Source organism: Nonomuraea fastidiosa, assembly GCF_042751225.1.
Lineage (GTDB): Bacteria > Actinomycetota > Actinomycetes > Streptosporangiales > Streptosporangiaceae > Nonomuraea > Nonomuraea fastidiosa.
Genome location: NZ_CP170570.1, coordinates 4,092,952 through 4,207,009, shown reverse-complemented (window position 1 = coordinate 4,207,009; position 114,058 = coordinate 4,092,952). Strand labels below are relative to the sequence as shown.

104 protein-coding genes and 2 pseudogenes (2 of these 106 running past the window's edge) are annotated in these 114,058 nt (G+C 71.5%); 40 read left to right on the top strand and 66 right to left on the bottom strand.

Annotation, left to right across the window (positions count from 1 at the left end; translation table 11 throughout):
• Positions 1-328: the beginning of an MtrAB system response regulator MtrA gene (gene mtrA / locus ACFMQL_RS19450; protein WP_090763607.1), read on the bottom strand. 350 nt of this gene lie to the left of the window's left edge; the window shows 328 of its 678 coding nt (coding positions 1-328); its start codon is at positions 326-328; the stop codon falls past the left edge of the window.
• 488 nt (positions 329-816) lie between these two features.
• Here mtrA and ACFMQL_RS19445 point away from each other — a divergent pair, with 488 nt between their 5' ends.
• Genes ACFMQL_RS19445 through ACFMQL_RS19425 form a run of 5 tightly spaced genes read left to right on the top strand, consistent with a single transcriptional unit; the run spans position 817 to position 6,075 of the window.
• Positions 817-1,830, top strand: coding sequence for a glycerophosphoryl diester phosphodiesterase membrane domain-containing protein (locus ACFMQL_RS19445; protein WP_378786353.1), 1,014 nt, complete (start codon positions 817-819; stop codon positions 1,828-1,830).
• Positions 1,827-2,525 (top strand): DUF4129 domain-containing protein, encoded by a 699-nt coding sequence (locus ACFMQL_RS19440; RefSeq protein ID WP_364060193.1) that lies wholly within the window; start codon positions 1,827-1,829, stop codon positions 2,523-2,525. Before ACFMQL_RS19445 ends, ACFMQL_RS19440 begins: the two co-directional genes overlap by 4 nt.
• Positions 2,522-3,697: a DUF4350 domain-containing protein gene (locus ACFMQL_RS19435; protein WP_378786351.1), complete on the top strand. Its 1,176-nt coding sequence runs from the start codon at positions 2,522-2,524 to the stop codon at positions 3,695-3,697. The genes ACFMQL_RS19440 and ACFMQL_RS19435 overlap by 4 nt, the downstream gene beginning before the upstream one ends.
• Complete coding sequence (locus ACFMQL_RS19430) at positions 3,687-4,667, top strand: MoxR family ATPase (protein WP_364060187.1); 981 nt, start codon at positions 3,687-3,689, stop codon at positions 4,665-4,667. Before ACFMQL_RS19435 ends, ACFMQL_RS19430 begins: the two co-directional genes overlap by 11 nt.
• Before the next feature lie 34 nt (positions 4,668-4,701).
• A complete protein-coding gene (locus ACFMQL_RS19425) occupies positions 4,702-6,075 on the top strand; it encodes a DUF58 domain-containing protein (protein WP_378786349.1) in 1,374 nt (457 codons plus the stop codon).
• A gap of 132 nt (positions 6,076-6,207) precedes the next feature.
• Here ACFMQL_RS19425 and ACFMQL_RS19420 read toward each other — a convergent pair whose 3' ends face one another.
• The gene (locus tag ACFMQL_RS19420; protein WP_364060182.1) at positions 6,208-7,200 is read right to left on the bottom strand and encodes a stage II sporulation protein M; all 993 of its coding nucleotides are present in this window, start codon (positions 7,198-7,200) and stop codon (positions 6,208-6,210) included.
• A 51-nt stretch (positions 7,201-7,251) separates the two neighbouring features.
• Here ACFMQL_RS19420 and ACFMQL_RS19415 point away from each other — a divergent pair, with 51 nt between their 5' ends.
• Positions 7,252-8,262: an RDD family protein gene (locus ACFMQL_RS19415; RefSeq protein WP_378786347.1), complete on the top strand. Its 1,011-nt coding sequence runs from the start codon at positions 7,252-7,254 to the stop codon at positions 8,260-8,262.
• A gap of 61 nt (positions 8,263-8,323) precedes the next feature.
• Here the strand turns inward: ACFMQL_RS19415 and ACFMQL_RS19410 are convergent, their stop codons facing one another.
• Entirely contained in the window at positions 8,324-9,715 is a 1,392-nt protein-coding gene (locus ACFMQL_RS19410) for an LVIVD repeat-containing protein (RefSeq protein WP_378786345.1), read from the bottom strand.
• A 421-nt stretch (positions 9,716-10,136) separates the two neighbouring features.
• On the opposite strand from ACFMQL_RS19410, the gene ACFMQL_RS19405 reads away from it, so the two are divergent.
• Complete coding sequence (locus ACFMQL_RS19405) at positions 10,137-10,772, top strand: DUF305 domain-containing protein (protein ID WP_364060173.1); 636 nt, start codon at positions 10,137-10,139, stop codon at positions 10,770-10,772.
• Positions 10,773-10,893: 121 nt separating this feature from the next.
• On the opposite strand, the gene ACFMQL_RS19400 is transcribed toward ACFMQL_RS19405, so the two are convergent.
• Both ACFMQL_RS19400 and ahcY read right to left on the bottom strand, forming a co-directional pair.
• Positions 10,894-12,129, bottom strand: coding sequence for an adenosylhomocysteinase (locus ACFMQL_RS19400; RefSeq protein ID WP_364060170.1), 1,236 nt, complete (start codon positions 12,127-12,129; stop codon positions 10,894-10,896).
• 143 nt (positions 12,130-12,272) lie between these two features.
• A complete protein-coding gene (ahcY, locus tag ACFMQL_RS19395; RefSeq protein ID WP_364060167.1) occupies positions 12,273-13,700 on the bottom strand; it encodes an adenosylhomocysteinase in 1,428 nt (475 codons plus the stop codon).
• A gap of 102 nt (positions 13,701-13,802) precedes the next feature.
• On the opposite strand from ahcY, the gene ACFMQL_RS19390 reads away from it, so the two are divergent.
• Positions 13,803-14,153 carry a MerR family DNA-binding transcriptional regulator gene (locus ACFMQL_RS19390; protein WP_364060164.1) on the top strand — a complete coding sequence of 117 codons (351 nt, stop codon included), beginning with the start codon at positions 13,803-13,805 and terminating at the stop codon, positions 14,151-14,153.
• Between the two features lie 92 nt (positions 14,154-14,245).
• Here the strand turns inward: ACFMQL_RS19390 and ACFMQL_RS19385 are convergent, their stop codons facing one another.
• The 5 genes from ACFMQL_RS19385 to ACFMQL_RS19365 are packed head-to-tail and all read right to left on the bottom strand — an operon-like array spanning position 14,246 to position 18,268.
• Positions 14,246-15,181, bottom strand: coding sequence for a cation diffusion facilitator family transporter (locus ACFMQL_RS19385; protein ID WP_364060161.1), 936 nt, complete (start codon positions 15,179-15,181; stop codon positions 14,246-14,248).
• Positions 15,182-15,229: 48 nt separating this feature from the next.
• Positions 15,230-16,336, bottom strand: coding sequence for an SIS domain-containing protein (locus tag ACFMQL_RS19380; protein WP_378786342.1), 1,107 nt, complete (start codon positions 16,334-16,336; stop codon positions 15,230-15,232).
• On the bottom strand, positions 16,333-16,500 hold the full coding sequence (locus tag ACFMQL_RS19375) for a Trm112 family protein (protein WP_364060155.1): 168 nt from the start codon (positions 16,498-16,500) through the stop codon (positions 16,333-16,335). Before ACFMQL_RS19375 ends, ACFMQL_RS19380 begins: the two co-directional genes overlap by 4 nt.
• Complete coding sequence (locus ACFMQL_RS19370) at positions 16,497-17,855, bottom strand: phosphomannomutase/phosphoglucomutase (protein WP_378786340.1); 1,359 nt, start codon at positions 17,853-17,855, stop codon at positions 16,497-16,499. The genes ACFMQL_RS19375 and ACFMQL_RS19370 overlap by 4 nt, the downstream gene beginning before the upstream one ends.
• A gap of 44 nt (positions 17,856-17,899) precedes the next feature.
• A complete protein-coding gene (locus ACFMQL_RS19365; RefSeq protein ID WP_364060149.1) occupies positions 17,900-18,268 on the bottom strand; it encodes a DUF3499 domain-containing protein in 369 nt (122 codons plus the stop codon).
• Positions 18,269-18,636: 368 nt separating this feature from the next.
• Here ACFMQL_RS19365 and ACFMQL_RS19360 point away from each other — a divergent pair, with 368 nt between their 5' ends.
• Positions 18,637-18,996, top strand: coding sequence for a metallopeptidase family protein (locus ACFMQL_RS19360; RefSeq protein WP_364060146.1), 360 nt, complete (start codon positions 18,637-18,639; stop codon positions 18,994-18,996).
• 443 nt (positions 18,997-19,439) lie between these two features.
• Here the strand turns inward: ACFMQL_RS19360 and ACFMQL_RS19355 are convergent, their stop codons facing one another.
• The 4 genes from ACFMQL_RS19355 to ACFMQL_RS19340 all read right to left on the bottom strand — a co-directional run bounded on the left by ACFMQL_RS19355 (position 19,440) and on the right by ACFMQL_RS19340 (position 26,049).
• Positions 19,440-20,744 carry a DUF5719 family protein gene (locus ACFMQL_RS19355; RefSeq protein WP_378786339.1) on the bottom strand — a complete coding sequence of 435 codons (1,305 nt, stop codon included), beginning with the start codon at positions 20,742-20,744 and terminating at the stop codon, positions 19,440-19,442.
• Entirely contained in the window at positions 20,744-23,572 is a 2,829-nt protein-coding gene (locus ACFMQL_RS19350) for a glycosyltransferase family 2 protein (RefSeq protein WP_364060140.1), read from the bottom strand. The genes ACFMQL_RS19355 and ACFMQL_RS19350 overlap by 1 nt, the downstream gene beginning before the upstream one ends.
• A gap of 127 nt (positions 23,573-23,699) precedes the next feature.
• Positions 23,700-23,960 carry a WhiB family transcriptional regulator gene (locus ACFMQL_RS19345; protein WP_176903063.1) on the bottom strand — a complete coding sequence of 87 codons (261 nt, stop codon included), beginning with the start codon at positions 23,958-23,960 and terminating at the stop codon, positions 23,700-23,702.
• Positions 23,961-24,255: 295 nt separating this feature from the next.
• Entirely contained in the window at positions 24,256-26,049 is a 1,794-nt protein-coding gene (locus ACFMQL_RS19340; protein WP_378786338.1) for a hypothetical protein, read from the bottom strand.
• A 181-nt stretch (positions 26,050-26,230) separates the two neighbouring features.
• On the opposite strand from ACFMQL_RS19340, the pseudogene cofD reads away from it, so the two are divergent.
• Together cofD and ACFMQL_RS19330 are read left to right on the top strand one after the other, a co-directional pair.
• Positions 26,231-27,170: pseudogene (cofD, locus tag ACFMQL_RS19335) on the top strand (2-phospho-L-lactate transferase).
• Between the two features lie 61 nt (positions 27,171-27,231).
• Complete coding sequence (locus ACFMQL_RS19330) at positions 27,232-28,509, top strand: coenzyme F420-0:L-glutamate ligase (protein ID WP_364060131.1); 1,278 nt, start codon at positions 27,232-27,234, stop codon at positions 28,507-28,509.
• Here ACFMQL_RS19330 and ACFMQL_RS19325 read toward each other — a convergent pair.
• From ACFMQL_RS19325 to ACFMQL_RS19290, 8 genes are all read right to left on the bottom strand, one after another.
• Entirely contained in the window at positions 28,499-29,821 is a 1,323-nt protein-coding gene (locus tag ACFMQL_RS19325) for a substrate-binding domain-containing protein (RefSeq protein WP_378786336.1), read from the bottom strand. The genes ACFMQL_RS19330 and ACFMQL_RS19325 overlap by 11 nt on opposite strands.
• Entirely contained in the window at positions 29,761-30,255 is a 495-nt protein-coding gene (locus ACFMQL_RS19320; RefSeq protein ID WP_378786335.1) for a substrate-binding domain-containing protein, read from the bottom strand. The genes ACFMQL_RS19325 and ACFMQL_RS19320 overlap by 61 nt, the downstream gene beginning before the upstream one ends.
• 128 nt (positions 30,256-30,383) lie before the next feature.
• Positions 30,384-32,930, bottom strand: a complete 2,547-nt coding sequence (locus ACFMQL_RS19315) for a bifunctional FO biosynthesis protein CofGH (protein WP_378786333.1) — start codon at positions 32,928-32,930, stop codon at positions 30,384-30,386.
• Positions 32,931-32,980: 50 nt separating this feature from the next.
• The gene (locus ACFMQL_RS19310; RefSeq protein ID WP_364060123.1) at positions 32,981-33,877 is read right to left on the bottom strand and encodes a DNA-3-methyladenine glycosylase 2 family protein; all 897 of its coding nucleotides are present in this window, start codon (positions 33,875-33,877) and stop codon (positions 32,981-32,983) included.
• Between the two features lie 31 nt (positions 33,878-33,908).
• Positions 33,909-35,000, bottom strand: coding sequence for an NDP-sugar synthase (locus ACFMQL_RS19305; RefSeq protein ID WP_364061359.1), 1,092 nt, complete (start codon positions 34,998-35,000; stop codon positions 33,909-33,911).
• Between the two features lie 20 nt (positions 35,001-35,020).
• A complete protein-coding gene (locus tag ACFMQL_RS19300; RefSeq protein WP_364060120.1) occupies positions 35,021-36,136 on the bottom strand; it encodes a glycosyltransferase family 1 protein in 1,116 nt (371 codons plus the stop codon).
• A 94-nt stretch (positions 36,137-36,230) separates the two neighbouring features.
• The gene (locus tag ACFMQL_RS19295) at positions 36,231-37,136 is read right to left on the bottom strand and encodes a lysylphosphatidylglycerol synthase domain-containing protein (protein ID WP_378786330.1); all 906 of its coding nucleotides are present in this window, start codon (positions 37,134-37,136) and stop codon (positions 36,231-36,233) included.
• On the bottom strand, positions 37,133-37,972 hold the full coding sequence (locus ACFMQL_RS19290; RefSeq protein ID WP_364060114.1) for a methyltransferase domain-containing protein: 840 nt from the start codon (positions 37,970-37,972) through the stop codon (positions 37,133-37,135). Before ACFMQL_RS19290 ends, ACFMQL_RS19295 begins: the two co-directional genes overlap by 4 nt.
• A 93-nt stretch (positions 37,973-38,065) precedes the next feature.
• On the opposite strand from ACFMQL_RS19290, the gene ACFMQL_RS19285 reads away from it, so the two are divergent.
• From ACFMQL_RS19285 to ACFMQL_RS19270, 4 genes are all read left to right on the top strand, one after another.
• Complete coding sequence (locus ACFMQL_RS19285) at positions 38,066-39,217, top strand: SPFH domain-containing protein (protein WP_378786328.1); 1,152 nt, start codon at positions 38,066-38,068, stop codon at positions 39,215-39,217.
• Between the two features lie 163 nt (positions 39,218-39,380).
• The gene (locus ACFMQL_RS19280) at positions 39,381-39,788 is read left to right on the top strand and encodes a hypothetical protein (RefSeq protein WP_378786326.1); all 408 of its coding nucleotides are present in this window, start codon (positions 39,381-39,383) and stop codon (positions 39,786-39,788) included.
• A gap of 23 nt (positions 39,789-39,811) precedes the next feature.
• Positions 39,812-40,456 (top strand): hypothetical protein, encoded by a 645-nt coding sequence (locus tag ACFMQL_RS19275; RefSeq protein WP_378786324.1) that lies wholly within the window; start codon positions 39,812-39,814, stop codon positions 40,454-40,456.
• A 9-nt stretch (positions 40,457-40,465) separates the two neighbouring features.
• Positions 40,466-41,425 (top strand): YbhN family protein, encoded by a 960-nt coding sequence (locus ACFMQL_RS19270; protein WP_378786322.1) that lies wholly within the window; start codon positions 40,466-40,468, stop codon positions 41,423-41,425.
• Here the strand turns inward: ACFMQL_RS19270 and ACFMQL_RS19265 are convergent.
• The 3 genes from ACFMQL_RS19265 to ACFMQL_RS19255 all read right to left on the bottom strand — a co-directional run bounded on the left by ACFMQL_RS19265 (position 41,326) and on the right by ACFMQL_RS19255 (position 45,600).
• Entirely contained in the window at positions 41,326-42,387 is a 1,062-nt protein-coding gene (locus ACFMQL_RS19265; protein ID WP_378790180.1) for a glycosyltransferase family 4 protein, read from the bottom strand. The genes ACFMQL_RS19270 and ACFMQL_RS19265 overlap by 100 nt on opposite strands.
• Positions 42,388-42,389: 2 nt before the next feature.
• A complete protein-coding gene (locus tag ACFMQL_RS19260; protein ID WP_364060102.1) occupies positions 42,390-43,319 on the bottom strand; it encodes a glycosyltransferase family 2 protein in 930 nt (309 codons plus the stop codon).
• Between the two features lie 100 nt (positions 43,320-43,419).
• Positions 43,420-45,600, bottom strand: a complete 2,181-nt coding sequence (locus ACFMQL_RS19255) for a hypothetical protein (RefSeq protein ID WP_364060099.1) — start codon at positions 45,598-45,600, stop codon at positions 43,420-43,422.
• Between the two features lie 143 nt (positions 45,601-45,743).
• Here ACFMQL_RS19255 and ACFMQL_RS19250 point away from each other — a divergent pair, with 143 nt between their 5' ends.
• The 5 genes from ACFMQL_RS19250 to ACFMQL_RS19230 all read left to right on the top strand — a co-directional run bounded on the left by ACFMQL_RS19250 (position 45,744) and on the right by ACFMQL_RS19230 (position 53,567).
• Positions 45,744-47,357, top strand: a complete 1,614-nt coding sequence (locus ACFMQL_RS19250; protein WP_378786319.1) for a hypothetical protein — start codon at positions 45,744-45,746, stop codon at positions 47,355-47,357.
• Positions 47,358-47,520: 163 nt separating this feature from the next.
• Positions 47,521-49,167, top strand: a complete 1,647-nt coding sequence (locus ACFMQL_RS19245) for an LCP family protein (RefSeq protein WP_378786317.1) — start codon at positions 47,521-47,523, stop codon at positions 49,165-49,167.
• A gap of 261 nt (positions 49,168-49,428) precedes the next feature.
• Positions 49,429-51,588: an acyltransferase family protein gene (locus ACFMQL_RS19240; protein WP_378786315.1), complete on the top strand. Its 2,160-nt coding sequence runs from the start codon at positions 49,429-49,431 to the stop codon at positions 51,586-51,588.
• A 56-nt stretch (positions 51,589-51,644) separates the two neighbouring features.
• Positions 51,645-52,676 (top strand): glycosyltransferase, encoded by a 1,032-nt coding sequence (locus ACFMQL_RS19235; protein WP_364060087.1) that lies wholly within the window; start codon positions 51,645-51,647, stop codon positions 52,674-52,676.
• A 177-nt stretch (positions 52,677-52,853) separates the two neighbouring features.
• Positions 52,854-53,567, top strand: a complete 714-nt coding sequence (locus ACFMQL_RS19230; RefSeq protein WP_364060084.1) for an acetoacetate decarboxylase family protein — start codon at positions 52,854-52,856, stop codon at positions 53,565-53,567.
• Positions 53,568-53,699: 132 nt separating this feature from the next.
• Here ACFMQL_RS19230 and ACFMQL_RS19225 read toward each other — a convergent pair whose 3' ends face one another.
• From ACFMQL_RS19225 to ACFMQL_RS19200, 6 genes are all read right to left on the bottom strand, one after another.
• Positions 53,700-54,584 carry a glycosyltransferase gene (locus ACFMQL_RS19225; protein ID WP_364060081.1) on the bottom strand — a complete coding sequence of 295 codons (885 nt, stop codon included), beginning with the start codon at positions 54,582-54,584 and terminating at the stop codon, positions 53,700-53,702.
• Positions 54,585-54,766: 182 nt separating this feature from the next.
• Positions 54,767-55,534, bottom strand: coding sequence for a CDP-alcohol phosphatidyltransferase family protein (locus tag ACFMQL_RS19220; protein ID WP_364060078.1), 768 nt, complete (start codon positions 55,532-55,534; stop codon positions 54,767-54,769).
• Positions 55,512-56,552, bottom strand: a complete 1,041-nt coding sequence (locus ACFMQL_RS19215; protein ID WP_364061353.1) for an iron-containing alcohol dehydrogenase family protein — start codon at positions 56,550-56,552, stop codon at positions 55,512-55,514. The genes ACFMQL_RS19220 and ACFMQL_RS19215 overlap by 23 nt, the downstream gene beginning before the upstream one ends.
• A 29-nt stretch (positions 56,553-56,581) precedes the next feature.
• Positions 56,582-57,316 carry a phosphocholine cytidylyltransferase family protein gene (locus ACFMQL_RS19210; protein ID WP_364060075.1) on the bottom strand — a complete coding sequence of 245 codons (735 nt, stop codon included), beginning with the start codon at positions 57,314-57,316 and terminating at the stop codon, positions 56,582-56,584.
• A gap of 75 nt (positions 57,317-57,391) precedes the next feature.
• Entirely contained in the window at positions 57,392-58,015 is a 624-nt protein-coding gene (locus ACFMQL_RS19205; protein ID WP_378786313.1) for a DUF5941 domain-containing protein, read from the bottom strand.
• Positions 58,012-59,430, bottom strand: coding sequence for a CDP-alcohol phosphatidyltransferase family protein (locus tag ACFMQL_RS19200; protein ID WP_364060069.1), 1,419 nt, complete (start codon positions 59,428-59,430; stop codon positions 58,012-58,014). The genes ACFMQL_RS19205 and ACFMQL_RS19200 overlap by 4 nt, the downstream gene beginning before the upstream one ends.
• 112 nt (positions 59,431-59,542) lie before the next feature.
• Between ACFMQL_RS19200 and ACFMQL_RS19195 the strand changes: the two genes are divergently transcribed.
• A complete protein-coding gene (locus tag ACFMQL_RS19195; RefSeq protein WP_378786311.1) occupies positions 59,543-60,853 on the top strand; it encodes an SDR family oxidoreductase in 1,311 nt (436 codons plus the stop codon).
• An 11-nt stretch (positions 60,854-60,864) separates the two neighbouring features.
• Here ACFMQL_RS19195 and ACFMQL_RS19190 read toward each other — a convergent pair whose 3' ends face one another.
• Both ACFMQL_RS19190 and ACFMQL_RS19185 read right to left on the bottom strand, forming a co-directional pair.
• On the bottom strand, positions 60,865-61,644 hold the full coding sequence (locus ACFMQL_RS19190; protein ID WP_378786309.1) for a hypothetical protein: 780 nt from the start codon (positions 61,642-61,644) through the stop codon (positions 60,865-60,867).
• Positions 61,557-61,781: a hypothetical protein gene (locus ACFMQL_RS19185; protein ID WP_378786307.1), complete on the bottom strand. Its 225-nt coding sequence runs from the start codon at positions 61,779-61,781 to the stop codon at positions 61,557-61,559. The genes ACFMQL_RS19190 and ACFMQL_RS19185 overlap by 88 nt, the downstream gene beginning before the upstream one ends.
• 125 nt (positions 61,782-61,906) lie before the next feature.
• On the opposite strand from ACFMQL_RS19185, the pseudogene ACFMQL_RS19180 reads away from it, so the two are divergent.
• Positions 61,907-62,320 (top strand): annotated as a pseudogene (locus tag ACFMQL_RS19180) (hypothetical protein); the annotation flags it as partial.
• Entirely contained in the window at positions 62,321-62,614 is a 294-nt protein-coding gene (locus ACFMQL_RS19175; protein ID WP_378790280.1) for a hypothetical protein, read from the top strand.
• Positions 62,615-62,692: 78 nt separating this feature from the next.
• Here the strand turns inward: ACFMQL_RS19175 and ACFMQL_RS19170 are convergent, their stop codons facing one another.
• Positions 62,693-63,709, bottom strand: coding sequence for a glycosyltransferase family 2 protein (locus ACFMQL_RS19170; protein WP_364060060.1), 1,017 nt, complete (start codon positions 63,707-63,709; stop codon positions 62,693-62,695).
• 79 nt (positions 63,710-63,788) lie between these two features.
• Here ACFMQL_RS19170 and ACFMQL_RS19165 point away from each other — a divergent pair, with 79 nt between their 5' ends.
• The 5 genes from ACFMQL_RS19165 to ACFMQL_RS19145 all read left to right on the top strand — a co-directional run bounded on the left by ACFMQL_RS19165 (position 63,789) and on the right by ACFMQL_RS19145 (position 68,340).
• Entirely contained in the window at positions 63,789-65,228 is a 1,440-nt protein-coding gene (locus ACFMQL_RS19165; RefSeq protein ID WP_364060057.1) for an LCP family protein, read from the top strand.
• A gap of 34 nt (positions 65,229-65,262) precedes the next feature.
• Positions 65,263-65,658 (top strand): STAS domain-containing protein, encoded by a 396-nt coding sequence (locus ACFMQL_RS19160; protein ID WP_378786304.1) that lies wholly within the window; start codon positions 65,263-65,265, stop codon positions 65,656-65,658.
• A 68-nt stretch (positions 65,659-65,726) separates the two neighbouring features.
• Complete coding sequence (locus ACFMQL_RS19155) at positions 65,727-66,572, top strand: GNAT family N-acetyltransferase (protein WP_378786302.1); 846 nt, start codon at positions 65,727-65,729, stop codon at positions 66,570-66,572.
• Positions 66,569-67,405, top strand: coding sequence for an LLM class flavin-dependent oxidoreductase (locus ACFMQL_RS19150; RefSeq protein ID WP_378786301.1), 837 nt, complete (start codon positions 66,569-66,571; stop codon positions 67,403-67,405). The genes ACFMQL_RS19155 and ACFMQL_RS19150 overlap by 4 nt, the downstream gene beginning before the upstream one ends.
• 212 nt (positions 67,406-67,617) lie before the next feature.
• Positions 67,618-68,340, top strand: coding sequence for a hypothetical protein (locus tag ACFMQL_RS19145; protein ID WP_378786299.1), 723 nt, complete (start codon positions 67,618-67,620; stop codon positions 68,338-68,340).
• 138 nt (positions 68,341-68,478) lie between these two features.
• On the opposite strand, the gene ACFMQL_RS19140 is transcribed toward ACFMQL_RS19145, so the two are convergent.
• Together ACFMQL_RS19140 and ACFMQL_RS19135 are read right to left on the bottom strand one after the other, a co-directional pair.
• Positions 68,479-69,654, bottom strand: a complete 1,176-nt coding sequence (locus ACFMQL_RS19140) for a hypothetical protein (protein ID WP_378786298.1) — start codon at positions 69,652-69,654, stop codon at positions 68,479-68,481.
• Between the two features lie 145 nt (positions 69,655-69,799).
• Positions 69,800-70,180 carry a VOC family protein gene (locus tag ACFMQL_RS19135; RefSeq protein WP_378786296.1) on the bottom strand — a complete coding sequence of 127 codons (381 nt, stop codon included), beginning with the start codon at positions 70,178-70,180 and terminating at the stop codon, positions 69,800-69,802.
• Between the two features lie 85 nt (positions 70,181-70,265).
• Between ACFMQL_RS19135 and ACFMQL_RS19130 the strand changes: the two genes are divergently transcribed.
• Complete coding sequence (locus ACFMQL_RS19130) at positions 70,266-71,396, top strand: hypothetical protein (protein WP_378790279.1); 1,131 nt, start codon at positions 70,266-70,268, stop codon at positions 71,394-71,396.
• 528 nt (positions 71,397-71,924) lie between these two features.
• On the opposite strand, the gene ACFMQL_RS19125 is transcribed toward ACFMQL_RS19130, so the two are convergent.
• The 3 genes from ACFMQL_RS19125 to ACFMQL_RS19115 form a co-directional block, all read right to left on the bottom strand.
• Entirely contained in the window at positions 71,925-72,569 is a 645-nt protein-coding gene (locus tag ACFMQL_RS19125) for a tetratricopeptide repeat protein (RefSeq protein ID WP_364060033.1), read from the bottom strand.
• 17 nt (positions 72,570-72,586) lie between these two features.
• The gene (locus ACFMQL_RS19120) at positions 72,587-72,754 is read right to left on the bottom strand and encodes a hypothetical protein (protein ID WP_364060030.1); all 168 of its coding nucleotides are present in this window, start codon (positions 72,752-72,754) and stop codon (positions 72,587-72,589) included.
• A gap of 152 nt (positions 72,755-72,906) precedes the next feature.
• Complete coding sequence (locus tag ACFMQL_RS19115) at positions 72,907-74,070, bottom strand: acyl-CoA dehydrogenase (RefSeq protein WP_364060027.1); 1,164 nt, start codon at positions 74,068-74,070, stop codon at positions 72,907-72,909.
• Positions 74,071-74,200: 130 nt separating this feature from the next.
• Here ACFMQL_RS19115 and ACFMQL_RS19110 point away from each other — a divergent pair, with 130 nt between their 5' ends.
• Positions 74,201-75,514, top strand: a complete 1,314-nt coding sequence (locus ACFMQL_RS19110) for a UDP-glucose/GDP-mannose dehydrogenase family protein (protein WP_364060024.1) — start codon at positions 74,201-74,203, stop codon at positions 75,512-75,514.
• Between the two features lie 135 nt (positions 75,515-75,649).
• Here the strand turns inward: ACFMQL_RS19110 and ACFMQL_RS19105 are convergent, their stop codons facing one another.
• The 3 genes from ACFMQL_RS19105 to ACFMQL_RS19095 all read right to left on the bottom strand — a co-directional run bounded on the left by ACFMQL_RS19105 (position 75,650) and on the right by ACFMQL_RS19095 (position 78,494).
• Positions 75,650-76,549 (bottom strand): GNAT family N-acetyltransferase, encoded by a 900-nt coding sequence (locus tag ACFMQL_RS19105; RefSeq protein WP_364060021.1) that lies wholly within the window; start codon positions 76,547-76,549, stop codon positions 75,650-75,652.
• A gap of 305 nt (positions 76,550-76,854) precedes the next feature.
• Positions 76,855-77,349, bottom strand: coding sequence for a 5-(carboxyamino)imidazole ribonucleotide mutase (gene purE, locus ACFMQL_RS19100; RefSeq protein WP_364060018.1), 495 nt, complete (start codon positions 77,347-77,349; stop codon positions 76,855-76,857).
• On the bottom strand, positions 77,346-78,494 hold the full coding sequence (locus tag ACFMQL_RS19095) for a 5-(carboxyamino)imidazole ribonucleotide synthase (RefSeq protein ID WP_364060015.1): 1,149 nt from the start codon (positions 78,492-78,494) through the stop codon (positions 77,346-77,348). Before ACFMQL_RS19095 ends, purE begins: the two co-directional genes overlap by 4 nt.
• A gap of 373 nt (positions 78,495-78,867) precedes the next feature.
• On the opposite strand from ACFMQL_RS19095, the gene ACFMQL_RS19090 reads away from it, so the two are divergent.
• A complete protein-coding gene (locus ACFMQL_RS19090; protein WP_364060012.1) occupies positions 78,868-79,350 on the top strand; it encodes a GtrA family protein in 483 nt (160 codons plus the stop codon).
• Here the strand turns inward: ACFMQL_RS19090 and ACFMQL_RS19085 are convergent.
• From ACFMQL_RS19085 to ACFMQL_RS19050, 8 genes are all read right to left on the bottom strand, one after another.
• Positions 79,334-80,611 (bottom strand): ATP-binding protein, encoded by a 1,278-nt coding sequence (locus ACFMQL_RS19085; RefSeq protein ID WP_364060009.1) that lies wholly within the window; start codon positions 80,609-80,611, stop codon positions 79,334-79,336. The two genes, ACFMQL_RS19090 and ACFMQL_RS19085, sit on opposite strands and share 17 nt — an antisense overlap.
• 3 nt (positions 80,612-80,614) lie before the next feature.
• Entirely contained in the window at positions 80,615-81,283 is a 669-nt protein-coding gene (locus tag ACFMQL_RS19080; RefSeq protein WP_012888073.1) for a response regulator transcription factor, read from the bottom strand.
• 483 nt (positions 81,284-81,766) lie between these two features.
• Positions 81,767-82,261, bottom strand: a complete 495-nt coding sequence (gene bfr / locus ACFMQL_RS19075) for a bacterioferritin (protein ID WP_364060006.1) — start codon at positions 82,259-82,261, stop codon at positions 81,767-81,769.
• 25 nt (positions 82,262-82,286) lie between these two features.
• A complete protein-coding gene (locus ACFMQL_RS19070) occupies positions 82,287-82,463 on the bottom strand; it encodes a (2Fe-2S)-binding protein (RefSeq protein WP_364060003.1) in 177 nt (58 codons plus the stop codon).
• 266 nt (positions 82,464-82,729) lie between these two features.
• Positions 82,730-83,350 carry an MBL fold metallo-hydrolase gene (locus ACFMQL_RS19065; protein ID WP_364060000.1) on the bottom strand — a complete coding sequence of 207 codons (621 nt, stop codon included), beginning with the start codon at positions 83,348-83,350 and terminating at the stop codon, positions 82,730-82,732.
• Positions 83,350-84,435 (bottom strand): S-(hydroxymethyl)mycothiol dehydrogenase, encoded by a 1,086-nt coding sequence (locus tag ACFMQL_RS19060; RefSeq protein WP_364059997.1) that lies wholly within the window; start codon positions 84,433-84,435, stop codon positions 83,350-83,352. The genes ACFMQL_RS19065 and ACFMQL_RS19060 overlap by 1 nt, the downstream gene beginning before the upstream one ends.
• A gap of 88 nt (positions 84,436-84,523) precedes the next feature.
• Positions 84,524-85,036 (bottom strand): PH domain-containing protein, encoded by a 513-nt coding sequence (locus tag ACFMQL_RS19055; protein WP_364059994.1) that lies wholly within the window; start codon positions 85,034-85,036, stop codon positions 84,524-84,526.
• A gap of 71 nt (positions 85,037-85,107) precedes the next feature.
• Entirely contained in the window at positions 85,108-85,929 is an 822-nt protein-coding gene (locus ACFMQL_RS19050; RefSeq protein ID WP_364059991.1) for a biotin--[acetyl-CoA-carboxylase] ligase, read from the bottom strand.
• A 38-nt stretch (positions 85,930-85,967) separates the two neighbouring features.
• Here ACFMQL_RS19050 and fdhD point away from each other — a divergent pair, with 38 nt between their 5' ends.
• Entirely contained in the window at positions 85,968-86,843 is an 876-nt protein-coding gene (gene fdhD / locus ACFMQL_RS19045; protein ID WP_378790179.1) for a formate dehydrogenase accessory sulfurtransferase FdhD, read from the top strand.
• A gap of 60 nt (positions 86,844-86,903) precedes the next feature.
• Here fdhD and ACFMQL_RS19040 read toward each other — a convergent pair whose 3' ends face one another.
• From ACFMQL_RS19040 to ACFMQL_RS19030, 3 genes are all read right to left on the bottom strand, one after another.
• Positions 86,904-89,525 carry a phosphoenolpyruvate carboxylase gene (locus tag ACFMQL_RS19040; protein WP_364059985.1) on the bottom strand — a complete coding sequence of 874 codons (2,622 nt, stop codon included), beginning with the start codon at positions 89,523-89,525 and terminating at the stop codon, positions 86,904-86,906.
• 68 nt (positions 89,526-89,593) lie between these two features.
• The gene (locus ACFMQL_RS19035; RefSeq protein ID WP_364059982.1) at positions 89,594-91,153 is read right to left on the bottom strand and encodes a hypothetical protein; all 1,560 of its coding nucleotides are present in this window, start codon (positions 91,151-91,153) and stop codon (positions 89,594-89,596) included.
• A gap of 3 nt (positions 91,154-91,156) precedes the next feature.
• Positions 91,157-92,083 (bottom strand): ABC transporter ATP-binding protein, encoded by a 927-nt coding sequence (locus ACFMQL_RS19030; RefSeq protein WP_378786289.1) that lies wholly within the window; start codon positions 92,081-92,083, stop codon positions 91,157-91,159.
• Between the two features lie 36 nt (positions 92,084-92,119).
• Here ACFMQL_RS19030 and ACFMQL_RS19025 point away from each other — a divergent pair, with 36 nt between their 5' ends.
• The 6 genes from ACFMQL_RS19025 (at position 92,120) to ACFMQL_RS19000 (ending at position 97,920) form a co-directional block, all read left to right on the top strand.
• A complete protein-coding gene (locus ACFMQL_RS19025) occupies positions 92,120-93,706 on the top strand; it encodes an acyl-CoA carboxylase subunit beta (protein ID WP_378786287.1) in 1,587 nt (528 codons plus the stop codon).
• Positions 93,703-93,912, top strand: coding sequence for an acyl-CoA carboxylase subunit epsilon (locus ACFMQL_RS19020; protein WP_364059973.1), 210 nt, complete (start codon positions 93,703-93,705; stop codon positions 93,910-93,912). Before ACFMQL_RS19025 ends, ACFMQL_RS19020 begins: the two co-directional genes overlap by 4 nt.
• A 107-nt stretch (positions 93,913-94,019) precedes the next feature.
• A complete protein-coding gene (locus ACFMQL_RS19015; RefSeq protein WP_364059970.1) occupies positions 94,020-94,961 on the top strand; it encodes an NYN domain-containing protein in 942 nt (313 codons plus the stop codon).
• Positions 94,962-95,073: 112 nt separating this feature from the next.
• Positions 95,074-96,489, top strand: coding sequence for an AlkA N-terminal domain-containing protein (locus ACFMQL_RS19010; RefSeq protein WP_378786285.1), 1,416 nt, complete (start codon positions 95,074-95,076; stop codon positions 96,487-96,489).
• Positions 96,447-96,998, top strand: coding sequence for a methylated-DNA--[protein]-cysteine S-methyltransferase (locus tag ACFMQL_RS19005; RefSeq protein ID WP_364059964.1), 552 nt, complete (start codon positions 96,447-96,449; stop codon positions 96,996-96,998). Before ACFMQL_RS19010 ends, ACFMQL_RS19005 begins: the two co-directional genes overlap by 43 nt.
• On the top strand, positions 96,961-97,920 hold the full coding sequence (locus ACFMQL_RS19000) for a hypothetical protein (RefSeq protein ID WP_364059961.1): 960 nt from the start codon (positions 96,961-96,963) through the stop codon (positions 97,918-97,920). The genes ACFMQL_RS19005 and ACFMQL_RS19000 overlap by 38 nt, the downstream gene beginning before the upstream one ends.
• 243 nt (positions 97,921-98,163) lie before the next feature.
• Here ACFMQL_RS19000 and ACFMQL_RS18995 read toward each other — a convergent pair whose 3' ends face one another.
• A complete protein-coding gene (locus tag ACFMQL_RS18995; protein WP_364059958.1) occupies positions 98,164-99,315 on the bottom strand; it encodes an MFS transporter in 1,152 nt (383 codons plus the stop codon).
• Positions 99,316-99,405: 90 nt separating this feature from the next.
• On the opposite strand from ACFMQL_RS18995, the gene ACFMQL_RS18990 reads away from it, so the two are divergent.
• Complete coding sequence (locus ACFMQL_RS18990) at positions 99,406-99,840, top strand: MarR family transcriptional regulator (RefSeq protein WP_364059955.1); 435 nt, start codon at positions 99,406-99,408, stop codon at positions 99,838-99,840.
• Here ACFMQL_RS18990 and ACFMQL_RS18985 read toward each other — a convergent pair.
• The 12 genes from ACFMQL_RS18985 to ACFMQL_RS18930 form a co-directional block, all read right to left on the bottom strand.
• Complete coding sequence (locus ACFMQL_RS18985) at positions 99,830-100,762, bottom strand: hypothetical protein (RefSeq protein WP_378790178.1); 933 nt, start codon at positions 100,760-100,762, stop codon at positions 99,830-99,832. The genes ACFMQL_RS18990 and ACFMQL_RS18985 overlap by 11 nt on opposite strands.
• Entirely contained in the window at positions 100,762-101,202 is a 441-nt protein-coding gene (locus ACFMQL_RS18980; protein ID WP_364059952.1) for a hypothetical protein, read from the bottom strand. Before ACFMQL_RS18980 ends, ACFMQL_RS18985 begins: the two co-directional genes overlap by 1 nt.
• Before the next feature lie 227 nt (positions 101,203-101,429).
• Positions 101,430-104,189 carry a BTAD domain-containing putative transcriptional regulator gene (locus ACFMQL_RS18975; RefSeq protein ID WP_378786282.1) on the bottom strand — a complete coding sequence of 920 codons (2,760 nt, stop codon included), beginning with the start codon at positions 104,187-104,189 and terminating at the stop codon, positions 101,430-101,432.
• 85 nt (positions 104,190-104,274) lie between these two features.
• Complete coding sequence (locus tag ACFMQL_RS18970) at positions 104,275-104,688, bottom strand: pilus assembly protein TadG-related protein (protein ID WP_378786280.1); 414 nt, start codon at positions 104,686-104,688, stop codon at positions 104,275-104,277.
• On the bottom strand, positions 104,685-105,092 hold the full coding sequence (locus ACFMQL_RS18965; RefSeq protein WP_364059943.1) for a TadE/TadG family type IV pilus assembly protein: 408 nt from the start codon (positions 105,090-105,092) through the stop codon (positions 104,685-104,687). Before ACFMQL_RS18965 ends, ACFMQL_RS18970 begins: the two co-directional genes overlap by 4 nt.
• Positions 105,089-105,520: a TadE family protein gene (locus ACFMQL_RS18960; protein WP_364059940.1), complete on the bottom strand. Its 432-nt coding sequence runs from the start codon at positions 105,518-105,520 to the stop codon at positions 105,089-105,091. The genes ACFMQL_RS18965 and ACFMQL_RS18960 overlap by 4 nt, the downstream gene beginning before the upstream one ends.
• The gene (locus ACFMQL_RS18955; protein ID WP_364059937.1) at positions 105,517-105,756 is read right to left on the bottom strand and encodes a hypothetical protein; all 240 of its coding nucleotides are present in this window, start codon (positions 105,754-105,756) and stop codon (positions 105,517-105,519) included. Before ACFMQL_RS18955 ends, ACFMQL_RS18960 begins: the two co-directional genes overlap by 4 nt.
• Positions 105,756-106,682 carry a type II secretion system protein gene (locus tag ACFMQL_RS18950; RefSeq protein ID WP_364059934.1) on the bottom strand — a complete coding sequence of 309 codons (927 nt, stop codon included), beginning with the start codon at positions 106,680-106,682 and terminating at the stop codon, positions 105,756-105,758. The genes ACFMQL_RS18955 and ACFMQL_RS18950 overlap by 1 nt, the downstream gene beginning before the upstream one ends.
• Entirely contained in the window at positions 106,669-107,592 is a 924-nt protein-coding gene (locus ACFMQL_RS18945) for a type II secretion system F family protein (protein WP_378786278.1), read from the bottom strand. The genes ACFMQL_RS18950 and ACFMQL_RS18945 overlap by 14 nt, the downstream gene beginning before the upstream one ends.
• Before the next feature lie 2 nt (positions 107,593-107,594).
• Positions 107,595-108,890, bottom strand: a complete 1,296-nt coding sequence (locus ACFMQL_RS18940; RefSeq protein ID WP_364059929.1) for an ATPase, T2SS/T4P/T4SS family — start codon at positions 108,888-108,890, stop codon at positions 107,595-107,597.
• Positions 108,887-109,603 (bottom strand): hypothetical protein, encoded by a 717-nt coding sequence (locus ACFMQL_RS18935; protein WP_364059926.1) that lies wholly within the window; start codon positions 109,601-109,603, stop codon positions 108,887-108,889. The genes ACFMQL_RS18940 and ACFMQL_RS18935 overlap by 4 nt, the downstream gene beginning before the upstream one ends.
• A gap of 1 nt (position 109,604) precedes the next feature.
• Complete coding sequence (locus ACFMQL_RS18930) at positions 109,605-110,231, bottom strand: hypothetical protein (protein WP_364059923.1); 627 nt, start codon at positions 110,229-110,231, stop codon at positions 109,605-109,607.
• Positions 110,232-110,602: 371 nt separating this feature from the next.
• Here ACFMQL_RS18930 and ACFMQL_RS18925 point away from each other — a divergent pair, with 371 nt between their 5' ends.
• Positions 110,603-114,058: the 5' portion of an FtsK/SpoIIIE domain-containing protein gene (locus tag ACFMQL_RS18925; protein ID WP_364059920.1), read on the top strand. Its footprint extends 1,137 nt past the window's final position; 3,456 of the gene's 4,593 nt are visible here — the first part of the coding sequence; it begins with the start codon at positions 110,603-110,605; the stop codon falls past the right edge of the window.

Here is a 114,058-nt window from a genome sequence, read left to right as displayed (position 1 = left end):
CCAGTTCCTTCGGCTTGAACGGCTTGACGATGTAGTCGTCGGCACCCGACTCGAGGCCGAGCACGACGTCGATCGTGTCGCTCTTCGCCGTGAGCATGACGATCGGGACCCCCGACTCAGCCCTGATCCTGCGCGCGACATCGATGCCGTCGGCTCCCGGCAGCATCAGGTCGAGCAGGACCAGGTCCGGGCGTGTATCCCGGAACGCGTCGAGGGCCTTGTCGCCATCGGAGACAAAAGACGGCTCGAAGCCTTCCCCTCGCAGCACGATCCCCAGCATCTCGGCGAGAGCGGCGTCGTCGTCAACGACCAGCACGCGACCTTTCATGGCCCCTCATTCGTTCTACGCATTGTGGGACATACCCGCACGATCGCTGAAGGTTACCCTTGGTCGGCCCATGAGTGTGACCTGAGCCCTACAAAAGGCGAATTTTAGGTCCGCCCCCGCGACCGCTATCTCAGTCTGCGGGAACAAGGTGACTTTCGGCCATCCCTGGACGCGAACCTTGCCCCGAATCATCAACCTATGGGGGCAAGATGCACCGGTGAATCCTCTCCGTGACACCATCGTCCGGCCCAGCATGCCAGGATTGGGATATGTCAGACGGTCACGGTCCCACGCCCGAGACGCCATCAGGCTGGTCGGCCGAACAGCCCCCGCCCTACAGCGCCCCGCCGGCCTCCCCTTGGACCGCGCCTGGCTCTCAGCAGCAGGTGCCCTACGGCGGCCCCCCTTATCAGCAGGCGCCCACCGGGCCGCAGGCACCCCATGACGGGCATCAACCGCCCCATCCCCCGCAGCGGCCGTACCAGAGCATGCTCCATCCGCCGGCGCTCAGGCCCGGCATCATCCCGCTCCGGCCGCTCGGTCTCGGCGACATCCTCGACGGCACGATCAAGCTCATCAGGTCCAACCCCAAGGCCGTGCTCGGCCTGTCGGCCGTCGCCGCGCTGCTCACCTCCGTCCCGCTGGGCGTGGGGCAGGCGCTCATCATGGACTCCAGCCGTGCCGCGATCGAGGATCCGGTACGCGCCTCCAACGCCGAGTTCGAGGCCATGGTCGGCACGTTCGGCGCCACGCTGGTCTCGTACGCCGTGCAGTTCATCGCCGTCACGCTGCTGACCGGTGTGCTGACCCGCATTCTCGGCCGGGCCGTCTTCGGCGGCAACATCACCGCGGGCGAGGCGTGGCAGCTGTCCAAGTCGCGCGTTCCTGCGCTGTTCGGCGTGGTGGGGCTGATGACCCTCATCATGATCATACCGGTGGTGGTGTTCGCCGTGCTCGTCATCGGGCTCAGCGTCTCCGGGGCGAGCGGCGGCGGGATGCTCGGAGCGACGCTGCTGTTCCTGCTCTTCTACATCGGCTACTACCTGTTCTTCAGAACCCGCTTCGCCCTCGCATCCCCCGCCGTCGTGCTGGAGGGCCTTGGCCCCATCGCCGCCATGCGCCGCTCGTGGCGGCTCGTCACCGGCGACTTCTGGCGGATGTTCGGCATCCTGCTGCTCACCATGCTGCTGGTGCAGTTCGTCGGAAGCGTCCTGACCTTTCCGTTCACGGTTGTCGGCACCGCCCTCGGCACGTTCGGTGCGGGCTCGGCGGCGACGACCGTGGTGACCGCCGTCCTGCTGGCCGTCGGCTCGACGGTCGGCCTGATGGTGGTCTATCCGTTCGAGGCGGGCATGGCCGGCCTGCTGTACGCCGACCGTCGCATGCGCAGCGAGGCGTTCGACCTCGTCCTGCAGACGGCGGCCATCGAGCAGCAGCGCCAGGGCTGGGTGCACGCCTCCGCCGACGAGCTGTGGCACTCGGACAACTCCGCGCGGTCGTGAGCCCGATCGACCGGGAGGAGGCCGCCCGCAGGGCCGCGGAAGAGCTCCTGCGCCCCGACTACGAGAAGGAGCCGCTGCTCGACCGCATCCGCCGGTACATCCTCCAGTTCATCGGCGACCTCGTCGACGGCGTCATCGGCGGCGGCACGGCGGGCGGGGTCATCGCGGCCGTGATCATCACGGCGATCATCCTGGGCTTCATCGCGCTCATCGGCTGGCGGCTGAGCAAGGCGTCCCGCCGCGACGCGGCCCCGTCGGCCGGGCTGTTCGGCGAGCAGGCCATGACGGCGGCCCAGCACCGCCAGGCCGCGGAAGAGTTCGCCGCCCAGGAGCGCTGGACGGAGGCGCTGCAGGAACGCCTGCGCGCCATCGCCCGCGACCTGGAGGAGCGCGCGCTGGTCGTCGGCATGCCCGGACGCACGGCCGACGAGCTCGCCGCCGAAGCGGCCCAGGCGCTGCCCGCCTTCGCCGGGGAACTCGCGGCGGCGGCCCGCTCGTTCGACGACGTGACCTATGGCGGGGTGGCGGGCACCAGGGAGGCGTACGCGGCGATGGCGAGCCTCGACGAGCGCCTGCGCCAGGCCCGCCCCGCCCCCATGGCCACGGCCGCGGAACCCACCGGCGCGAAGCCCACCGGCGCGGAGGCCACCGCCGCCGGCCCCACCGCCGGCTCCGCCACGGGGAGCGGCCCGTGAGCCTCACCACCGTCCCCCCGGCGGCCTCCACTCCCACCTCGCCCACCGTGCGCTCCGCCTGGCGCTCCAGCCGGACGATCGTGCTGCTGGGCGCCGCCATCGTGCTGGCCGCCGTGCTGTCGGTGCTGCTGGGCCGCGACCCCGCACCCGCCCGCCATCTCGACCCCGACGACACCTCGCTCGCCGGCTCCAAGGCGCTGGCCGAGCTGCTGCGCGGCCGGGGCGTCACCGTCGAGAAGGTCGACTCCGTCGAGGCGGCGGCCGCCAAGGGCGCGGGCGGCGACCGGCTGCTGCTGATCACCGACACCACCTACCTCGACCACTACAGCCTGGCCAGGGTCCCCGGCGACCGGGTGCTCGTCGGCGACCTGCCCGGCCTGCCCGCGCTCGCCCCCGGCGTGACCTCCGCGCCCGACGGCCTGGCCCGCACCCGCTCGCGCGAGCCCGAGTGCGACCTGCCGGCGGCCACGGCGGCGGGCAGCGCCTATCTCGGCGGCGCGCGGCTGCGCGGCCCCGCGGGCTCGACCGGCTGCTACCCGGTCGAGGGCGGGTACGCGCTGGTGCGCTACCAGTACGGCGGCGGCACGATCACGGTCGTCGGCGACGGCTCGTTCATGACCAACCAGCGTCTGGCCGAGGACGGCAACGCGGCGCTGGCGCTCAACCTCATCGGCACCGGCAAGCCGGTCATCTGGGTCGTACGCCCGCAGACGCCGCCTCCGGCGAGGCTGCCCGGCGAGAGCGGCGCCTCGCTGTACGACCTGATGCCCGGCAGCATCCGCTGGGGCGTCTACATGGCGATCATCGCGGTGGCCGTCACCGCGTTCTGGCGGGGCCGCCGCCTGGGCCCGGTGGTCGTGGAGAAGCTGCCGGTCGTGGTCAGGGCCGCCGAGACCGTGGAGGGCCGGGGCCGGCTCTACCGCGCCAGGCGCGCGCGGGAACGCGCGGCCGACGCGCTGCGCGCCGCTACGATCGACCGGCTCACGCCCAGGCTGGGGCTCGGCACGGGCGCGGCCCGGCACGAGGTGGTGACCGCGCTCGCGGCCCGTACGGGCGAGGACCCCCACCTGGTCGGCGACGCGCTCTACGGCCCGCCCCCGCCGGACGACGCGGGGCTGGTGGCGCTCGCCCGATATCTGGACTCCATCGAAAGGACCGTCAGTGAGCTTTGACGAGACTTACCGCGCACCGCAGCAGGCCGATGCGGCCAGGGAAGCGCTGAGCGCGCTGCGCGCCGAGGTGTCCAAGGCCGTGGTCGGCCAGGACTCGGTGGTGACGGGGCTGGTCATCGCGCTGCTGTGCCGGGGCCACGTCCTGCTCGAAGGCGTGCCCGGCGTGGCCAAGACGCTGATGGTCCGCACGCTCGCCGCCGCGCTGGCGCTGGACTTCAAGCGGGTGCAGTTCACCCCCGACCTGATGCCGGGCGACGTGACCGGCTCGCTGGTCTACGACACCAAGACCGCGGAGTTCGAGTTCCGCGAGGGCCCGGTCTTCACCAACCTGCTGCTCGCCGACGAGATCAACCGCACGCCGCCGAAGACGCAGGCGGCGCTGCTGGAGTCGATGGAGGAGCGGCAGGTCAGCGTGGAGGGCACGGCGCGCGAGCTGCCCGACCCGTTCGTGGTCTGCGCGACCCAGAACCCCGTCGAGTACGAGGGCACCTACCAGCTCCCTGAGGCCCAGCTCGACCGGTTCCTGCTGAAGCTGACCGTGCCGCTGCCGCCGCGCGAGCAGGAGATCGCGGTGCTCGAACGCCACGCGCGCGGCTTCGACCCGCGCGACCTGTCGCAGGTCAAGGCCGTCGCGTCGGCCGCCGACCTGGCGGCCGGGCGCGAGGCGGTGGCCGCGGTGCACGTGGCGCCCGAGGTGCTCGGCTACATCGTGGACGTGGCCCGCGCGACGCGGAACTCCCCGTCGCTGCAGCTCGGCGTCTCCCCGCGCGGTGCCACGGCGCTGCTCGCGGCCTCGCGGGCGTGGGCGTGGCTGTCGGGCCGCACGTACGTCACGCCGGACGACGTCAAGGCCCTGGCCAGGCCCGCGCTGCGCCACCGCGTGCAGCTGCGCCCCGAGGCGGAGCTTGAGGGCGCGACCGCCGACGGCCTGCTCGACGGCATCCTCGCCTCCGTCCCGGTCCCGCGCTGATGGCGGGCACCGCATTCGCAGGGCGGGGGTGCCGATGGCGCTGACCGGACGTGCCGGGCTGCTCGCGGCGATCGGCATCGTGGTGGTGCTGTTCGCGCCCCAGCCGGGGGCCGCGCTCGCCGGGGTGTGCCTGCTGCTGGCCGCCGGCATCGTGGTGGACCTGACGTTCGCGGGGGCCGTGCGCCCGCTGCGCTTCCACCGTTCCGGCGACACGCTGCTGCGGCTGGGCCAGCAGGGAACCGTGGAGCTGGTGGTGGAGAACCCGGGCGGACGCCGGGTACGCGGCGTGCTCAGGGACGCCTGGCCGCCGTCGGCGGGCGCGGCTCCCAGGGCGGTCCCCCTTGACGTGCAGGCCGGGGAGCGCCGCAAGGTCACGATCACACTCTCCCCCACCAGGCGCGGCGACCGCTCGTCCGTGGCGGTGACCGTGCGCTCGGTCGGGCCGCTGGGGCTGGCCGCCCGCCAGGGCGGCCACAGCTCCCCCTGGACCGTGCGCGTGCTGCCGCCGTTCCTGTCGCGCAAGCACCTGCCGTCCAGGCTGGCCCGGCTGCGCGAGCTGGAAGGCCGGCACCCCGCCCTGGTACGCGGCCAGGGCACCGAGTTCGACTCCCTGCGCGAATACGTCGTGGGCGACGACGTGCGCTCCATCGACTGGCGGGCCACCGCGCGCCGCCACGACGTCGTCGTACGCACCTGGCGGCCCGAGCGCGACCGCCGCGTGCTGATCGTGCTCGACACCGGCCGCACCTCGGCGGGCCGGGTGGGTATCGCCCCCGTACCGCTGGCCGGGGAGCAGCCGAGCGGCGACGGGCTGCCGGCCAGGCCCGACGTGCGACCGGCGGCCGGCTGGCCGCGCCTCGACTGGTCGATGGACGCCGCGCTGCTGCTCGCCGCGCTCGCCGCCAGGGCCGGTGACCGGGTCGACTTCCTGGCCTACGACCGTGCCGTACGCGCCTGGGTGAGCGGGGCGTCCCGCACCGAGCTGCTGCCGTCGCTGGTCAACGCGATGGCGCCGATCGAGGCCGAGCTGGTCGAGGCCGACGCGCAGGGCATGGTCGCCGCCGTGCTCGCCCGCGCCAAGCGGCGCTGCCTGGTCGTGCTGCTGACCGACCTCAACCCGGCGGCGATGGACGAAGGGCTCATGCCGGTGCTGCCGCAGCTCGCCTCCCGGCACCTGGTGCTGGTCGCCGGTGTGTCCGACCCGAGCGTGGCGGCCATGGCCGAGCGCCGGGAGTCGGCCGAGGAGGTCTATGACGCGGCGGCCGCCGAACAGGCCAGGCTCGGCCGCAGACGCATCACGGCCCGGCTGCGCAGGCACGGCGTCGAGGTGGTGGACGCGCCGCCGGACGACATCGCGCCCGCGCTGGCGGACGCGTATCTGGCGTTGAAGGCCGCCGGCCGTCTCTGAGAAGGCTCCTTCAGACGGGCGTCCCTCAGGCGGGCGTCTCTCAGGCGTGCGTCTCGCAGACGTGCGGCTATCAGGCGGCCGGCGTCTAAGCGCGGACGGGGTCTATGCGGACGGGGTCTATGCGGACGGGGTCTATGCGGACGGGGCGACGTCGGGGGCGCGCTCGATGTCGCCGGACTCGCCGAGCCGCTCGGCGCGGCGGCCGAAGCCGATCACGTACGCGAGGAACGCCACCTCGGCCAGCGCCCCGATGCCGATCCGCGCCCAGGTGGGCAGCCCCGACGGCGTCACGAACGCCTCGATCAGCCCCGACACGAACAGCACCACGACCAGCCCCAGCGCCACGCTCATCACGGCCCTGCCCTGCTCGGCCAGCGCGTCGAGCCGGCGGCGCGGGCCCGGGTCGATGACCGTCCAGCCGAGGCGCATGCCCACGGCCGCGGCCAGGAAGACCGCGGTCAGCTCCAGCAGGCCGTGCGGCAGGATCAGGCCGAAGAAGATGTCGAGCTTGTCGCGGGAGGCCATGAGGCCCGCGGAGACGGCGACGTTCTCGGCGTTGAGGTAGAGCACGTACGGGATGGGCAGGCCGAGCACCACCGCGTACATGATCATCTGGGCGCTGATCCACGCGTTGTTGGTCCACACCCGGCTCGCGAAGGAGGCGGCGGGGTGCTCGGAGTAGTAGTCGGCGAAGTCCTCGTTGACGAGCCGGGCGATCTCGTCGGGGCTGCCGATCGTGGCCTGCACGTCGGGATTGGCCGCCACCCACGCGGCGATCACCCACGAGACGACCAGGAACGCCGCCGTGCTCGCCAGCCACCACCATCGCGCCCGATAGGCCACGACGGGGAACGAGACCGTGACGAAGCGGATCAGCTCGCGCCAGGCCGGCGTGTGGGCCCCGGTCACCGCGGACCTGGCCCTCGCCACCAGCGCCGACAGCCGCCCGATCAGCAGCGCGTCGGTGGACGACGAGCGCACGATGGACAGATGCGTGGACACCCGCTGGTAGAGCTCGACGAGCTCGTCGATCTCGGTGCCGGTCAGTGAGGAGCGGTGCTTGACCAGGTGGTCGAGCCGGTCCCAGACCGGGCGGTGTGCCGTGACGAACGCATCGATGTCCACGTGACCATTCTGGCCGCTCGATCACCGCATCCGAGCCGTTAGGCTCCACGTATGTCCGAGGTTGTGACCGGTGACGCCGTCGTCGTCGAGGTGCGCGTGGCCCAGATGCCCTCGCGCGCCCTGGCGCTCCTCATCGATATGGCGGTGCAGATCTCCCTGCTCATCGGCGCCTACATGCTCCTGGGCATGTTCGCCGGGATGACCGACGTGGCGGCGTTCGGCGCCACGATGATCGTCCTGCTGGTGCTGGTGCTCGTCGGCTATCCGGTGATCTTCGAGTCGCTCACCAGGGGCCGCAGCCTCGGCAAGCTCGCACTCGGCCTGCGGGTCGTCGGCGACGACGGCAGCCCCGAGCGGTTCCGCCAGGCGCTGTTCCGCGGCCTGGCGGGAGTGCTGGAGTTCTGGATGCTGTCGGGGGCTCCGGCGCTGATCTCGTCACTGATCTCGCAGAAGGGCAAGCGGTTGGGTGACATCTTCGCGGGCACCATCGTGATCTCCGACCGGGCACCGCGCGACCGGGCCCGGCCGATCCTGATGCCGCCGCAGCTCGCGGGCTGGGCGGCCACGCTGGAGCTCTCTCAGCTTCCCGAGGAGGTGGCGCAGGCCGCCAGGCAGTACCTCGCGCGATGGCACGACCTGTCGCCGCAGGTCCAGCACGAGATGGGGGTGCGCATCGCCACGCAGGTGGCGGCCTTCGTCTCGCCCGCCGCTCCGGCGGGCGTGCCGCCGCACGCGTACCTGAGCGCCGTCCTGGCCGAGCGTCATCGGCGGGAGCAGGAACGTTTCGCGCAGCGCATGGGGCTCGCTCAGCCGCCGCAGCCGTACGCTCCGGCACCTGATCAGGCCGCGCCGCCTTACGCTCCCCCGGCCCCGGCCCCGGTCCCGGGTTCCGGACCGGTTCCCGGTCCAGCCCCGGCCGCGTCGCCGTACGCGCCGCCGCCCGCTCAGCATGAGACTGGGCAGCACGGGCCTGGACAGCAGGGGCCGGTGCCGCCGGCGGGGCCCGCACCCGCCCCGGAGCCGCCTCAGGCGACTCCGGGCGGGTTCGCGCCACCTCAGTGAGCGCGATCAGCGAGCGCGCCGGCGAGCGGGATTCTCTGGGCAGGGTCTCAGAGCAGGGCCGTCACCAGCCGTGCCCCGGTCCGCCGCCCCGGTACGACTCCTGCGTCTGCACGTTCAACCGGTTGGTACGAACGTGCTTGGCGCTGTCGGTGAGGCGGTCGTCGATCTTGATGATGTCGAGTCCCTCGTGGAAGTCGGCGCCGTAGATGTAGCCGTTGTAGTAGTACGCGGACCAGATGCCGCCGCCGCTGCCGTCCGAGCGCGGCCCGCGCTCGAAGTAGCCGATCTCCCTGGGCCGCTTGGAGTCGGTGAAGTCCCAGATCGACAGGCCGCCCATGTACCACGCCTGGACCATGATGTCGCGGCCCTTGACGGGGATGAGCGAGCCGTTGTGCGCGACGCAGTTCTCGCTGTCGTCCTGGTAGCGGGAGATCTTGAAGTAGCTCTGGAACACGAGCTTGCCGCGGACGATCTCGTAGATGGCGTCGGCGCCCCGGTTCGGCCCGGTGGCCTCGTTGCAGGTGGCCGCGCCGCCGCCGCCCAGCTCGTCGGTGAAGACGACCTTCTTGGCGTCGTTGCTGAACGTGGCCGAGTGCCAGAACGCGAAGTTCGGGTCGGTGACCCTGGCGGTGACCTTCGGGTTGAGCCGGTCGCGGATGTCGAACAGCACGCCGTCACCCATGCAGGCGCCGGCCGCGATGTCCTTCTCGGCGTAGGCGGTGATGTCGTGGCAGCCGCTGGTGGGCAGCAGCAGACCGGGCTGCGTCTCGTTGCCACCGTCGGGGAAGACGACGGGCGTGGCCGCGACCTCGGCCGCGGCCGGGTTGCGCAGCGGCACCTTGATGATCGAGATCTTGTCGTGCGGGGGCGCGCAGTCGGGGAAGTTGTCCGCCGGCTGGTAGGACGAGACGTAGATGTAGACGTTCTTGTTCTTGTCGGGGCCCTTGCCCGGCACCAGGGTCAGCGTGTGCGAACCGCAGTTCGTCTCGACCGACTTGATGTACTTCGGATTGGTCTTGTCGGAGATGTCGAAGATGCGGACGCCCTCCCACGACTCCTTGATCGTCGCGCTCTGTGACTCGCTGTTGCAGGAGTCGTCGCTGCGGGAGGAGTCGACGGCGGTGAACAGCAGGTTGCCGTAGACGCTGACGTCCATCTGGGCGCCGGGGCAGACGACGGAGCTGACGACCTTCGCCTTCTCCGGCTTCCTGATGTCGTAGATGGAGAAGCCGCCGTAGTTGCCGACGTACGCGTAGCCGTCCTGGAACGCGATGTCGGTGTTGATCGTTCCGGCGATCGGGTCCGGCTTGGGGATGTTGAGAACGTGGGTCACGTTGGGGCTGTGCACCACGGTGTCGGCGGGTGGGATGTCCGCCGCGGCGGCGGGCATGGCCGCCAGCGCTAAGACCGTGGCCGCCGCCGCCGTGACGATGGAACGGCGCGATAGGGACACTCGGAAGCCTCCTTGACAGGGTTTCTGGCCGGGTCGGTGAAAAGAACGGGACGGCGGCGGTGGCCGTGCCGGATGCCCCGCCGCGCATCCGGAGTCAAAAGCCGTGGCCGTGCCCCCGCTCGATGTGAGGCGTGGCCGTCCGAGCGTTCAGCCGGTCCATCGTGACGCGGTCGGCCGCCGGAGCCGGGACGTGCGCCGTCCGGACCTGCGCGGTCGGCGCGGCGCCCAGGACGAGGGCTCTGCGGAGGGGGGACACGAAGGAACCTCCGGTAAAGGGAGCGTAAATCTACGCCATCCTCACCTTTCTTCGTGCCGATGACCAGCGTCCAAGATGTCAAATTTTATTGCGCTTCGCCCTCTTCTCAGGTTTGGACTTTTCCCCTATAGTTCGCAATCTGGACTAAGTCAGTCAGGAGGGTGAGTGCGCGCCGCGCTCGTCGTCATCGTGGGCTTGATCGTCGCCCTCACCGGGTGCACATCCGGCTCCGCACCGCAGGCCCCCAGAGCCGGCTCGACGGCGCCCGTCATCGCCCCAGGACGTCCCGGAGAGCAGGCCAGGACGCTCTCACCGGACGAGGCCGTCACCGCCGTGCCGTCCGCCACTCCCAACGCGGCGGACGTGCAGTACGTCCAGAACATGATCGTCCACCACCGCCAGGCCGTGGACATGGCCCTGCTCGCGCCCAGCCGCGCCGAGTCGGGCAAGCTCAAGACCCTCGCCGACCGCATCAAGGTCGCGCAGGAGCCCGAGATCCAGTTCATGAGCAGGTGGCTGCGGGAGCAGGAGCAGAAAGTGCCCGACCATCACGCGGCCCACGAGGGCATGCCGGGGATGGCGACGCCCGAACAGCTCGAGGCGCTGAAGGCGGCCAAGGGCAAGGACTTCGACCGGATGTTCCTCCAGCTCATGATCAACCACCACCTCGGCGCGATCCAGATGTCGAAGCAGGTCCTGACCGACGGCTCGCACATCAGGATCGAGGAGCTGGCCGGCGACGTCAGTGTCACCCAGGCCGCGGAGATCCGCCGCATGCAGCAGATGCAGGCGGAGCTGTAGCCGCCGGCGCTTCGGCGCGCGGGCCGGGACCCTATGGACGCCGGTACGCGGCGCACAGGAACGGGGCGCGCCGCACGCTCGCGGCGGGTGCGGACGGTCCCGCAGCCGCCCCTGCGGGACGTCAGGAGCCGACGCGCCAGCTGTGGAGGTAGTCCTCCTGGTCGGACGTGAGCCGGTCGATGTCGATGCCGGCGGCGGCCAGCTTGAGCCTGGCCACCTCGTGGTCGATCTCCTCGGGCACGTCGTACACGCCGGGCGAGAGTGAGGCCCGCTCACCCGCCAGCCAGGCCACGGCGAGCGCCTGCGCGGAGAACGACATGTCCATGACGGCCGCGGGATGCCCCTCGGCGGCGGTCAGGTTGACCAGGCGGCCCTCGGCGAGCAGCAGCAGGCGCCGCCCGTCGGGCATGAGGTACTCGTCGGTGTTGGGCCGCACGCCGCGACGCACGTCGATGGCCAGCTCGTCCAGCGCCCGTACGTCGATCTCGACGTCGAAGTGCCCCGCGTTGGCCAGGATCGCACCGTCCTTCATGACCGACAGGTGCTCGGCCCTGATGACGTCGCGGTTGCCGGTCACGGTGATGAACAGGTCGCCGGCCGGAGCCGCCTGCGCCATCGGGCGTACCTCGTAGCCCTGGAGCGTCGCGTCGAGCGCCTTCACCGCGTCGATCTCGGTGACGATCACCCGCGCGCCGAGCCCCTTGGCCCGCTCGGCGACGCCGCGCCCGCAGTATCCGAACCCGGCCACCACCACCGTGCGCCCCGCCAGCATCGTGTTGGTGGCGCGCATGATGCCGTCGAAGGTGGATTGGCCGGTGCCGTACCGGTTGTCGAACATCCGCTTGGTGCGGGTGTCGTTCACGGCCACCACGGGGAAGCGCAGCGCGTCCTCGGCCGCCATCTGGCGCAGCCTGATGATCCCCGTCGTGGTCTCCTCGCAGCCGCCGCTCACCCCGTCGAGCAGGTCGCGCCGCTCGGTGTGCAGGGTGTTGACGAGGTCGCAGCCGTCGTCGAGCACGAGGTCGGGCGCGATGTCGAGGGCCTCGTGGATGTGCCGGTAGTACGTCGCGCGGTCCACCCCGGCCCTGGCGTGCACCCCGATCCCGTACGAGCGCAGCGCCTCGGCCACGTCGTCCTGCGTGGACAGCGGGTTGGACGCGGCCAGCGAGATCTCCGCGCCGCCCGCCTTGAGCGCGCCGAGGAGCACGGCCGTCTCGGCGGTGACGTGCAGGCAGGCCGCGATCTTCAGCCCGTCGAGCGGCCGTTCGAGCGCGAACCGCTCGCCGATCGCGGTCAGCACCGGCATCGACCGAGCGGCCCAGGAGATCTGCCGCTCGCCGCTTTCACTGAGATCCATGGCCAGCCTTGACGTCGGCGCGTGCGGGACGGCTTCGCCCCGCCGTACAGGTACAGAAAGAAGAGCCCGGGACGGGCCCGGGGAGCGTATGGGTGAGCTCCGGGAGGCGCGGAGACCTCCCGGAGCTCAGCGAGAGACGGTGCTCAGTAGCGGTAGTGGTCCGGCTTGTACGGGCCCTCAACGTGGACGCCGATGTAGGCGGCCTGCTCCTTGGTCAGCGTGGTGAGCTTGACGCCGAGCGCGTCGAGGTGCAGCCTGGCCACCTTCTCGTCGAGGTGCTTGGGCAGCGTGTAGACGCCGATCGGGTAGTCCTCGGTCTTGGTGAACAGCTCGATCTGCGCGATCACCTGGTTGGTGAACGAGTTGGACATCACGAAGCTGGGGTGGCCGGTGGCGCAGCCCAGGTTCATCAGCCGGCCCTCGGCGAGCACGATGATCGAGTGGCCGTCGGGGAAGACCCACTCGTCGACCTGCGGCTTGATGTTGCGCTTCTCGACGCCGGGCCACTTGGCCAGGCCGGCCATGTCGATCTCGTTGTCGAAGTGGCCGATGTTGGACACGATCGCCTGGTGCTTCATCCGCGACATGTGCTCGGCGGTGATGATGTTGAAGTTGCCGGTCGCGGTGACGAAGATGTCGGCGATGCCGACGACCTCGTCCAGCGTGGTGACCTGGAAGCCGTCCATGGCGGCCTGAAGCGCGCAGATCGGGTCGATCTCGGTGACGATGACGCGGGCGCCCTGGCCGCGCAGCGCGTCGGCGCAGCCCTTGCCGACGTCGCCGTAGCCGCAGACCACGGCCACCTTGCCGCCGATGAGCACGTCGGTGGCGCGGTTGAGGCCGTCGATGACGGAGTGGCGGCAGCCGTACTTGTTGTCGAACTTCGACTTGGTGACCGAGTCGTTGACGTTGATGGCCGGGAAGAGGAGCTGGCCGTTCTTGTGCATCTCGTAGAGGCGGTGCACGCCGGTCGTGGTCTCCTCGGTGACGCCCTTGATGCTCTCGGCGATCTTCGTCCACTTCTTCTCGGGACCGACCGTGCGGGTGAGCAGGTCGATGATGACGTGCCACTCCTCCGGGTCGTCAGCGGTCGCCGGGGGCACGGCGCCGGCCTTCTCGTACTCGGCGCCCTTGTGGACCAGCAGCGTGGCGTCGCCGCCGTCGTCGAGGATCATGTTGGGGGCGCCGCCGTCGGGCCAGGTGAGCGCCTGCTCGGTGCACCACCAGTACTCCTGCAGCGTCTCGCCCTTCCACGCGAACACCGGCACGCCCTTCGGGTCGTCGGGGGTGCCGTCGGGGCCCACGACCACCGCGGCGGCGGCGTGGTCCTGCGTGGAGAAGATGTTGCAGCTCACCCAGCGCACCTCGGCGCCGAGGGCCACCAAAGTCTCGATGAGGACGGCGGTCTGGACCGTCATGTGCAGCGAGCCCATGATCCTCGCGCCGCGAAGGGGCTGGGAGGCCGCGTACTCCTTGCGTACCGCCATCAGGCCGGGCATCTCGTGCTCGGCGAGCCGGATCTCCTTCCGGCCGAACTCGGCAAGTGAAAGGTCGGCGACCTTGAAGTCCATCGGATGTCCCCTCGCGTCACGGATGGTTGTCGCGACGAGTTTAGGCGGCGCCACCGCACCGGCGCACCTCACGGACGGCGAATCTGACGTAAGAATGTAAGAATGCGCATCACGGAAGCGGCCAAGCGGCTCGGCATGTCGCCGCGAATGCTCCGATACCGGGAAGCCCTCGGCCTGCTGCCGCCGGTCAGGGAGCAGGGGGCCCACCGGCGGTTCGGCCCTGACGAGCTGGCCGCCGTGGCCCAGGGGGTGGAGCTGGAGAAGCGGTTCGACGTCTCGCCGGCCGAGCTGGCGTTCGCGCTGCGGGTGCTGAGCGAGCCGGCGGTGGCGGCGGCCGTACGCGACCTCGGGGTGCGCATCGGGCGCATCCAGGCGCCGCGCCGGGCCCTCGACTTCGAGAAGGAGAAGGCCCTGCGTCTGCTCCGCCCCGCCCAGCCCCGTCAGGGAGACTGACCGGCACACCTGACGGTGCCGCCCCGATGGAGGGGCGGCACCGCCGCTGTTCTGGATATCCGGGGATCACCCCGCCGAACCGGAGCCGTGGGTCAGCCTGCCGAGGCGCTGGTGCTGCGGCTGCGGTCGAGGTCGGGCTCCAGGTAGATGACCCGGGCGATCGGCACCGCCTCGCGGATGCGCCGCTCTGCCTCGTCGATGCCGTGCGCCACTTCGGCCGCCGTGTCGTTGTGCTCGACCGCGATCTTCGCGGCCACCAGCAGCTCCTCGGGGCCGAGGTGCAGGGTGCGCATGTGGATGATCCTGTCCACCTCGGGCGCGCTCTCCAGCGCGGCCCTGATCTGCTCCTCCATCTCGGGGGACGCGCCCTCGCCGACGAGCAGCGACTTGGTCTCGATGGCCAGCACGATCGCGATGACGGCGAGCAGCACGCCGATCATGAGGGTGCCGATGCCGTCCCAGACGCCGTTGCCGGTCAGCACGGCCATCGTCACGCCGAACAGCGCGAAGATCAGGCCGAGCAGCGCGCCCAGGTCCTCCAGCAGGATGACGGGCAGCTCAGGCGACTTGGAACGCCGGATGAAGGCGAACCACGACTGATCGCCGCGCAGCGGGTTCGATTCCTTGACCGCCGTACGGAAGGAGAGCCCTTCGGCGATGATCGCGAAGATCAGCACCGCGAACGCCCAGATCGGCGACTCCACCTCGTGCGGATCGGCGATCTTGTGAACGCCCTCGTAAAGCGAGAACGCCGCACCGATCGTGAACAGCACGACGGCCACCACGAACGCGTAGAAGTAACGCTCGCGGCCGTATCCGAAGGGATGCTGGCGGGTGCTCGCCCTGGCCGCCCGCTTGCCGCCGATCAGCAGCAGGACCTGGTTGCCGGAGTCGGCGACCGAGTGGATGCCCTCGGCGAGCATCGATGAGGAACCGGTGAAGAACGCGGCCACGAACTTGGACACGGCGATCGCCAAGTTCGCGGACAATGCCGCAATGATTGCTTTCGTTCCGCCGCTCGCGCTCACCGATCTTCTCCACTCATAAGATCACGTCAAAAGTCTTGAAAGAGGATCCTATGGGGAAATTGTCGCAGTGACCTCAGCAATCGCCGACTCGGCGGCCGGGTCGACGCCGTATCCCAAGGCCAGATAGGTGCTCGCGTAGTCACCGAGCGCCATCAGGCTCGCGATGCGCTCCAGCGGATGAACGCCCTCGGCGGCCAGCTCGGTCACCGGCACGTCGCGCTCGCCCGCCAGCCGCAGCGCCGCCTCGCGCCGCCGGGTCACCTGCGGGTGCTCCTCGGTGTCGCGCAGGACGACGAGCCTGAGCGAACGGCCGGAGGTGTCGGCGAAGATGTCGCGCTCGGCCAGCGGCCCGTCGAACGCCGCCACCTGATGATGACCGGCCTCCGGCAGCGTGCCGTGCAGCGCGGGGTATTTGGCGCTCGCCGCGAGCTGGCAGGCCAGCCGGTACGCCGCCACCGCCGACACCGGCGACGTCCCCCAGATCATCGGCACGGTCTCGGCCAGGTCGAGCGCCAGCGACTTGCCCGGGTTGATGAACGACTCGCTCGACGGCCGGCACCGGTGCGCGATGTCCTCGAGCAGCCGCGCCACCCGCTCGAACAGGTCGGCGTCCGCCTGCACCAGCCGCAGCGCGGCGGCCGCCACGATCGGCGGGACGCTCAGCAGCCACAGGTTGGCCCGCGCGGGACCGGTGACCGGCACCGGCACGTAGACGGCCGACGCCTGCACGGCCACCGCCTCCAGCGGGGAGCCCGCCGGGCCGACGGCGAGCAGCGAGCAGCCCCGGCGCACCGCCTGCGCGGCCAGGGCCAGCGTCTCCTCGGTGTCGCCCGAGCCGGAGACGGCGATGACCAGGTCAGTGGCCCCCACCCAGCCGGGGAGCTGGTAGGAGCGCACGGTCACGATGGGCAGCGGGGCGCCGTTGCCCAGGACGGCCGCCAGGATGTCGCCGGCGAGACCGGCGACGCCCATGCCCACCACCACGATGGCCCGCGGGCGCCCGTCGGCGGCCAGCCGCTCCACGCCGGCCTCGACCGCACTGCGGTGGCCGGTGCGTATGTGGGCCGCTGACGCGGCCACCGCCGGAAGCATGCCGCCCGGGTCGGCCTCGGTGAGGTGTCCCTGGTCGTCGAGCCGCTCCGGCTCCCAGGTCACGGCTTCCTGGCCTCGTCGACGAGCAGGACCGGAATGTCGTCTCGGACCGGGTAGATCAGGCCGCAGCCGGTGCAGGCCAGCTCATCGGCCTCCTGCTCGGCCCGCAGCGGAGCCTTGCACGCCGGGCAGGCCAGGATCTCCAGCAGCCAGTCGTCGATCTTCACTCTGACACCTTTCCCACGATGGCGAGGACCTCGTCCCTGATCGCCGTCATTGTGCTCTCGTCGGCCGCCTCGGCGTTCAGCCTGAGCAGCGGCTCGGTGTTGGAGGGACGCAGATTGAACCACCAGCCGGATCCGGTGACGGTCAGCCCGTCGATCTCGTCGAACTCGCCCCGGCCCGCGAACGCCGCGCGCACCCGCCGCAGCGCCTCCGCCTGGTCGGACACCGTGCTGTTGACCTCGCCCGACGCGTGGTAGCGGGAGTAGGCGCCGGCCACTTCGGACAGCGCACGCTCCTGCTCGCCGAGCGCCGCCAGCACGTGCATGGCCGCCAGCATGCCGGAGTCGGCGAACCAGAAGTCCCTGAAGTAGTAGTGGGCGGAGTGCTCGCCGCCGAACACGGCCCCGGTGCGGGCCATCTCCGCCTTGATGAAGGAGTGGCCGACCCGGGTGCGCACCGGCACGCCGCCGTGCTCACCGACGATCTCCGGCACGCCCTTCGAAGTGATCAGGTTGTGGATGATCGTCGCGCCGGGGTGCTTGGCCAGCTCGCGTACGGCCACCAGCGCCGTGATCGCCGACGGCGAGACCGACTCGCCGCGCTCGTCGATCACCCAGCACCGGTCGGCGTCGCCGTCGAAGGCGAGCCCGATGTCGGCGCCGGTCTCGACCACGGCGCGCTGCAGATCGACGAGGTTCTGCGGCTCGAGCGGGTTGGCCTCGTGGTTGGGGAAGGTGCCGTCGAGCTCGAAGTAGAGCGGTACCAGGTCGATCGGCAGCCCGTCGAAGACCGCGGGCACCGTGTGGCCGCCCATGCCGTTGCCCGCGTCGACGACCACCTTCAGCGGCCGGATGCCGCTCAGGTCGACGAGCGTGCGCAGGTGGTGGGCGTAGCCGGAGAGCAGGTCCTTCTCGATCACGGAACCGGCCGGCGCCCCGACCGGGGTCTGCTCGCGCAGCAGCTCGGCCGCCCTGTCGCGGATGCGGGTCAGGCCGGTGTCGCCGCCGATCGGCACCGCGCCGGAACGGCACATCTTCATGCCGTTGTAGCGGGCCGGGTTGTGGCTGGCGGTGAACATCACGCCGGGCAGGCCGAGGCTGCCGCTGGCGTAGTAGAGCAGGTCGGTGGAGCCCAGGCCGGCGTGCACGACGTCGGCCCGGCGCGCGCGGGCGCCGCGGATGAACGCCTCGGCCAGCGCGGGCGACGACTCGCGCATGTCGTGCGCGACCACGATCGACTCGGCTTCGGTGACCTCGACGAAAGCCGCCCCCACGGCCTCGGCGGTCGGCTCGTCAAGCTCGTCGGGCACCACCCCGCGAACGTCGTACGCTTTGAAGATCTTGGCGAGGTCGCCCACTCTCCAGCTCCGCCCTAGGTCGGTTTCCGCCTTACAGAAGGAGCCTACCGGTCACGGTGCTGCTGGGCCGATCTCAGAACGCGCAGGTGCCCGCGGCGGCCGACCTCGACGCCCTGGCCGACCGGCTCACCGCTGCCGGACGACGTCGGGCGCGCGGCCTCCCTGACCGCGTTGGCCAGCGCTTCGAGATCGTCGGAGCTGGGCGAGGCGCCGTCGGTGGGCAACCGCACCACCTCCCAGCCGCGGGGGGCGGTCAGTCGCTCGGCGTGTTCGGCGCACAGGTCATAACAGTGTGGCTCCGCGTACGTCGCCAGGGGGCCGAGGACAGCGGTCGAGTCGGCGTATACGTACGTGAGCGTGAAGACGGCAGGCTGACTGCAAGCGGTGCGGGAACAGCGGCGGACGGGGCTCACGGAGGGACCGTATCCGGTAAGAGTGCGCGGCGCCACTACCTGAGCGCTCTTAACGAGCGTGTCGCCACAATTCGGACACCTGTCGCAGCGTTTCCACCCACATGCCCCGAGACCTCCGTCCCTTTGACCGCGCTTCCATTCCCGCCTTTCCCCGCGAGGTCACCGGCTCAATCCTACCGTTCCGATCTTCGTGGAAGATCACATTTCTGCCACTTCACACCCCGCCTTTCGGACACCCGGTGACCGCTGTCCGGGCATCCGCGTGACGTCCCCGTACACTGACACACGTGACTCACAAGCGCGGTCCCAGACGGCGCGATCGCCACGGTCGCGGGCTCCGCGGCCCGCTCGCCCCCTCCCACATTCCCATGGCCAAATCCCGCAGCGAGCGCTTCGACGACCTCGTGCTCGACGCCGTCGACCGGCTGCGGCCCCGGTGGGAGCGGCAGCTGTCGGCGGTGGAGTTCGCGGTGGAGGAGGTGCCCCCGCTGAGCGAGCTCGGCGACGGCCCAGGGCTCGACTCCGACCCCGTACCCTTCGGCCGGGCCGACGCGGCCACCGGCCACTCGCCGGCGTCCATCGTGGTCTACCGGCGGCCCCTGGAGGCCAGGGCGCGCGACCGCGACACGCTGGGCGCGATGGTCCACGACACCGTGGTCGAACAGGTCGCCTCGCTCCTCGGCCTCGCCCCCGAGACCGTGGACCCGGGCTACGACGACCGCCGCTGACCCCCGCAGACGGTCTTCGCGTAACCGGGTGTCGCGGTTCGTCACGGTGTGCGATGCTGGGTGCATGTTCCGTCACTTGCGCAGGCGAGTCAGGCGCGGCGAACATCGCTTCTACTACAAGCCCAGCTCTCGCCGCCGGTGGCACAGGGCCGAGACGGAGGACTTCCCGGCGGGCCCGCTGTTCGACCCCGAGGAGAAGCTGTGGCGGGTCGCGTGGTGGGGCGACGGCTGGGGCGTGTGGCCCGGCGACGCCGACCCCCTGACCACCCCGCCCACCTACAGCACGCGCAACATCCCTCGCGGCGACTACACCGCGGCCGGCTACTGGGCCTGCGGCGTCGTCCCCTGCCACCCGAAGCTGCACGTGTCCTGCTCGCACCGAGGCGGCCCGTCCGCCTCTTCAGGTGACCTGCGTTCCGCCGGGCCGATACGCGTGTCGCCCGCTACGGAAGGACCACGCGCGGGGTGTCCTGCAACGGCGGGAGGAGGGTCCACGTGCGGGCGGGGGCGAGGGGTTGGGTGGTCAGCATGACGCCGTCCCTGCGGCGTTCCTCCAGCAGGCGGGCACCGTAGACCTCGCCTGACACGGGTGTGACCACCACCGCGAAGTCGCCCTTGGCCTTGACGCGCACGTCCCGCGTACGCCTGGCGGGCACCGCCACCTCGTACGGCTCCCCCGCCGCCCCCTTGTCGGGCACGACCTGGACGCGCACCTTGCCGGGCCCGCCGAGCGCGGTGAGGAGCAGGCGGGCGCCGGTGGTGTTGCGGGCGACGGCGCTGCCGAGGGCGAGCGAGGGGGTGCCGGCCGTGTAGGCGACGTCGGGCTTGGAGCCGGTGCCGATGGAGACGGCTCCGGCGACGATGGGGACCGGCGAGGTGAGGACGAGCGCGGCGGACGAGCCGGCGACGCCGGTGGTGATGTCGAGCGCGGTGACGGTGCCGGCGGGCACGTTGAGGGTCTCGCGGCCTTTCATCGCGTACTCGGCGTCCTCGCTGACGGCCTTGATCTGCACGGTGGCGTCGGTCTCGCCGGGTGCGGCGACGAGGAGCCTGCGCAGGCCGCCGCCCTTGGGGATGCCGGGGACGACGACGCGGGTGGCGGGGGCGCCGGCCGCGGGCAGCCAGTCCACGCCGCCGCTCTCCAGAACGGTCCTGGCGGCGACGGCCACCCGTCCGAAGGAGGTGGTGACGCTGACCGCCATCACGTCGGCCGACGGTGCGAGCGTCTTGAGGTCGATCTCGCGGTGCTTGCCGGGGGCGATCTCCAGGCCGATCCCGGCGTCTCCGGAGACGAGCCCTTCGGCGGCGTACACCTGCACGTCCACCATGGCAGGCGCCTTGTCGGCGTTGATGAGGTGCAGGCGCACGTCGGCGTCGGCGGGGCCGGGGCCGAGCAGCCAGGTGGCGGGGGCGGGCTCGGTGCAGCGGACGCCGGCCAGGCCGCGGGCCGATCCGCTGGTGGCGCGGGTGACGTCGCCGGCCTCCAGCCCGCCGGGGCCTTTGGTGACGTACGGGGCGTCCTTCTCCATGGTCTCGCTGCTGAGCGAGCCGGGCAGGTAGACGTCCACGCGGCGGCCCTTGTCGCCGGGGCACACGGTGGTGACGGACTCGACGGCGACCTTCGTGGGTCCTGTGGGCGGGGGCGGCAGCGGGGCGGGCCTGGTGACGTACGCGATGCCGTACATGGCGGCCAGAGCGACCACGACGAGCGTGAGCAGGCCGAACCGGTTCTCGATGAACGCCTTCATCACGCCCCCGCCAAGGCCACGGCGCCGGGCTCGGCGCTTTCCTCCTGCCGCCGGCCGGGGGCCGCGAGGAGGGCCACGACCAGCACCATCGCGCCCTGCGCGTACAGCCACATGGTGTGCCAGACGCCGACGGGCTGGACGGGCACCCGGGTCACCGGCTCGGCCAGCCGCCATAGACCGCCGCCGTCCTTCGACAGGCTCATGCGCTCGAGTGACGGCTGCGAGTCGAGCGTCGCGGCGAGTTCGGCGGGTACGGGCGGCGCGACGGCGACCATGCCGACGCCGAGCTGGCCGAGCGTGGCCGCATCGCCGCCCCGGCCACCGACCAGTCCGCGTACGGCGTTCGCCAGGCGGGCGCGCTCCTGCGAGGCGGTGGGCAGCTCGGACTCGCCGAGCAGCGGCCCGCGCCCGTGCAGCACGGTGAACGACGAGCCCTTGAGCACGACGGTGCGCTCGCCGTTCGCGGTACGGGCGGCCGCCAGGGCGGGCATGACGTCGGGGGCGTCGCCGACGAGCGGCCCGCGTACGCCGGTGGCGACCCAGAACCCGGCGGCGAGCAGCGGCGTGCTGAACGCCACGGCCGCGATCGCGACCGCGCCGAGCCGCCGCAGCCCGCCCGAGGCGCGCAGCTCGGGCAGCCGGTGCGCGGTCAGCCCGACGAGCACGACGAGACCGGTCCCCGCGAACGCCAGCGGCACCCCGGGCCACACCCGCGCCCCCTCGACGGTGATCCGGCTGACCAGGATGGCGGCGAGCACCCCGTACAGGGCGACGCCCCAGCCGATGGCGACGATCATCCGCTGGCGGCGCATGAGCAGCGCGGCCAGCGCGGTGACGACGAGCCCGGCCGTCACCCAGAACGGCGGCAGCCCGGGGCCTCCTGGGCTGAGCGCCAGCAGCGACTCGGGGGCGAGCGTCTGATCGACCAGCGCGGGATCGTGCAGCCCGGCCTCCAGCAGCAGCCTGCCGGGGTCGGTCACCAGGCTCGCCAGCCAGGGCAGCAGCAGGGCGGGCGGTACGGCGAGAGCGATGATCATCGAGACTCCCGCGCCGCCTCCCTTGCGCGGGCCGCGCGTCCGTACGGCACCCCCGAAGGCCACCGCGCCGAGCACGCCGAGCACCGCGAACAGCGGGTACACCAGGGGGACGAACGCGGTGCCGACCGCCAGCCATAACCCGAGCGCCCATGCGGCCCGCCGCGCCCTGCGCCGGTCGGCGGCGAGCAGGACGACGCCGAGCAGCCACGCGTACAGGGGGACGAGCACGAACACCACGGCCGTGCCCAGCCGTCCCGCCGCTATCGCGCCGGTGGCGACGGGCAGCAGCGCGTACGTGGCCGCCGCCCACGCCCGAGCGGGCACACCGGGGATGACATGGCGGGTGGCCAGGTACGCGGTCGCCCCGGCCAGTGGCACCGAGCCGAGCAGCAGCACCGACACCGCCAGCCAGGTCTTGCCGAAGAACAGCGTGGACAGGGCGGCGATCACGGCCACGTACGGCGGCGCGGGGTCGGTCGAGCCGAGCCCGATGTCGTGGAACCCCTCGGTGTAGAAGTCCCACAGGTCGCGGGCACCGCCGATGACGGGGACCAGCGCGCCGCCGCCGAGCCGTTCGCCGCCGAGCAGGGAGCGCTCGGCCGCCAGCGTGACCAGGGTGAGTCCGATCATGAGGATGACGCCGGGACGGCCGATGAAGCGCTGGAAGGCGCCGGTGTCGGGCGGCGGCGCGAGCTCCTGCTCGGCGTCGGGGTCGGTGGCGATGTGGTGGCGTCCTGCCGCGTCGACGGGGGCCTGCCCGGCGAGGAAGCTCTGCACCATGTCGACGAGCCGGCGGTAGGCGGCGCCCGGCGGCGTCAGGAACCACTTGATGCGCCGGTACCCCTTCCTGCGGCCCTGGCGGCGTGCCCGCCGCGCCCGCAGCAGGCGTCCGGGATGGCCCAGCACCGATCCGAGCGCGAGCACCTCGTCGAGGGCGTTCGCGGGCTGCTTGCTGACGATGAACAGCAGCGTGCGCACGGCCGAGCCGAGCACGTTCCGCAGCAGCGCCCAGAGCATCGCGCGGAACGGCAGGTTCGCCATCACCACGAAGATCGCGTTGCGCCGGTCGAGGCGGCGCGGGTGGTCGCCGCTGACCGTGATGCGCCGCCGCCTGCGGGCCGCCGCCTCGGCGTGCCAGGCCACTGCGGAGGTGACGACGAGCACCTTGTGCCCGGCGTTGCGGACCCGCCAGCACAGGTCGAGGTCGTCGCGGAAGATCGGCAGGAACGGGTCGAGCCCGCCCACGCGCTCCCAGACCTCGCGCTTGATGAGCATGCCCGCCGTGGAGACCGACAGCGTCTCGCGCGTGCCGTCGTGCTGTCCCTGGTCGAACTCCAGCGGTTCGAGACCGGTGTCCCTGCGCCCGGTGCGGCCCACGGTGACGCCGAGCTCCAGCAGCCGGCGGCGGTGCAGCCAGTCGCGCAGCTTGGGGCCGAGCACGGCGGCCTTCGGATCCTGCGCGGCGGCGGTGAGCAGCTCCTCCAGCGCGCGCCTGTCGGGTGCGCAGTCGTCGTGGAGCAGCCAGATCCACTCCTCGCGCCCTGCGGGCGGCAGCTTCTCCAGCACCTCGGCGACCGACTCGCCGAAACTCGTCGAACGCGGCAGGGAGAGCACGTTGCCGGGGCCGAGCGCCTGGGCGAGCAGGTCGGCCGAGCCGTCCCTGCTGCCGTTGTCGACGCCGACCACGCGGTCCGGCCTGCGGCTCTGGTTGATCAGCGCACGCAGTGTCTCCCCCAGCCAGCGCGCGCCGTCGTGTGCGACGACGATCACGGTGACGTAGGGACGTGACATCGGTGAGCTCCTGGGGGGATGATCAGGCGCGCCCACCATACAGTGACAAGCGGTTCAAGAGATGCGAAAAGGGTCACACGGCTCTCCGCGTGACCCTCTCCCCCTTGTGTCTCTCTGCTACGGCCTGTCACACGGCCTGGCGCTTGATCCGGCGGCGCTCCCGCTCGGACAGCCCGCCCCAGATGCCGAAGCGCTCATCATGCTCGAGTGCGTACTCCAGGCACTCGGCACGGACCTCGCACGATCGGCAGACCTTCTTGGCCTCTCTGGTGGAGCCGCCCTTCTCCGGGAAGAACGCCTCCGGATCCGTCTGCGCGCACAAGGCGCGCTCCTGCCAGCCGAGTTCTTCAGCGTCAAGCTGTTCCTGTGCGATGACCGGATCGGTCACTGCACACCTCCCTGCCGCCCGCCCGCAATGGAGCCCCCCATGGACGCCTTCCTTATTACCCACCCACGGGAAGGCGTAACAACATGGTTGTAATTACACGCGTGTGCGCTACGCGGCGTCAAGCGGCATGCAGGTATCCGGGGAAAGACCAGATCTCGCCCCGGTGTGCTCGGCATGTCATGTTCGAGCCCGGCCTGACAGCCTGTGCATGGCGTCGTCCTGGCTCGTGCAACACTCTCAGCGGTCGGAACCGTACCAGGGCGGGATAGACGCCCGCCTGCGGCCCACCTTCTCTCTAGTCGTTCATTGCCGGTCCGTTACCTGCGTGGCTCGTTGGGGGTGTATATGGCGGTCGGGTCGATCGGGTCGTCCCCGGCATGCGCTGGGCGCCGAAGCCGCCGGCCTGCTGGAACCCGTCGAGGCGCATCGTCGAGTCCGCGGGCGCGCTCCCCCACTGCTGGGGGCCGGGGGCGGGCTGCTGCGGGGCCTGGTGGGTGGCGTGGTACTGGCCCTGCTGCGGCTCGTACCCGTGCTGCGGCTGCTGGGGGTGGCCGAAGGGGTCGTCGTACGGGCGGGCCTGCTGGCCGCCGAAGTCGGGGACGGGCTGGTTGCCGGCGTTCGACTGGTAGGTCTCCGCCTGCTGGTAGGCGTCCATGAGCTGCTGGGAGCGCGGGTCCACGGGCTCCTGGTAGGCGGGCTGGACGAACTCGGCGCCCGAGTAGCCGGTGAACGGCTGACCAGCCTGCTGCGCCTGCTGGGCCTGGTCGAAGGCGTTCTGTCCCTGGTACTGCTGCTGGCCGAACGGCTGCTGCTCCTGGTACGAGCCGCCGGGCGCGGTGTCGGCCGGGGCGTAGGCCTGGTCGTTCGCGGCGGGCGCGTACGGGCTCGGCTGCTCGGGCTGCGGAGCATACGGGCTCTGGCCCGGCTGGTTGTAGACGTTCGGCTGGCTGTCGGCCGGGACGTACGGGGCGGGGGTGTACTCACCGGCCGGCGGGTTCGCCGGTGCCGTGTCCGCCGGAGCGTAGGACTGCTGCTCGAAGCCCTGGGAGGCGAAGGGCTCAGGCTGCTGCTGGTCCGACGGCGCGGCGGGCAGGGCGCCTCTGATCTGCGGGGCCGCCTGCTGCTCAGGCTGCCCGGCGGAGCTCGGGGGCTGCGGGCTGTAGCCCGGGGTGGAAGGAGGCTGCGGGCTGTAGCCCGGGGTGGAAGGAGGCTGCTGGCCGTAGCCGGGGGTGGAAGGAGGCTGCTGGCCGTAGCCGGGGGTGGAAGGAGGCTGCTGGCCATAGCCGGACTGGGGGCCGGGGACCGGCTGGGCGGGCTGGCCCGGCTGGGAGGGCTGGCCGGGCTGTGCGGGCTGGTCCGTCTGCTGGCCGCTCATCGGCTGCTGGCCGTAGCCGGGCTGCTGGCCCGACGGGGGCTGCTGATCGTACGCGGCGGCCTGCCCCTGGTCCTGCGGCCCGCCGTGACCGGGCTGCTGGCCGCTCATCGGCTGCTGGCCGTAGCCGGGGTCCTGGGGGCCGCCGAAGCCGGGCTGCTGGGGGAAGCCTGCCTGGCCGGGACCCGCAGGACCCTGAGCCTGGCCGGGCTGGCCGTACGGCTGCTGGTCGAAGAACCCGGGCTGCGGGCCGCCGAACTGGCCGTGGTAGACCTGCGCGGCCGGACGCTGGGGAAGCACCTGCGGCAGGAGGTAGACCAGCGCGATGACGGTCAGAGCGAGGCTCGTAAGACCGCTGAGCAGGAACTCGATGGCCTCGCGCCCGCTGGCGTCGGCGAACAGCCCGCCGACGAACGCCACCAGACCGAACAGCGCCGCGAGGCCCAGACCGGCCACCGCGCCGTACGTGATGGGCTTGGCCTTGGGCGACGGCTCGCCGCCGATCTTGGTCACCAGGAGCACGGACCCGAGCAGCAGCGCCGTCACCACCGGGTTGGTCAGGCTCGACTGGAAGGCGGCGGCGCGGTCGGCGAACGACGACAGCGCCGAGGTGCCGACCAGGATGTGGCCGATCGCCAGCAACACCCTGATCAATCCGCCTACGAGCATGATCCAGGCGGCCGGCTCCCTCAGCCGGGCTACATCAAGTTTGCTCACAAGTACCCCCAACGGACCCATTGGTCCGAAGGGAGTTTGCCACATCACTGACTCGTATGCCGGGAGTCACAGAAAGCACTTCTCTATCAAATCGGCCAATACCTCGATATATACGGTTAACCGCGCCCGCAAATCCGGTCCCGGAGCAGCCTCGTCAGCGGCCGATGGAAGACTGGTGCGCATGCACATCGTGTCCCTCGCCGGCGGCATCGGCGGCGCCCGGTTCCTGCGCGGCCTGCGCGCCGCCGCGCCCGACGCCTCGATCACCGTCATCGGTAACACGGGTGACGACATCACCCTGTTCGGCCTGCGGGTCTGCCCCGATCTCGACACCGTCATGTACACGCTGGGCGGCGGCATCGACGAAGAGCAGGGCTGGGGCCGGGCCAAGGAGACCCACGTCGTCAAGGAGGAGCTGGCCGCGTACGGCGTCGAGCCGCAGTGGTTCGGCCTCGGCGACCGCGACTTCGCCACCCACATCGTGCGCTCGCAGATGCTGGAGGCCGGCTGACCCGCTCTCGCAGATCACCGAGGCGCTCTGCGCCCGCTGGCAACCCGGCGTGCGGCTGCTGCCGATGACCGACGACCGCTGCGAGACGCATGTCGTGATCGAGGACGAGCGCGGCAGGCGCGCGATCCACTTCCAGGAGTGGTGGGTACGCCTGCGCGCCTCGGTGCCCGCCAAGTCGTTCGCGCTGGTCGGGGTCGACACCGCCAAGCCCGCGCCGGGCGTGCTCGAGGCCATCGAGGAGGCCGACGTGGTGGTGCTGCCGCCGTCCAACCCGGTGGTGAGCATCGGCACGATCCTCCAGATCCCCGGCATCCGCGAGGCGCTGCTGCCCAAGACCGTCGTCGGCGTCTCGCCGATCATCGGCGGCGCGCCGGTGCGCGGCATGGCCGATGCGTGCCTGACCGCCATCGGCGTCGAGACGACCGCGCAGGCCGTGCTGGAGCTGTACGGCTCCGAGCTGATCGACGGCTGGCTGGTCGCCGAGGAGGACGCCGGGGTCGCGCTCGACGGCGTCAAGGTCGTCGCCAGGCCGATCCTCATGCACGACGCCGGCGCCGCCGCCGACATCGCGCGTTCCGCCCTCGACCTCGCCAAGGAGCTGGCCCGATGACGTCCCGCCCTGCGACGGCCCGCCAGAAGACCGCCCGGCACCCGACCCAGGAGGCCGCCCGATGACCACGACTCCCCAGCACGTCGAAGTGATCGCCGTGACCGGCCTCGGCGAGGTGCGTCCCGGCGACGACGTGGCGGCGCTGCTCGCCGGCGCCGGCGTACGCGACGGTGACATCGTCGTGGTCACGTCGAAGATCGTGAGCAAGGCGGAGGGCCGGGTACGGCACGCGCCCGACCGCACCCAGGCGATCGCCGAGGAGACCGCGCGCGTGGTCGCGCGGCGCGGCGACACCGTGATCACGCAGACCCGCCACGGCTTCGTGATGGCCGCGGCCGGGGTCGACGCCTCCAACACCGAACCCGGGACGGTGCTGCTGCTGCCCGAAGACCCCGACGCCTCGGCCAGGCGCATCAGGGCGGGGCTCGGCCGCCGGGTCGGGGTGATCGTCTCCGACACGTTCGGGCGACCGTGGCGCAACGGGCTGACCGACGTGGCGATCGGGGTGGCCGGGCTGCGCCCGCTCGACGACTACCGCGGCCGCTCCGACGCGTACGGCAACCAGTTGAGCGCCACGGTCACGGCGCTGGCCGACGAGATCGCGAGCGCCGCCGAGCTGGTCAAGGGCAAGCTCGACGGCGTCCCCGTGGCGATCGTGCGCGGGCTCGCCCACCTGGTGACCGACGACGACGGCCCCGGGGCGAAGCCGCTGGTGCGCCCGGCCGACGAGGACCTGTTCCGCTACGGCTCGCGCGACGTCGTGTTCGCCCGCAGGACGATCAGGGAGTTCTCCGACGAGCCCGTCGATCCCGCGGCGGTGCGCAGGGCGGTCGCGGCGGGCATCGCGGCGCCCGCGCCGCACCACACGACGCCGTGGCGGTTCGTGCTGCTGGAGTCGCCGGAGACCCGGACGAAGCTGCTGGACGCCATGCGCGAGGCGTGGATCGCCGACCTGCGCGGCGACGGCTTCTCCGAGGAGTCGATCGCCAAGCGGATCAAGCGCGGCGACGTGCTGCGCAACGCGCCCTACCTGGTCGTGCCCTGCCTGGTCATGGACGGCTCCCACACCTACCGCGACGACCGGCGCAACGCCTCCGAGCGGGAGATGTTCGTGGTGGCGACGGGCGCCGGGGTGCAGAACTTCCTCATCCAGCTCGCCGTCGAGGGGCTGGGCTCGGCGTGGGTGTCGTCCACGATGTTCTGCCGTCCTGTGGTGCGCGAGGTGCTCGACCTGCCCGCCTCGTGGGACCCGATGGGCTGCGTGGCCGTCGGCCATGCCGCCGCGCCGCCCCGCGACCGCGCGCCGCGCGACCCGGACGACTTCATCCTCACTCGCTGACCGCGGGTTCGCAGGTGGGGTGGCACAGGCGGCGGGCGAGCGCGGAGAGGAACACGTCGATGATCTCGCCCGGCTCCTGCGCCTCGTGCAGCGAGCCGTTCGTGGCCGCGACGATCTTCGCCAGCCCGTCGCGGTCCACGCCCTTGCCGAAGGCGATGACGATGATCTGCACCGGCCGGTCGGGGTCCCATTCGCGCTGGAGCCGGTCGAGCAGCTCGGGCAGCTTGATGCCGGTGCCGTCGTCCCGGCCCGCGGTGATGACCAGCAGCGAGTTGTTCATCTCCTCCCGGTAGTCGCTGGTCACCTTGCGGAAACCGCTGAGCACCGCGTCGTACAGGGAGCTGTCGCGGCGCGGATGCGCCTTGATCGTGCCGGTCAGCTCGTCGAGCCTGCCTCTGCGGACGACCTGGCCCTCCTCGGGCTCGTTGATCGCACCCAGGCCGACGAGCCGCCGGTAGCCCTTGATGCCGCCGATCCCGTCGGCGAACTCCCACAGCCCCATGTGCGTGGAGTCGGGGAAGAGCCGCAGCCCGATCTTCGCCGCGTCGAGCGCGACGTCCAGCCGGGTGCGGCCGTTCAGCCGCTCGGCCATGTGCTTGGAGGTGTCGGTCAGCACGAGGATGTTCGTCGCGGGCGCGAGGCGGCTCCAGGCACGCAGGGCCTCGTCGATGTCCTCGGGCGTCACCGACTCTCTGGTGAGCGGCGCCGCGGCAGGGATGTGCGGGCCCGGCGAGATCGGCCCCGACCGGCCGTCGCCCGACCTGAACCCGGCCTTGCGCACGATCTCCTGCGCCTCAGGGCCGCGCAGCCACTCGGCGAACGCGCTCGACGCCTCGGCCACGGCCGGGTCGCCCGCGGTCACGACGTACGGGTAGTCGAGGTTGATCGTGCCCTCGCGCGGGTGCAGCGCCACCACCGGGTCATCCGACGGCCGCAGGTTGTGCTGCCACACGCTCTGCTCGGGCACGATGACGACCGGCCGCCGCCAGAACGTGTGGTCGTCCACGGCGGCCAGCATGCTGCGGTAGTCGGGGGCCGAGCCGGCCTGCGCCCACCGGACGAACGCGGTCAGCGCCTTGTCGGCGTCGGGCCCGGTGCCGACGACGTCCCTGGCGGCGGCCACGGTCGCGATGCCCGCCCCGGCCAGCGAGGGGTCGGGCACGCGTACGACGTCGGGCTCGTCGTCGTTGGGCGTCAGCCGCCCGCGCACGGTCGAGGGGAAGACCATCCGCCAGTTCATCTGCGTGCCGCCTACGGAGAAGCGCCTGGCCAGCGAGGCCCGCGTGGCGAACACCAGCGGCGAGGTGGCCACCACGCTCTCCTGCGCGGGCAGCGCGCTCGCCCCTGCCGGCGGGCGAGGCGGATCCAGGCCGACGAGTCGGCGATCCAGCCGTCCGGCCGCTCGCGCAGCACGCCCGCCCGGTCGCCGATGAGCGTGCGCAGGACCGTGGCCGGCGGCTGCTCGGTCACCTGGACGAGCACGCACCGGCCGCCCGCGACCGTCTTGGTCGCGTTGAACCGGTCGGCCGCCTCCATGACGGCGGGCGCGATGTCCACGGCGGCCGCGACATCGACGAGAACAGGCTCTCGCGTACGGCACAGCAGACCGCCGCCGCCGAAGACGACGACGAGGCCGGCCGCGACCATCGCCACGGCCGTCAGCCCCGCCAGCATGCCGCGCCGGAACGCTCTCCTGCGGCGCTGCTCGGGGGACAGCGCGGCGCGGTGCCGACCTAACCGCACCATGAACCTCTCCCGCGAGCCCCTTCCCGCGCCTCGCCGGACGTCCCCTCGGACGCCCGCGACGCCCTTTCCGCGCCTCGCGCTGCGCCCCGTCGGGGGCGCCCGCGAGACATTGGTAGAACATGTTACAGCTAGGCCAGCGGCAGGACCCTTCTGACGCTCGTGCAGACGCCGTCGCTGGCCGCCGCGGCCGCCAGCCGCTCCTCGCTCGGCACGCCGTAGTCGGTGGTGCGCTGCCGCACCGGCCGCCCGGTGACCTCGACCATCGCGCGCAGCTCGCTGATCGTCTTGTACGACCCGTTCTCCGACCCGGCCATCCGGCTGATCGTCTCCTCCATCAGCGTGCCGCCGAGGTCGTTGACCCCGCCCTGCAGCACCTGGCGGCACAGGTCGTCGCGGAGCTTGACCCACGAGCACTGGATGTTGTCGATGGCGCCGTGCAGCAGGATCCTCGCGAGAGCGTGCACGGCGCGGTTCTCCTGCGCGGTGGGCCCGGGCCGCGCCACGCCCGCCAGGTAGATGGGCGCGCTGGTGTGCACGAACGGCAGCAGCACGAACTCCGAGAACCCGCCGGTCTCCTCCTGGATGCTCCGGATGAGCTTGATGTGCTTCACCCAGTGCAGGTGGTTGTCGACGTGCCCGTACATCATGGTCGAGGTGGTGGGGATGCCCACCTTGTGCGCGGTGGTGATGACCTCGATCCACTCCTTGGCCGGCAGCTTGCCCTTGGTGAGCACCCAGCGCACGTCGTCGTCGAGGATCTCGGCCGCGGTGCCGGGCAGCGAGTCAACGCCGGCCTCCTTGGCGGCCTCCAGCCAGTCGCGGATGGACATGTTCGTCCGGCTCGCGCCGTTGATGACCTCCATCGGGGAGAACGCGTGCACGTGCATGTCCGGCGTGCGCTCCTTGACCGCCCTGGCGATGTCGAAGTACGCGGTGCCGGGCAGGTCGGGGTGGATGCCGCCCTGCATGCACACCTCGGTGGCCCCGGCCGCCCACGCCTCCTCGGCCCGGTCGGCGACCTGGTCGAGGCTGAGCGTGTAGGCGTCGGCGTCGGTCCTGCGCTGGGCGAAGGCGCAGAAGCGGCAGCCGGTGTAGCAGACGTTGGTGAAGTTGATGTTGCGGTTGACGACGTAGGTGACGTCGTCGCCCACCGCCTCGCGGCGCAGCGCGTCGGCGATGGCGGCCAGCTCGTCCAGCGCCCCGCCCTCGGCCCCGAGCAGCGCCACGGCCTCGGCGTCGGTCAGCCCGGCCGGGTCGGACTCGGCCTTGCGCAGGGCCTGACGCACGTCGCTCGGCGTGGCGGCGGCGACGGTGCCGAGGCGCTCGCGCAGGGCGTCCCAGTCGCCGTAGACGTGGTCGAAGTCGTCGCGGCGGTCGCTGGTGCGGCCGACGGTGTCCACCTCGACGTGCAGGTCCACCCGGCCGGAGGCGGCGAAGCCGCCGTCGGGCTCCTGCCACGGGCGGCCCTCCGGCACGGCGTCCTCGCGGGCCAGGCCGGTCTCGGGGTCGGCCAGCGCGCTGACGTGGCCGATCAGGCGGGGGTCGAGCCAGGGCTCGCCGGCCCGCACGTACTCGGGGTAGATGGTCAGGCGCTCCTTGAGCGTGAACCCGGCCTCCCTGGTACGCGCCGTCAGCTCGTCGATCTGCGGCCACGGCCGCTCCGGGTTGACGTGGTCGGGGGTCAGCGGGGACACGCCGCCCCAGTCGTCGATGCCGGCCCTGATCATCAGCTCGTACTCGGAGTCCACCAGGTTGGGCGGGGCCTGGATGCGGATACGGGGGCCGAGCACGAGCCGGGCCACCGCGATCGTGGCGGCCAGCTCCTGCAGGTCGGCGTCCGGCAGGCCGCGCATCGCGGTGTCGGGCTTGGCGCGGAAGTTCTGCACGATGACCTCCTGGACACCGCCGTACTCCCTGGCCACCTTCCTGATCGCGAAGATCGACTCCGCGCGGTCCTGCACGGTCTCGCCGATGCCGATGAGGATGCCCGTGGTGAACGGCACGTTCGTGCGCCCGGCGTCCTCCAGCACCCGCAGCCGCACCGCCGGGTCCTTGTCGGGCGAGCCGTAGTGCGGCTGCCCCTTCTCCTCGTACAGGCGGCGCGAGGTGGTCTCCAGCATCATCCCCATCGAGGGCGCCACCGGCTTGAGCCGCTGGAAGTCACGCCAGGTCAGCACCCCCGGGTTGAGGTGCGGCAGCAATCCGGTCTCCTCGAGCACCCTGATCGCCATGGCGCGCACGTAGGACAGCGTGTCGTCATAGCCGTGCGCGTCGAGCCACTCCCGAGCCTGGCGCCAGCGGTCCTCCGGGCGGTCGCCCAGCGTGAACAGCGCCTCCTTGCACCCCATCGCCGCCCCCTGCCGGGCGATCTCCAGCACCTCGTCAGGGCTCAGGAACGCCGCCGGCAGCTTGTGCGGCGCGGTCGCGAACGTACAGTAGCCACAACGGTCCCGGCAGAGCCGGGTCAACGGGATGAACACCTTCTTGCTGTAGGTGATGATCCCCTCGCGGCCGGCGGCGCGCAGCCCGGCGTCGCGCACCCGGGAGGCGTGGTCGAGGAGCGTGTCGAGATGCTCGTCACGGGCGTGCAGCAGGACGGTCGCCTCGGTCACGTCGAGCGTCTTGCCGTCCCTGGCGCGGGCGAGGGCGCGGCGGAGCGCGGAGTCAGAACTCATAAAGGGCACAGTACGACGGGCTGAGTTCGCCGTACGCACCCAGGGGTGGCTCAGAACGACCGGTAGTCCCGCACCGGCATGCGCGGACCGCGCGCGGGCGGGCGCAGCCCGGTGAGCCAGACCAGCACGGTCGCCCGGTGCCGATGCCCCGCGTACGGCTCAAGCAGCCGCAGCATCCCCTGGTCGTCGGTCTTCTCCCCGGTCAGCGCGTAGCCGACGAGCTTGGCCAGGTGGTAGTCGCCCACGCTGACCGCGTCGGGGTCGCCGAACGCCCGCTGCCGCACCTCGGCCGAGGTCCACACCCCGACGCCGGGCAGCGCCCGCAGCAGCCGGTCGAGCTCCTGCGAGGTGGCCGCGGCCTCCAGCTTGCCGGCGTGCCAGGCGGCGGTGGCGATGGTCCGCGCGCGTACGGCCTCGGCGCCCGCCCGGTGCCAGTGCCAGCTCGGGATCTGCCGCCACACGGCGGGCTCGGGCACGACCCGCATGCCCTCGGGGGCCGGTCCCGGCGCGGGCTCGCCGTAGCGGGCGAGCAGCCAGCGCCAGGACCGCCACGCCTCCCTGCCGACGACCTTCTGCTCCAGCACGGCGGGCACCAGCGCCTCCATGACCCGCCCGGTACGCCCGATGCGCAGCCCCGGATGCTTCCTGGCCGCCTCGGCCAGCACCTCGTGCCGGACGCTGAAGCCCGAGAGGTCGTCGTCGGCGCCGAGCAGCGCGGGCAGCGTCTCCAGCGCCCATCCGGCTCCGGGGCCCCACGCCTGCCCGAGCACGGCGCCGCCCTGCACGCTCACCCGCAGCGTGCAGGGCCCGTCGGGCGTCCTGGACGTACGCCACACCGCGCCGTCGCGGCCCCTGCGCCAGGTGGGATCGCCGCCGCCCCTGCGATGGGGCTCAAGGGCGAGCTGGACGTCGAGCGGCCCGTCCGGCACCCACCTGCGCTCTTTCACGCGTACAGTCTGCCGCCTCCAGGGACTGCGTTCAGACGTCGCTGGAGTAGCGCAGCGCGCGCTCGGGCAGCTCGACGCCGGGCCAGATGCGCACGCCGTGCTGCAGTTCGTTGCCGGGACCCACGATGGCGCCGTCGCCGATGACCGCGTCGCGCACCACCGTGCCGGCGCAGACGCGCGCGCCCTGGCCGACCACGGAGTCGATGACGGATGCGCCCGCCTCGATGACGCAGTCGTCGCTCAGCACCGAGCCCATCACCGTGGCCCCCGCCTCCACCACCGCGCGGGCGCCGACGGCCGTGCCGCCGAGCACCTTGGCGTCGGGCGAGACCCGCGCGCCGTCGAGCGCCAGGTATTGGCCAGGCGGGCCGGGCAGCGCGGGCGAGGACAGCCGCCCGAGCACCAGGTCGCGCGAGCCCTGCACGAAGGCGGCGGGTGTGCCGACGTCGAGCCAGTAGGTGCGGGTGGCGTAGCCGAGCACGAGCCGCCCCGACTCGATGAGGCCGGGGAACGTCTCGCGCTCGACCGACACGACCTCGCCGCGCGGTATGGAGTCGATCACCGACCGGGTGAAGACGTAGCAGCCGGCGTTGATGCGGTTGGTGACGGGGTTGGGCGTCTTCTCCAGGAACGCCGTGACCCGGCCCTCGTCGTCGGTCGGCACGCAGCCGAACCGGCTGGGGTCGACCACTTCTGTCAAATGGAGCGTTACAGCGGCCTCGCGCGCGCGGTGAAGGCGGACCTGCTCGCCGATGTCGTGCCCGGACAGGATGTCGCCGTTGAGTACGAGCACCGGATCATCGGGACCGGAGGTGAGCGCCTCGGCGGCGTTGCGGATCGCCCCGCCGGTGCCGAGCGGCGTCTCCTCCGTTATGTACTCGAGCGAGAGCCCGAAAGCCGACCCGTCGCCGAAGGCCGGCTCGAACATGGACGCCTTGTACGAGGTCGCGAACACGATGCGGCGCACGCCGAACGATCGTGCGCGCGCCAGCTGGTGGGCCAGGAACGGCACCCCCGCGGTCGGCAGCAGCGGCTTCGGCGTGCCCAGTGTCAGCGGACGCAGGCGCGTGCCCTGCCCCCCGACCAGGAGGATCGCCTCGAGGTCTGGCAAAGAGCTCTCCATCACTCCGTGAGGTTACCGAACTATTCGATCGCGCGTTGATAAGAGCTGAGATGCGCTTCCGCCGAGGCGTCCCAGGTGAACTCGCGGGCCCGCGCCAGGCCGGCTTCGCTGAGCTGCCGCCTGCGTTCGGGGGACGACAGGAGCTGGCCGAGCGCGTCGGCGATGCTGTCGGCGTCCGGCTCGGTGTAGGCCACCGCGTCGCCGCCGACCTCGGGCAATGACGTGCGGTGCGTCGTCAGCACCGGCGCGCCGCAGGCCATCGCTTCGAGCACCGGCAGCCCGAACCCCTCGCCGCGCGAGGGGAAGGCGACGACGAGCGCGCCGCCGAGGAAGCCGGGCAGCTCGGGCGCGCTGAGGTAGCCGGGCCTGACCACTCTGACCGTGGCCTCCACCTCGCGGCAGGCGGCGTCCACGTCGTCCTCGTGCACGCCACCGCCGATCACCAGCGCCGGCGGCTTGTCCAGCCGCTTGACGGCGGCGGCGAAACCGCGGATGAGGTTGGGGACGTTCTTGCGGGGGTCGAGCGCGCCCAGGAACGCCACGTACGGCTGGCCGTGCAGCCCGCAGCGCGTGGCGGCCCGCTTGATCTCCTCCTCGGTCGGCGGGTGGAACTGCGTCATGTCCACGCCGTGGTAGGCGACGTCGATGCGGGTGGGGTCGGCGTCCAGCACCCGGATCAGCTCGTCCCTGGTGGCCTTGGACGGCACGATGATGCGCCGGGCGTGGCGTACGGCGGTGCGGGTGGCGGAGCGGAAGAAGGACGCGCGCGGGCTGTGCTGGTCGGGCTCGGTGAACCAGGTGACGTCGTGCACGGTCACCACGGTCGGCACGCCCGAGCCGAGCGGGATGGAGTAGTAGGGGGCGTGGATGACGTCGGCGCCGGCCTTGCGGGCGAGCAGCGGCAGGCCGGTCTGCTCCCACGCGAGCCTGGCGGCCCTGTTGGCGATGGCGACGGGCCCGGGGATGACTTCAGCGGACGGAGCCAGGCGGCGGTAGCGCTCGGCCTCCGTGCGCTGGCAGACGACGGACAGCTGCGCACCGGCCCGATCGAGCGCGGCCACGAGCCCGTCCACGTACCTGATCAGCGCTCCGCGGTCCGCGGGTACCGCGGCCGCATCGACGAGCACACGAGGCATACGAAGATCTTCTCCCCTCAAGATCAACGCGGGACCGGGCGTCCCCCTCTGAAATTTCAGCTTATGACCAGCCTCCCCTAAATCGTGGGCTAAATCACACTGAGTCGCGACGCGCCGCGATTCCCGCGGTGCCCGCGCAGATGAGGTCGCCGGCGATGATCACGACGCGGGAGGCGAGGGCCACCGCGATCGCCGAGCCGCGGTCGAGCTGGGGAGCGAGCACCGCGACCATGGCGACCTCCCTGACGCCCGCGCCCGCGGGGATCACGAAGGTGAGGATGCCGAGGCACCACGACAGCGCGAACGCGCCGATGGCGAAGATCAGGCCGCCCTGCGGGACGACGAAGTAGAGATGGACGCCGTAGGCCACCCAGCCGGCCAGCGCCCAGCCGAGCGCGGTGAGCATGCCGCGCCTGGTCAGCGGGCGTTCGAGCGGCTCGCGGCGCAGCTTGCGCAGGGCGAAGCCGATCACCGCGTTGACGACCTTGGGCTCCAGCGCCACGAGCAGCACGGGGATGAACAGCAGCAGCCAGCCGAACCTGTCCCAGCCGAGCGTGACGAGCGTGACCAGCAGGCCGGTGGCGAGCTGGATGGGCATCATCAGGAAGAACGCCGCGGCGCTGCGGGTGCGCGGCACGCCGAGGTCGCGGCCCATCTCCATCTGGGCGAGCACCGGCCAGACCGTGCCGGGGATGTACTTGCCGAGCTGGCCGACGAAGAACACCTTCGCGGCCGGGCGTACCGGCAGCGGCGAGCCGAGGTCGGACAGCAGCGTGCGCCAGGTCAGCATGGCTCCGAGCAGGGCGGCGACGACCGCGACCAGCGAGCCGCCGAGCGCCGGGGGCGACATCCTGGCGAAGCCGGCGACGACGGCGTCCCACTCCCTGATCACCGCCCAGGCGCCGAAGCCGAGCGCGATCGCCAGGAAGCCGTATCTCACCAGACGGCGAGCCGGCGAGCGGCGGGGCACGGCCTCGGAAGCGGCCTCGTCGGTGGTCACAGCGGCCGCACTCGCTCGGGCGGCTGCGGCAGGTGCGCGCCGATCGGCTTGCGCGCCCGCTTGGTGGCCACCCACAGGTATGTCGGCACGAGGGGCAGCAGCAGCCTGAGCACCCCGCGCGGCGTGTGCGCGAGCACGGCCCTGACCACCTTGCCGAGCAGGCCGGGGAACAGCTCGCCGCCCGCGAACCTCTCCGGCGTGGCCAGCACCGGGATCGTGTAGTCCCACACGTGGAAGGCGCGCAGCATCTTCCGCAGCCCGCGCCGGGTCCTGAACCGCTCGTAGTAGTGGTCGGCCCGGCCGAAGGCGCGCACGTAGCGGTCGGCGAGCGCGGGCGGCAGGTAGGACAGGAACGGCAGCTTGTAGTGCGGCTCCATGATGCCGAGCCGGTTGCCGAGCCCGAGGTAGAGCACGCCGTCGTCGGACAGCACCCGGTGCATCTCGGCCACCACCGCGTCGGGGTCGACGACGTGCTCGTAGATGTGGTTGAACACCAGCACGTCGATCGAGTTGTCGGGGAACGGCAGCGCCGTGCCGTCGCCGCAGACGAACGCCACCCGGTCGCCGAACCGGTCGGCCGCCTTGCGCAGCCCCGGCACGTCGATGTCGATGCCCAGGGTGTGCTTCGCGCCCGCCTGAGCCAGCTCGTCGGCGATGAAGCCGGCCGAGCAGCCGACGTCGCCCACGGTGCGCCCGTGGAGCGGCCCGTAGAAATGCTCCAGGACGGCGATGATCTTCGCCGCCTTCCGCCGCCGCTTCGCCTCGTCGAGCATGGCGGACTGGAACTCGGAGTATTCGAGCTGCGCGACCCGTTGCTTCACCCGTTGTCTGACCACGACTCCCAACCGTACCGACCTCCGCGCCCCTTCGACGTCAAACGGCTTTGGTACGGTGGCCGACCCAGCGGAACGCTGACGAATGGGGGCACAGTGGCGCTTTTCGACAAGATCCGCGGCGAGTTCATCGACATCGTCGAATGGCTGGACGACAGCCGCGACACCCTCGTCTGGCGCTTCCCCCGGTACGACAACGAGATCAAGATGGGCGCCCGGCTCATCGTGCGCGAGTCGCAGGTCGCCGTCTTCGTCAACGAGGGCCGCATCGCGGACGCGTTCGCGCCCGGCACGTACACGCTGGAGACGCGGAACCTGCCGGTGCTGTCCACGCTGAAGGGCTGGAAGCACGGCTTCCACTCCCCCTTCAAGGCCGAGGTGTACTTCGTCAGCACCCGGCAGTTCGCCGACTTCAAGTGGGGCACGCGCAACCCGATCATCGTGCGCGACCCCGAGTTCGGGCCGGTGCGGCTGCGGGCGTTCGGCGCGTACTCGGCCAGGGTGACCGACGCCCGCGCGCTGCTGCGCGAGCTGGCCGGGACCGACCCGCAGTTCCGCACCGAGGAGGTGGAGGGCTACCTGCGGCAGATGGTCGTCGGCCGGCTCGCTCACGCGCTCGCCACCGCCGGCGTGCCGCTGCTCGACCTCGCCGCCGGGCAGCACGAGATCAGCCGGCGGATCGCGCGGGCGCTGACCGAGGACCTCGCCGGGGTGGGCCTGTCGATCCCCGCCTTCACCATCGAGAACATCTCGCTGCCGCCCGAGGTGGAGCAGGCGCTCGACAAGCGCTCCCAGATGGGCATCGTGGGGGATCTCGGCGAGTACGCCCGCTTCCAGGCGGCCGGCGCGCTGGACGGCGCGGCCGGTACCGGCGAGGGCGTGGGGCTCGGGATCGGCATGGGCATGGGGGCGGCCGCCGGTCAGCACCTCGCCGCCGCACTCCAGCCCCAAGCCCCGCACGGCCGGCAAGCGCCTCAGCCCGCGCCGCCGCAGGCACCTCAGGCTGCCCCGCCGCAGGCGGCGCAGCCCGTCCCGCCTCACCCGCCTCAGGACGTCCCGCCGCCGCTGCCGCGGACCTGGTACCTCGGGGTGGGCGGCGAGCAGCGCGGCCCGTACGCGGAGAAGGACCTGAGGGCGGCCGGGCTGACCGCCGACACGCTCGTGTGGACGTCCGGCATGCCCCAGTGGCTGCCCGCCCGCGACGTGCCCGAGCTGGCCGCGCTCCTGCGCGACACCCCGCCCGCCTGACCAGGACTCCGCAGACCCGCGCAGGCGGCCGGGAGCCGATCAGGAGCGCGGCGCCCGGCCGCGGACCCGCAGACCGGCGCCCGGCCGCGGACCCGCAGACCAGAGCCCGACCAGGAGCCCCGACCAGGAGCCCAGACCAGGAGCCCAGACCAGGAGCACAGCAATGTCCTCGCCCACCCAGACGCCCGCCCATCCGTGCCAGGGGTGCGGCGCGAGCGTGGAGTACACCCCAGGGACTCTCGCGCTGCGCTGCCCGTACTGCGGCTTCGAGCAGCGGATCGCGCCGCCCGCGCGGCCAGTCCGCGAGTTCTCCTACGACGCCTTCCTGGCCAAGCCGCGCGTCCGCGCGCTCGCGCCCAACAGGTTCACCTGTCCCGGCTGCGGCGCGCGCACCGAGAGCGACGCGCTGTCGCGGGCCTGCCAGTTCTGCGGCACTCCCCTGGTGGCGGACACGGCGGGCGGCGACCAGATCGCGCCCGAGGCGGTGCTGCCGTTCGCGCTCGACAGGAACGGCGCCAGGCAGGCCCTGCGTACGTGGGTGCGCAGCCGCTGGTTCGCCCCAGCCGGCTGAAGAAGGTCTCCGAGGCGGAGACCATGAAGAGCACGTACCTGCCGCACTGGACGTACGACGCCCGCACGGTCTCCGACTACACCGGCCGGCGCGGCGAGCACTACTACGTCACCACCACCCACACCGACTCCAACGGCCGCACGACCACCCGCCGCGAGCGGCGCACCCGCTGGTATCCGGCGCGCGGCCGGGTGGCCCGGGACTTCGACGACGTGCTGGTCCCCGCCACCCGGAGGCTCCCCGCCGACCGCCTCGGCAAGCTGCAGCCGTGGCCGCTGAAGCAGGCGCTGCCGTACGAGCCCGCGTACGTGGCCGGGCACCACAGCCTGCGCTACGACGTCGAGCCGCAGACGGGCATGGAGCAGGCGAAGGGGATCATGGCCAAGGTCATCGAGGCGGACTGCCGGCGCGACATCGGCGGCGACGTCCAGCAGGTGCACCGGGTGGACACGCACTATTCGGACGTCACGTTCAAGCTGGTGCTGCTGCCGGTGTGGGTGGGCAACTACCTGTTCGGCGGCAAGACGTACCAGGTGCTCATCAACGGCGTGAGCGGGGAGGTGCAGGGCGAGCGGCCGTACAGCGTGGTGAAGATCGTCGCGGCGGTGACGGCCGCGCTGGCGCTCGTCGCCTGCGTCGTCTGGCTTTACCAGACGTACCGCGCGTAACCTGGCCTGATGCTCCGCCGACTGCTGCGCATCTATCTCGCTCTGGTCGCGCTCGCTTTCCTCGGCTACGGGATCGCCTCCAACTGGCAGGAGACCAGCGCCGCACTGTCGCGCATGTCGCCGTGGGCCGTGGCCGGCGCGTTCGGCTCCGTGCTGCTCGGTCAGTTCTTCATGCTGGTGGCCTGGCGGGAGATCCTCGCGGGGCTGGGCACGCGGCTGCCGCTGCCGATCGCCGGGCGGATCATGTTCGTGGGCCAGCTCGGGAAGTACATCCCGGGCGCGGTGTGGGCGTACGCGGCGATGATGGACCTCGGCCGCGACCACGGCAGCCCGCCGCGCCGCACGTTCGCCACGATCTCGCTCGGCCTGGTGATCAACCTCGGGGTGGCGATCTCGATCGCGGCGGCCACGCTCGGCACGCAGGAGGCGGTGCGGCAGGCGTGGTACCTCGTGCTGCTGGTGCCGGTCATCATCGTCTGCCTGCACCCGAAGGTGCTGACCTGGGGCCTCAACCTGGCGCTGCGGGTCGCGCGCAGGGAGCCGCTGGAGAACGCACTGCCCGGCCGTACGGTGCTGGTGGCGGTGGGCTGGACGGCGCTCGGCTGGATCGTCTACGGCCTGCACATCTGGCTCGTCGCGGGCCGCACCGACCTCTACGTGATCGCCACCGGCGCCTACGCGTTCGCCTGGGCAACCGGCATCCTGGCCGTCGTGATCCCGGCCGGGGTCGGCATCAGGGAGGGCGCCCTGGTGCTGGTGCTGGGGCCGCTCATCGGCACGCCCGCGGCGCTCGCGGTGGCGATCGTGTCGCGGGTGGCGTTCACGCTGGCCGACGCCGCGCTGGCGGGGCTGTTCGTGCTCCTCGGCCGTCAGGCGGCGAGCAAGGCCCCCGCGTACGCCGACCAGAACGGCTCGGGATCGACCGCCTTGACCCCCGACCGCAACCTCTCGGGCTCGCCCGAGGCGTAGAACCGCTCGATCGCCTCGCGCAGCGCGCCCACGTCGTTGGGCTCGACCAGCAGGCCGTCCACGCCGTCGGTGATGTGCTCGGCCAGCGCGCCCACCCGGGTGGCGATCACCGGCACGCCGTGCTCGTGGCCGAGCCAGACGTTCTGGCTGGCCGTGGCGCTGCGGTAGGGCAGCACGAGCGCGTCGGCGGTGGCGAACAGCTTCGGCACCTCGCTCGCCGCGACGTAGCCGGGCCGCAGGTCCACCCGGTCGCCGATGCCCAGCTCGGCGATCAGCGCCTTCGTCTCGTCGAGCCCGCCCCAGAACTCCCCCGCCACGGTGAGCGAGATGCCCTCGGGCAGCGCCCGCAGCAGCAGGTCGAGCCCCTTGTACGGGCGCACGATGCCGAAGAACAGCAGCCTGCGGTGCACCTCCTGCGAGCGCTCCGCCGTCGTGGACGGCAGGTGCGGCGGCAGCCCGGCCACGCTGACCGGCGTGGCGGCGAGCACGCGCGCCAGCTCCGCCTGCTGATCGGAGTGGGCGAGCACGCCGTCGACCCGGCCGAGCAGCGCCTTCATCAGCGGCTCGTCGTAGAACTTGCGCTCGTGCGGCAGCACGTTGTGGCAGAGCGCGACCGTGCGGGCGCGGCGCTTGAGGCCGTACAGGATGCCCAGGTAGGCGGGCACCTGCACCGGGCTGAGCACGGCGAGCACGACCAGGTCCGCCGAGCGCAGCCGCCGCCCGGCGGCCACCCATCCGTCGGGCCGCCGCCAGTCGAGCCTGCGCAGCGTCCTGTCGTACGGGGTGCCCTCGGGCTCGGAGATCGTCTGCTGCCCCGGGTAGAGGAACGACGGGTATTGGGCGCGCCAGGACTCGATCACCACGTCGTGGCCGAGCGCCGACAGCCGGTGCGCCAGCTCCGTGGTGTGCTGGGCCCCGCCGCCCTTGTACGGGTAGGTCGGCCCGATGATCGCGATGCGCACGGTCACTCGCCCCGCGAGCGCACGATCAGGTCGGCGAGCAGCGCCACGGACCCGATCAGCATGCCCGAAAGGAAGATCATGACGGTGTTGGCGGGGAAGTAGAACGGGTGCTGGATCATGTCCCAGACGCCCTTGACGAACCCGATGCCGACCAGCCACAGCGCCGGCGGCATGAGCACCTTGAGCGGGTTGAAGTACATGATCATCCGCAGCACCTGGAGGATGTAGCGGTAGGCGTCGGAGACGAAGCTGAACTTCGACTTGCCGGCCCGCTTGGAGTATTCGGTCGGCAGGTAGTAGATGTCGTGCTGGTTCATCAGGAACGACAGCGTGATCGTCGTGACGCACGAGAACCCGGGGGGCAGCAGCCGCAGGTAGGGCCGCGCCACCTCTTTGCGGAAGGCCCGCAGGCCGGAGTTGAGGTCGGGGATCTTCTGGCCCGCCAGCATCTCCGCGATCTTGCGGATCACCCACTTGGCCGGCACGCGCAGCAGCTTGTGTGAGCCCTCCTCGCTGGTGCGCGCCCCGACCACCTGGTCGATCGACGGGTCCTTCTCCAAAATCTGCACCAGCTCGGGGATGCGCTCGTTGGCGTAGGACATGTCGGCGTCGGTCCACACCACGATCTCGCCCCTGGCCTCCTGCGTGCCGATGCGCCGCACGGTGCCGGAGCCGCCGTTGCGGTGGAAGGCGCGCACGCGCAGGTGCGGATAGTCGGGTGCGGCCTCCTTCAGCCGCGCCAGAGTCTCGTCGGTGGAGCAGTCGTCGATGGCGACGAGCTCGTACGTGTAGCCGCTCGAGTCCATCGCCTTGGTGATGCGCTCCACCTCGTCGATGACGTGGTCCTGCTCGTTGTAGCAGGGCAGGACGATCGTGACGTACGGCGCTTCTTCCACGGCGGTTCCACTCTTGGGGGTCTCTGGCGTGCTCACGGGGGTCGAGGTTACTCTGCCCGGCTGGAAGGCGAGTGCACATCGCCCCAGCGGGGACCCCGGCTTGCGGGACTTCTCCTCCCAGTGTGACTCATCTCGGTCAGGCCACGGTCATCCAGACGTTGATTCTCAGCGACCAAGTGGCATTGGGAGCTTCAGTGAGCGACCGCTCGTCCTGCCGCGTGACCAGCCGCATCACCTGCGTGGCCGGTCCGTACGGCGAGACCTGCGGCTCCTCGGCCCCCATCAGCACCGGCACCCGGCCCGCCGCGCGCACCCGCTCGATCTGGCGGCGCACCTCGCTCTGCGGCGCGACGTCGCCGCCCCGCCGCTTCACCCTCGCCGCCGGCCGGTCGCACATCCCCCGTACGACCTGAACGAACCTGTCACCGGTCACCCGCTCGACGAACAGCACCGACGCCCGCTCGGGGAGGCGCGCGCACATCGCCTCGATCGCCGCCGCCTCGCCGCGCTCGACCGGCGTGAACGCGGTGCCGATCGACGTCACCGCGGGCGGCGCGAGCACCAGCAGCACCGCCATCACCGTGCCCCACTTGAGCACCAGCGGGCCGTGCCGGTCCATCAGCCGCCGCAGCCGGGTCAGCCCGTACGCGGCCAGCAGGATCACTCCCGGGATCACCACCGGCACCAGGCGGCGGGCGGCCCACGGGTGGTCGGGGGTGATCTCCGGCCGCAGCAGCGTGGTGACCGTCGTCCAGCCCACCACCGCGAGCGGCAGCAGCCAGGCGAACGACGAGCCGTCGCGCAGCAGGCGGCGCACGAGGAGCGCGGCGGCGATCGTGGCCAGCGCCAGCGTGGCGGGGCCGAGGTACCAGGTGACCCAGTGCAGGGAGTTCTCGAAGTACAGGCGGGTGCCGTCCTCCGGCAGGCCGTTGGCGCGCTGGATCTGCCGGATCATCTCGTACGTGCGCCAGTCGTCCGGGTTCGACGGCTGCCTGGTGACCGTCTGGTACCACGGGCGGGCGTACAGGGCCACCATGAGCAGCACGGTCAGCACCGCGCCGGTCCTCGGCACCCACCGGGGCATGCGGAGGCGGGCAAGCACGGGGGCGGCGGCCGTGCCCGCGGCGGTCAGCACGAGGACGGCGGCGCTGATGAGCAGCAGCGGCCGCACCGAGCCCGACAGATACTCCAGGTACGGCCTGGCCAGCAGGTACGCCGCCGCGAGCCCGACACCGGCGCCGGCCACCAGCCCCGCGAGCAGCGGCGGCCCGAGGCGGCCCACCGGGCGGCCCAGCCTGCGCAGCGCGATCAGCAGCCCGGCGAAGGCGAGCACCGGCAGCGCGTCGCGCAGCCCGTCGATCCTGACCAGCACCGCGAGCCCGAACACCAGCCCGGCGAGCAGCGCCTTCAGCCGGTTCGGCCGGCCGTCGCCGGCTCCCGTGAGCGCGGTGCCCGCCAGCGCGTCATAGGCCAGCGCCAGCCCGCCGAACAGCAGGATCATCGACGGGATCTCGCTGAACGTGGTCCGCGAGGTGTACAGGACCGGCATGCAGATCGCGAACGCCGTGGCCGCGACCACGGCCCAGCGCGCCCCGGCCAGCCGCGCCACCACGCCGCCCAGCGTGAGCACCGCGAGCGCGCCGAGCACCACGGGCATCATGAACGGCGCGCCCAGCCAGTCGCCGATCGCGAACAGCATCGGCGGGCCCGGCATGAACTGCGGCAGCACCCCGCCGTCCACGGCGTAGAACCCGACGCTGTCGAACTCCAGGCCAGGGTCCGGGCCGCCGAACGCCTCGGGGTGCACCGGGATCGGCAGCGAGCCGTGGCCGGCGATCCAGGCGGCGTACTGGGCGTAGGTGGCCGGGTCTCGCCTGACGGCGAGCTGCTCCGAGTGCAGGAGCGCGTTGAAGATCCCGGAGGCCAGCGCCACGCCCACGACTCCGAAGAGCTGCCACCAGGCCGCCCGCAGCCCCCAGCCGTCGGGCTCGTCCTGGACGAGGCTCTTCGGTGCGCGGTCCCGTGCCGGGCTCTCGGGCTCGCCGTCCCGGACCGGGCCGTTGGGTTCGCTCTCCTGAACCGGGCTCTCGGGTCCGCCGTCCCGGACCGGAACCCCGGCCGCCCCGGCCCGCAGGCCGCGGGTGCCCGCCCAGCACAGCAGCGCCGCCGCGGCCACGCCGAGGATCGTGACGGGGACCGGCGTGAACCAGCCGAGCAGCAGCAGCGGGAACCCGGCGAGCAGCCAGCCCGCCACGGCCAGCGCGGGCAGCACCGACAGCGTGGCGAGCCACCGGCCGGGACGATGATCGTGTTCCATCGGAGACCGAGCGTATCCAACCCCGCGGACCTGCCGTGGCCGCGGGCGGCCGTAGGGGCGCTCGGGACGGGCCGGAGGCTCGGGCAGGTCGAGAACGCCGGTAGCGTACGCGACGTGCCGGAAATGGGGAGGACCAGCGGGTGATGGCGGAAGCGCACGCCGGAAGGCCCGGGGAGCCCGCCGACGCAGCGGATCTCGGAGACGCCGCAAAACCCGCGACTCCGGGACGGCTCAGGCGGTCCGGAGAGCCCGCCGAGGCCGGAGAGCACGCCGAGGCCGGAAAGCCCGCCGAGGCCGAAAGCCCCGGCCGGGGCAGGAGGCGGCGGGCGGCCGGGGTGCGTGACCGGGTGCGGCGGCACCGATGGTTCCTGCTGGTGCTGGGGCTCGGTGCGGTGCTTCGGGCGCTCGCGATGCTCGGCTACCGCCCCGCCCTGTGGTTCCCCGACTCCTACACCTACATCGTCACCGTCTTCAGGCCCCGCCCCGACCTGGTGCGCCCGGCCGGCTACTCGATGTTCCTCAAGCTGCTGGAGCCGCTGCACGCGTTCGGCGCGGTGACGGCGGCGCAGCACCTGCTGGGCCTCGCGACGGGCGTGCTGATCTACCGGGCGGCCCGCCGCGCACCCAGGTGGGTGGCGACGCTGGCGACGGTACCGGTGCTGCTGGACGCGTACCAGATCGAGCTGGAGCACCTGCTCGTCTCGGACACGCTGTTCATGTTCCTCGTGGCGAGCGCGGTGGTGCTGGCCGTGCGGACGCGGCCGGCGGCGCTCACGCTTGCGGGCATCGGGCTGCTGCTCGCCGCCGCCACGCTGACGAGGACCGTCGGGCAGCCGCTCATCGTGGTACTGGCGGCCTGGTTCCTGCTGCGCGGGCGGATCAAGCCCGCCGGGGTGCTGCTGGCCGCGGCGCTGGTGCCGGTCATCGCGTACGGCGCCTGGTTCTACGCCACCTACCAGCGGGTGGGCCTGATAGGTGCGAACGGAGTGTTCCTGTACGCCCGCACGATGTCGTTCGCCGACTGCGCCGAGATGGACCCGCCGCCCGACCTCAGGGAGCTGTGCGACCCGCGCCCGCCTGACCAGCGGCCGCCGTCGCAGGAGTACATCTGGGCCCAGGACTCCCCGCTGGTGCGGCGTCCCGGCATCACGTTCACGAAGGAGACCGACGACCTCGCGGCGAGGTTCGCGATGCTCGCGATCACCTCGCAGCCGCTCGATTACGCGAAGTCGATGCTGGCGGAGCTGGCCCGTACGTTCCGCTGGGACCGGCCGATCTACCCCGACGCCGAGATCTACGGCTACTACCAGTTCCCTGCCGAGCGGCCGGGCCCGCCTGGCCGCTATCCCGCACAGGTGGGCGCCGAGTATGCCAAGCTCTACGAGCAGGGTGCGATCGGTACGGAGATCGTCGAGCCGTATGCCGGTTGGCTTCGGGCCTACCAGAGCGTGGCACGCCTGCCCGGATCGCTGCTGCTGGCGATCCTGCTCGTGCCACCGGTGGCGGTGATCGCCCGCAGGCGCGCGGGCAGGCACCTCGCGGCGCCTCCGGCCTGGCTGGTGCCCTGGTCGGTGGCCGTCGTGCTGCTGATCACACCGGCCGCGGCCGCCGAGTTCGACTACCGGTACGTGCTGCCGGCCGTACCGGTGGCCTGCCTGGCGGCGGCCCTCGCCATCGGGCCCGCGGAGGTGAGACGACGCGAACGACGACGCGACGAGCGAGGACGACCTGGTCGCGGAGAAAGAGTTTGGCGATGATATTCCACCAAATGTCCGGCTCTGAGTATGCTGTGCCGCGGAAACATCACGCCCGGGTCACGGCCGTTCCCCACGTTCATGGCCCGTGGCACGCCGTACGTGACCTAGTCTCGTGGCGCGAAGCGGCCGAACCGGCGGCGCAAGGAGTGAGGTCGGGGGGCGTATGACTGACTACAGGAGCGTGCCGGTAGTCGATTCCGCACACGGCCGACGATCCGCCCCCACGCAGCCGGGCAGCCGGATGGCGCGCAGAGCGGCGGCCGCACCGCCGCCACCGCCCGACGACCGTCCCCCGCGCGGCCACCGTTCCGGCGGCTCGGGCGGCGGCCAGACCAAGATGCGCGTGCTGGCGTGGGTCAGCGTCGGCGTCACCACGGCCATGGTGGCGGGCGCGCTCACCGCGTACACCGCCTACCGCGACGCCTTCGGCAACATCAACGAAAAGAGCGTCAAAGAAGACATCATCAACCCGCGACCGCCCGACACCGGCGCGCTCAACGTGCTGCTCGTCGGCTCCGACACGCGGGCTGGGGCCGGCAACGCGAAATACGGACAGAAGATGGCCCGCACCTCCGACGCGGGCGGCAAGCGCACCGACACGATCATTCTCCTGCACCTGTCCCCCGACCGGGACAAGGCGCGGCTGATCAGCTTCCCGCGCGACTCCATGGTGCAGATCCCCAAGTGCAAGAACGAGACCACCAAGCAGGAGATGCCGCCGCGCCGCGACATGATCAATTCGGCGTACAACACGGGCGGCATCGCCTGCACGATCTCCACACTCGAAACGCTCACCGGCATCCGCATCAACCACTTCGTCGAGGTCGACTTCAGCGGCTTCAAGAACATCGTCGACGCGCTCGGCGGCATCGAGATCTGCCTGAAGTCCGGCGTCAACGACAAGGCGTCCAAGCTGGTGCTGCCGCCCGGCAAGAGCCTGCTCGACGGTGAGAAGGCGCTCGGCTACGTACGCCTGCGCAAGTACGGCGACGGCAGCGACATCCAGCGCATCAAGCGCCAGCAGATCTTCCTCAGCAAGGTCGTCGCCAAGGCCACCAGCAGCGAGCTGCTGACCGACGTGGGCCGGCTGCGCGACTTCATCGCCGCCGCCGCCAGCTCCGTCACCATGGACCCCGAGCTGGCCAACGACACCGAACGGCTCATCGAGATCGCGATGAGCGCCAAGAAGATGACGGCCAACGGTGTGCAGTTCACCACGGTGCCCTGGCTGCCCGACCCCGACGACCCGAACCGGGTGGTCTGGAAACAGCCCGACGCCAACGAGCTGTTCACCGCGATCAAGACCGACACCGAGGTCACCAAGCCGGCCGAGACGGGCACCCAGACGGCCGCCAAGCCGAAGGCGAAGATCAAGCCGGAGCAGGTGCGCGTCCAGGTGCTCAACGGCACCAAGACCGTCGGCAAGGCCCGCGAGGTCGCCGACATGCTGGCCAAGCAGGGCTTCAACGTCGTGGGCCTGGGCAACTACGAGGCCCCCGGCGGCGCGAGCCTGGCCAAGACCGAGATCCACTACGCCAAGACGGCCGCCACCGGGTCCGACTACGCCGACACGCTCGCCGGAGCCGTCCTGCCCAAGCCGCAGACCGCCGCCGGCAAGGTGAAGGCGGCCGGGGCGCAGCCGTACACCTCGGCGGCCACCACGACCACCGCCGGAGCGCCCGCCAAGGGCACCCCGGTGATGCAGCTCGTGGTGGGCGAGGACTTCGAGTCGGTCAAGGTCACCAAGCTGCCCGACAGCGTCAAGAACAGCACCATCACCGCGTCAGAGCAGAAGAACGTGTGCACCTGAGGCTCCAAGTTCGCTGTGTAACGTCTCGTTCCGGCCCTCTACGAGAGACAGGACTCCTGAGGCGGGCTAGGCTGTTGCGGGTCGGCGACGCAGCGCGAAACGGGCCGTGTACGGTCCATGACCGCGCTGCCGTCGTGTTCCCCGGCCCCGAGCGAAGCTGAGCGACTTCCTTCTGTGTCTGACACCAGATCCTCCCGACCGGCCACGACCCCCCGGCGTCCCGATGAGGAGGGACCTGCCAACACGGGAGCCCGTTGGCCGATGCCGGAAGAGACCTTCTGGAGCGAGTCCACCGACCCGCACGGTGTGGCGCCAGGCGAGCTGACGCAGCCCCAGCCGGCCGTCACACCGGAGGACCCGGCTCCCGAGCCCCGGCCTCGCGGCACCAGCCCCGAGGCCGGGCGCTCGCGCGCCCGCGACGCGGAGTCAGGACGATCGCGCTCCAACGGCCGGCACGCGGAGGCCGGGCACCCGTACACCGACGGCCGCCACTCCGACGCCGGCCACCCGCACGCCGACGGCCCCGGCTCCGACGCCGGACACCCGCACGCCGACGGCCGCCACTCCGGCGCTGGTGACCGCGGCTCGGCCGCCGGTAGCACCCGCTCCGGCGACCGCGGCTCCGAGGCCGTGCACCCGTACTTCGGCGGCGCGGCGCCGGACGCCGCACTCTCCAACGGGCGCCGCTCCGACGCCGGACACGCGTTCTCGCGTGGCCGCCACGCCGAGGACGGTCAGCCGTTCGGCGACGGCCGGGACGCGGGACGCTCGCACTTCCAGAGCCGCTCTCCGGAGGCCGCCGGGCAGCAGGCCGCCAACGGGCGCGGCGGTGAGACCGGGCAGCAGGCCGCCAACGGGCGCGCCGCCGAGACTGGACGGCCTGTGGCCGGCGGCCGCGGTGCCGAGGCCGGGCAGCCGGCCGCTGACGGCCGCAGCGCTGAGACCGGACGGTCCGTGGCCAACGGGCGTGGCGGCGAGCCGGGGCGGCTTGTCGCCGGCGGTCGCCGTGGCGATGCCGGGCAGCCGGTCTCCCGTGACCGGCGTGCTGAGGGCGGCGCGCAGCGTTCCCCGGCTCACGGCCGGAGCCCGGAGGCCGGCGAGGCACGTCCTCAGGGCCGTGGCCGGGCTCCGGAGGTCAGTGACGCCCGCCAGGGCCGTGGCCGGGCTCCGGAGGCGGGTGACGCGCGGGCGCAGGCCCGTGCCGCCGCCCCCGAGGGCAGGCGGGCCAGGAGGGCGGCCGAGGAGCCCGTCGCACGAGCGACGGCCCCGGCGGCGGCTCAGGAGGCCGGGCAGCCGGCGGCACGACAGGCCGGCCAGGCCGCGACCGGCGGTCAGCGGCGCAGGGGATCGCAGGACGCAGCGGCGGCGGGCACGGGCACGCGTACGCAGGAGCGGCCCGAGCCGCAGCAGCAGCCCGAGCGGCCGAAGCGCAAGCGCGACCCGTTCCTCGACAACGTCAAGTTCCTCCTGATCGCGCTGGTGCCGATCGGCCACTCGCTGGTGCCGACGCTGTCGGCGGACTCGGCGCGCGCGGCCTACATCTTCATCTACACCTTCCACATGCCGCTGTTCGTAGTGATCAGCGGCTTCCTGTCCAGGAACTTCTGGAACTCCAACGCGAAGACCAACAAGCTCGTCGACACGTTCCTCATCCCGTACGTGATCGTCGAGGTCGGCTACGCCGCGCTGCGCTTCGCGCTGGGCCAGAAGTGGAGCCTGACGATCATCGACCCGGCCTGGCTCAACTGGTACCTGCTGGCGCTGCTGTTCTGGCGGCTGTCCACACCGGTGTGGAAGCGGATGAGGTACCCGGTGCCGGTGGCGATCGCGATCTACCTGTTCGCCGGGTTCTCGCAGATCTCGGGCGACTTCAGCATGGACCGCTTCTTCGGCCTGCTGCCGTTCTTCGTCATCGGTTTGGTCCTGCAGCCCGAGCACTTCGACATGCTCAACCGCACGTGGATCAAGGTGGTCGCGGTCTTCACCATCCTGGGCGCGGCGGCGGTGGCGATCCTCATCGCGCCCAAGGCGCCGCTCGGCCCGTTCTACTACAAGAACAGCTACCAGGACCTCCACGTGTCCTGGTGGATGGGCCTGGGCGTGCGCACGGGCCTGCTGATCTGCGCGCTGGCGATGTGCTTCGCGATCCTGGCGCTGGTGCCCAGGAAGGAGACCTGGTACACCGACCTCGGCACCCGCACGCTCTACTGCTACCTCCTCCACGGCGTCCCGGTGCTGATCGCCAAGGAGATGGGCTGGCTGTCGGTGCCGTGGCTGTACGGTCCGCTGGGCGTGCTGGCCATCTCGTCGTGCGGCTTCCTGCTGGCGATCATTCTGTGCCTGCCGCAGACCCGCACGCTCTTCAAGTGGATGCTGGAGCCGCGCCTCACCTGGCTCTATCGCCGGCCTTCGCGAAGTTAAGCGACCGTTCCTTTCGCATTAACGCCGTTGACCGGACGGGCGCGGAGCATCGATCCATGCGTGCATGTGTCGCCACGACCGTCCACCATCCCGAGGACGCCCGGATCATGCACCGCCAGATCCGGGCGTTGCTCGACGCGGGCCACGAGGTGACCTATGTGGCACCGTTCACTCACTTCAACGTGACGCCCGCCGTCGAGCTGAGCGCGGTGGACGTGGCGCACCTCGCCTCCCCGGGCCGGGTCAGGGCCGCGCTCAGGCGCGCCCTGCGCGGCGCCGACCTGCTGATCGTGCACGAGCACCGGCTACTGCGCGCGCTGCCGCACCGGCGTCCTCCGGTCGTCTGGGACGTCCGCGAGCAGGTCGCGCCCAAGCGGCTGGACCGCGCGCGGCGGCGCCATCAGGTGATCACGCCGGCCGAGGTGCCGGAGGCGACACTGGTGTCCCCCGCGCCGCTCCCGCCAGGCGACACCAGGGTCGTGCACATCGGCCGCCTGTCGGTCGAGCGCGGCGTGATGGAGCTGATCGGGCTGGCCGAGCGCCTGGTGCCGCACGGCATCCGGGTCGATCTCATCGGGGCCGCCGCACCCGGCGTGCGGCCGCTGCTGCGCGACGCGCAACGGGTCGGCCTGCTCGACTGGTACGGCTACGTGCCGCTCCGGCACGCCCTGCGCATGTCCGAGGGCGCGCTGGCGGGCCTGTCCCTGGCCGACTCGTCGGTGACCGCCGTACCCACCAAGATCCTCGACTACATGGGTCGTGGGCTGCCCGTGGTCACCACACCGCAGGGCGCGGGGCCGGTCGAGGCGGCCGGGTGCGGGATGGTGGTGCCGCTGGACGTGGACGCGGTGCTGAACGCCGTACTGGATCTGAAAGAGGACCCGGAGCTGCGGGTGCGGCTGGGCAAAGAGGGGCACGCGCAGGCCCGGCTGAACCACCACTGGCCCGATCACGCGCCCGCCTTCGTCCGCCGCGCCGAGTCGTGGGCCGGCGCCACCACCCACGCCCCGGCCGTCCAGCCCGCCCCCGCCCCGGCACGGCCGACGCTCACGCGGCTCCGGCGCAAGCCGGACGCCACCCGCCCCTGACCGGTCCGCCTCCCTCCCCGACACGGCCACCACCACCTGGCCGGCAGGTCGCCCCCCTTCCCTCCGACACGGCCGCCATCACCTGACCCCGGCAGGTCGGCCCCCTTTCCCCCGACACAGCCGCAACCAGCGGCGGTGGGAATGGCCACGGAGCGGGGCGGTTGATGTACTGGACTCATGGCATCGCATCTGATCCAGGGCCGGACGGTGGACATGCCCGTGCGGGTGAGGGACGCCGAGGTGTGCAGTGCCCTCTACCCTGTGCGTGCCGACGCCGCGCGAGCGGTGATCGCCTACTCCGGGCTCGACGTCACCGAGGTGCTGCCCGGCAAGGCCGCCTGCCTGCTGGTGTTCGTCGACTACCGCGACGGCGACCTCGACACCTACCACGAGTTCGGCATGGCCTTCCTGGTGCGCAGGCCCGGCGCGCCCGCGTCCGTGGGGCCGGGTGAGCTGCGGCACGCGGGGGTGTTCGTGCACTGGCTGCCGGTGGACCAGGGGTTCACGCTGGAGGCCGGGCGGTCGCTGTGGGGGTTCCCGAAGGAGCTGGCCGACATCGAGCTGCGGCTGGCGTCGCCGTACAAGCGGTGCGTTCTGCGCAAGGACGGGCGGCTGGTGCTCGACATGCTGATCAAGCCGGGTGTGCCGGTGCCGGGGGCGGGCGTGATGGCGCCGCTCGACGCGTACACGCACTGTGACGGGGTGACGCGGGTGGTGCCGTGGACCGTACGGGTGCGCGGCGCCAGGATGCGGCCCAGCGGCGCGCTGATTCGCCTCGGCAACCATCCCGTCGCCAAGGAGCTGAGCGAGCTGGGGCTGCCCAAGCGGGCGATGTTCAGCACGACGGTCGCGCACGCCGCGATGTGCTTCGGCGAGGCCCGCGAACTCTGAGGCGGGCCCGCAAGCTATGAGGCAGGCCCGCAAGCTGTGCGGGCAGGCCCCGAGCTGTGCGGCGGGCCGGCCGGGCGAGCCGTGCGGCAGGCCCGCAGCGGGCCTGCCCGATCAGCTGCGGGTCGGCGGCGGTCAGACGATCGGCGGGCGGCCGAGCTTGACCATCCGCCACGCGGTGCGCCACGCCATGGGACGCCGCTCGCCCGCCGGAGTGCGCAGCCCCTCGATGAAGCCGCCGAACCACGCCTTGAGCGCGCCCGACGAGCCGCGCTCGCGCACCAGCGTGAGCACCACCCAGTTGAGGAGGTAGATGACCGCGAGCGGCCACGGCAGGTTGCGCCGGGCCAGCCAGACGCGGTTGCGGGCGTTGAGGCGGTAGAACTCCGCGTGCCTGGTGGGCGGCACCTGCGGGTGGTACATCACCGTCTCGGCGTCGTATTCGATGCGGTAGCCCTCGCCCAGCAGCCGCCAGGCCAGGTCGGTCTCCTCGTGGGCGTAGAAGAACCGCTCGGGCAGCCCGCCGACCTGGAGGAAGGCCGAGCGCCTGACCGCGGACGCGCCGCCCAGGAACGTGGTGACCGGGGACGAGCGCTGCGGGTCGCCCGCGCGCAGGCGCGGCACGTGGCGGCGCTGGCCGATGCCGCCGTCGGGGTCCATCACCCGGAAGCTGATGACGGCCAGGTCGGGCTCGGTGGCGAAGCGGTCGCGCACGTGGGAGACGACCTTCTGGTCGGCGTACCAGCCGTCGTCGTCGAGGAACAGCACGACGTCACCGGAGCACTCCTCGACGCCCCGGTTGCGGCCGGCGGGAATGCCGGTGTTGTGTTCGAGCCGGATGGACTTCACGACCGCGGCCGAACCCTCGGGTGGCGTCGCCGACAACTCCGGCACGTCGGCTCCGTTGCCTACGATCACCACCTCGACGTCTCCGTCGACCTGGTTGAGCGCGGACTCGACCGCCCGGTTCAGCTCCGCGACCCGGTTGCCCATGGTGAGGATGACGCACGAGATCTTCAACGAATCACTGTCCTGACGCGTTGAGAACACGAGCGGAGCATTCTTTCATGATCACCGAGTCTGCTGGTCTGCATGGTCTGGATGGTGAAGCTAAGCGTATCGGAACCGACAGTGAACCCCCACCGAACCGCGGACGTCCGATCAATACGACGGACAAGACGCCCGAGCGGTTCCGGGCGAGATCAAGCAAGTCGCCTCGATGCCATGATGCTGATCAGATGCAGCACGACCTGCAACGCCGCCGCCACCGCGCAGGCCACGACCAGCACCCGCGTCGCCGTCGGCACGCCGGCCACCGCGTCGATCACCGCGGCCACCACCGCGAGCAGTGACAGCTCGATGGGCTGCATGATGCGGTGGAACCTGGTGGCCGCGAGCACCCGCCTGCCCAGCCCCAGCAGCCCCGAGCGGAACTGCACGGCCGCCGCCTCGCTCGACGCGCCAAGCCCGCCCTTGGCCCTGGCCACCTCCACCAGGTCGCTTTCGGCCTTGATGAGGATGGCGCCGAGCGCCCCGGCGAAGCCGAGCACGGTGTACCAGTCGGGCAGCACCGCCGAGGCCCGCCAGCCCAGCCCGGCCAGTACGGCGGCCTCGGCGAAGTAGGCGCCCACCCGGTCGAGGTAGACCCCGGCCAGCGAGGTCTTGCCCGTCCAGCGGGCCAGCTCGCCGTCGGAGCAGTCGAGCAGCAGGTAGACCTGGATGAGCAGGGCGGCGCCCACGGCCGCCCACAGCCCAGGCAGGGCGAGCACGAACCCGGCCGCCACCCCGGCCACCGTCATCACCCAGGTGAGCTGGTTGGGCGTGACCGGGGTCTTGGCCAGCGCCCAGGTGACGTAGATGGACAGCCGGCGCATGTAGAGCACGCCCGCCCAGTGCTCGCCGTTGCGGCGCTCCAGGTGGCCCGGGGGCTGGGCCACCTGCCTGAACTCAGCTACCGAAGGCCCGGACATAGTCCCCCACCCGATCGCGGATCTCCGATTCCTGCATGCGCAGGTGTTCCAGGATCGTGTAACGGCCGGGGCGAGTGGCCGGGGCCAGCGCGACGACCTCGGCGAACTGCTCTTCCGTCAGCCCGATGTCGCCGGGCACGACGGGCAGCTCGTGGCGGCGCAGGCAGCCGACCACCTGCTGCACGCGGGCGTGGTCCTCACGCAGGAAGAAGCAGAAGGCGGCACCGATGCCGGCGAGCTCGCCGTGGTTGGAGGTGCCGGGGAAGAGCTGATCCACGGCATGAAGGATCTCATGATCTCCACCGCTCGCGGGCCGGGATGAGCCCGCGACCACCATGGACATGCCCGACAGGATCAGCGATTCGGCGAGCACGGTCAGGAACGCGTCGGACTCGATCGAGTCGGTGCGCCCGATGAGCGCCTCGGCGGCGGTGCGCGACATCGAGCAGGCGAGTCCGTCGATGGGCTCTCCGCGCTCGACGTTGCCGAGCTGCCAGTCCTCGATCGCCGACAGGTTGCTGATGACGTCGCCGATGCCCGCACGCACCAGCGACTTCGGCGCGTTGTGCACGAAGTCGAGGTCGACCAGGATGGCCAGCGGCATCGGCACCCCGAACGTACCCTTGCCGCCCTCGTAGACCAGCGAGGCGGTCGGCGAGCAGATGCCGTCGTGCGACAGGTTGGTGGCCACGGCGACCATGGGGATGCCGGCCAGCGACGCGGCGTACTTGGTGGCGTCGATCGTCTTGCCGCCGCCGACGCCCACCACCACCTCGTAGGCGCCCTTGCGCAGGTCGGCCCCGAGCGAGACGGCCGCGTCGACCGTGCCGTCGGCCACCCTGAACACCTCGGCCTCGCCCAGCGTGGGGGCGATGAGGCTCTCGATGTGGTCACCCTGGCCGGGGCCGACGGCCACGGCGACCCGTCCGGAGGTGGCCACGCGGCTGTCGGCCAGCAGGGCGCCGAGCTCGGCCACCGCGCCCCGCCTGACGTCCATGGTCAGCGGCGCGGGCAACATCCTCGCGAGAAGCGGCATCCGCGCCTCCCTCAGTAGTGGACGGCTATGGCGCGGGCCTTGGCTAGGTCGTCGTGGTTGTCCACCTCGACCCAGTCGACCTCGCCGATGGGCGCGGCGTGGATGACCTCACCGCGATCGACCATCTCCTGGTAGCCGTCCTCGTAGTAGAGCTGGGGGTCGCGCTCGAACGTGGTCTTCAGCGCGTCGGCCAGGCGGTCGGCCGCGCCGGGACGGATGAGGGTGGCGCCGATGTACTCGCCGTAGGCGTCGGCGGGGTCCATCAGCTTGGTGATGCGGCGCAGCGCCCCCTCGGGCGACAGCGTCACCTTCATCTCCTCGTCGGCCAGCTTCTTGACGTTGTCGACGGCGAGCAGCACGTCGCTGGTCTCGGGGGCCGACAGCAGGGTCTTCTCGACCGACACCGGGTGCACGGTGTCGCCGTTGACCAGCAGCACGCCCTGGGAGAAGTAGTCGCGCGCGCACCACAGGGAGTAGGCGTTGTTCCACTCCTCGGCCTTGTCGTTGTGCACGAGGGTGAGCTTGACGCCGTGGCGCTGCTCCAGCTCGTCCTTACGCTCGTGTACGGCCTGCGCCGCGTAACCGACGACGACCACGACCTCGCGCAGGCCCACCTCGGCGAGGTTGCGCAGCGAGATGTCCATGATCGTGGTTTCGCCGTCGACCGGCACGAGCGCCTTGGGCAGCGTGTCGGTGTACGGCCGCAGGCGTCGTCCGGCCCCAGCGGCCAGCACCATTCCCAGCAACGTGCACTCCTCAGTCAGCGTGACTCCGTGGCCCAAAGAGTATTCGTCTTTGGCCCCCGTGCGGGTAATCCGGCGTTAGTCTTGCGTTCCCGCATCTGCGGCTTCCACCCCGGTTCGCGGGGCGGCGAGCCAGCACGTGAGACTCTCCCAGCCGAACAGTCCCCACAGATAGAGCGCGAGGAGCGCATAACCGCCGCTCAGCCAGCCCGACAGGGCGACCAGTGAGATCGCCATCATCCTGCCGTCCCAGCCGAGCCCGGCCGCGGGCAGCCAGGCCGGCGGGTAGACGCGCTGGCGCAGCCGGTAGAGCAGATCGTAATGATGGAAGGCGAGGGCGCCGAGCAGCGCGAAGATCAGCGCGGGGTGCACCTGGTGCGCGAAGCCGCAGGCGGCGATGAAGGCGTACTCGATGAGGCGCAGGATCGGCGGCACCAGCCAGTCGAACCTGCCGTCGTGGGGGTGCGTGCTGCCGGGCCCGGCGAGCAGCAGCGTCACGGCGGGCGCGAACACCGCGAGCCCGTCGGCCCCCGCCACGCCGATGAGCAGCAGCACGCCCGTCACGAACGTGCCGGCGAGCACCGGCGGCAGCGGCGGGAGCTGCCCGGCGACGAGCAGGCCCATGGCGCGCGACAGCGGGCCGTCGTCGCGGTAGGCCACGACCGTGCTCTTGGGTACGGGGGTCATCTGCACCGAAATCATCTGGCCGACCTCGCGATCCGTCCGGCGAGCTGGTAGAGGGCGGCCACGCCGCCCCAGCACAGCAGCGACAGGAACGTCACGCGGGCGTCCCAGAGCGCGGCCGTGACGGCGATCAGCGCCATGCGCTCGCCGATGGGCAGCACGATGATCTTCTTCAGCCAGCGGGCGATCGTGTCGCGTTCCAGGCGGTGGGCGAGCTTGAGCACCCCTCCCGGCGCGCGGCGCAGGTCGCGCGACTCCAGCAGGGAGCGGGTGGGCCTGCCCCACATCGCGCCGACGCGGGCGCCGTCCTCGATCGCCCCCGCGTACGTGGCGTCGATGGCGTGCCTGACCACCTGGAGGACCATCGCGGCGACGGCGAGGTACCAGATGCCGGGATCGGCGGACCCGGCGGCGAGTCCGACGTAGACGGCGTACTCCTTGAGCCGGTCGGACATGCCGTCGGCCCACGCGCCGAGCGGGGTGAAGGCGCGCGTGTAGCGGGCGAGCTGGCCGTCGAGGCAGTCGAGCGCGAACGACAGGTAGAGCAGCACCGCGCCCAGCACCAGCGCGCCCCTGGTGCCGCCGGAGAACCACACGGCGGCCAGCAGCGCGAGGCCGGCCGAGACGCCGGTGACGGTGTTGGGGGTGACCTTGAGGCGTACGGCGGGCCTGATGAGGTGGCGGGTCCAGGTGGAGACGAAGAACGTGGCGAAGAAGCCGTCGTCGGCCTTGACCGAGCTGTCGAGCCTGACCTTGGCCTCGTCGACCTCGGCCAGGCGGCGTACGGCGGCGTCGGCGGCGTTCTGGCCGGTGACGCGGTCGGCGTGCAGCGACCCGATCGCGGCGGCGCGTACGCTCACGCCCGACCTGACCAGCCCCACGAGCAGCAGATCGACCGCCTCGACCGGGGTGACCGGGCCCAGCCTGCCCTCCTCGGCCAGCTCGGCCAGCTCTTCGGCGACCTCCGCCAGCGTGCCCAGGTCGGACTCGCCGGCCATCAGCATGCCGCGGAAGGTGGCGTTGGACTCGGGGACGAGGTGGAACGAGCTGCCCGCGGCGACGACCTTGCCGTTCTCGACGCGTACGGGCGGGCGCAAAGGACCGGCGGTGGGATCGCGGGAGATCAGGGCGCCGGTGCAGCGGGCGGGATGTTCCAGGAGCAGCGCCAGCGCCTCGGTGTGGGCCACCAGGTCGGCGGGCAGCACGGCCACCGCGCCCGTGGAGGTGCGTATGATCTTGGCGATGCCGCGCAGGTCGGCCGCGAGCCCGCCGCCCGCGCTCATCACCTGCACCTCGCGCACGGGCAGCCTGGAGAGCTGGTCGTTGAGCCGGTCGAGCAGGGTGCCGTCGCCGCTGTGCAGCCTGCCTGCAGGTGTCGTGGCGAGCAGCACGACGGATGTCGTCGTGCCGTCGCGGGTCAATGAGTCGGGCAAAGCGCAGGTCTCCTCCCGGTCGGGGTGGAGTGCGGTGGACTGGGGGGTGCGTAGACACAGCGTAGCGACAGGTCAACGTCAGATCACGGAGCAGCACCGTTACGCTGCCCCTATGAATTCACGGCTGCGATCGGTTGGAGTGCTACTCGCGGGCGGCGTGGGGCAGCGGGTCGGGGCGGGCAGGCCCAAGCAGCTCATCGAGGTCGCCGGGCGGACGATCATCGAGCATTCGCTGGCCGTCTTCGAGCGGGCGCCCGAGATCGACGAGGTCGTGGTGCTGATGACGCCCGGATACGCGGGCCGGGTGCGGGAGATCGTGGCGGCCGGCGGCTACCGCAAGGTGAGCAAGGTCGTGGACGGCGGGGCCACCCGTACGGAGAGCACGTGGCGGGCCCTGCAGGCGCTCGGCGACACCGAGTGCAACGTGTTGCTGCACGACGCCGTACGCCCCCTCCTGGAGCCCCGGATCATCACGGAGTGTGTCCGTGCGCTGGAGACCCACGAGGCCGTCAACGTGGCGATCCCGAGCTCCGACACCATCTTCACGGCCGTCGCTCGCGACGACGGAGAAGTGATCGGCGAGGTGCTCGACCGGTCGCGGCTGCGGCGCAGCCAGACCCCGCAGTGCTTCCGGCTGTCGGTGATCAGGCGGGCGTACGAGCTGGCGATGGCCGATCCCGGCTTCGCCGGCGGCACCGACGACTGCGGCGTGGTGCTGCGCTACCTGCCGGAGGTGCCGATCCACCTGGTCGCGGGCAGCGAGCGCAACATCAAGGTCACCCATCCCGCCGACCTGCACATCGCGGAGCTGCTGTTCGAGCTGCCCGCGCCGGTGCCGCGCGGCGGCGACGACGCGCTGGCGGGCCAGGTGGTGGCGGTGGTGGGCGACACGGTGATGGGCGGCCTCGTGGCGGACGGCGGCGCGACGGGTGGCGGCGCGGTGCCCGCGAAGACGTGGGGCGGCGCCGTCGTACGCATGCTGACCAGGGCCGACGGAGTGCGTGCCGAGGACTACGACTCGGTCGCCAAGGCGCTCGGCGACGTGGGGCCGGTGGACCACGTGGTGTTCGCGGCGGGCCGGGGCCACCGTGGCGGGCTCGCGTCGGCGCGCGGCGAGACCGTCGCCGACGCGGTCGCGGCCGGTCACTTGGGCGCGCTCAACGTGGCCCGTGCCGCCCGGCCGCACGTGCGCCGCAGCCTGCTGTTCCAGGTGCCGCCCGGCTCGGGGGCGCTGCACGCGTCCTGCGCGGCGGCGGTGGCCGCGCTGACCCGGGCACTCGCCCTCGAATGGGCCGCCGATGGCATCCGGGTCAACTGCGTCAATACCGGGGCCTCTCCTGCCCTGGCCGCGCAGACCTCGCTGGACATTCTCATCTCCGACCTATCAGGGCAAGTCATAGACGTGCGCGTTGACGGCGCTTGACCCGCACCTTGTTACCGTGCGTTCGCATGAGGAGACTCATCGTGAGCGCGGCGCTGCTCGGCTGCTACCCCGTCCTGCTGGTCGCGGCTCTGTTGCCGGCGCCCGTGCTGTTCGGGCTGGCCGCCGCGGCGTCGTACGCCGTCGAGTACGCCGCCCCGCGCGCCGCCCGCCCGCTCACCGACGCGCTGGGCAAGGTGCACCTCGGCATCACGCTGCGCTTCGCGGTGCGGGAGACGCTGGCGCTGCTGCTGGTCGCACGCGTGGCGGGCGCCGAAGCGCCGTGGTTCGTGGCGCTGGCGGCCGGGATGCTCGCGATCCACGGCGTACGCGCCCTGCACAGCGGCCTCGCCCTGCGGCTGCGGCAGATGCTCAGCAGGATGCCGGTCACCACCCGCAACCTCGACGTCTCCGCGCTGCGCATCCCCAAGCTGCCGCCCAAGCCGCTGCGTGACGGCCGCAGCCTGCCCTTCCTCTACCTGGACGCCCTGCCGGTGCTCGGCGCCGTCCTGGGGGCCGCCACCGCCACGCTGGGGGCCGCTGCGGCGCTCGCCGCCGGGCTCGCCGGGGCGCTCGCGCTCATCCCGTACGTCCGCCGCGCCGCCCCGCTCATCGACCGCGCCCGCGTCCTGGAGGTCGTCGGCGCGCAGGTCGAGCGGTACGCCCCCGAGGTCATCCTGTACTTCTCCGGCGCCACCGCCGCCGCCTACCAGGCGAGGATGTGGCTGCCCGTGCTCGAACGCATCCGCCGCCGCGCCATCGTCGTCCTGCGCGAGCGCGGCATGGCCGCCCACCTGGAGGACACCAGCCTGCCCATGGTGTGCATCCCCTCGTCCGCCGACCTGATGAGCTTCCGCGCCCTGACCGGCGCGAAGCTCTGCCTGTACGTCTCCAACGTCGGCAGGAACGTCCACATGCTGCGCATCCCCACCCTGCGCAGCGTGTTCCTCAACCACGGCGACAGCGACAAGGAGGCGTCGTTCAACCCGTTCTCGCGCGTGTACGACGAGGTGTGGGTGGCCGGGCCTGGCCTGCGACCGCTACCGGCGGGCCAAGGTGGGCGTCAGGGACGAGAACATCCACGAGGTCGGCAGGCCGCAGCTCGAAGGCATCTCGACCAAGGGGCCCGACCTGCCGTACCGGACGGTCCTGTACGCCCCCACCTGGGAGGGCTGGAACGACGACCTCTTCCACACCTCGCTCATCACCATGGGCCCGCGCATCGTGCGCGCGCTGCTCGACCACCAGCCGCCGCTGCGCATCATCTACAAGCCGCATCCGCTCACCGGGCACCGCGACAAGGCCGCCACCCGGGCGCACCGCAAGATCGTCGCCATGATCGAGGCCGCCGAGCTCGCCAAGTCCAAGGCCCGCCACCCCTCCCGCGCCGCCGCAGAACAGCCGCACATCCGCCACCTCATCGTCACCGGGCCGGAACCGCACCTCTACGACTGCTTCAACGAGTGCGACATGCTGATCAGCGACATCTCCAGCGTCGTCGCCGATTTCCTGGCCAGTGAGAAGCCGTACGCCGTCACCAACGTGGCCGGGCTGCCCGAGGCCGCCTTCCACGAGCGGTATCCGAGCACGGAGGCGGGGGTGCTGATCAACTCGGACCTGTCGGGGCTCGCCGAGTTCCTGGACGGCGAGGACACCCTCGCCAGGGCCCGCATCAAGCTCCGCAGCTACCTGTTCGGTCCTGAGTACCCGGACGCGATGACCCGCTTCGACGCCGCCATCGAACGAGTCTTCAACGAGTCCTGACCGCCGCCCGGCCACGCCGGCACGTCCCTTGACGGCCCCCGCCGAACCACCGGCGGGGGCCGTTACGGTCGGGAACGGTCAGCGCTGGGGGCGGGAGAGTTTCTTCGGGCTGGTGAGGAAGCCCCAGCCCCACGAGCAGTGCATGGTGGCGTACACGACCGGCAGCCACAGCCGGGAGCTCAGCGGCAGCCCGCCGCCGGTCAGCACCGACCCGGCCACGATCGCGACCACGTAGCCGCCGGGGATGACGAGCCCGAGGGGGAAGAACGGCGAGACGACCAGCCCGAGCAGCATCGCCAGCACGGCGGCGGGCGGCGCGAGGTAGCGCAGGTTGATCGTGCCCTCGTGCGTACGGGCCACCACGCGACGCCAGCGCCCGTAGTGGAAGTACTGCTTGGCGAGCGCCTTGACGTTGGGCCGCGGCCGGTACGAGACCCGCATGCGCGGCTGGAACCACACGAGCCCGCCGGTCTGGCGGATGCGGTGGTTCATCTCCCAGTCCTGGGCGCGCAGGAAGTGCTCGTCGTAGCCGCCCACCCGGTCGAGCGCCGAGCGGCGGAAGACGCCGAGGTAGACGGTGTCGGCGGGACCGGCGGTGCCGCCCACGTGGAAGGCCGCGGCGCCCACCCCGATCTTCGAGGTCATGGCGCAGGCGACGGCCTTCTCGAAGGGGGTGATGCCCTCGGCGGCCATGATGCCGCCGACGTTGTCCGCGCCGGTCTCGGCCAGCGTCTCGACGGCGACGCGCAGGTAGTCGCGGGGCAGCATGGCGTGCCCGTCGACTCTGGCGACGATGCCGTTGCGCGAGGCGGCGATGGCCGCGTTGAGCGCGTTGGGCGTGCGTCCTGTCGGGTTGGGAACGACCGTCACGCGGCGGTCGGACGCGGCGATGGCGTCGGCGACCTCCTGGGTGCGGTCTTGGGACGGCCCCACGGCGAGGACGACCTCGATCTCGCCGGGGTAGTCCTGGGCGAGCACCTGTTCGACGGCCTCGCGGAGGTGCCGTTCCTCGTTGAGTACCGGCATGATGACGGAGATGGGGGGCCAGCCGCGCGTCTCCGCGGGCGCGTGCGGCGAGTCGGGGAACTGCTTCATGGCGGGGCTCACGCTACTGTACGACCGAGGGAGGAGGGCAATCCAACGCCCGATACTCCGGCGTGAAAAGGGGGACGGGATGGGCGACCCGGGCGAGGAGGACGGCGGTGTGCTCGTGGGCGGCGACGCCTACGGCGGCGTCAGGCTCGCGCCAGTCCGCACCCGGAGGCCGCGCAGAAGCGCGAAGGCCCGCCGCAGAAACCTGATACTCGCCGGTTTCCTGTCCTCCTGCGTGCTGGTCACGACGGGCGTGGTGTGGGCGACGCCGCGGCAGATCGGCACGGTCGACGCGGGGGTGACCGCGCCTTCGTCGAGCGGGGCGGAGAACATCCTGCTGGTCGGCGTGGACAAGCGCGACGATCTCCCCCGCCGGCAGCAGAACCGCCTCAAGCTGGGCCGCGAGTCCGGCCAGCGCACCGACACGATGATGGTCATCCACCTGTCGGAGGACCACAAGAAGGTGACCGTGGTGAGCCTGCCGCGCGACACCTGGGTGACGATCCCCGGCAAGGGCGAGCACAAGATCAACTCGGCGTATCAGTTCGGCGGGCCGAAGCTGGCCAAGCAGACCGTCGAGGCGGCGACCGGGCTGGAGATCAACCGCTACATCGAGGTCAACATCCTGGGCTTCATCGACGTCGTCGACTCGCTCGGCGGCGTCACGGTGTGCACGCCGATCCCGATCAACGACACCAAGATCGACCTCAACCTGCCGGCCGGCACGCACCAGCTCGACGGCGTGCGGGCGCTCGGCTACGCCCGCACCCGCGCGACCGCGCGTTCCGACCTCGACCGCATCGACCGCCAGCAGCAGGTCATCTCGGCGCTGCTCAACCGGGCGCTCAGCGCCGACACGCTGGCCAATCCCGCGAAGCTGGCCTCGTTCGTCAACTCCACGCTGAGCACGGTGAAGGTCGATCCCGACGACGGGCTGCTCGGCCTGGCCACGCAGCTGCGCGACGTGTCGCTGAACGACGTGAAGTTCGCTGAGGTGCCGCTGGCCGACGTCGACTTCAAGACGCCCACGGGCGAGTCGGCGGTGCTGTGGGACAAGGCGGCGGCGCGCGAGCTGTTCGCGAAGATCGACAGGGACGAGGATCCCGGCAAGCCCACCACGTCGGCCTCGCCGAAGCCGTCGGCCAAGCCGTCCGCGCCCGCGCCCGGCGAGATCTCGCTCAAGGTCAAGAACGGCACGCTCATCACGGGGCTCGCGGCCCGTACGAAGGAGGCGCTGGTCGCGTACGGGTTCAAGGTGCCCGGCCAGCCCGGCAACACCAATAAGAAGGACTACAAGCAGACCTTCATCCGGTACGGCGCGGGCTTGGAGGAGTCGGCGAAAGTGGTCGCTCAGGCCATTCCCGGGGCCGAGCTGCGCGAGGCGGATATCGACGGCATCGAGCTGATTCTGGGCACCGATCAGCCGAAAGTGCAGCAACGCAAGTCCAGCGCCACGCCAAGTGCGAAGCCGAGCGTTACACCAAGCACCAAAACGGCAATGCAGAACATATGTAAGAAATAGGTATAACAATCCGGGTGACGGGCAGGTGAGCCCCATGGTGGTCGAGTGCTGGCGAGAGGACCACTGCACGGTTCTCCACGTCGTAGGCGATCTCGACGTCGCCGGAGCGCCCCGGCTCCGCTCCGAACTCGAGCAGGCACTGTCCTCCCCTGGGTCCTCCCCTGGGTCCTCCGATGGGTCGGCCGACGGGTCCGCCGCCGATCCGCCCAGAGTGGTGGTCGATCTGACCGAGGTGCCTTTCTGCGATTCGGTCGGGCTCGGCGTGCTCGTGGCCGCGTACAACATGATCCAGAATGTGCACGGCCGGATGATCCTCGTCGTCGGGCCGGGAATGATCCGCCATCTGCTGACGATCACTCATTTGGACCGCCATTTCGAGACGAGCGAATCCCTCAACGCGGCACGCGCCACGCTCGGCAGCGCCGCCTGATCGTTTCTCCGCCGTACGCCTTCCCTGCCGCGGGAGGCGTACGCCGCCGCGCGAATGCACTGTCACGTGTGGAGGCCGTCACGTTGTTCGAGCAGTTCCCCGAGCCCGCGCGATCCCAGCTCGCAGCCGCCTTCGACGAGGGGCGGACGCGGCCTGAGTGGTGTTTCGCGCGGGAACGGGCGCGGCTTGCGTACTGGACGCCCATCCCCGGCTCCGAGCCGATGATCGTCTGGCAGTTCGAGCCGGGCCCCGACCCCGGCACCGCCGCCGAGCTGCTCCGCCACAGCCTGCGCGAGCTGGGCCTGCGCAAGGCCATCCACGACATCACGCTCCCGCCCGGCCTCACGCCCGTCGTCGATCGCGCGGTCGAGCACGAGGCGCTGCTCGCGGCCGGGTTCGTGATGGAGGTGGAGCGGCTGCTGCTGGAGTGGGCGGCGGGCAGCGACCTGCCGGACGAGCCGGGGCGGCTGACGTACCGGGCCGCGCGGCGCATGGACCCCGGCGAGGTGATCCGCCTGCTCGTCCGCATCTCCGAGGGCTCGCTCGACCACGACACCCGGGTCGAGGTGGCCACGTCCGGCGCGGAGGCCGAGGCCCGCTGGATGTACGACGACCTGATGGCCCGCAAGGCCAAGCCCGACTGGTTCGTCATCGGGTACCTCGGCGACTCCCCCGTCGGTCTCGTGGCCCCCGACGACCACTCCATCGCCTACATCGGCGTCGTCCCCGAGCATCGCGGCCACGGCTACGTCAACGACCTGCTCGCCCACGGCACCCGCACGCTCGCCGCCGAAGGGCTGCGCCGCATCGTCGCCGCCACCGACGTCGCGAACGCCCCGACCGCCGCCGCGTTCCGCCGTGCTGGATACTCGGAGGTCGGCCGGCTGTTCCGCTACTACTGGAGGACATCGTGAGACTCGGGGTCATGTACGACAGGGACCTTCCGCCCGAGCAGCTCGTCCCGTTCGCGCGAGCGCTCGACGAGACGTCCGTGCACGACCTGTGGGTCGTCGAGGACCTCGGCTGGACCGGCGGCATCTCGGCGGCGGCCACCGCGCTCGCCGCCACCTCCCGGCTGCGCGTCGGCATCGGCATCACGCCCGCGCCGCTGCGCAATCCGGCGCTGCTGGCCATGGAGCTGGGCAACCTCGCCCGGCTGCACCCCGGGCGGCTGGCCGCGGGCATCGGCCACGGCGTGGGCGACTGGATGCGCCAGGTGGGCGCGGCCGTCCCGTCGCCGCTCTCCCTCCTTGATGAGACCATCACGTCCGTACGCGCGCTGCTGCGCGGCGAGCGCGTCACCCTCGACGGCAAGGAGGTGCACCTGGACGGGGTGTCGCTGGTGCACCCGCCGATCGTCGTGCCGCCCGTGCTCGCCGGCGTGAAGGGACCGCGCTCGCTCGCCCTGTCGGGACGGGTGGCCGACGGCACGATCCTGCCCGAGGGCATCGCGCCCGCCGACCTGCCCGAGTACGTCTCGCGCATCGGCGGCGGTCCCGGACACGAGCTGGTCGTGTTCGCTTACCTGGGGCTCGGCGGCGAGACCGAGGCGACCCGCGCGGCCGTGGCGGGGCAGGCCGGGTTCCTGGGGGTGGCGCCTGAGCAGGTGGCGGTCGCCGGGGGCACACCTGCGGAGGCGGCGGCGCACGTCAAGCAGTTGTGGGCCGCCGGTGCCGCCACGGTGGCGGTCCGGCCGCTTGGGGCTGATCCGTTGGGGCAGGTGAAGGCGCTGCTAACGGCGCTCTGAGCAGGGGGCGGCTCGCCCGGCCCTTTCCTGTCGGCCCTGTCCACCCCTGCCTGGCTCGCCCGGATGGTCCGCCTTTGGGGGTTCGTGGGATCGTCGGCGGCACCCCGAGCCGGGACCCGCCACGGGACCGGCCGAAAGACCGATGCCTTGGGCGGTGCGTTCGTCCGGACGGCCGATGGCCGGGCCGCCCCGCTCGGCCAGCATCGTGGAGCATGAGGAAGATCGCGGCACTTGCGGCATGTACGACGCTCCTCGCGGCGGCCACCGCCGGTTGCAGCCTGAACGCCCAGGAGGTCCACGCCTCCCAGGCGTTCCCCCACACGGGCGACAGCCTGAAGATCGACGTGTCCATGGGCGGCGTCCGCGTGCTCCCCGGCTCGTACGGCACCGTCCAGGTCGAACGGTGGCTGCGCGGCAAGGCGGCCACCGACGACCCCTCGTGGTCCCTGCGCGACGGCACCCTGCGGCTCAGCGCCGACTGCACCATGGTCTTCGGCGACTGCGGCGCCCGCTACCACGTCAAGGTCCCGCCCGGCGTCCGGCTCTCTGTCGAAGCGGACGACGGCGTCATACTCAACGGCCTTACCCAGGACATCGACGCGGTCAGCCGCGAACGCATCCAGGTCACCCGCGCCTCCGGGCGGCTGCGGCTGCGCGCCGACGGCCCCGTGCAGGGCATCAACCTCACGTCGCGGGACGTACGCGTCCGCACCGACTACGGCGGCATCGACCTCGCCTTCACCGCGCGGCCCGGCAAGCTCGACCTGGAGTCGAACGACGGGCCGGTGACGGCGCGGGTGCCATCGGGCACGTACGCCGTCACCGCCGTCACCGAGACCGGGCGGCGGCGGACGGAGGTCGAGCACGACCGCAAGGCCGACGCCAGGATCGTGGCCCGCAGCGACACGGGCGACGTCCGCATCCTGAAGAAGTGACCGCGTCCACGGGAATGCGGTCACCTGCGCGGCCTGCCTTGGGAGCGCGGTCACCTGCAGAAGGCCCTGCGCCTTGCGGAAGGCGACCGCCCACAGAACCCCCTGCACCTTCGGAAAGCGACCACCCGCGGAACGCCCTCAGCCGACGCGCTCGAAGGGGGTCGGGGACTGGCCGGTCCAGCGGTAGAGGCGGGCGATGCCGGTGTGCTTGGAGACGCCGTCCTCGGTGCTCGTGCCCGCCTCGGCCGCGTAGAACAGCCCGCGCCCGAGCGAGATCAGCCCGTACTCACCGTTGAACCGCCAGCCCCGCACCCCCGTGGCCGGGTCCTGGAGGCCGCCCTTGGCCAGCGTGAGCAGCTTGCCGCGCTCCGGCTGCGGCTGGCCGGCGATCTCGCCCGTCCTCGGCCGGGCGCGGCCGTCCACGATGAAGAACGGGTAGTTGGGGAACTGCGGCTTCGAGCCCTGGTAGACGGCGAGCATCCAGTCGCCGGTGTGCTCGTCGTATTCGAGGTTCTGGACGCCGTACCTGGTGTTGCCGGTGTAGGCGAAGTACTTACCGTCCACACGCTCGGGGCCGCTCTTGTGCGGGGCGCTCTCAGTGAGCGGGCGCTCGTACTTCTTCCAGTGGCGGATGTCGTACTGAAGCAGGACCTGGTGGTCGTTGTCCTGGCGGCCGGTGTTGGCGTACACGCCGTACGCGACGGTGAGCCGCCGCGGGCCGCCCTTCTTGCCGAACGCGGGGCCGAAGGCGACGCCGTCGATGCCGCTGCAGCCGTAGCGGTGATCGGGCGTGTCGGCCACGTTGCCGTCGAAGACGCCGTCACCGTTCATGTCGGCGGTGTAGTCCTTCACGACCTCCTTGAGGTAGACCGTGCTGACCACGTCGTCGGTCTGGGCGTCCATGCCGGGGCGGTTGATGCGGTCGACGTCGAAGATCGCGATGTAGAACGACTCCTGCTCCTTGTATTCGAGCGAGCCGTACACGCGGCCGTCCTGGGTGTTGAAGTCGAGGTCGCCCAGGTGGCCGGTGAAGCCGGTGACGGAGCCGACGAGGTTGCCGTCCAGGTCGGTCTTGACGAGCACGTTCGTGAAAGAGAAGTACATGTACCCCTTCCGCTCGTCGATCGCCATGCCCTGAACGTGCCCCTCCGTCCATGCGCCGCCGGAGATCTCCAGCGGGAGGCGCTGCGGGCGGCGGGCGGCCGCGTCGACGCCGGACGTCTCGGCGCCGGGGGCGGCGAGTGCGGGGGCCGGGGCCGCCAGAAGGGTGAGAGCGGAGGTCGTGGCGAGGGTGAGCGTGAGGGCTTTGCGCATGGTGCGGTACTCGCTTCATTGATCGTGGATCAAGGCGGATATGACCGTATGCCGCCCAGGTGACACCGTTTGACCGCGAACTGAACGCAGGGCAAAACCCTTACAAACCGCACGCACACCCTGAAACAGGACATTGCCCGGCTCCTCAGGAGGCGGCGACCAGCTCCACCTCGAACCCGTCCTCGTTCTCCAAGTACGCCGCGTAGTGGGTGTCACCGCCCGCGTACGGATGCCGGTCGGGGAACATCAGCGTCCACCCGTACGCGACCGCCTCCTTCACCAGCTCGTCCACCCGCTCGCGGCTCCCGGCGTGGAAGGCCAGGTGGTTGAGCCCCGGCCGCAGCCGCTCGTGCCGGTCGGACGTCAGCGCCGGCGACTGCTCGACCACCACGTACGTCTCCCCCCGCCGCCAGCTCCGCCCGTCGGGCCAGTCCTGGAAGGTCGCGTACCCGAGCGCTTCGAGCAACCACCCCCAGCTCTTGACGGCCCGCCCCAGGTCGGGAACCCAGATCTCGATGTGATGCACCGCACCGGCAACGCCCTCATCGGCCATGCCGCCGACCCTACGCCGCCCGACCGACAAGATCGCCGCACCTGCGTAGCATGTGCGCATGTTAGGGCTATTGATCTTGGTCGCTCCGCCGGCGACCCTGGTGCTGGCCGCGGTTCCGTTCGCGGCCCGATCGGCTCCGGCGCGCCGGCCGTACCGGCTGCGTAGAGCGCGTGTGCTGCGCGGGACGATCATCACGGCGGCCGGGCTGGCTGTCCTGGCGCGCAGCGTGTGGGCCACGCGGTGGGGCGTCTACCACGACGACGGCAGCTCCGCGATGTGGTTCCTGGTGTCTCTCTTCGGCGGCGTGCTGCTCTTATGGGGAGCGGCCCACTTCGTCCCTTGGATGCTCGCGGCCCTCGACCGCCGCAGCACCCGCTTTCCGCGAGCCCTCCGCCTGGCGACCCGCAGACTGGGCGGAGGGCTCGCCCGTACGTCGGCGGGCGCGGCGTCCGGCATGATCGTCATCGCCACCACCACGCCCCTGCTGATCCTCGGCCCCACCATGCAGGCCCAGAATGAGGGGCGCTATCGGCCGCTGGCCCGCGCCGGCGCCGCGGTCATCGGGGCCGACACCGCAACGGAGCCGGCCACCGTACGGTCGATCATCGACCAGGAGCTACCCGGCGTACCGCTCCTGACCGCCGGCATCCGCACCCTCTCCCCCTCCTTCAACGCCTTCGACGGAACGGAACTCGTGGGCGAGACGTACGTCGGGGGCCAAGCCCTGCTCCGCCACCTCACCGGAAACCCGGACATCCCCTACGACCCCGCCACCGCCGTCCTGGTGTCGGCCGACATCGAACAGCAGGGCTACATCCCGATCCACTACACACTGTCCGGCATCGACTCGGTCACATACCTCCCCGTCATCTCCGTACCGCCGCCCGAGCCCGATTGGGAGGCGCTGTTCGTGCCGGAGGAAGCGGCGCGCACGCTCGGTGTCACGGTGACACCCAACCGGTTCATCATCGACCCCGCCCATCACCAGGTCTCGATCGCCGAGGAGGAACGCCTCGCGCGGCGCCTGCTCGTATTCGGGTTCGTGCACGTCGAACGCGGGTTCCAGCCCACGACCGCCTGGTACGTGGTCGCGGCCCTGCCCTTGCTCGCCGTGGCCGCCGTGGTGCGGGCATCCCGGTCGTTCGCGCCTACCGCGTCCTGCGTAGGCTCAGCGCGGGCTCGTCGCTGACCCTGCGCCTCCTCACCGCCGCCCGCGCCTTGACCGCCTCGCTCTGCTCTACCGCGCTCGGCGGCCTTATAGGCATCGGTGTCGGTCTGTGCGTGCTCCGGGCGAAGAACGCCTACTCCTTGGAGCCCGCCCCGCTACCCTCCTTCTCCCCGTGGCCTGCCGTGACCGCGCTCCTTGCGGGGCTCCCTGTGCTCACCGCCCTGGCCGCCGCCCTCCTGCCGCCGTCCTGGCTCACCGGCCGCGGCACCGCGCGCTGAAGCGGATTCCAGATATCGGGTGGATCATCACCATGGCTCCCATTGCGGGCGAGTGGAAGTGGCGGGCCCGGCTGTCATGGCTGTCGTCCGTTCTCCTGTCCGGCGCCGACTGAGACGTCGAGGCCCACCCGCGGTTCTCGGGCTGGGCGGCCGAGCGCGGGCTGCTGCACGAGTGGTGACTCACCTCAATGCCTCAGCCTCTTCCCACCGGCCCAAATCATTCAGCACGCTCGCCAGTCTGCTTCGGCTGGCCAGCGTGTCAGGATGCTCCTCACCCCAGCACTCGACGCCGCGCTTCAAGCACCGCCCGATGCCCGGCCTCTGCTTCTTCCAAGCGCCCTAGGTTTCCCAGCACGCTCGCCAGATTGCCCCGGCTGGTCAGTGTGTCCGGGTGCTCCTCACCGAACACTGGGCGCCGTACTTCCAGCACCGCTCGAAGCTCAGTTTCCGCCTCGTCCAACCGTCCCAAGCCAAACAGCAGGAACGCCAGGGTTTCCACATGTGGGCTCAGCATTCGCCGCCGCATTCGACGCTCAGCCACAGGAAGGTCCGCCGAAGCAGCCCAGGCGTCGGCCAGCCAGGTCAGCGCAAGCTCCGGCGCGGAGTCTCCCTCATCGGTCCTCGTCTCATCCTTGGCAGCGACGACATCCTGGATGAGCCGGTGCACGGAGACGGTGTCCTCGGTCAGAGTGACGAGGCTGTAGGAGTTCAGAAGCCGTAGCGCGTCTAGCACCTGGAGCCGAGCGCCGTCGGCGCCCAGGATGTCGCGGGGGATGTCGTCTGGGGCATAACAGGCCAGTATCCGCAGCAGACGCACCGCGTAAGGGTTGCGTTCGCCAATGGTCTCCAGATGTACGTGCCAGAGCCGGGCGATGGTGCGTTCGGCGTCCTCGGCCTCCGGGGAGGCGGCGTACATGTGCGCGGGATGGGCCGTCAGCAGATCGAGGTATTCATGGGCGCTGATCTGGGCCTCACGGATAGCCAGTCCACCGCTCCGTTGCCGAGCCCATGGTCTGCGGCGAACTCCTCCGCCCACACCTGGAACGCCTCGTCCAGGTTCACGAGCGTGTTGTCGAGATCGAAGAGGGCGAGGCGCTGCATGACCCGATCGTATGGACGCGAGGCGTCTCCGTGCGCTCTGCTCCGTGTCTCACGGAACAGCCACGGAACAGCGCCCGTTGAGCGCCGGACTCGGGTGCCGGCGGACCCCGGCTCTCCGCTGTCAAGAACCGGGGTTTCCGCTGCTCAGAGCCCTACTTGAGGAGCTGGCGGGCCATCACCATGCGCTGGATCTGGTTGGTGCCCTCGTAGATTTGCGTGATCTTGGCGTCGCGCATCATGCGCTCGACCGGGAAGTCCTTCGTGTACCCGTATCCACCCAGGAGCTGGACCGCGTCGGTGGTGATCTCCATGGCGGCGTCCGAGGCGAGGCACTTGGCGGCGCTCGACAGGTACGTGAGGTCCTTCTGCGGCTCGCCGTTCATGGCGCGTTCGGACTTGGCCGCCGCGTGGTACGTGAGCTGCCGGGCCGCCTCCAGTTTCATGCCCATGTCGGCGATCATGAACTGGAGCCCCTGGAAGTCGGCGATGGGCCGGCCGAACTGCTTGCGCTCCTTGACGTACCCGATCGCGAAGTCGAGCGCGCCCTGGGCGATGCCGATGGCCTGGGCGGCGATGGTGATGCGGGTGTGGTCGAGGGTGGCGAGGGCGGTCTTGAAGCCGGTGCCCGGCTCGCCGATCATGCGGTCGGCCGGGATGCGGACGTTGTCCAGGATGACCTGGCGGGTGGGCGAGCCCTTGATGCCGAGCTTCTTCTCCTTGGGCCCGAAGGACACGCCTTCGTCCGACTTCTCCACGACGAAGGCGGAGATGCCGCGCGCGCCGGCCGACGGGTCGGTGACGGCCATGACGGTGTAGTACTCGCTCACGCCGGCGTTGGTGATCCACATCTTGGTGCCGTTGAGCACGTACGAGTCCCCGTCGCGGACGGCCCGCGTCTTCATGGACGCCGCGTCGGAGCCCGCCTCAGGTTCCGACAGCGCGTACGAGAACATCGCCTCCCCGCGCGCCACCGGCGGCAGGTAGCGGGACTTGAGCTCCTCGGAGGCCGACAGCAGCAGCGGCACGGTGCCGAGCTTGTTGACGGCCGGGATCAGGGACGACGACGCGCAGGCGCGGGCCACCTCCTCGATGACGATCACCGTGGCGAGCGCGTCGGCCCCGGCGCCGCCGTACTGCTCCGGCACGTGCACCGCGTGCAGCTCCGCCGCCACGAGCGCCTTATAGACGTCCCAGGAGAACTCCTCGGTCTCGTCGATCTCGGCGGCGTGCGGCGCGATCTTCTCGTCGGCCAGGGCCCGTACGGTCTCCCTGAGCATGTCGTGCTCTTCGGCGGGCGCGTAAAGAGGGAAGCTCATGCTTCAGATACTAGGACGTCCGACCATCTTGTTACCAGCTAGTACGGTTTGCGAAGATGCGCAGGTGGCACGTACGAGGTAGCGAGGCCCCGGTAGCATGCCTGCCTGCGCGATCGAAAGGAGCCCACTCGTGCCATACCGCCTCACGGTGATCGGGACCGGCTACCTCGGAATCACCCATGCGGCGTGCATGGCTGATCTCGGGTTCGAGGTCCTCGGCCTCGACGTCGACGCCGACAAGATCCGACGTCTCAACGCCGGTGATCTCCCCATTCACGAACCCGGTCTCGAACCCGTGCTGCGCCGTGGCCTCGAATCAGGACGGCTCCGCTTCACCACCTCGTACGAGGAGGCCGCCGCGTTCGGCGACGTGCACTTCATCTGCGTCGGCACGCCGCAGAAACGCGGCGAGTACGCCGCGGACGTCTCGTACATGGACAGCGCCGTCGAATCCCTCGCCCCGCTGCTCGACCGCGAGTGCCTGGTCGTGGGCAAGTCGACGGTCCCCGTCGGCACCGCCGAGCGCCTGGCCGACAAGCTCGCCCGGCTCGCCCCCGCCGGCGCCCAGGCCGAGCTGGCTTGGAACCCCGAGTTCCTGCGCGAGGGCTTCGCCGTCGAGGACACCCTCCACCCCAACCGCATCGTGCTGGGCGTGCGCAGCGAGCGCGCCGAGAAGATCCTGCGCGAGGTGTACGAGCCGATCGGCGACGTTCCGATCGTGGTGGCCGACTACGCGACGGCCGAGCTGGTCAAGACGGCCGCGAACGCCTTCCTCGCCACCAAGATCTCCTTCATCAACGCCATGGCCGAGGTCTGCGAGGCCGCTCACGCCGACGTGACGCTGCTGTCCGAGGCTTTGTCGTACGACGACCGCATCGGCGGGCGCTATCTCAACGCCGGGCTCGGCTTCGGCGGCGGCTGCCTGCCCAAGGACATCAGGGCCTTCATGGCGCGGGCCGGCGAGCTGGGCGCCGACCAGGCGCTGACGTTCCTGCGCGAGGTGGACGCCATCAACATGCGCCGCCGGGCCCGCATGGTCGACCTGGCCCGCGAGCTGGCCGGAGGCTCCTTTCACGGCTGCACGGTCGGCGTGCTCGGGGCGGCGTTCAAGCCGGACTCCGACGACATCCGCGACTCCCCCGCGCTCGATGTGGCCGTCACGATCGGCGACCAGGGCGGGACGGTCACCGTGTACGACCCCATCGCCCTCGACAACGCCCGCAAGGCGCACCCCGAGCTGAACTACGGCGATTCGGCCATCGAGGCGGTACGCGGGGCGCATGTGGTGCTGCTGCTCACCGAGTGGCAGGAGTTCGTCCGGCTCGATCCCGACGAGCTGGGTGCCGTCGTCGCCGCCCGGCGCATCGTGGACGGGCGCAACGCGCTCAACGCCGAGGCCTGGCGCTCGGCCGGCTGGCACTACCGCGCCCTCGGCCGCCCCTGACCGGCCGGCTGGCACTACCACGCCCTCGGCCGCCCCTGAGCGGCCGTTCCGGCATTCGGGGCTCCGCTGGTCGCGAGCCGGTACGGCTCGTTGAGCCGCTGGTGGAGGGCCGATGCGCGCCCTCCGGGCAGCCGTTCAGGTCAGGTGGCGCACCCACTGCGTGAGCAGCGGGCGGTAGCCCCGTCGTGCCCAGAACGGGGTGGAGAGCGGGTTCGGCAGGGCGTGGTGGAGCAGCACGGACGACACGCCCTCGGCCGCCGCGTGCGCGTGTGCGACCTCGGTCAGCGCCGCCCCGACGCCGCGCCCCCGCGCCGGCGGCTCGACGTACATCACCCCGAGGTACGCCACCGGCGCGTCGTTCACCCACCCCGAGATCCATCGGGCGCGTACGGGCGGCTCGACGATGACGCAACCCACCGGCTCGCCGTCCACCTCGGCCAGCCAGCACCACTCCAGCGGCAGCACCTCGCCCGCCACCGACTCCCTGATCCGGTCGGGGGTGGACGGCCTGGGCGTCACCCAGCCGAACTGGGCGTCGAAGGCGGCCAGGCGTTCGTACATCGCCGAGACCGTGTCAACGTCGCCCTGGCCCGCCGCGCGGATCTTCACCGGTGAGGCGGGCGGGGCGGGCGCGTCGTGCGGGCGCAGGCGGTGGACGGAGACCGCCACGGTGGGGGCGAAGCCGCGTACGGCCAGCGCTCTGACCGGGACGGTGTCGCGGCTCGGCCAGACCACGCTCAGCGCCTGCTCGGGCTCGTCACCGCGCGGCATCTCCAGCCAGCGGTCGAGCAGCGCCCCGAGCGCTTTCTGCGGATCGGGGCCGGACACCCGGGCGCGCAGCCGGTGGACGATGAGCGGTGACCACGCGGCCTGGAGGCTGCCGGGGTCGAGCCGGTCCACGTTGACCAGGCCGACGCCGCCAGGCACCTCAAGCGGCACGTCGTGCTCCCTGACGACCAGCGCGCCCTGGTCGGCCACGAGCGGGTCAACAGCGCGTACGCGGGCCTCGTGGCCCTTGATCGGGTCGTCGTCCATGGCTAGGCACCCTATCCACGGAAAACCCCAGGATAAAAGGCATGCGCCCCTTTAGGACAGCCGGGGGTCGCACCGCCGCCGACCGGCCGGCAACGCCCCACGCCTCCGCCCTGGCACCGCCGAAACGCCCCGTCCGGCGGCCAGAGCAGGCAGCCGTCTCGGGGGCCGCACAGAGCCCACGTAGCGACGGCACGCGGGCGGGGAGGCCGCACGCGGGCGCGGAGACGCCACATCGGCGGGTGAGCCGGGCGAGGGTGAGCGCTGAGTCGCCGCCGCGGAGCCGGACGGCCCGAGCAAGGGACGGCCTACAGGTCGGCGGCCTCGGCGCGGAGGCGCTCGCCCTTCGCGTACGCCTGCTCCTTCAGCTTCCCCTGGAACTCCTCCATCCGCGCCCGCAGCCCCTCGTCAGAAGCGGCGAGGATGCGGACGGCGAGGAGGCCGGCGTTGCGGGCGCCGCCGACGGCGACGGTGGCGACGGGCACTCCGGCCGGCATCTGCACGATCGACAGCAGCGAGTCCATGCCGTCGAGGTACTTCAGCGGCACCGGGACCCCGATGACGGGCAGCGGGGTGACGGAGGCGAGCATGCCGGGGAGGTGGGCGGCGCCGCCGGCGCCGGCGATGATGACCTTGATGCCCCGGGAGGCGGCCTGGCGGCCGTACTCGATCATCTCGAGCGGCATGCGGTGCGCCGAGACCACGTCGGCCTCGAACGGCACGCCGAACTCGGCGACCGCCTCGGCGGCGGCCTTCATGACCGGCCAGTCGGAGTCGCTGCCCATGACGATGGCGACGGTCATGTGTACTCCCCTGTCATGAGGTAGACGGCGGCGTGGCGGGCGCGGGCGCGCACCTTCTCGAGGTTGGAGCCGAGCGCGGTGACGTGGCCGATCTTGCGGCCGGGCCGCACCTCCTTGCCGTAGAAGTGCAGCTTGATGCCGGGGTCGTGGGCGAGCACGTGCTCGTAGCGCTTGAACAGGTCGGGGTCGTCGCCGCCGAGCAGGTTGGCCATGACGACATGCTGGGCGGTCATGCGGGGCGAGCCGAGCGGCAGGTCGAGCACGGCGCGCAGGTGCTGCTCGAACTGCGAGGTGGTGGCGCCCTCGATGGTCCAGTGGCCGCTGTTGTGGGGGCGCATGGCCAGCTCGTTGACCACGATGCCGCGCGCGGTCTCGAACATCTCGACGGCGAGCAGCCCGGTGACGCCCAGCTCGTTGGCGATCTGCAGGCCGATGTGCTGGGCGCGCGCGGCGGCCTCGGGGTCGAGGTCGGGGGCGGGCGCGATGACCTCGACGCAGATGCCGTCGCGCTGGACGGTCTCGACGACGGGGTAGCTGACGCCCTGGCCGTGGGGCGAGCGGGCGACCAGCACGGCCAGCTCGCGCTCGAACGGCACGAACGCCTCGGCCATCAGCTCGACGCCGGTCGCGAACGCCTCGGCGGCCTCTTCCGGCGTGTGGCAGACCCACACGCCGCGCCCGTCGTAGCCACCGCGCACGGCCTTGAGCACGACGGGCCAGCCGTGGGCGCCGGCGAAGTCGGTGACGTCGTCGAGCGAGGCGACGCGCCGCCAGGCCGGGCAGGGCACGCCGATGGCGCTCAGCCGTTCGCGCATGACCGCCTTGTCCTGGGCGTGGACGAGGGCGTCGGCGCCGGGGCGGACGGTGTGGCCGGCGGCGATCAGGGCCTTGATGTGCTCGGTGGGCACGTGCTCGTGGTCGAACGTGACGACGTCGCACCCCTGGGCGAACTCGCGGAGCACATCAAGATCGCGATAGTCTCCGAGGCGCGTGTCGACGATGACCCTGGCCGCGCTCTCGTCCGGAGTGTTGGCCAGCACCCGCAACTCGACGCCGAGCGCGATGGCGGGCGGCTGCGACATCCTGGCGAGCTGGCCCGCGCCGACGATGCCGACGACCGGTCCGATGGGGCTGATGGCACTCACGCCAGGTGAGCTTACCGGGACGCAACCACTTACCCCGCCCGGCCCCGGACCTTCCGGGTGATCGTTACGGCTCGTCAGCGGGCCGATCAGGGCGTGGGAGCTGGACGGCCGTTCCGGGTTCGCCTGACTGGCACGACCGCCCAGCGATTCGCGTGCCCTCGAACTGCAGGGAAGCGTAATGCCTACTTAACGGGCATGCCGCACATAGGGCGATTTTTCTGCAGACCATCTTTGCGGGGTATGTTCGTACGCCTGACGCCCGGCCTACGTCGCGGCCGGTACGCTGAGTGGACCACGCTCGACGTGGGTCACGCTCGACGTGGACCACGCCCGGCGAGGCGAGGCTCGATGAGGGAAGGGACCGAGCAGAGACGTGACTTTCGCCAAGCGGCTCTACCAGCGGTTCGCCTCTCTCGTGCACGAGCTGGCCAAGTTCGGCAGCATCGGGGCGGTCGCGTTCGTCCTCGACACGAGCCTGCTCAACCTCTGCAACGTCGTCATCGGCCTCGGCCCGCTGACCTCCAAGGTCGTCGCCACCACGATCTCCACGACCTTCGCCTATCTCGGCAACCGCTACTGGACCTTCCGCCACCGCGAGCAGAGCGGTCTTGGCCGCGAATACTTCCTGTTCTTCCTGCTCAACGGCATCGCCCTGCTGTTCGGCATGCTGACGATCGGCTTCACCACGTACACGCTGGGCCTGCACGACACGCTCAGCTTCAACATCGCCAACATCGTGGGCGTTGGGCTCGGCACCCTGTTCCGTTACTGGTCGTACAAGAAGTGGGTGTTCCTGGAGGCCACCGAGCCCATCCCGGTGGAGCTGCCGGAGGGCGGCGTCAGGCAGGACCGCTGACCACCCTGTTACGGCCGTCGTCGTCGGCCGGGCGCAGGAAGATGGCGAACGTCGCCGGCCTGCGCCGCACCAGCTCGAGCCGGCCGCCGTCGGCGGCGGCCAGCGCACGGGCCAGCGTCAGGCCGAGTCCGGTGCCTCCGCCGCCGCTGACGTTCCTGTCGAAGATCTTGGGGGCGATGTCGTCGGCGATGCCGGGTCCCTCGTCGGACACCTCGATCACCACGTAGTTGTCGCCGCAGGTGGTGGAGACGGTGACCGTGCCGCCGCCGTGCCGCAGGGAGTTCTCCAGCAGCGAGGCGATGACCTGGCCGAAGCCGCCGGTGGTGGCCATCGCTTTCAGCCCGCGTGTGCCTTCGAGCCGCAGCTCGCGCCCGGCGTCCTTGAACACCGGCTCCCACTCGGTCATCTGCTGTGACAGCACCTCGTCCACGGCCACCGGCTCGGCCTGGGCGTGCCGCTGCCGGCGGGCCGCGGCGAGCAGCTCGTCGATGACCGCGGTGAGCCGTTCGGCCTGCACGATCGCCGCCTCGCCCTCCTCGCGGACCACATCGGGCTCGTGGGCCGAGGCCACGATCTCCTCCAGGCGCATCGTCAGCCCCGTCAAGGGGGTGCGGAGCTGATGCGAGGCGTCGGTGGCGAACTCGCGCTCGCGGGTGAGCAGGTCGGAGATGCGGGTGGCGCTGCGGTCGAGCACCTGCGCCACGCGATCCAGCTCGGGGATGCCGTAGCGGTGCTTGCTCGGCCGCGCGTCACCTGACCCCAGCCGGTCGGCGATCTTCGCCAGGTCCTGCAACGGCAGCGTGAGCCGCCGCGACTGCACGACGGCCAGGCTCACGGCGACCGCCAGGGCGGCGCCGGCCAACGCGACGATGAGCAGCAGCCGAGCCCGTACGTCCTGCTCGACCTGGTCGCGGTCGCGACTGATGCGCACATAGATGCCGGTATTGGTCTGGGCGTCCTCGGTCATCAGGTGACCCGACGGCGGGGGGTCGCCGACGACGGTCACCCTCAGGGGGGTTCCGCGTTCCCAGATCTGTATGAATCTGCCCGGATACTTCTGTTCCAGTTGCTGGGGGTCGAGCGGCGTCTCCTGGATGCGGGCGTACTCCACCTCGCCCACGAGACGCTTGGCCTCCGCCCCGAGCTCCTTAGCCGCCTCATCGACGATCAGGCGGCTGACGACGACGCCCAGGGGGACCCCCAGCAGCAGGACCGCGATGACCGCGACGAGCAGCGTGGAGGAGAGCAGTCGGCGGCGCATCTCCTACTCGCGCTCGAACCTGAAGCCGACCCCCCGGACCGTGGTGATGTAACGCGGCTTGGCGGCGTCGTCGCCCAGCTTCCGACGCAACCAGGAGATGTGCATGTCGAGCGTTTTCGTGGACCCCCACCAGTTGGTGTCCCACACCTCGCGCATGATCTGCTCACGGGTGACGACCTTGCCCGCGTCGCGTACGAGCACGCGAAGCAGGTCGAACTCCTTGGTCGTCAGGTGCAGCTCCTTGTCCCCCATCCAGGCGCGGCGCGAATCGGCGTCGATCCGCACGCCCTGGACGACCGGGGTCTCGGAGGTGCCACGCCGCAGCAGCGCCCGCACTCTGGCGAGCAGCTCCGCGAGGCGGAACGGTTTCGTCACGTAGTCATCGGCGCCCGCGTCGAGACCGACGACGGTGTCGACCTCGTCGACGCGTGCCGTGAGAATCAGAACCGGAGTGCCGTGCCCCTCGGCGCGGATCCGGCGGGCGACCTCCAGGCCGTCCATCTCTGGCAGCCCAAGGTCGAGAACAATGAGATCGATGCCGCCCGAAAGGGCCCTCTCCAAGGCTTGAGGGCCGTCGGGGCTCACCTCGACCTGATAGCCCTCGCGGCGCAGTGCGCGCGCAAGCGGCTCGGAAATCGAGGTGTCATCCTCGGCGAGAAGAACGCAGGTCATAAAGCGATCGTAGGACCTTAGGCGATCGTTTCCCGGGTTGAGCGCGCGGTTTGACTCGTCGTTGACCTATCCATTGACCTGGGCAAACACAGCTAAAATACGTTAGGGGGTGATTAAAACACCACCGCTTGCGTTGCGCGGGTCAACGGGGTGGTCATGCCCGTTCGGGAACGCCGCAATCACCACGACCGGCTAATGATCGGCGTTTCTCGCATAAGTCGCCGAAAATCGATCAAGCGGAAATGTCGCTGTTTTCAGGCGAGCGCCGTTCGGCGGGCCCGAGCGGTACAGTGCGAGCCTTCCGGCCGAGGGGAAACGGGCCTGATCGATCCGGGAGGCCGGGGCGCGCGGCTGAGGAGCCGCGGCGCACCCCGGGAGGGGCCACGGATGAGTGCGTACGGGCCGGCGCGGAGCACCCGGGCGTCCCGGCGTCCGTCGAGGGGCTTCGAGCGCCGGCGACGGCGACGGCGACGGCGGGACCGGTCAGTTGTAGTCGTTGTCGAACGAGCGAGGCTCGGCGTAACGCGCCAGGTAGAGCTGCTCGCCCAGGGTCTGGATCAGCTCCAGCTCGGTTTCGAGGTAGTCGATGTGCTCTTCCTCGTCCTTGAGGATGTCCTCGAAGATGTTCGCCGAGGTGATGTCGCCCTTCTCGCGCATGAGCTGGATGGCCGGCCGCAGCCGCTGCACCACCGCCATCTCCACCTCCAAGTCGGCCTGGATCTGCTCGGGCACGGTCTGCCCAATGTGGAGCGTTCCAAGCCGCTGATAGTTGGGCAGGCCCTCGAGGAAGAGGATGCGGTCGGTGAGCCGCTCGGCGTGGCGCATCTCCTCGATGGACTCGTCGCGGGTGCGCTTGGCGAGCTTGGTGTATCCCCAGTTCTCCTGCATCTTGGCGTGCAGGAAGTACTGGTTGATCGCGGTCAGCTCGGCGGTGAGCTGTTCGTTGAGCAACTCGATGATCTGCCTATCGCCCTGCATAACGGGCCCCTCATCGTCGATCCGGTCATGCGGTCGTCAGTTCCTGAGACCTTTTCAGGATCGCACAGATCTTCCGAACACAACGGGCACAGTCACCACCGGCACCAGTGGTGTCGCGGATCTGCTTGGCGCTGGTCGCCCCGGCGGCGATGCAGTCGTGCACTTCGTTCTCGGTCACGGCACGACAGATGCACACGTACATTGCTGGGGGCATGCCTTTCACACGCAGGGATGAGGGAGACCGCCTTAGGTAAGGCACACCTAAAGATAACCCACTGAGGTTAGGCTTGCCTACGTCGGGTCGGTCACACGCGCCGGATCCTCGCAGGTGAAAGGCCTTTCGCGCGTCAGAAGGGCCCCGGCTCAGCATCACAAGGCCCCTGGCTCAGCGTCAGGAGGCCCGGCTCGGCATCACGAGGCCCCGGCTCGGCATCACGAGGCCCCGGCTCAGCGTCGGAAGGCCCCGGCTCAGTGGCCGCGGGCGATCCACTCCTCCAGGTGCGGCGCCTCGGCGCCGATGGTGGTGGAGTCGCCGTGCCCGGTGTGGACGACCGTCTCCGGCGGCAGCGTCAGCAGCCGGTCCCTGATCGAGTCGATGATCGTCTCGAACGAGCTGTAGGACCGCCCGGTCGCACCCGGCCCGCCCTTGAACAGCGTGTCACCGCTGAACAGCGCCCCCAGGTCGGGCGCGAACAGGCAGACCGCGCCCGGCGAGTGGCCCGGCGTGTGCAGAATCTGCAGCGCGATGCCGCCCACGGTGAGCTTGTCGCCGTCGCCGAGCGGCTCGTACGACACCTCGGGCCCGTACACCTGCTCCCACAGCACCTGGTCGGCCGGGTGCAGCCGGATCGGCGCGCCCGTGCGCTCGGCCAGCTCGCGGGCGGCGTTGATGTGGTCGTTGTGCGCGTGGGTGCAGACGATGGCCCGCACGCTGCGCCCGCCCGCACGCTCGGCGATCGCCGTCGCGTCGTGGGCGGCGTCGATGACCACGACCTCGCGGGCGTCGCCGACCAGCCAGACGTTGTTGTCGACGTCCCACGTGCCGCCGTCCAGCGAGAACGTGCCCGAGGTGATGACCCTGTCGATCATCAGAAGACCACCACCGAACGCAGCACCTCGCCCCTGTGCATCTTCGCGAACGCCTCCTCGACCTGCTCGACCCCGATCGTCTCGGAGACGAACTTGTCGAGCGGCAGGCGGTTTTGCAGGAACAGGTCGATGAGCATGGGGAAGTCGCGCGACGGCAGGCAGTCGCCGTACCAGGAGGACTTCAGCGCGCCGCCGCGGCCGAACACGTCGAGCAGCGGCAGGTCGATGCGCATCTCCGGGGTCGGCACGCCGACGAGCACCACCGTGCCGGCCAGGTCGCGGGCGTAGAACGCCTGCTCGTACGTCTCGGGCCTGCCCACCGCCTCGACCACCACGTCCGCGCCGAAGCCGCCGGTCAGCTCGCGGATCGCCTCGACCGGGTCGTTCTCGCGGGAGTTGACCGTGTGGGTGGCGCCGAACTGGCGGGCCCACTCCAGCTTGCGGTCGTCCACGTCGACCGCGATGATCTTCGCCGCGCCGGCCAGCGAGGAGCCGAGGATGGCCGCGTCGCCGACGCCGCCGCAGCCGATGACCGCCACGCTGTCGCCGCGGGTGACGCCGCCGGTGTTGATCGCCGCGCCGATGCCGGCCATCACGCCGCAGCCCAGCAGGCCCGCGACCTGCGCGGGCGCGTCGGCGGAGACCTTCGTGCACTGGCCCGCCGCGACGAGCGTCTTGTCGAGGAACGCCCCGATGCCGAGCGCGGGCGACAGCTCGGTGCCGTCCTTGAGCGTCATCTTCTGCTTGGCGTTGTGGGTGTTGAAGCAGTACCACGGCCGCCCGCGCAGGCAGGCCCGGCACTGGCCGCACACCGCGCGCCAGTTGAGGATCACGAAGTCGCCGGGCGCGACCTCGGTGACACCGGGGCCGACCGCCTCGACGACGCCCGCCGCCTCGTGTCCGAGCAGGAACGGGTAGTCATCGCTGATCCCGCCCTCCCGATAGTGCAGGTCGGTGTGGCACACGCCGCAGGCCTGCACGTTCACCACCGCTTCGCCCGGACCTGGGTCCGGCACGATCACCGTCTCGAGGGAAACTTCCTGGCCCTTGCCCCGGGCGACGACGCCCTGCACTTCGTACGGCATGCCAGCCATCTTGTGTCAGGAGGTTGATCTCCGCAAGGGACCGGGCGTGAGCACGCCGAGACCTTTGCGGACCGCGTCCCCGCCCGCGTCAGCGGCCGTCGATCTCCCCGTCGGAGGCGTCCTCCACGAGCCGGAACAGGTCGGTGCGGACGTCCTGGATCTTCGGGATGTCGCGCAGCACGATCTCGCCGCGCTCGCCCGCCGACTCGACCGTCAGCGTGCCGCAGCCGAGCAGGCGCTCGGCGAAGGTCTGGTCGGAGCTCACCGTGTTGACCTTGGCGATGGGAATCTCGTCGGTCGACTTGTTGAGCACGCCGGTGCTGATCGTGAAGCGGTGGGTGGTGAGCACGTAGCCGGTGTTCTTCCACTGCAGGTACGGCACGAACGACCAGATCGTCAGCAGGATGAGCCCGATGACCGCGACCGCGATCCTGGCGTAGGCGGCGTACTCGAAGTCGCCGGGGATGAAGTAGATCGCCGCGCCCGAGGCGAGGGCTATGAGGACCAGCGCGATGAAGGGACCGACGAGCCGCTTCCAGTGGGGGTGGAAGGATCGGACGCGCCGCTCACCCTGCGTCAGATGGTGGTCGGGAATGGTCATGGCCCAATCATGGCCCAAAACGTGCCATCAACGCTGCGTGCCTGCCATGCCACCGGAGGAAACCGGCTCGCTCACCCCGCCGGCCTGACGTGCACGACGTCGCCCGCGCTCAGCGTGTGACGCTCGCCGTCCGCCTCCACCTGTAGGTGGCCGTCCTTGTCGATGCCGGTGGCCAGGCCGGTGAGCGTGCGGTCGCCGGGCAGCTCGACCCTGACCCGCTGTCCCACGGTGGCGCTGGCCGCCAGGTAGGCCGAGCGCAGGCCGGCCGCCTCCGCGTCGCCGCCCGCCCGCGTCCAGTCGCGGTAGTGGGTCTCGACCTCGCGCAGCACGGCGCGCAGGAGCGGGTCGCGGTCGGTGCAGGCCGCCTTCTCGACGGCCAGCGACGTGGCGGTCTCGACGGGCAGCTCGTCATCGCGCAGCGAGACGTTGAGCCCCATGCCGATGACGACGGCGTCGCCCGAGCGCTCGGCCAGCACGCCGGCCAGCTTGCGCTCGCCGATCAGCAGGTCGTTGGGCCACTTGAGCCGGACGTCCACCTCGGCGATGCGGCGTACGGCCGAGGCGGCGGCGACGCCGTACAGCAGCGACAGCCAGCTCTGGGCCGCGATCGGCATCTGCGGCCTGAGCAGGATGGAGAACGTCAGTCCTGAACGGGGCGGCGCCGACCATGTGCGGCCCAGCCGCCCGCGGCCCGCCCGCTGCGCCTCCGCGATCAGCACCGTGCCCTCGGGCGCGCCGGCGCGGGCGGCCGCGGCCAGGTCGGCGTTGGTGGAACCGGTGCTGCCGACGACGGTGAGCGCGGTCCACAGCGAGCCGGGACGCACCAGGGCACGGGTGAGCGCCGCCTCGGACAGTGGCGGACGCTCGAGGTCGGAGTAGCGTGAGTCGGGCATCCCCCTATCTTCGCAGGGGGTAGGAGGGAGGGATGAGCATGCGTACGACTCCCCCGGCGGCGAGCGGCCGGGACGCGCAGGCGCGCCCTGGGCCGATCACCCGCGTCCGCGTCAGGGAGCTGACCGGCGCGTCGGGCCGCGACCGGCGCGACGACCTCGCGACCGAGGAGCCGCTGGAGATCCGGCTCACCGCTCCCGACGGCACGCGCAGGACGGTCGCCATCACCATGCGCACGCCGGGACACGACTTCGAGCTGGCCGCCGGGTTCCTGCACGGCGAGGGCCTCGTGGGGCCCGGCGACATCGCGGCGATCGCGTACTGCACCGACGAGGACCTGCCGCCCGAGGCGCGCTACAACACGGTGACGGTACGGCTGCACGGCCCCATCCCCGAGCTGCCCGCGCTCGACCGGCACTTCCTGACCTCCAGCGCCTGCGGCGTGTGCGGCTCTGCGAGCCTCGACGCGCTGCGCGACCGCTGCCGCTCGGTGCCGCGCGGCGAGCTCACGCTCTCCCCCGACCTGCTGTACGGGCTGCCCGAGGCGCTGCGGCTGGCCCAGGGCGTGTTCGGCAAGACGGGCGGCCTGCACGCCGCGGGCCTGTTCGCGGCCGACGGCACGCCGGTGGCGGTGCGCGAGGACGTCGGCCGGCACAACGCGGTCGACAAGCTCGTGGGGTGGGCGGCGCTGAACGGGCGGCTGCCGCTGGCCGAGCACGTGCTCATGGTCAGCGGCCGCGCCAGCTACGAGATCATGCAGAAGGCGCTGGCGGCCGGGGTGCCCGTGGTGTGCGCGGTGTCGGCCCCGTCGTCGCTGGCGGTGGAGCTGGCCAGGGAGTTCGGGCTGACGCTGGTGGGCTTCCTGCGCGGGGAGCGCTGCAACGTGTACGCGGGCGCCGAACGCGTCCTGTCGTGAGCGGTCCGCTTCACGGCGGATGCCCGTGCCGGGGCGTCCCGGCACGGGCTCCACGTGCGGTCAGCCGGTGTTCTGCAGGCCGGCCGCGACGCCGTTGACCGACAGCAGCAGCAGCGTGGACAGCCGGTCGCGCTCCTGCTCCGACGGGTTGCCGGTGCGCAGCGCGCGCAGGGCGCGGAGCTGGAGGTGCGACAGCGCGTCCACGTACGGGTCGCGCAGCTGCACGGCCCTGCTGAGCACCTTGCGGTTCTCCAGCAGCCGGGTGTGCCCGGTGACGCGCAGCACCAGCTCGCGGGTGCGGTCGTACTCCTCCAGGACCTGCCTGCTGAAGTCCTCGCGGCCGCCGAGCGCGAGGTAGCGCTCGGCGATCGAGCGGTCGGTCTTGGCCAGCGACATCTCGGCGTTGTCCAGCAGCGAGTTGAACAGCGGCCATTCCCGGTAGGCGGCGCGCAGCTCGTCGATGTCGCCGACGGCGGCGAGTCCGGTGCCGAGGCCGTACCAGCCGGGCAGGTTGACGCGGGTCTGCGCCCAGGCGAACACCCACGGGATGGCCCGCAGGTCGTCGAGCGAGCGGGGCGCGCCCAGGCCGCGCCGGGCCGGGCGGGAGCCGAGCCGCAGCGTGCCGATCTCCTCCAGCGGGCTGACCAGGCCGAACCACTCGGGGAAGCCCGGCGCCTCGGTCAGCGCGCGGTACGCCTGCTCGGACGCCCTGGCCACCTGCTCGGCCAGCCCGCGGAAGCGCTCGGCGGCGGCCGCCGTGCGCTCGCTCACCGTGGGCGACGAGGCCAGCAGCACCGCGTTGGCCACCTGCTCCAGATGGCGGCGGGCGATCGCGATGTGGCCGTAGCGGGCGAAGATGACCTCACCCTGCTCGGTGACCTTGAACCGGCCCGCCACCGAGCCGGGCGCCTGCGCCAGCACCGCGCGGTTGGCCGGGCCGCCGCCGCGGCCGAGCGCGCCACCCCTGCCGTGGAACATGCGGAGCTTGACGTCGTGCTTGGCGGCCCAGGCGGTCAGCGCCTCCTGCGCCTCGTACAGCCGCAGCGTGGCGGCGGCGGGGCCGAGCTCCTTGGCCGAGTCGGAGTAGCCGAGCATGATCTCCATGCGCCGGCCGGTGTCGGCCAGCCGCTGCTGCACTTCGGGGATCTCCAGCATGCCGGTCAGCACGTCGGCCGAGTTGGCGAGGTCCTGGCCCGACTCGAACAGCGGCACCACGTCGAGCACCGGCGCGCGATCGCCGAGCGCGTAGCGGGCCAGCTCGTAGACGGCGGCGATGTCGTCGGCCGAGCGGGTGAAGGAGACCACGTAGCGCGAGCAGGCACGGACGCCGTAGCGCTCCTGGATCCAGCCGATCACCCGGATGGTGGCCAGCACCTCCTCGGTGCGCTCCGACGGCTCGGCACCCGAGCGCAGCTCCTCCAGTGCGGCGGCGTGCACCTGGGAGTGCTGGCGCACCTCCAGCTCGGCCAGGTGGAAGCCGAACGTCTCCACCTGCCAGATGAGGTGCTGCAGCTCGCCGTACGCCTGCCGCGGCGCGGAGGCGGCCAGCGACTCCTGGGCGAGGCGCAGGTCGGCGAGCAGCTCGTCGGGCGAGCGGTAGGCCAGGTCGAGGTCGCGGCGGTGGGTGGCGGCGATGCGGGCGGCCACGAACAGCAGCCACTGCCGGTGCGGCTCGCGCGGCGAGCGGGTGGCCAGCTCCGACACCACGTCGGGGTGGGCGGCCACGGCCGCCGCCAGCCGGGTGCGCAGCTCGGCCGAGGGCGGCGCGAACTGGGCGGAGGCGGTCAGCGTGCGGGCGATGCGGGAGCAGGCCGTCTCCAGTGCCGCGAGGACGTGCTCCGACTGGATCTGGATGGTCTCGCGGGTGACCTTGGCGGTCACGTTGGGGTTGCCGTCGCGGTCGCCGCCGATCCAGCTTCCGTACCTGATGAACGGCTTGGCCAGGGGCGGGCGGGTGCCGGTGCGCTCGTCGAGCGCCGCGTCGAGCGAGCGGTAGACCTGCGGCACCGTACGGAACAGCGTCTCGTCGAAGGCGGCCATGGCGGTGCGCACCTCGTCGAGCGGGTCGAGCTTGGTGGAGCGGAGCTGGGCCGTGCGCCACAGCAGGTCGATCTCCTCCAGCAGGCGCCGCTTGCTCTCGGCGCGCTCGGAGGCCCCGCGGCCTGGGGCGTTGTACTCGGTGAGCTGGCCGCTGATGCGCTGGATGGCGGTGACCACGGCCCGCCTGCGGGCCTCCGTGGGGTGCGCGGTGAGCACCGGGTGCAGCTCAAGGCCCTCCAGCAGCTCGACGACGCGGTCCTGGCCGAGCTGCTGCACGGCCTGCGCGAGCGATTCGCGCTGCACCTTGCCCTCGGCATCGCGCTCGCGCAGCGTGCGGATGCGGTAGTGCTCCTCGGCCAGGTTGGCGAGGTGGAAGTAGCAGGTGAACGCGCGGGCCACCGCCACGGCCCGCTCGATCTCCCATCCGGCGACCATTTCGGTGATGGCGTCGGCCGAGACCTCGCCCCTGCGCGCCGCGATGACGGCTTTGCGCAGGCGTTCGACGTCGGCCAGCAGGTCTTCGCCGCCCTGCTCGGCCAGCACCTGGCCGAGCAGTTTGCCGAGCAGACGCACGTCGTGGCGTAGCTCGTCCGGCATCTCGGTAACGGCGGCACTGCGACGCTCGAGCCCCTGGTCAATCATGTTTCGAAGGGTAGCGAGTCGGTTTTCGGCGCCGTAGACCGGTCTCAGGTATTGGACTAGACCACTGGTCAGGTGGGTCGCGACACCGCCGCGAGGAGTTCTGGCGTACGGCGGAAGCCGACCCTGGCGGCCAGCCGCCGCCCGAGCGTCTCCAGCAGCAGCCCGTAGCAGGGCGCGAGCACGGCCGCCCAGGTGAGCCCGAACGCCATCGGCACGACGAACGGCAGCGACAGCACGCTGATCGCCACCATGGCGCCCGCCCCCGAGGCGAACGCGAGCCCGCCCTGTCCGGGGGCGGCGCCGGTGAAGGCGTTCATGCGTTCCGGCACCGTGTACGGCAGCACCACGCTGGTCACCGAGCCGACCCCGAGCCCGGTGCCGAGCACGCCCCACCCGGTGAGCAGGGCGGGCGCGATGGCGGACGGGTGGCCGGTGAACAGGGCGGCGCCGGTGGCGATCACCGCGATCAGCGGCACGGCGATGAGCGCGCTCGCGAGGTGCCGCCCGGCGAGGTCGGTGGCCAGGCCGCGCTCGCCGCCGGACGCGACGGCGTTCATCCAGATCGAGCGGCCGTCGATGCCGAAGGCGTTGACCGACTGCAGGGCGATCATGCCGGCGGCGATCGAGGCCAGCGCGATCGCCGTGCCGGGGCCGCCGGTTCCCCCTCTGGTCAGCGAGAACGCCAGGACGACGGTGATCGCCATCGCGCTGAACCAGCCGACGCGGTAGCGGGGCTCGCGCCTGATGTACTTCAGCTCCTTGGTCACCACGGCGGCCAGCGGCCCGTCGGGCAGGAAGCGGTCGATGAGCCCGCTCTCCCTGCGTACGGTGGCCGCTTTGGCGGAGGCGCCGGGCGTGACCAGGGCCCGGCTGAGCGCCTTGATCCAGAGCACGGCCAGCACCACGGTGAGCAGCGCGACCAGCACCACCTCGGCGAGCGCGAGTAGCCCGCCGTCGGTGATGGCGTGGGCCAGCATGCCGGGCGGCGTCCACCTGAGCGCGCCGGCCAGGCGGTGCAGCAGCGCCGCCGGGTCGGCGAAGCCGCTGTTCAGCAGCAGATTGGGAAGCTGCGCGAGCAGGACGACGAGCAGCGCGGCCACGGCCAGCACGTCGCGCCCGCGTCTGGTGCGCAGCGCGCTGGACAGTGCCGTGGTGATCAGCCGGGACGCCACCACGCAGAGCGCGAACTGCACCAGCACCGCGAGCAGCCCGATCAGCCAGCCGCCCGCGGTCGACGCGAGCCCGACGAGCGCGCCGAGCGTGACGATCAGCAGCGCGGCGGGCCAGACGCCGATCACGGACGCGGTGAACATGCCGACCGCGAGGCGCGGGGTGCGCAGCGGCAGCAGTGCGAGCTTGGCCGGGTCGACCGTGTCGTCCACGCCGAACGCGAGCAGCGGCACGATCATCCAGCCCGCGAGCAGCGCGGCGAAGGCGAGGGTGACGAGGTCGGCGGCGACGTCCTGGGTGGCCAGCCGCAGCAGGCTCATGAGGAAGAAGCCGAGCGCGGCCACGCCTGCCGCGAGGAGCAGCGTGAACACGAAGCCGATCTTGCGCTGCGGGTCGCCGCGCAGGTTTCCGGCCATCAGGCGCAGCTTGAGCTGCGCGAAGAGCGCGACCGTCGCCATGGGTCAGGCTCCCCCTGCCGGGCCCTGCTGCCGGGGATGAGGCTGCGGAGGGCCGGGGTGCGGGGGACCCGGCTGTGGCCGGCCGGGCGGCGGCGGGCCGAACTGCGGAGGACCGTATGGCGCGGGACCCGGCTGCGGAGGACCGGGCTGTGGCGGGCCGGGCGGCACCGGGCGGGAGCCGAGCCAGCTCAGCTTCGCGCCGCCGGCGCCGGGCGCGCCGCCGACGAGGTCGAGGAAGGCCTCGTTGAGACTGCGCCCGCCGCGTACGTCCGCTAACGGGCCCTGCGCCACGATCTGCCCCGCGCTCATCACCGACACCCAGTCGCACAGCCGCTCGACCAGGTCCATCACGTGGCTGGAGAAGACGACGGTGGAGCCGGAGGCGGTGTAGCGGCGCAGCACCTCGGTGAGCGTGTTGGCGCTGACCGGATCGACGCCTTCGAACGGCTCGTCGAGGAAGAGCACCGACGGGTTGTGCAGCAGCGCGGCGGCCAGGCCGATCTTCTTGCGCATGCCGGTGGAGTAGTCGACGACGAGCTTGTCGGCGCTGGAGGTGAGGTCCATCACGTCGAGCAGTTCGGCGGCGCGCTGTTCGACGTCGGCCTTGGGGATGCCGCGCAGGCGGCCGTTGTAGATCAGCAGCTCGCGGCCGGAGAGCCGCTCGAACAGCCGCAGCCCTTCGGGCAGCACGCCGATGCGGGCCTTGACCGCGACGGGGTCGTGCCAGACGGAGTAGCCGTCGATCTCCGCGACGCCGCCGTCGGGGCGCAGCAGCCCGGTGATCATGCTGAGCGTGGTCGTCTTGCCGGCTCCGTTGGGGCCGACGAGGCCGGCGAAACTGCCTCGGGGGATGGTCAGGTTCACACCGGCGACGGCGATCTGCTGCCCGTAGCGCTTGAGCAGGGCGTGCGTGCGTACGGCGTCCGTCATGGCTCCACTCTAGGAGGAGGGGCTAGCCTTGCGCGCATGACCACTGCCGAGCCGATGCCGGAAGAACCGGATATTCACACCACCGCCGGAAAGATCGCTGATCTGGAGTTTCGTCGCGCGGAGGCCGTGCACGCGGGGTCCGCCGCGGCGGTGGAGAAGCAGCACGCCAAGGGCAAGATGACGGCCAGGGAGCGGGTGCTGGCGCTGCTCGACGAGGGCTCGTTCGTCGAGTTCGACGCGTTCGCCAGGCACCGCTCGACCATGTTCGGGCTGGACAAGCGGCGTCCGTACGGCGACGGCGTGATCACCGGGCACGGCACCATCGACGGCCGCCAGGTGTGCGTGTTCTCGCAGGACGTGACGGTCTTCGGCGGCTCGCTCGGCGAGGTGTACGGCGAGAAGATCGTCAAGGTGCTCGACCTGGCGCTCAAGACCGGCTGCCCGATCATCGGCATCAACGAGGGCGGCGGCGCCCGCATCCAGGAGGGCGTAGTCGCGCTCGGCCTGTACGCCGAGATCTTCAAGCGCAACGTGCACGCCTCCGGCGTGATCCCGCAGATCTCGCTCATCATGGGCGCCGCGGCCGGCGGTCACGTCTACTCCCCCGCGCTCACCGACTTCGTGGTGATGGTGGACCAGACCTCGCACATGTTCATCACGGGTCCCGACGTGATCAAGACGGTGACCGGCGAGGAGGTCACGTTTGAGGAGCTGGGCGGGGCGCACACGCACAACACGAAGTCGGGCGTGGCCCACTACCAGGCCGCCGACGAGCAGGACGCGTTCGACTACGTCAGGGCGCTGCTGTCGTACCTGCCGTCCAACAACCTCGACGAGCCGCCCGTCTACGCCGCGGCCGAGGACCTCGACCCGGACCCCGAGCTGGACGAGCTGATCCCCGACTCGGCGAACCAGCCGTACGACATGCACCGGGTGATCGAGCACGTGCTGGACGACGGTGAGTTCCTTGAGGTCCACGCGCAGTTCGCACCGAACATCGTGGTCGGGTACGGCCGGGTGGACGGTCAGCCGGTGGGCGTGGTGGCCAACCAGCCCATGCATTTCGCCGGATGCCTGGATATCAAGGCATCTGAGAAGGCTGCAAGATTTATTCGAACATGTGATGCCTTCAATATCCCAATCTTGACTTTTGTTGATGTCCCGGGTTTCCTCCCCGGCACCGATCAGGAATGGAACGGAATCATCCGCCACGGCGCCAAGCTCCTGTACGCCTACGCCGAGGCGACGGTCCCGCTGATCACCGTGATCACGCGCAAGGCGTACGGCGGCGCGTACGACGTCATGGGCTCCAAGCACCTCGGCGCGGACATCAACCTGGCCTGGCCCACCGCACAGATCGCGGTCATGGGCGCCCAGGGCGCGGTCAACATCCTCTACCGGCGCGAGCTGGCCGCCGCCGACGACCCCGACGCGCACCGGGCCAAGCTCGTCACCGAGTACGAGGACACGCTGGCGAACCCGTACATCGCGGCCGAAAGGGGCTATGTGGACGCGGTGATCCGGCCGTCCGAGACCCGGCCGCAGGTCGTCAAGGCGCTGCGCGCGCTGCGGAACAAGCGGGCCACGCTCCCGCCCAAGAAGCATGGGAACATCCCGCTATGACGCCACATCTGCGTATTGTCCGGGGCGACGCCACGCCCGAGGAGGTGGCCGCGCTCGTGACCGCGCTCGCGGCGCGGCGACGCCCCGCAGCCGAAACGGAGCGCGCTCCATCTTCGCCTCGCCAAACCTGGCGAAACCCCGCCAGAGCTATGCGTAAGCCTGTCGTCCCAGGGAAGTCGGCATGGCGGATGAGCGCACTACCCTAGATAGATCCTGCGAATCGGGTGTCAAGTTCCCCGGGAGTTGGGACTATCTAGAGAAAGTAGGCGTATATAGTCAGCCGATCAACTAACACCGCGGCCTGGAGGACGACATGGCCATCCCAGACCTCATGCCGCATCCTGTGGCAGCCAAGTACGCCGTCCTAGTGGATGTCGGTTATCTGTACGCGGCGGCGGGTGAAGTGCTGCTCGGCGCGAAGGAGCGCAAGGAATATCGGGTGGCCGCCGATGAGCTCATCCAAAGTCTACAGAAACATGCAGAGGAACGTATTTCTGGCGAACTTCTGCGGATCTATTGGTATGACGCAGCTCGTGATCGCGTGCCCACCGTCGACCAACGTGTGATCGCCCAGCTTCCGTGGGTCAAGGTGCGCCTCGGCAACCTGAACGCCCGTGGCCAGCAGAAAGGCGTTGACGCGCAGATCCGGAGCGATCTGGAGGCGCTGGCCAGGCATCATGCGGTCACCGACACGATCCTGCTGGCGGGCGATGAGGACATGGTTCCGGCGGTCGAGGCGGCACAGGCGTACGGCGTGCGCATCCACCTGTGGGGCGTCGAACCGCCGTACGGCACCAACCAGGCGGAGCGCCTGGTGTGGGAGTCCGACACCGTCGAAGTGATCAGTGCAGATTTCCTGAGGCCCTTTTTCAGCCGTGCTCCGCAGCCCGTGCCCGTCACACCACCCAGCACCGCGCCTTCGCCCGCGCAGGTCTTCGCCGGGCGCACGCCCGTCAAGCCGCACGCCAAGCCCGGCCAGGTGGCCAAGCTCGGCCCCAGCCGGCCGCGCGTGGAGGATGTGGGCGAGCACGTCGCACAGAAGTGGATTTTGACGCGTGGCCGCGACAACATCCGCGACCTGCTGCCCGGGCCGATCCTGCCGACCGTGATCGACACCGAGTTGCTGATCGAGGCGGAGAAGGAGCTGGGCCACTCGCTGCGGCCGTACCCGGAGGCGCGGGTGTGGCTGCGTGACGGGTTCTGGGCTCGGGTGTACCGCGAGTTCGACCTGGGGGTGGGCGTCTCGTCGAAGTAGCGGCATGAGGAGCGAAGCCCGGGCCCTGTGACGGCGGCTGTGACCTGGGGTGTCACGGCCTGGTCCGATTTCCGCCAGTCGTCTCCCTTGAGCAGGGCGTACGGTCGGAGACATGGCCCTTCAAGAGCTCGACTTCGACTCCTGCTACCGGGCCGTCTCCGCCAGGGACCCCCGGTTCGACGGCCGTTTCTACACGGCGGTGACGACCACGCGCATCTACTGCCGCCCGATCTGCCCGGCTCGTACGCCGTCGTGGCGGAACGTGCGCTTCTACCGTCACGCGGCCTCGGCCGAGGCGGCCGGGTTCCGGCCGTGCAAGCGCTGCCGGCCCGAGCTGTCGCCCGGCGACCCCGGCTGGGACCTGCGCGGCGACCTGGTCGGGCGCGCGCTGCGGCTCATCGACGACGGCGCCGCCGACGAGCAGGGCGTGGCCGGGCTCGCCAGGCGGCTGCACATCACCGAACGCCACCTGCACCGGCTCTTCGTCGCCGAGCTCGGCGTCGGGCCGCTCGCGGTGGCGCGCACCAAGCGGCTTCTGCTGGCCAAGCAGTTGCTGACGGAGACGTCGCTGCCGATCACGGAGGTGGCGTTCGCGGCCGGGTTCGGCAGCGTGCGGCAGTTCAACGCGACCATGCGGGAGACGTACGGGTTCACGCCCAGCGAGCTCCGCGCCACGGCCGGGCCGCGCGCCGCCGCCATCGCCTCCGCGCCCGCCGCCCAGACCGGCGCCACGCTCAGGTTGCGGCTGCACCGGCGGCATCCGTACGACGCGGACGGCGTCTTCTCATTCCTCGCCGCACGCGCCATACCGGGGCTTGAGGTGGCGGATCGGACGTCGTACCGCAGAGCCGTACCGGGCGGGACGATCACCCTCACCCCGCGCCCCGACCACATCGCGCTGGACGTGGCCGTCGAGGACACCCGGCAGCTCGCCAGGATCGTCGCCCGCTGCCGCCGCCTGCTCGACCTCGACGCCGACCCGCAGGCCATCGCGGACGTCCTCAGCGGCACCTCGCTCGCCCCGCTGGTCGCGGCGCGGCCTGGGCTGCGGGTGCCGGGCACGTTCGACGGGTTCGAGCTGGCCGTGCGCGCGGTCGTGGGGCAGCAGATCTCGGTGGCGGGGGCGCGTACGCTGCTCGGCCGCATCGTGGCCAGGGCCGGCGCGCCCGGCGGCCTCTTCCCCACCCCCGCCCGGCTCCTGGAGGCCGACCTGAGCGGGCTCGGCCTGACGGGCCGCCGCATCGACACCCTTAAGGACCTGGCCGCCCGGCTCGTCGACGGGCGGCTCGACCTGGACGGCGGGCAGGATCCCGCACAGGCCGTGGCGGAGTTGCTGGAGGTGCGCGGCATCGGGCCGTGGACCGCCGGCTACATCGCGCTGCGCGCGCTGCGCGACCCCGACGCGTGGCCCACGGGCGACCTGGTGCTGGTCAAGCGCATGGCCGCCCTGGGCATTCCGAACGATCACATCGAGCGGTGGCGCCCGTGGCGGGCGTACGCCGCGCTGCATCTCTGGAGTTCATCATGATCGCTGCACAGCTCGTACCCTCTCCGGTGGGCCCGCTGGCGCTGCTCGCCCGCGAAGGCGTGCTGGTCGCGGCCGGATTCACCGCCGAGCCCAAGGACATGTTCGCCCGGCTCACGCCCGCTCTGCAGGCGGAGGGCCTGGAGATCGTGGACGACCTCGGGGCACCCGCGGAGGCCGCCCGGGCGTACCTCGCCGGGGAGCTGGACGCGCTGGACGGCGTACAGGTCTGGCAGCCCGGCACGCCCACCCGCAAGCGGCTGCACGCGGCACTGCGGGAGGTCAAGGCCGGGACCACCGTCACGTACGCCGAACTGGCCGAACGCGCGGGCCTGCCGCGCACCGCCGCCCGCGCGGCGGGCTCGGCCTGCGCCCAGAACCTGATCGCGCCGTTCGTACCGTGCCATCGGATTTTGCCCAGCACCGGAGGATATGGCGGATATCTCTACGGCGTTTCGGTAAAAGAATGGCTTCTTGCTCACGAACGTGGAGCTATCGTCGATCGAGCGTAAACGCGAGGTCACTTTCAGTAATGTCACCGGCATGGTGTCATTCGAACATGAGTACCTCCTCGAATTAGTGCGCTCCCGCCCTTCTCTGGTCACCACGCTGATGGCCGAGGTCGGCGTTCACGTACCCGCTTTCGACGAGGCCACGCTGGGCACGTGCGACCTCAGCGATCGCCGGCCCACGGAATATCGGGCCGACGCGGTCGTCATCCTCAAGGCGAAGGGAAAACCGGTACGCGCGGTCATCCTGGAAGTTCAACGAAAACCCGACAAACGTAAGAAGTGGTCCTGGCCGGTCTACATATCGACACTACGGGCAATACGGAAATGCCCTGTCGTACTCCTCGTGTTCTGCGAGGACCGCGCGACCGCCCAGGACTGCGCACTCCCCATCGACATGGGCCACCCCGGCTGGATCCTGAAACCCGTCGTCGCAGGCCCGTCGAACATCCCCAAGATCACGGATATCGACCGAGCGCTCACCGACCCAGAACTCACCGCGCTCTCGACCATCGTGTACGGCAACCCCGACACGCCCGACGGGATGGAGGTACTCAGAACCTTCGCCCATGCCACAGCCAGGCGCCCGAAAGACCAGCCGAGCTATGCTGAGCTGGTATTCATGCTGCTCCCCGAGTTCGACTTCGCCCAACTATTCAAGGAGGCCGGCGTGGTGGTATCCGCCAAGGACGTTATAGACCACCCCTATGTCCGCGAATGGGTAGAACTAGGCAAAACCATGGGCAAAGCTGAAGGCGAGGCCGTCGGCAAGGCCGAAGCCCTCCTCAGCGTACTCCACCAACGCGGAATCGACCTCCCCCACGAAGCCCAACAACGCATCCGCTCCTGCACCAACCAGGACACCCTCGACAACTGGCTCAACAAAGCACTAAAAATCCACAACGCCAACGAACTCTTCGACTAACAACGCCAGGGGCCGGCCGGTGTGCAATCCGGCCATCCCCTGGCGCAGTCAAGTACTACAACTCTCAGAGAGGCCGGCGTGGTGGTATCCGCCAAGGACGTTATCGACCACCCCTATGTCCGCGAATGGGTGGAACTAGGCAAAACCATGGGCAAAGCTGAAGGCGAGGCCGACAATGGCGGGAGCCCGATGGGTCGGCGGGGCCGGCATTCGGCCCGACCTCTGCGGCGGGCCCGGTGGCCGTCATGCGGAGGCGAGGCGGCGGGACTGGAGGCCGGCGGCGCCCGCCACCGTGAGGCCCACGAGGCCGAGCAGGGCGGCCGTCCACGCGGGGGCCGTGTAGCCGAGGCCGGCGTCGATGCTCAGGCCGGCGGCGAAGGAGCCGATCGCGTTCCCCAGGTTGAAGGCGCCGATGTTGGCCGCCGAGGCGAGCGTCGGCGCGCCCGCGGCGGCGTCCAGCACCCGGGTCTGCAGCGGCGGGACGGTCGCGAACGCGGCCACCCCAAACAGCGTGATGGCGATGATGAACGTCACCTGGTCGGCCGCCACGAGCGCGACCGCCACGGCGAGGACCGTGAGCAGGCCGACAGAGCCGTAGATGCTGGGCATGACGGCGCGGTCGGCCATCCTGCCGCCGATCAGGTTGCCGGCCACCAGGCCCACGCCGAACAGCGCCATTACCAGCGGCACTGCGCCGGGCGAGAAGCCGCCCACGCCCGTCATCATCGGGGCGATGAAGGTGATGACGGCGAAGACCGGGGCGAAGCCGAAGACGGTCATCGCCAGCGCCAGCCAGACCCCGCCGGAGCGGAACGTCGCCAGCTCGCGCAGCACTCCCCCGTCGGGGCGCGGGCGGCGCGGCACGAGCGCGAGCACGCCGGCCAGCCCGGCCACACCGATCACCACCACGACCCAGAACGTGGCCCGCCAGCCGTACGACTGACCGATCCACGTGCCGAGCGGCACGCCCAGGACGTTCGCGAGCGTGAGGCCGGTGAACATCAGGGCGATGGCGCTGGCCCGCTTGCGCGGCTCCACCAGGTCGGCGGCCACCACCGAGCCGACGCCGAAGTACGCCCCGTGCGCGAAGGCCGACAGGAACCGGCCGACCATGAGCACCGCGTACGTGGGCGCCAGGGCCGACAGCGCGTTCCCGACGATGAACAGCACCATCAACGACAGCAGCATCGTCTTACGCGACAGCCGCGCGCCGAGCATGGTCAGCGGCGGCCCGCCGACGGCGACGCCCAGCGCGTATCCGGACACGAGCAGCCCGGCGGCCGGGATCGTCACCCCGAAGTCGGACGCCACATCGGGCAGCAGTCCGTTGATGATGAACTCGGTGGTGCCGATGCCAAAGGCGCTGATCGCAAGGGCGAACAGGGCGAGAGGCATACAATACTCCTCAGAAGACGTTAGTGAGCGTGAGCATTATTTGCACACGCCGACTAACTGACAATACAAGCATGTCGAGGAGACTGTCACGTGGCCCTCGCCGATGACGCCGTGGAGGCGCGCGCCCACGGCTGGCGCACGCTCGCGGCGCTGCACGCCAAAATCGAAGAGCGGCTGGAGAAGGCGCTCCAGAAGAACCACGGGCTGAGCGTGAGCGAATACACCGTGCTGGACGTCCTGGCCAGGCAGGACGGCTGGCACATGCGCATGCAGCAGCTCGCCAGGGCCGTGGTGCTCAGCCAGAGCGCCACGACCCGGCTGGTGACACGCTTGGAGAAGCGCGAGCTGCTGCGGCGCTACCTGTGCGAGGACGACCGGCGCGGCATCTACTCCGAGGTGACGCAGGCCGGCTTCGACCTGCTCGGCCAGGCACGCCCCACGCACGACGCGGTGCTGAAGGAGGTGCTCGACGAGGCCGCGGAGCTGCCCGAGCTGGCCCCGCTCGTCGCGGTGATCAGGGCTTGACGTTGCTCTGGATCTCGCCGACCGGGACGTCCCGGCTGGTGCTGACCTCGACGGGGTCGAACTGCACCGGCACCGTGTTGCCCTCCACCTCGACCGGCCACACGGTGGAGACCGTCAGCGTGTACTTCTCGCCCGGCTGATCGATCGACGAGCGCAGGTAGCGCACGCCGCACGAGAACTCGCCGCCCTGGGTGAACGGCTTGCCCGAGGCTCCGCAGCCCGTCTCGGTCACCTCGGCGCGGTCGTCCGACGTGCCGGGGTCGATCTTGATCTCCTTCAGCGTGGCGACGAGGGTCACGCTCATGATGCCGGGGATGGACGCCGTGACGGTGCGGCGCGGCTCGCCGATGCCTTCGAGCCACACCCAGGTGGGCAGGTTGACGTAGCTCTTGGCGTCGGGGCTCAGCTTGATCGTGCCCTTGGGGACGGTCAGCGCGGCCCGCGCGATCTCGGCGAGCTGCTCGACCGTGATGCCCGACGGCGGGGTGGTGTTCGGCGGGACGAAGATGAAGCGTTCGAGGCTCGCCCAGCAGGCCGCGCCGTTGGGGTCGGCCTTGTTGTAGGCGGGCACCCACCACAGCCCCTCCTGGCCCAGCTTGTCCTTGAACGGCTGGATGAACTCGCGGAAGCCGTCCGTGTCCGCCCGCGTCCTGTTGCCGCGCGGGTCGGAGATCTGCCGGAACATGTCCTCGGCGTTCGCGGCCGGCTCGTACCAGCAGGGCCGCTTGATCCGGAAGCCGTCGCCATCGCCGCCCTTGGATCCGGAGATCTTGATGGTGTCCGTGGAGAGGTCGACGAACCGGGTGCGCCCCTGGCCGCCGCCCCGGACGTCCACGTCGGGCTTGGGCGACGGGGCCGGGGACGGCGACTGCAAGCCGGTCACGAGGACGCCCGCCATCAGCGCGGAGATCAGGCTCTTCATCACGTGCACCGCCCTTGCTCCGTTTGGGAGGTCCTGATGCGCCACACCCCGTCGTCGGCGCGGTGCGCGAGCACGGTCTGGAAGTACGGCTTGCGCATCCAGTCGGGCTGACGCGCGATGGGCTTGCCGGTACTGGCGGAGACCACCGTGACGTCCGACTCGTCGACGCACGCGTTGACCTGGGCGCCCTTGCCGTCGAAGACGGCGGCGACCTCCACGTCGTAGAGGCGTGCGGTGCCGCGGATCGTCTCGCCCTGATCGGTGAAGCCGCGGATCCACTGGCTGGTGCTCGCCTGCGCCTCGAACTCCATGTTCTCGCCGTAGCCCGATTTGCCCTCCGCGATGGCCCTGCGGACGCCGACGTAGTAGTCGACCATGACCTTGTGCAGCGGATCCGGCTTCCGCGGCCAGTCGACCCTGATCCGCAGGCCGTCCCCCACTTTGATCGTCTGCGTCCCGGTCGGGACGGACTCCGGGGTCGCCGCGCTCTCAGGTTCCTCCGTCTCCGCTGATCCCGCCGGCTCGGATCGCGGCGGATCGGACTCCGGCTCCGTGGCCGCGGGACTCCGCTCAGGAGCGGGCGGTGCGGCCTCCTGAGGCCGGTACGGGGGATCCGCCGTACCGCACCCGGCCGCAAGCGTTAAGGCGAGCACAATCGCCGTACGTCTCATGCAGATGACTCCCTCACCACATGCATGCGCCACGTGGGCAGCAGCTCTTCGATCAATGCCTCTGTCTCGGGCGCCATCCCGCCGCCGTAGGGGTGGGATGCCGCCCGGCGCGTCAGGCCCTCGACGACGGCGCGCAGGCGCACGATGTCCTCGGTGGCGTGCGTGGCCCGCAGCAGGTCGCGCCAGAGGCTCTCGTCGTCGGGCGCGAGCAGCAGCGCCGCGCGTACGGCGGACACCGCCGCGTCCGGCCGGCCCTGGGCGAGCCGGATCTCACATAGCTGGTGCGCGGCGTCGGCGACGGCGGCCGTGACGTCGTACTCCAGGTCGTCCGCGGCGAGCCAGGCGTAGCCGCCGGGGCGGCGGCCGGCCAGCAGCGGGCCTCTGACCAGGCCGAGCGCCTTCTCCAGCAGCACGGCGCCGGTCGTGGGGTCGCCTTGCGCGCGGCGTACCAGCTCGCGGAACAACGCCCAGTCCGTACGCACCCCGGGCCCCAGGCTGAGCCGCCCGGCGGCGTCGGTGTGCAGATGCTCGGGGCCGAGCCATTCCGCGACCCTGGCGATGGTGGCGTCCCTGACGATGTCCTGCACGCCGCGCGGCCACAGCACACCGCCGAGCACCACCGGATGCACGCCGCCGACGTGCGTGGCCAGATAGACCAGCAGTTCGGCGGCCAGCCCCATGCGGCCCTCCTCCAGCGGAGGCAGGCCGACGACCTCGATGGGGCCGAGTATCCGCACCTCGATCTCGGGCTGCTGGAGCGCGTCCAGCGGCTCAGGCTCACTGACGGGCTCGCCGTCGAGCCGGTCGGCGGTGCGGAACAGGTCGATCAGGGCGCGGTAGTGGCGGCGCGGCAGGAGCTGGGCGTCCACCTCGAAGCCCAGCTCGGCGATCCTCGCCCGGCCGTCGTCGCCGATCTCCAGCGTCCAGGTGGCGTGCGGCACGTCGCCCGCCACCACGTAGCCCGCGGTGTCGCGGCGGGCCAGCAGCGCCAGCCTGCGCGCCTCCTCGTGGGTGGGCGCCACCGCGGACAGCAGGTAGTGGGCGCGGCGCGGGCTGCCGGTGATGCGCCCGGTGAGCACCTCCCTGCGCGGTGCGGCGCCGGCCTCCAGCTCGGGCAGCACCTCGGCGAGGCCGCCGACCGCCCTGATCCGGTCGGGCGCGATCGCGGTCAGCTCCTCGCCGAAGCCGACGAGCGTGATGCGCATGCGGTCGGACCAGCGGTTGGTGGCCAGCTCGACGGCGATGGCGGCGAGCGCGGCGGTGGTCTGCGCGCCGCGCACGTTGATCAGGCCCTGCGCGGCCTCCAGGTCGATGAGCACGCGCCCGCCGCCGTCGGTGCCGATCGACACCAGGCCCGGGTACGGCGCTCCGCCCGCCTGCGCCCTGTCCACCGGATCGGGCAGCAGGCGGCCCTCGTGCGCGGGCAGCCGCCAGACCTGGCCGCCGTCCACGGCCGTCCACGGCGCGGGCGGGTCGGGGTCCGGCGGGTGGATCCACAGGTCGAGGTTGCGGGGCGACAGGTGGGCGCCGTACACGGTGGGCGGGGTGCGGCGGCGCGCGGCCAGCTCGGCGCCCAGCATGCGCAGCCCGACGTCCAGGACACGGGCGCCGGGCGCGTCGCTGCCGATCCTGAGCGCGACCTCGGCCTGCGCGGCGTCGTCGCGCGGGCGGGCGATGCGGCGGCCGAACACCCGCCGCCAGAGCTGCCGGCGGCGCTTGCCCGCGAGCACGAACAGCAGGCCCGCGGCGGCCAGGGACGCGGCGGCGAGGTAGTCGATCAGCTCGCCGTCCTGGCGCTCCTGGATGACCGGCTGCTGCTCCTGCGGGTCGGGGCGCTCCTGCCGCTCCTGACGCTCCTGACGCTGCTCTCCGCGCTGGTCCTGGCGGCCCTGCCGATCCTGCCGGTCCTGGCGCTGCTCCTGGGCGTCGGGCTTGACGTGCTTGCCCCTCGGCACCTCCGCGCGGCCGGGATGCTCGCGCAGCGTCTGCTCGCGCGGCTGGTCGGCGGGGACGATGTGCACGTTGCGCGCGTCATCCGGCATGTCCAGCACCCAGCCCGGCCTGATCAGATCGGCGATCTTCAGCCGGGAGCCGTCGGGCTGCACCTTCGACTCATTGAGCCGGTAGATCTCGTGGTAGCGGCGGCCGTCGCCCAGGCACTTCTCGGCGATCTCCCACAGGCTCTCGTGGTGGCGGCCGTGCGGGGGCTGCACCACGTACACCTTCTTGGTCTTGGGGGCCTCCAGCGTCTGCTCGACCAGCGGCGCCGAGTACGCGACCGCCGTCACCGGCGGCGCGGCCGGCGTGGGCGCCAGCTTGGCCAGCGGCGCCACCATCGCGCCCGCCGTGAACAGCAGCAGCGCGGCGGAGACGAGCTTGTTGGCGATGAACTGGGTGCCGCCGGAGAGCGGGACCCTGGCGGGCATGCCGACCCTGCGGACCCCGGCGTACACCTCGACGATCACGCACACGAAGAGCTGGAACCAGGCCAGCCAGACCAGCAGCACCAGCACCGCGATGATCGTGCTCGGGCCGACGCTGCCGGTCAGCACCTCGAGGTCGAGCAGCTCGGGCCTGATCGGCGGCCCGACGAAGGTGAGCAGCGCGTACGGCACGCCGCCCACCAGCCCCACCAGCACGACCAGCGCGGCGAGGCCGGTCAGCACGTCACCGGCGCTGCGCCTGCCCCTGGCGCGCGCGGTTGCGCGGGCCGGGACACGCCGTCCGTGGTGACGCGCAGGCTCTCGCGTCGGCATCGCCTCTCCTTTCCCCGGGTTCAGGGTCGTGCCTGTGCCGTCCCCGCATCCATCGACCGGCGGGTTTCGGTCTATCTCGCTTCGGCTATCTCGCTTCGGGTGCGGCGCTGGCCTCGCCGGTCATCTCGGCGCCGGAGAAGCCGATCGCGCCGAGGAAGAACGCCTCCCACCGGACCGACACGGTGACCGTCACCTGTGCCTGGCCATCGACCGTGCACTCGCCGAAGCGGACGTCGCCGCCGCCCTGCGCCGCGGTGATCTCCTCGGCCCGCGCGCACACCTGGTCCTCGCCGAGCAGCCGGGTCTCGCCGGTCTGCCTGAGGTGATCGACGTCGAGCTGGTCGGCGGCGGCCCGCGCGGCCTGCTCGGCCACGTCGGCGGCGCGCAGCCGGGCGTTGATCGCCGAGCCGCCGTCCACCAGCAGCCCGGCCAGCAGGAACACGACGACGGAGAACAGCACGGTGAACACCGACATCGAGCCGCGCTCTCCCCGCTTCACTCGATCCTCCTGAACTGCTCCAGGGGCACCACGGCCGTGCCCGTGAGCTGCTTGGTGCCGCCGAAGCCGAGAAAGGCGAGATCCAGCTCGCACGTCACCTCGGCCTGGACGTGCCCGCCCTGCTCCCACTGCGAGCCGTCGAGCGAGACGGCGGAGGATCGGCAGCGGTCGTCGAGCACGCCGGCGAGGATCGCCTCGGCGGCGGATTCCGCGTCGTCGAACGTGCGCTGCACGGACGCGGCCCTGGCGGCGTCGCGCGCCGCCCCGTTGACCCGGCCCTGCGCCTCGACCAGCACTCCGGCGCCGGCCAGGAACATGAGGAACAGCAAGAAGACCGGGGCCAGCATGACGGTCTCCACCGCCATCGAGCCGCGCTCCGCGTTCCCGGCCCGGACGGCGGTCATTGGCAGTCCTCGCCGCCGTTGTCGGGACGGAAGCACTCCACGGGACCCCCCGAGGTGGCGGTGATCGTGAAGGCCAGCTCCGGCAGCAGCGGGATCACCTGGACGGCGCTGCCGGTCACGGTGACGAACCGCTCGTCGGGCTCCTTCTCGGACGCCGTGGCCGTGGCCTCGCGCAGCAGGCTGGGCCCGACCGTACGGACGATCTCGGTGGCCTTGCCGGTGGCCGCGCCCTCCCAGCCGCCGGAGTCGAACGGCGCGGACCTGGCCACGCGGGCTCCCTCCCTGGCCGCCGCCTCGGCCACCTGCCGGGCGTGGAACCAGAGGGCGACCTGCACGATGAGCAGCACGGTCGCGAGGATGATCGGCATGAGCATGGCCAGCTCGATCACCGTCGCGCCGCGCTCATCGCGTCGCGGCCGGGCTCTCACGGGGCGTTGTCACCTCCGTTGCCGCCACCACCGCCGAAGCTCTGCTCGATCTGGGCCTGCTGGTTCTCGACCAGCGTCTTGATCAAGGTGGCCAGGCCGAGCGCGACGCCGGCGATGATGGCTGTGATGATCACCCATTCGACGGCGGACGCGCCGCGGGTGGGCGCGGTACGGGCGCGATGGACGCGTACGCCGAGGTACGCGGTGAGATAGACGATCCACGGATGGTGGCGCATCAGACCCCCAACATCTTCATAGCGGCGGGAAAACTGAGAAAGATCACGAAACCTGCGCAGAGCAGGAGCTGGGCCACGAGCATCGATTGCGAGCGCTCGCCCGCCCGGCCCTCGATCTCGGCCAGCTCGCGGCGGCGCAGCGTGGCGGCCCTGGCCGTGAGCGAGGCGCGCACCTTGGCGCCGTCGTCGGCGACCAGGCCGAGCGCCGCCGACAGGTCGCGCAGCTCGTCGACGTTGATCTCCTCGCCGAGCTGGCCGAGCGCCTGCCACGGGGTGATGCCGACGATGCGCGCGCCGCTGAGGGCGTCGCGGATGCGGGCCATCGCCCAGTTGGGCTGCTCGCCGCTGACCGAGACGGCCATCATCAGCGCCTCGGGAACGCCCCGGCCGCCGGCCAGGTTCATGGAGACGAGGTCGAGGAACGCTCCGACGACGTGGCGGAAGTCGCGCCGCTTGGCCGCCGCGTCCCGCTTGACCTGTAGGTCCGGCAGGAAGAAGAAGACCGCGGCCACCAGCAGCGCGGCCCAGAACGGGATGGCGAGCGAGGTGCCCCACTCCATCAGCACGAGCCAGGCCAGCAGCAGCGGGAACGCGAGCAGGCCACTGGCCGCGAGCAGCGCCTTGGTGGCGAGGAACGCCTCCCACGAGCGGCCGAGCAGCGCCAGGTCGGCCTTGACCGACCTGACCTCCCAGCCGCGCGCGGCGTACAGGGCGGCCAGCCGGGCGCCGAGCCCGCGCCGGAACGCGCTGACCTGCTCATCGGGCAGCACGAGCTGGATGCGCGGGCCGCCGGACTCCTCGCGTACGGCGTCCAGCGCGAGCAGCCGCGCCACCAGGCCGGGCCGGGCCGGGAAGAGCGCCCTGAACAGCACGAACAGGCCAAGCCCGAGCACCGCTCCGGCGAGCGCGCCCTCAACCACGGCCACCTCCTCCTCCTGGGGCTCCGGCCGGCGCCGCCGCTGAGGGGGCCGCCGGGGCGCCGTTCTGCCGGCCCGCCTGCGCGCCGCCCATCAGCAGGCGGGTGGGCTTGTCGAACCTGGCCAGCCGCCGCATCCACGCGAACCCGGCGCCGAACAGCAGGGCCACGACCACCAGGACGGCCTGGCCGAGGAAGCTCCGGTACTCGGCGACGTAGTCGGGGTTGAACAGCACGAGCAGCCCGGCGAAGACGAGCGCGGTGATCACCACGATCTGCACGCTGCGCCGGGTGGAGCGGCGCTCGGCCTCGACGCGGCGGCGCATGTCGAGCTCCTCGCGGGCCGAGACGGCCAGCGCGCTGAGCACGTCGCGCAGGCCGGGGCCGCGCAGCTTGGAGTTGAGGATGAGTGCGGCCACGACGAGGTCGGCCGAGGGGTCGTCGAGGTCGTCGGCGAAGCGGGCGAGCGCCTCAGGCAGCGCCATCCTCGTGTGCAGCCGGTCGATCAGGGCGCGCAGCGGCGCCCTGAGCGAGGGCGCGGCGGCCCTGATGGACGACGGGATGGCCTGTTCGAGTCCGGCGGCGCCGGCGATGGTGTCGCGCAGCGACTCGGTCCAGGCGGCCAGCCCTTCGAGGCGGCGCATGGCGGCGCGCTCCTCGGCGGCGCCGCCGGCCAGGCCGCGCCAGGCGAAGACGAGCAGCACCGTGCCGACGGCGGCGACCGGCCACTGGGTGACGACCAGGACGAGCGCGGCGGCGACGGCGGCCACGGCGGCGCGGGTGGTCAGCATCTTGACCACGTGGCGCTTGGGCTGGGACGGGCGCGGGCGCATCCCGTACAGGGCGACGATGAACAGGAACACACCGCCGCCCACCACGGCGCCGGCGAGCAGCGCCAGCGGGTCGATCGTGAAGGGCATGCTCACCAGCCCCCCGGGTGGTAGCCGTGCGCCATCAGCTCCTCCAGGCAGGACACCGGGGCGTGCGGGACGGCGCTGCCGTCCGGTCCCGGCACGAAGACCTCGCTGGACAGCACGCGCCCGTCGCAGCCGTTGACCTCGCGGATGCTGGAGACGTAGCGGCGCAGCTTGCCGCCGCGGTGGTAGTCGTTGCGCTTTTCGATGAAGACCACGAAGTCGATGGCTCCCGCGATGAGCATGTGGGTCGCGTCGATCGGCAGGCGCTCCGATGCCTGCAGCGCGTACGTGGCGATGCGGTTGAAGACCTCCATGCTGGAGTTCGCGTGGATGGTCGACAGGGAGCCGTCGTTGCCCTGGGTCATCGCGTTGAGCATGGTGACGATCTCGTCGCCGAGCACCTCGCCGACGATGACGCGGCTGGGGTTCATGCGCAGCGAACGGCGTACCAGCTCGGCCATGGAGATCTCGCCCTGGCCCTCGGAGTTGGGCAGGCGCTGCTCGAAGGCGACGACGTTGGGATGCAGCTCGGGGAACTGGTCGAGGCCGAGCTCCAGGGCGCGCTCGACGGTGATGAGGCGCTCGTTCGGCGGGATCTCGTTGGCCAGGGCGCGCAGCAGCGTGGTCTTTCCGGCGTTCGTGGAGCCGGCGATCATGATGTTCTTGCGGGCGGCGACGGCCGCCGAGAGGAACCGCCCCACGTCCGGGCTCAAGGTGCCGTTGCCGACGAGGTCGGACAGGAAGACCTTGCCGAGGCGGGCGCGGCGGATCGAGATCGCGGGCCTGACCGTGACGTCCATGACCGCGCTGAGCCGGGAGCCGTCGGGCAGCCGCAGGTCGAGCTGGGGGTTGGCGGTGTCGAACGGCCGGCTCGACAGCCCCGAGTACGCCGCCAGGATCTGGATCAGCTCGATGAGCTCCTCGTCGGAGTCGGCGACCGGGTCGTGCATCAGCTCCTGGCCGTCGGCGTAGCTGACGAAGACCTTGTCGCAGCCGTTGATGTCGATGTTCTCGACCTGGGGGTCGTCGAGCAGCGGCTGGAGCCTGCCCACGCCGAACAGCGCGGCGTGGATGCCGGCCGCGAGCGCCTCTTCCTCCTCCACGGTGGGCGGGGTGCGGCCGGACCCGATCTCGTTGCGGGCGTGCTCCTCCAGCACCTGCGAGATGAGCGCCCTGGCGAACTGGCGCTCGTCCTCGCCGGTCATCGGGGGCAGCCCGTTGGCCTGGTCGAGCCGGCGCTGGTGTGCCAGGCGGTCGCCGACCTCCTGGCGGAAGCGCTTGACGAGCGAGTGATCGATCATCGGTGGCTCACCAGCCTCGCTGCGAGGTCGCGGGCCGTACGGATGAGGAGCGAGCGGTCGAGGCGCCCGCCCCACTGGCCGCGCAGCAGCTCGGCGCCCTTGGGGTCGTGGGCGAGGCCGTGCACGAACTGGACGGTGGGGCCGACGATCCTGCGGACGTCCTCGATCGAGCCGCGGTAGTTGCGCGGGTCGGCGATCACGACGACGCCGTGCGCCTTGGTGATCTGCAGCCGCTCGCGCAGGTGGGCGACGTGGTCGAGGGTGGCCCTGGTGAACAGCACGACCTGCTCGGCCTCGGCCATGAGGTCGCCGATCTGCGGGTGCGCGCCCAGGCGGCCGCAGTCGGCGATGACGTCGGCGCCGGGTATGGCGGCCAGCGCCCTGCCGAGCGGTCCCCACAGCCAGGTGAGCCCGGCCGCCTGCTCGCCGTGGCCGAGCCCGACCAGCACGTCGAGACCGCCGACGATCTTCTGGGTGTGCTGCTGGATCTGCGCCGCCTCGAGCCCGCGCCGTGCGGTGGCGCCCAGGCTGAGCAGCCCCTTGGCAGGGTTGAGCACGCCGCCGTCGGCGGCGGGCAGCCGGTAGGCGAGGTCGCCGCCCGCGGGGTCGCATTCGGCCAGCAGCACCGGGCGCGGCCACACCGCCGCCAGTGCCGTGGCGGCGGTGGTCACCCCCGGCGCGCCCTTGTCGGCGGCCAGTACGATCAGCCCCACGTCAGCGCGCTCCCGGAAGCTCGGCCACCGCGACCTCGCCCGCGGAGGCGGCCGCCACGATCTCCGGCGCTGCCGCGGCGTCGACGACCACGGTGATCTGGCCTGAGCCCGAGTTCTTCGCCCGCTCGCCGGCTTCGAAGACGAGGGCGTTCGCGGCGAGCACGCGGCTTTCTCCCTGGCTCGACCGGCTCGGTACGAAAATGACCTGCACGCGATCGCCTTCCTTTACGCCGGCCGGCATTTGTCCGGCCTTGAGCGACAATCCGACGGTCGCTTTTCCTTCACCGAGCTCGCTGCTCGTACGTACGCCCATCTGATTGGTCAGCAGCGTGCCCGGCAGGATCGTCACGGTGGCGAAGCTGTCGAGCACCTGCTCGCGCTGCGACCACGCGACGAAGTCGATGCCGGTGTCGGCGATCTTCACTTCTTCCAACGCGTCCCTGGTGAATTTCTGGCCCGCGCCTATCTGCTGCGTGACGCGGATGGCGGACACCCGGTTTCCGCTGTTGAGCACGAGCATGGTCGTGGCCAGCGCCCCGCCCAGGATGAGCAGGACGGCCAGCGCGGCGAGCGCCGGCTTGCGTTCCCTGGGTGGTACGGGGAGCTTGCGCGAGGCCGGGCCGGACAACCCCGCCGCGTTCGCGGCAGGCTTTTCACTGGTCCTCATGGGTGGGGGGCTCCCGGAGTGATCTGCGGAATTCACGCCATTATGTGGGGAACCCTCCGGCGGAGGTGGCGGAATTCGGTGACCCATGCTTCTTTCGCAGGTTACTCGGTGTCAAGCCGAATTCATCGATGCCACTTGTTTCTATCGAGTTGACGAATCTCGAAATTTCCGGCAAGCGGCCTCGGTAGTCACACGCGTCACATCATGCACAGCTATTTCGAGAATGCGCCGCGGCGCTTTCCCGCCCGCCATGCCATTCCCGTCAACAGGCGCACCCGGCGACGTTCCGGACGCTACTTTGGGCGGCCTGAGTCGACCGAGGAGACGGCACCATGCGGATCATGCTCACCGTGGTCGGCGGGCAGGGCGATCGCGACGTCGTGATCGACGCCGACGACGGGCTCACGGTGGCCGCGCTCAGCGCGGCGCTCGGCGACGAGAAGCCGCTGGCCGACGTCGTACGGCTGCCGCAGGCACGGGCCGCCCATGCGCGGGCACCGTACGCGCCGGTCACGGCGGGCGCCCGCGTGCCCAGGCCGCGCCGGCCAGAACGCTCCGACATGGGGCCGCACGTCCTGTGGCGCGACGCCCGCCCGCTCGACCCGGCCGCCCGGGTCACCGCCGTGCTGCGCGACGGCGACAAGGTCACGCTCGACGCCAGGCTCGCCCGCGCCACGCTGATCGAGGAGCCGGACGGCGTCGCCGAGGTGCGCGTGGTCGGCGGTCCGGCCGCCGGCACCGTGCACCGGCTGGGGCTGGGCGTGCACGTCATCGGCTCCGATCCCATGTGCGCGATGGCGGTGGACGACCCGGCGCTCGCGCCCGAGGCGGTCACCGTGCGGGTGCGGCCGGAGTCGATCACCGTCGAGCCCGCCTGGCGGCCGCCGGGCGAGGCGCCCAGGCTCAAGCTCAAGGGCCGCTGGGCCGAGGAGGTCGCGGAGCTGACCGCGCGGACCGCCGAGCGCGAGGCGGCCGCGCGGTCGGCCGGATACGGCGAGGTCCCCGAGCTGGACGGCCGGCCGCTCACCGAGCCCGTCGAATGGCCCGACCAGGCCGTGCTGACCTGCGGCTCCTCGGTGTTCGTGCTCACCTCGATCGAACCCGCCGACGCGCACCTGGCGCCGCGCGACGAGGGCGGCGTCGCCTACAACCGGCCGCCCAGGCTGCGCAGGCCGGAGCCGCAGCGCACGTTCGTCAAACCGAAGCCGCCCACCAGGAACGAGGGCATGCGGCTGCAGCTCCTCGCCGCGTTCCTGCCCGCCGTGCTCGGCCTGACGCTCGCGATCGCGCTCCAGCAGTGGTACTACCTGCTCGTCGCGTTCATGACGCCGATCATCATGATCGGCCAGTGGTGGAGCGATCGGCGGCACGGCAAGAAGCAGTACAAGAAGGCACTCAAGGAGCACCAGGAGGAGGTGCGGGCGTACGAGGAGGCCGTGGAGCGGGCCCGCGCCGCCGACGAGGCCGCGCGCCGGGCCGACGCGCCCGACCCCGCGCAGGTGCTGCTGACCGCGACGGGGCCGCGCCGGCGGCTGTGGGAGCGCCGCATCCACGACTCCGACGCGCTGCGGCTGCGGGTCGGGCTCGCCGACCTGCCCGCCGACCTGGAGCTGAAGGAGGAGCAGGGCGGGGCCATCGACCCGCCGATCTGCCGGGCGGTGCCGGTGGCGCTGCCGATGCGGCGGCTCGGCGTGGCGGGCGTGACGGGGCCGCGTACGGCGGCGACCGGCCTGGCCTCCTGGCTGATCGCGCAGGCGGCGACCCTGCACAGCCCCCGCGACCTGGCCATCGTGGTGGTGTCGGCGCACGCCGACGCCGAGCGGCGCTGGGGCTGGCTGCGCTGGCTGCCGCACTGCGCGCCGCAGGCGGGCCAGGAGTGCGTGGCGCTGGTCGGCACCGACCCCGAGTCGGCCGCCCGCCGGGTCTCGGAGCTGGCCGCGCTCATCGACGAGCGGCAGAACACCACGATCCCCGAGCTGGGCAAGGTGCCGACCGGCTGGGACGACCTCGGCGGGCCGGAGAAGCCCGCCTTCTCCTCCTACGACGTGCGCCCGTACGACGTGCTGGTGATCCTCGACGGCGCGCAGGTGCTGCGCGGCCTGCCGAACATGCCGCAGGTGCTGCGCCAGGGGCCGCGCTCCGGCGTGTTCACCCTCGCCATCGACGAGGACCAGCGGCTGCTGCCCGAGGAGTGCCAGACGGTGGCCGCCTGCGGCGACGACGGGTTCGTCCATCTGCGCGGCGGCGGCCTCGACGTGATCGGTCCCGTGCTGGCCGACCAGGTCTCGCCCGCCTGGTGCGACCGGCTGGCCAGGGCGCTCGCCCCCATCCGCGACGTGAGCAGGGACGACCCCGGCGGCAACCTGCCGGGCGCGGCCCGCCTGCTCGACCTGATGGGCATGCAGGTCCCCTCGGCGGCCGAGCTGGCCGCCCGGTGGGGCCCGCGCGGCACCACGAAGGCGCTGATCGGGGTGGGCCCTGACGGGCCGTTCTCGGTGGACCTCAAGCTCGACGGCCCGCACGGCCTGATCGCCGGCACCACCGGCGCGGGTAAGTCGGAGCTGCTGCAGACGCTGATCTGCTCGCTGGCGGTGGCCAACCGGCCCGACCAGCTCACGTTCGTGCTCATCGACTACAAGGGCGGCGCGGCCTTCAAGGAGTGCGTACGCCTGCCGCACACGGTCGGCATGGTCACCGACCTGGACGGCCACCTGACCCAGCGGGCGCTCGACTCGCTGGCCGCCGAGCTGCGGCGCAGGGAGCGGCTGCTGAACTCGGCCGGCGCCAAGGACATCGAGGACTACGAGGGGCCCGGCATGCCCCGGCTGGTGCTCATCATCGACGAGTTCGCGGCGCTGGTGGCCGAGCTGCCCGACTTCGTGAACGGCCTGGTGGACATCGCCCGCAGAGGCCGCTCGCTCGGCATCCACCTGATCCTGGCCACCCAGCGGCCCGCGGGCGTGGTGACGGCCGACATCCAGGCCAACACGTCGCTGCGCATCGCGCTGCGGGTGACCGAGCCCGCCGAGTCGGCCGACGTCATCGACGTGCCCGACGCGGCGCACATCTCCAAGTCCACGCCCGGCCGGTGCTACGTACGCTCGGGGGTGGACGCGGCGGTGGCCGTGCAGACCGCCAGGGTCGGCGGGCGCGGCCCCGTGGCGGGCGCGGACGAGGGTGCGGCCCGCGTACGGGTGCTCGACGTGGGCTGGCGCGCGCTCGGCAAGCCGCTGCCGCCGCCACCCCGGCAAGAGGAGGAGGACAACGCGGTCACGGACCTCTCGCTGGTCGCCGACGCGCTCATCGAGGCCGCCGAGCTGGCGGGCGTGCCCAGGCAGCCGAGCCCGTGGCTGGAGCCGCTGCCCGAGCGGTTCGTGCTCGACCTTCCAGAGGACGGGCCGGCGTACGGGCCTGACGAGGAGTTCGAAGAGGTGCGGCCGCTGCCGTTCGGGGTCAGCGACCGGCCGTGGATGCAGGACCGGCAGCCGCTGGCGCTCGACCTCGCGCACGGCGGCCACCTGCTCATCGCCGGCTCGGCGCGCAGCGGGCGCTCGACGGCGCTGCGCACGATCGCGGGCTCGATCGCCGCGTACGCCGCGCCCGAGGACGTGCACGTGCACGCCGTGGACTGCGGCTCGGGCGCGCTGCTGCCGCTGGTGGCCATGCCGCACTGCGGCGCGGTGATCACCCGCGACCAGCTCGACCGGGTGGAACGGCTGCTCAACCGGCTGCGCGACGAGGTCGGCCGCCGCCAGCAGCTCCTCGCCGAGGCCGGGCACGCCTCGCTC

Bases quoted from the DNA above. Each gene is read 5' to 3' on its own strand.
- ACFMQL_RS19145 (WP_378786299.1), top strand. From the start codon at position 67,618: ATGAGGAAGATCGCGGCACTTGCGGCATGTACGACGCTCCTCGCGGCG.
- ACFMQL_RS19070 (WP_364060003.1), bottom strand. From the start codon at position 82,463: ATGTACGTGTGCATCTGTCGTGCCGTGACCGAGAACGAAGTGCACGAC.
- ACFMQL_RS19245 (WP_378786317.1), top strand. From the start codon at position 47,521: ATGACTGACTACAGGAGCGTGCCGGTAGTCGATTCCGCACACGGCCGA.
- fdhD (WP_378790179.1), top strand. From the start codon at position 85,968: ATGCGTACGACTCCCCCGGCGGCGAGCGGCCGGGACGCGCAGGCGCGC.
- ACFMQL_RS19165 (WP_364060057.1), top strand. From the start codon at position 63,789: ATGGGCGACCCGGGCGAGGAGGACGGCGGTGTGCTCGTGGGCGGCGAC.
- ACFMQL_RS19350 (WP_364060140.1), bottom strand. From the start codon at position 23,572: ATGTCACGTCCCTACGTCACCGTGATCGTCGTCGCACACGACGGCGCG.
- ACFMQL_RS19390 (WP_364060164.1), top strand. From the start codon at position 13,803: ATGCGCATCACGGAAGCGGCCAAGCGGCTCGGCATGTCGCCGCGAATG.
- ACFMQL_RS19360 (WP_364060146.1), top strand. From the start codon at position 18,637: ATGGCCAAATCCCGCAGCGAGCGCTTCGACGACCTCGTGCTCGACGCC.
- ACFMQL_RS19055 (WP_364059994.1), bottom strand. From the start codon at position 85,036: ATGACCATTCCCGACCACCATCTGACGCAGGGTGAGCGGCGCGTCCGA.
- ACFMQL_RS19140 (WP_378786298.1), bottom strand. From the start codon at position 69,654: ATGCGCAAAGCCCTCACGCTCACCCTCGCCACGACCTCCGCTCTCACC.
- ACFMQL_RS19060 (WP_364059997.1), bottom strand. From the start codon at position 84,435: ATGCCGTACGAAGTGCAGGGCGTCGTCGCCCGGGGCAAGGGCCAGGAA.
- ACFMQL_RS19255 (WP_364060099.1), bottom strand. From the start codon at position 45,600: ATGGAACACGATCATCGTCCCGGCCGGTGGCTCGCCACGCTGTCGGTG.
- ACFMQL_RS19235 (WP_364060087.1), top strand. From the start codon at position 51,645: ATGCGTGCATGTGTCGCCACGACCGTCCACCATCCCGAGGACGCCCGG.
- ACFMQL_RS19105 (WP_364060021.1), bottom strand. From the start codon at position 76,549: ATGGACGACGACCCGATCAAGGGCCACGAGGCCCGCGTACGCGCTGTT.
- ACFMQL_RS19400 (WP_364060170.1), bottom strand. From the start codon at position 12,129: ATGGATCTCAGTGAAAGCGGCGAGCGGCAGATCTCCTGGGCCGCTCGG.
- ACFMQL_RS19195 (WP_378786311.1), top strand. From the start codon at position 59,543: ATGAATTCACGGCTGCGATCGGTTGGAGTGCTACTCGCGGGCGGCGTG.
- ACFMQL_RS19125 (WP_364060033.1), bottom strand. From the start codon at position 72,569: ATGTACGCCGCCTCCCCGGAGGCCGAGGACGCCGAACGCACCATCGCC.
- ACFMQL_RS18945 (WP_378786278.1), bottom strand. From the start codon at position 107,592: ATGCCCTTCACGATCGACCCGCTGGCGCTGCTCGCCGGCGCCGTGGTG.
- ACFMQL_RS19355 (WP_378786339.1), bottom strand. From the start codon at position 20,744: ATGAAGGCGTTCATCGAGAACCGGTTCGGCCTGCTCACGCTCGTCGTG.
- ACFMQL_RS19080 (WP_012888073.1), bottom strand. From the start codon at position 81,283: ATGACCTGCGTTCTTCTCGCCGAGGATGACACCTCGATTTCCGAGCCG.
- ACFMQL_RS18985 (WP_378790178.1), bottom strand. From the start codon at position 100,762: ATGAAGAGCCTGATCTCCGCGCTGATGGCGGGCGTCCTCGTGACCGGC.
- ACFMQL_RS19215 (WP_364061353.1), bottom strand. From the start codon at position 56,552: ATGTTGCCCGCGCCGCTGACCATGGACGTCAGGCGGGGCGCGGTGGCC.
- ACFMQL_RS19025 (WP_378786287.1), top strand. From the start codon at position 92,120: ATGACCACTGCCGAGCCGATGCCGGAAGAACCGGATATTCACACCACC.
- purE (WP_364060018.1), bottom strand. From the start codon at position 77,349: ATGACCGTCGCCATCGTCATGGGCAGCGACTCCGACTGGCCGGTCATG.
- ACFMQL_RS18975 (WP_378786282.1), bottom strand. From the start codon at position 104,189: ATGCCGACGCGAGAGCCTGCGCGTCACCACGGACGGCGTGTCCCGGCC.
- ACFMQL_RS19170 (WP_364060060.1), bottom strand. From the start codon at position 63,709: ATGAAGCAGTTCCCCGACTCGCCGCACGCGCCCGCGGAGACGCGCGGC.
- ACFMQL_RS19305 (WP_364061359.1), bottom strand. From the start codon at position 35,000: ATGGAGAGCTCTTTGCCAGACCTCGAGGCGATCCTCCTGGTCGGGGGG.
- ACFMQL_RS19320 (WP_378786335.1), bottom strand. From the start codon at position 30,255: ATGGTGCGGTTAGGTCGGCACCGCGCCGCGCTGTCCCCCGAGCAGCGC.
- ACFMQL_RS19030 (WP_378786289.1), bottom strand. From the start codon at position 92,083: ATGACGGACGCCGTACGCACGCACGCCCTGCTCAAGCGCTACGGGCAG.
- ACFMQL_RS18955 (WP_364059937.1), bottom strand. From the start codon at position 105,756: ATGCGCCACCATCCGTGGATCGTCTATCTCACCGCGTACCTCGGCGTA.
- ACFMQL_RS19220 (WP_364060078.1), bottom strand. From the start codon at position 55,534: ATGTCCGGGCCTTCGGTAGCTGAGTTCAGGCAGGTGGCCCAGCCCCCG.
- ACFMQL_RS18995 (WP_364059958.1), bottom strand. From the start codon at position 99,315: ATGCCTCTCGCCCTGTTCGCCCTTGCGATCAGCGCCTTTGGCATCGGC.
- ACFMQL_RS19020 (WP_364059973.1), top strand. From the start codon at position 93,703: ATGACGCCACATCTGCGTATTGTCCGGGGCGACGCCACGCCCGAGGAG.
- ACFMQL_RS18965 (WP_364059943.1), bottom strand. From the start codon at position 105,092: ATGACCGCCGTCCGGGCCGGGAACGCGGAGCGCGGCTCGATGGCGGTG.
- ACFMQL_RS19270 (WP_378786322.1), top strand. From the start codon at position 40,466: ATGCTCCGCCGACTGCTGCGCATCTATCTCGCTCTGGTCGCGCTCGCT.
- ACFMQL_RS19205 (WP_378786313.1), bottom strand. From the start codon at position 58,015: ATGATTTCGGTGCAGATGACCCCCGTACCCAAGAGCACGGTCGTGGCC.
- ACFMQL_RS19230 (WP_364060084.1), top strand. From the start codon at position 52,854: ATGGCATCGCATCTGATCCAGGGCCGGACGGTGGACATGCCCGTGCGG.
- ACFMQL_RS19175 (WP_378790280.1), top strand. From the start codon at position 62,321: ATGCTGATCAGCGACATCTCCAGCGTCGTCGCCGATTTCCTGGCCAGT.
- ACFMQL_RS19160 (WP_378786304.1), top strand. From the start codon at position 65,263: ATGGTGGTCGAGTGCTGGCGAGAGGACCACTGCACGGTTCTCCACGTC.
- ACFMQL_RS19315 (WP_378786333.1), bottom strand. From the start codon at position 32,930: ATGAGTTCTGACTCCGCGCTCCGCCGCGCCCTCGCCCGCGCCAGGGAC.
- ACFMQL_RS19035 (WP_364059982.1), bottom strand. From the start codon at position 91,153: ATGGCGACGGTCGCGCTCTTCGCGCAGCTCAAGCTGCGCCTGATGGCC.
- ACFMQL_RS19330 (WP_364060131.1), top strand. From the start codon at position 27,232: ATGACCACGACTCCCCAGCACGTCGAAGTGATCGCCGTGACCGGCCTC.
- bfr (WP_364060006.1), bottom strand. From the start codon at position 82,261: ATGCAGGGCGATAGGCAGATCATCGAGTTGCTCAACGAACAGCTCACC.
- ACFMQL_RS19300 (WP_364060120.1), bottom strand. From the start codon at position 36,136: ATGCCTCGTGTGCTCGTCGATGCGGCCGCGGTACCCGCGGACCGCGGA.
- ACFMQL_RS19240 (WP_378786315.1), top strand. From the start codon at position 49,429: ATGCCGGAAGAGACCTTCTGGAGCGAGTCCACCGACCCGCACGGTGTG.
- ACFMQL_RS19120 (WP_364060030.1), bottom strand. From the start codon at position 72,754: ATGCAGCGCCTCGCCCTCTTCGATCTCGACAACACGCTCGTGAACCTG.
- ACFMQL_RS18940 (WP_364059929.1), bottom strand. From the start codon at position 108,890: ATGATCGATCACTCGCTCGTCAAGCGCTTCCGCCAGGAGGTCGGCGAC.
- ACFMQL_RS19040 (WP_364059985.1), bottom strand. From the start codon at position 89,525: ATGATTGACCAGGGGCTCGAGCGTCGCAGTGCCGCCGTTACCGAGATG.
- ACFMQL_RS19275 (WP_378786324.1), top strand. From the start codon at position 39,812: ATGAAGAGCACGTACCTGCCGCACTGGACGTACGACGCCCGCACGGTC.
- ACFMQL_RS19250 (WP_378786319.1), top strand. From the start codon at position 45,744: ATGGCGGAAGCGCACGCCGGAAGGCCCGGGGAGCCCGCCGACGCAGCG.
- ACFMQL_RS19425 (WP_378786349.1), top strand. From the start codon at position 4,702: ATGGCGCTGACCGGACGTGCCGGGCTGCTCGCGGCGATCGGCATCGTG.
- ACFMQL_RS19445 (WP_378786353.1), top strand. From the start codon at position 817: ATGCTCCATCCGCCGGCGCTCAGGCCCGGCATCATCCCGCTCCGGCCG.
- ACFMQL_RS19415 (WP_378786347.1), top strand. From the start codon at position 7,252: ATGTCCGAGGTTGTGACCGGTGACGCCGTCGTCGTCGAGGTGCGCGTG.
- ACFMQL_RS19010 (WP_378786285.1), top strand. From the start codon at position 95,074: ATGGCCCTTCAAGAGCTCGACTTCGACTCCTGCTACCGGGCCGTCTCC.
- ACFMQL_RS19065 (WP_364060000.1), bottom strand. From the start codon at position 83,350: ATGATCGACAGGGTCATCACCTCGGGCACGTTCTCGCTGGACGGCGGC.
- ACFMQL_RS19085 (WP_364060009.1), bottom strand. From the start codon at position 80,611: ATGCGCCGCCGACTGCTCTCCTCCACGCTGCTCGTCGCGGTCATCGCG.
- ACFMQL_RS19280 (WP_378786326.1), top strand. From the start codon at position 39,381: ATGTCCTCGCCCACCCAGACGCCCGCCCATCCGTGCCAGGGGTGCGGC.
- ACFMQL_RS19050 (WP_364059991.1), bottom strand. From the start codon at position 85,929: ATGCCCGACTCACGCTACTCCGACCTCGAGCGTCCGCCACTGTCCGAG.
- ACFMQL_RS19015 (WP_364059970.1), top strand. From the start codon at position 94,020: ATGGCCATCCCAGACCTCATGCCGCATCCTGTGGCAGCCAAGTACGCC.
- ACFMQL_RS19115 (WP_364060027.1), bottom strand. From the start codon at position 74,070: ATGAGCTTCCCTCTTTACGCGCCCGCCGAAGAGCACGACATGCTCAGG.
- ahcY (WP_364060167.1), bottom strand. From the start codon at position 13,700: ATGGACTTCAAGGTCGCCGACCTTTCACTTGCCGAGTTCGGCCGGAAG.
- ACFMQL_RS19130 (WP_378790279.1), top strand. From the start codon at position 70,266: ATGTTAGGGCTATTGATCTTGGTCGCTCCGCCGGCGACCCTGGTGCTG.